This is a genomic window from Streptomyces sp. RLA131, assembly GCF_056270125.1.
Window position 1 is genome coordinate 6,192,501 of the sequence record NZ_JBWDOQ010000002.1, and the last position, 115,343, is coordinate 6,307,843.

At 71.5% G+C, this 115,343-nt stretch carries 87 protein-coding genes, 1 tRNA gene, 2 rRNA genes and 2 pseudogenes (2 of these 92 cut by a window edge); 68 read left to right on the forward strand and 24 right to left on the reverse strand.

From position 1 onward, the window contains the following. The 4 genes from RWE79_RS29010 to RWE79_RS29025 all read left to right on the forward strand — a co-directional run. A 23S ribosomal RNA gene (locus tag RWE79_RS29010) occupies positions 1–3,021 on the forward strand; it begins 104 nt to the left of the window's first position. A gap of 75 nt (positions 3,022–3,096) precedes the next feature. Continuing rightward, positions 3,097–3,213 (forward strand): 5S ribosomal RNA (rrf, locus tag RWE79_RS29015). A 141-nt stretch (positions 3,214–3,354) separates the two neighbouring features. Next, on the forward strand, positions 3,355–4,329 hold the full coding sequence (locus RWE79_RS29020) for a DegT/DnrJ/EryC1/StrS family aminotransferase (protein ID WP_475943016.1): 975 nt from the start codon (positions 3,355–3,357) through the stop codon (positions 4,327–4,329). Positions 4,330–4,396: 67 nt separating this feature from the next. Continuing rightward, positions 4,397–4,469: transfer RNA gene (locus RWE79_RS29025), tRNA-Thr, on the forward strand. A 71-nt stretch (positions 4,470–4,540) separates the two neighbouring features. Here the strand turns inward: RWE79_RS29025 and RWE79_RS29030 are convergent. Next, positions 4,541–7,150: a SpoIIE family protein phosphatase gene (locus RWE79_RS29030; RefSeq protein ID WP_475943017.1), complete on the reverse strand. Its 2,610-nt coding sequence runs from the start codon at positions 7,148–7,150 to the stop codon at positions 4,541–4,543. 304 nt (positions 7,151–7,454) lie between these two features. Here RWE79_RS29030 and RWE79_RS29035 point away from each other — a divergent pair, with 304 nt between their 5' ends. The 9 genes from RWE79_RS29035 to RWE79_RS29075 all read left to right on the forward strand — a co-directional run bounded on the left by RWE79_RS29035 (position 7,455) and on the right by RWE79_RS29075 (position 21,661). Then, positions 7,455–12,977, forward strand: a complete 5,523-nt coding sequence (locus RWE79_RS29035) for a HAMP domain-containing protein (protein WP_475943018.1) — start codon at positions 7,455–7,457, stop codon at positions 12,975–12,977. A gap of 229 nt (positions 12,978–13,206) precedes the next feature. After that, complete coding sequence (locus tag RWE79_RS29040) at positions 13,207–13,902, forward strand: response regulator (protein WP_475943019.1); 696 nt, start codon at positions 13,207–13,209, stop codon at positions 13,900–13,902. Positions 13,903–14,032: 130 nt separating this feature from the next. Further along, positions 14,033–16,732, forward strand: a complete 2,700-nt coding sequence (locus tag RWE79_RS29045; protein ID WP_475943020.1) for a DNA translocase FtsK — start codon at positions 14,033–14,035, stop codon at positions 16,730–16,732. 238 nt (positions 16,733–16,970) lie between these two features. Next, entirely contained in the window at positions 16,971–17,792 is an 822-nt protein-coding gene (locus RWE79_RS29050) for a helix-turn-helix domain-containing protein (protein ID WP_475943021.1), read from the forward strand. Positions 17,793–17,872: 80 nt separating this feature from the next. Beyond that, positions 17,873–19,375, forward strand: a complete 1,503-nt coding sequence (rimO, locus tag RWE79_RS29055; RefSeq protein ID WP_475943022.1) for a 30S ribosomal protein S12 methylthiotransferase RimO — start codon at positions 17,873–17,875, stop codon at positions 19,373–19,375. After that, positions 19,372–20,013, forward strand: coding sequence for a CDP-diacylglycerol--glycerol-3-phosphate 3-phosphatidyltransferase (gene pgsA, locus RWE79_RS29060; RefSeq protein WP_475943023.1), 642 nt, complete (start codon positions 19,372–19,374; stop codon positions 20,011–20,013). The genes rimO and pgsA overlap by 4 nt, the downstream gene beginning before the upstream one ends. Further along, positions 20,010–20,570 carry a CinA family protein gene (locus tag RWE79_RS29065; RefSeq protein WP_475943024.1) on the forward strand — a complete coding sequence of 187 codons (561 nt, stop codon included), beginning with the start codon at positions 20,010–20,012 and terminating at the stop codon, positions 20,568–20,570. Before pgsA ends, RWE79_RS29065 begins: the two co-directional genes overlap by 4 nt. Positions 20,571–20,664: 94 nt before the next feature. Continuing rightward, on the forward strand, positions 20,665–21,051 hold the full coding sequence (locus tag RWE79_RS29070) for a helix-turn-helix domain-containing protein (protein ID WP_475943025.1): 387 nt from the start codon (positions 20,665–20,667) through the stop codon (positions 21,049–21,051). Between the two features lie 139 nt (positions 21,052–21,190). After that, positions 21,191–21,661, forward strand: a complete 471-nt coding sequence (locus tag RWE79_RS29075; protein ID WP_475943026.1) for a Dps family protein — start codon at positions 21,191–21,193, stop codon at positions 21,659–21,661. Positions 21,662–22,145: 484 nt separating this feature from the next. Here RWE79_RS29075 and RWE79_RS29080 read toward each other — a convergent pair whose 3' ends face one another. Both RWE79_RS29080 and RWE79_RS29085 read right to left on the reverse strand, forming a co-directional pair. Then, positions 22,146–22,919 (reverse strand): SDR family NAD(P)-dependent oxidoreductase, encoded by a 774-nt coding sequence (locus tag RWE79_RS29080; RefSeq protein WP_475943027.1) that lies wholly within the window; start codon positions 22,917–22,919, stop codon positions 22,146–22,148. Between the two features lie 14 nt (positions 22,920–22,933). Continuing rightward, positions 22,934–23,737, reverse strand: coding sequence for a DNA-formamidopyrimidine glycosylase family protein (locus RWE79_RS29085; RefSeq protein ID WP_475943028.1), 804 nt, complete (start codon positions 23,735–23,737; stop codon positions 22,934–22,936). Between the two features lie 639 nt (positions 23,738–24,376). Between RWE79_RS29085 and RWE79_RS29090 the strand changes: the two genes are divergently transcribed. Next, positions 24,377–26,074 (forward strand): MFS transporter, encoded by a 1,698-nt coding sequence (locus tag RWE79_RS29090; protein ID WP_475943029.1) that lies wholly within the window; start codon positions 24,377–24,379, stop codon positions 26,072–26,074. Between the two features lie 384 nt (positions 26,075–26,458). After that, the gene (locus RWE79_RS29095) at positions 26,459–27,637 is read left to right on the forward strand and encodes an IS4 family transposase (protein WP_475938055.1); all 1,179 of its coding nucleotides are present in this window, start codon (positions 26,459–26,461) and stop codon (positions 27,635–27,637) included. Between the two features lie 224 nt (positions 27,638–27,861). Here RWE79_RS29095 and RWE79_RS29100 read toward each other — a convergent pair whose 3' ends face one another. Next, positions 27,862–32,532 carry an ATP-dependent helicase gene (locus RWE79_RS29100; protein WP_475943030.1) on the reverse strand — a complete coding sequence of 1,557 codons (4,671 nt, stop codon included), beginning with the start codon at positions 32,530–32,532 and terminating at the stop codon, positions 27,862–27,864. Between the two features lie 114 nt (positions 32,533–32,646). On the opposite strand from RWE79_RS29100, the gene RWE79_RS29105 reads away from it, so the two are divergent. From RWE79_RS29105 to RWE79_RS29115, 3 genes are read left to right on the forward strand one after another with little or no spacing between them, the layout of a single operon-like run. After that, on the forward strand, positions 32,647–33,495 hold the full coding sequence (locus tag RWE79_RS29105) for an AraC family transcriptional regulator (RefSeq protein ID WP_475943031.1): 849 nt from the start codon (positions 32,647–32,649) through the stop codon (positions 33,493–33,495). A 9-nt stretch (positions 33,496–33,504) separates the two neighbouring features. Next, entirely contained in the window at positions 33,505–34,203 is a 699-nt protein-coding gene (locus RWE79_RS29110) for an AzlC family ABC transporter permease (protein WP_475943032.1), read from the forward strand. Next, positions 34,200–34,511, forward strand: coding sequence for an AzlD domain-containing protein (locus RWE79_RS29115; protein ID WP_475943033.1), 312 nt, complete (start codon positions 34,200–34,202; stop codon positions 34,509–34,511). The genes RWE79_RS29110 and RWE79_RS29115 overlap by 4 nt, the downstream gene beginning before the upstream one ends. Before the next feature lie 19 nt (positions 34,512–34,530). Here the strand turns inward: RWE79_RS29115 and RWE79_RS29120 are convergent, their stop codons facing one another. After that, entirely contained in the window at positions 34,531–35,439 is a 909-nt protein-coding gene (locus tag RWE79_RS29120) for a hypothetical protein (RefSeq protein WP_475943034.1), read from the reverse strand. 80 nt (positions 35,440–35,519) lie between these two features. Here RWE79_RS29120 and RWE79_RS29125 point away from each other — a divergent pair, with 80 nt between their 5' ends. From RWE79_RS29125 to rny, 5 genes are all read left to right on the forward strand, one after another. Continuing rightward, entirely contained in the window at positions 35,520–35,714 is a 195-nt protein-coding gene (locus RWE79_RS29125; RefSeq protein WP_475943035.1) for a DUF3046 domain-containing protein, read from the forward strand. Positions 35,715–35,717: 3 nt separating this feature from the next. Continuing rightward, positions 35,718–36,989 (forward strand): AI-2E family transporter, encoded by a 1,272-nt coding sequence (locus tag RWE79_RS29130; protein WP_475943036.1) that lies wholly within the window; start codon positions 35,718–35,720, stop codon positions 36,987–36,989. 234 nt (positions 36,990–37,223) lie between these two features. Then, positions 37,224–38,357: a recombinase RecA gene (recA, locus tag RWE79_RS29135; protein WP_475943037.1), complete on the forward strand. Its 1,134-nt coding sequence runs from the start codon at positions 37,224–37,226 to the stop codon at positions 38,355–38,357. A gap of 4 nt (positions 38,358–38,361) precedes the next feature. Next, the gene (recX, locus tag RWE79_RS29140) at positions 38,362–38,949 is read left to right on the forward strand and encodes a recombination regulator RecX (RefSeq protein WP_475943038.1); all 588 of its coding nucleotides are present in this window, start codon (positions 38,362–38,364) and stop codon (positions 38,947–38,949) included. Between the two features lie 135 nt (positions 38,950–39,084). Beyond that, the gene (gene rny / locus RWE79_RS29145) at positions 39,085–40,536 is read left to right on the forward strand and encodes a ribonuclease Y (protein WP_475943039.1); all 1,452 of its coding nucleotides are present in this window, start codon (positions 39,085–39,087) and stop codon (positions 40,534–40,536) included. Here the strand turns inward: rny and RWE79_RS29150 are convergent. The 5 genes from RWE79_RS29150 to RWE79_RS29170 all read right to left on the reverse strand — a co-directional run bounded on the left by RWE79_RS29150 (position 40,517) and on the right by RWE79_RS29170 (position 45,631). Then, positions 40,517–42,211 carry an FAD-dependent monooxygenase gene (locus RWE79_RS29150; RefSeq protein ID WP_475943040.1) on the reverse strand — a complete coding sequence of 565 codons (1,695 nt, stop codon included), beginning with the start codon at positions 42,209–42,211 and terminating at the stop codon, positions 40,517–40,519. The genes rny and RWE79_RS29150 overlap by 20 nt on opposite strands. A 115-nt stretch (positions 42,212–42,326) precedes the next feature. Next, on the reverse strand, positions 42,327–43,175 hold the full coding sequence (locus RWE79_RS29155) for an amino acid ABC transporter permease (protein WP_475943041.1): 849 nt from the start codon (positions 43,173–43,175) through the stop codon (positions 42,327–42,329). Further along, positions 43,172–43,819 carry an amino acid ABC transporter permease gene (locus RWE79_RS29160; RefSeq protein ID WP_475943042.1) on the reverse strand — a complete coding sequence of 216 codons (648 nt, stop codon included), beginning with the start codon at positions 43,817–43,819 and terminating at the stop codon, positions 43,172–43,174. The genes RWE79_RS29155 and RWE79_RS29160 overlap by 4 nt, the downstream gene beginning before the upstream one ends. Before the next feature lie 71 nt (positions 43,820–43,890). Next, positions 43,891–44,811 (reverse strand): glutamate ABC transporter substrate-binding protein, encoded by a 921-nt coding sequence (locus tag RWE79_RS29165; protein ID WP_475943043.1) that lies wholly within the window; start codon positions 44,809–44,811, stop codon positions 43,891–43,893. 40 nt (positions 44,812–44,851) lie between these two features. After that, a complete protein-coding gene (locus tag RWE79_RS29170) occupies positions 44,852–45,631 on the reverse strand; it encodes an amino acid ABC transporter ATP-binding protein (protein WP_475943044.1) in 780 nt (259 codons plus the stop codon). A gap of 277 nt (positions 45,632–45,908) precedes the next feature. Between RWE79_RS29170 and RWE79_RS29175 the strand changes: the two genes are divergently transcribed. Then, complete coding sequence (locus RWE79_RS29175; protein ID WP_475943045.1) at positions 45,909–46,679, forward strand: response regulator transcription factor; 771 nt, start codon at positions 45,909–45,911, stop codon at positions 46,677–46,679. Positions 46,680–46,689: 10 nt separating this feature from the next. Next, complete coding sequence (locus RWE79_RS29180; RefSeq protein WP_475943046.1) at positions 46,690–48,078, forward strand: sensor histidine kinase; 1,389 nt, start codon at positions 46,690–46,692, stop codon at positions 48,076–48,078. A gap of 8 nt (positions 48,079–48,086) precedes the next feature. On the opposite strand, the gene RWE79_RS29185 is transcribed toward RWE79_RS29180, so the two are convergent. Both RWE79_RS29185 and RWE79_RS29190 read right to left on the reverse strand, forming a co-directional pair. Beyond that, positions 48,087–49,931, reverse strand: a complete 1,845-nt coding sequence (locus RWE79_RS29185; protein ID WP_475943047.1) for a bifunctional serine/threonine-protein kinase/glutamate ABC transporter substrate-binding protein — start codon at positions 49,929–49,931, stop codon at positions 48,087–48,089. A gap of 135 nt (positions 49,932–50,066) precedes the next feature. Further along, on the reverse strand, positions 50,067–51,044 hold the full coding sequence (locus RWE79_RS29190) for a TAXI family TRAP transporter solute-binding subunit (protein WP_475943048.1): 978 nt from the start codon (positions 51,042–51,044) through the stop codon (positions 50,067–50,069). Positions 51,045–51,218: 174 nt separating this feature from the next. Here RWE79_RS29190 and RWE79_RS29195 point away from each other — a divergent pair, with 174 nt between their 5' ends. The 3 genes from RWE79_RS29195 (at position 51,219) to RWE79_RS29205 (ending at position 54,139) form a co-directional block, all read left to right on the forward strand. After that, on the forward strand, positions 51,219–51,806 hold the full coding sequence (locus RWE79_RS29195; RefSeq protein ID WP_475943049.1) for a sigma-70 family RNA polymerase sigma factor: 588 nt from the start codon (positions 51,219–51,221) through the stop codon (positions 51,804–51,806). Beyond that, positions 51,803–52,597 carry an anti-sigma factor gene (locus tag RWE79_RS29200; RefSeq protein WP_475943050.1) on the forward strand — a complete coding sequence of 265 codons (795 nt, stop codon included), beginning with the start codon at positions 51,803–51,805 and terminating at the stop codon, positions 52,595–52,597. Before RWE79_RS29195 ends, RWE79_RS29200 begins: the two co-directional genes overlap by 4 nt. Before the next feature lie 174 nt (positions 52,598–52,771). Then, positions 52,772–54,139 (forward strand): cryptochrome/photolyase family protein, encoded by a 1,368-nt coding sequence (locus RWE79_RS29205; protein ID WP_475943051.1) that lies wholly within the window; start codon positions 52,772–52,774, stop codon positions 54,137–54,139. On the opposite strand, the pseudogene RWE79_RS29210 reads toward RWE79_RS29205, so the two are convergent. Beyond that, positions 54,084–54,479: pseudogene (locus tag RWE79_RS29210) on the reverse strand (DUF1295 domain-containing protein); the annotation flags it as partial. The gene RWE79_RS29205 and the pseudogene RWE79_RS29210 overlap by 56 nt on opposite strands. 4 nt (positions 54,480–54,483) lie before the next feature. Continuing rightward, positions 54,484–55,379: pseudogene (locus RWE79_RS29215) on the reverse strand (NAD(P)/FAD-dependent oxidoreductase); the annotation flags it as partial. Positions 55,380–55,534: 155 nt separating this feature from the next. On the opposite strand from RWE79_RS29215, the gene RWE79_RS29220 reads away from it, so the two are divergent. From RWE79_RS29220 to RWE79_RS29230, 3 genes are all read left to right on the forward strand, one after another. Continuing rightward, complete coding sequence (locus tag RWE79_RS29220) at positions 55,535–57,199, forward strand: molybdopterin-dependent oxidoreductase (protein ID WP_475943052.1); 1,665 nt, start codon at positions 55,535–55,537, stop codon at positions 57,197–57,199. A 73-nt stretch (positions 57,200–57,272) separates the two neighbouring features. Beyond that, positions 57,273–57,974, forward strand: coding sequence for an alpha/beta hydrolase (locus tag RWE79_RS29225; protein ID WP_475943053.1), 702 nt, complete (start codon positions 57,273–57,275; stop codon positions 57,972–57,974). Positions 57,975–58,123: 149 nt separating this feature from the next. After that, positions 58,124–59,653 (forward strand): SDR family oxidoreductase, encoded by a 1,530-nt coding sequence (locus tag RWE79_RS29230; protein ID WP_475943054.1) that lies wholly within the window; start codon positions 58,124–58,126, stop codon positions 59,651–59,653. A 1-nt stretch (position 59,654) separates the two neighbouring features. Here the strand turns inward: RWE79_RS29230 and RWE79_RS29235 are convergent, their stop codons facing one another. Then, complete coding sequence (locus RWE79_RS29235; RefSeq protein WP_475946175.1) at positions 59,655–60,068, reverse strand: MarR family winged helix-turn-helix transcriptional regulator; 414 nt, start codon at positions 60,066–60,068, stop codon at positions 59,655–59,657. A 159-nt stretch (positions 60,069–60,227) separates the two neighbouring features. Between RWE79_RS29235 and RWE79_RS29240 the strand changes: the two genes are divergently transcribed. The 4 genes from RWE79_RS29240 (at position 60,228) to RWE79_RS29255 (ending at position 65,074) form a co-directional block, all read left to right on the forward strand. Beyond that, on the forward strand, positions 60,228–62,321 hold the full coding sequence (locus RWE79_RS29240) for an MMPL family transporter (RefSeq protein WP_475943055.1): 2,094 nt from the start codon (positions 60,228–60,230) through the stop codon (positions 62,319–62,321). A 74-nt stretch (positions 62,322–62,395) separates the two neighbouring features. Further along, a complete protein-coding gene (gene miaB / locus RWE79_RS29245; protein WP_475943056.1) occupies positions 62,396–63,907 on the forward strand; it encodes a tRNA (N6-isopentenyl adenosine(37)-C2)-methylthiotransferase MiaB in 1,512 nt (503 codons plus the stop codon). A 117-nt stretch (positions 63,908–64,024) separates the two neighbouring features. Next, positions 64,025–64,360: a hypothetical protein gene (locus RWE79_RS29250; RefSeq protein WP_475943057.1), complete on the forward strand. Its 336-nt coding sequence runs from the start codon at positions 64,025–64,027 to the stop codon at positions 64,358–64,360. Positions 64,361–64,378: 18 nt separating this feature from the next. Beyond that, entirely contained in the window at positions 64,379–65,074 is a 696-nt protein-coding gene (locus tag RWE79_RS29255) for a class III extradiol ring-cleavage dioxygenase family protein (RefSeq protein WP_475943058.1), read from the forward strand. A gap of 22 nt (positions 65,075–65,096) precedes the next feature. Here RWE79_RS29255 and RWE79_RS29260 read toward each other — a convergent pair whose 3' ends face one another. After that, positions 65,097–65,309: an antitoxin gene (locus RWE79_RS29260; RefSeq protein WP_475943059.1), complete on the reverse strand. Its 213-nt coding sequence runs from the start codon at positions 65,307–65,309 to the stop codon at positions 65,097–65,099. A gap of 99 nt (positions 65,310–65,408) precedes the next feature. On the opposite strand from RWE79_RS29260, the gene miaA reads away from it, so the two are divergent. From miaA to hflX, 6 genes are all read left to right on the forward strand, one after another. After that, complete coding sequence (gene miaA, locus RWE79_RS29265) at positions 65,409–66,344, forward strand: tRNA (adenosine(37)-N6)-dimethylallyltransferase MiaA (RefSeq protein ID WP_475946177.1); 936 nt, start codon at positions 65,409–65,411, stop codon at positions 66,342–66,344. Between the two features lie 105 nt (positions 66,345–66,449). Continuing rightward, a complete protein-coding gene (locus RWE79_RS29270) occupies positions 66,450–66,947 on the forward strand; it encodes a hypothetical protein (protein ID WP_475946179.1) in 498 nt (165 codons plus the stop codon). Between the two features lie 19 nt (positions 66,948–66,966). Beyond that, positions 66,967–67,857 carry a diaminopimelate epimerase gene (dapF, locus tag RWE79_RS29275; protein ID WP_475943060.1) on the forward strand — a complete coding sequence of 297 codons (891 nt, stop codon included), beginning with the start codon at positions 66,967–66,969 and terminating at the stop codon, positions 67,855–67,857. 137 nt (positions 67,858–67,994) lie between these two features. After that, positions 67,995–70,127 carry a RelA/SpoT family protein gene (locus RWE79_RS29280; protein ID WP_475943061.1) on the forward strand — a complete coding sequence of 711 codons (2,133 nt, stop codon included), beginning with the start codon at positions 67,995–67,997 and terminating at the stop codon, positions 70,125–70,127. A 93-nt stretch (positions 70,128–70,220) separates the two neighbouring features. Then, entirely contained in the window at positions 70,221–71,774 is a 1,554-nt protein-coding gene (locus RWE79_RS29285; protein WP_475943062.1) for a M1 family metallopeptidase, read from the forward strand. Positions 71,775–71,871: 97 nt separating this feature from the next. Continuing rightward, positions 71,872–73,356 (forward strand): GTPase HflX, encoded by a 1,485-nt coding sequence (gene hflX, locus RWE79_RS29290; RefSeq protein WP_475943063.1) that lies wholly within the window; start codon positions 71,872–71,874, stop codon positions 73,354–73,356. A gap of 114 nt (positions 73,357–73,470) precedes the next feature. Here the strand turns inward: hflX and RWE79_RS29295 are convergent, their stop codons facing one another. Next, positions 73,471–74,655, reverse strand: coding sequence for a trypsin-like serine peptidase (locus tag RWE79_RS29295; RefSeq protein ID WP_475943064.1), 1,185 nt, complete (start codon positions 74,653–74,655; stop codon positions 73,471–73,473). 177 nt (positions 74,656–74,832) lie between these two features. Here RWE79_RS29295 and RWE79_RS29300 point away from each other — a divergent pair, with 177 nt between their 5' ends. The 5 genes from RWE79_RS29300 (at position 74,833) to RWE79_RS29320 (ending at position 82,748) form a co-directional block, all read left to right on the forward strand. Beyond that, positions 74,833–76,269: a diaminobutyrate--2-oxoglutarate transaminase family protein gene (locus RWE79_RS29300; RefSeq protein ID WP_475943065.1), complete on the forward strand. Its 1,437-nt coding sequence runs from the start codon at positions 74,833–74,835 to the stop codon at positions 76,267–76,269. 82 nt (positions 76,270–76,351) lie between these two features. Beyond that, a complete protein-coding gene (locus RWE79_RS29305; protein ID WP_475943066.1) occupies positions 76,352–78,187 on the forward strand; it encodes an IucA/IucC family protein in 1,836 nt (611 codons plus the stop codon). A 58-nt stretch (positions 78,188–78,245) separates the two neighbouring features. After that, entirely contained in the window at positions 78,246–78,932 is a 687-nt protein-coding gene (locus RWE79_RS29310) for a GNAT family N-acetyltransferase (protein WP_475943067.1), read from the forward strand. A gap of 14 nt (positions 78,933–78,946) precedes the next feature. Further along, the gene (locus RWE79_RS29315; RefSeq protein ID WP_475943068.1) at positions 78,947–80,710 is read left to right on the forward strand and encodes an IucA/IucC family protein; all 1,764 of its coding nucleotides are present in this window, start codon (positions 78,947–78,949) and stop codon (positions 80,708–80,710) included. A gap of 43 nt (positions 80,711–80,753) precedes the next feature. Next, positions 80,754–82,748, forward strand: coding sequence for an ATP-dependent DNA helicase (locus RWE79_RS29320; RefSeq protein WP_475943069.1), 1,995 nt, complete (start codon positions 80,754–80,756; stop codon positions 82,746–82,748). Between the two features lie 66 nt (positions 82,749–82,814). Here RWE79_RS29320 and lexA read toward each other — a convergent pair whose 3' ends face one another. Next, complete coding sequence (gene lexA / locus RWE79_RS29325; protein ID WP_475943070.1) at positions 82,815–83,585, reverse strand: transcriptional repressor LexA; 771 nt, start codon at positions 83,583–83,585, stop codon at positions 82,815–82,817. A gap of 506 nt (positions 83,586–84,091) precedes the next feature. Here lexA and nrdR point away from each other — a divergent pair. From nrdR to RWE79_RS29340, 3 genes are all read left to right on the forward strand, one after another. Next, a complete protein-coding gene (gene nrdR, locus RWE79_RS29330) occupies positions 84,092–84,595 on the forward strand; it encodes a transcriptional regulator NrdR (protein WP_475943071.1) in 504 nt (167 codons plus the stop codon). Positions 84,596–84,720: 125 nt separating this feature from the next. Further along, the gene (locus RWE79_RS29335) at positions 84,721–87,621 is read left to right on the forward strand and encodes a vitamin B12-dependent ribonucleotide reductase (protein WP_475943072.1); all 2,901 of its coding nucleotides are present in this window, start codon (positions 84,721–84,723) and stop codon (positions 87,619–87,621) included. Positions 87,622–87,745: 124 nt separating this feature from the next. Further along, positions 87,746–88,741 carry an NAD-dependent epimerase/dehydratase family protein gene (locus RWE79_RS29340; protein WP_475943073.1) on the forward strand — a complete coding sequence of 332 codons (996 nt, stop codon included), beginning with the start codon at positions 87,746–87,748 and terminating at the stop codon, positions 88,739–88,741. Between the two features lie 4 nt (positions 88,742–88,745). On the opposite strand, the gene RWE79_RS29345 is transcribed toward RWE79_RS29340, so the two are convergent. Then, positions 88,746–89,150, reverse strand: coding sequence for a VOC family protein (locus RWE79_RS29345; RefSeq protein ID WP_475943074.1), 405 nt, complete (start codon positions 89,148–89,150; stop codon positions 88,746–88,748). Between the two features lie 87 nt (positions 89,151–89,237). Between RWE79_RS29345 and RWE79_RS29350 the strand changes: the two genes are divergently transcribed. The 3 genes from RWE79_RS29350 to RWE79_RS29360 all read left to right on the forward strand — a co-directional run bounded on the left by RWE79_RS29350 (position 89,238) and on the right by RWE79_RS29360 (position 90,857). Further along, positions 89,238–89,843 (forward strand): YdbC family protein, encoded by a 606-nt coding sequence (locus tag RWE79_RS29350; RefSeq protein ID WP_475943075.1) that lies wholly within the window; start codon positions 89,238–89,240, stop codon positions 89,841–89,843. Between the two features lie 298 nt (positions 89,844–90,141). Further along, positions 90,142–90,435 carry a hypothetical protein gene (locus RWE79_RS29355; protein WP_475943076.1) on the forward strand — a complete coding sequence of 98 codons (294 nt, stop codon included), beginning with the start codon at positions 90,142–90,144 and terminating at the stop codon, positions 90,433–90,435. A gap of 23 nt (positions 90,436–90,458) precedes the next feature. Next, on the forward strand, positions 90,459–90,857 hold the full coding sequence (locus RWE79_RS29360; protein ID WP_475943077.1) for a hypothetical protein: 399 nt from the start codon (positions 90,459–90,461) through the stop codon (positions 90,855–90,857). Here RWE79_RS29360 and RWE79_RS29365 read toward each other — a convergent pair. Beyond that, a complete protein-coding gene (locus tag RWE79_RS29365) occupies positions 90,841–91,437 on the reverse strand; it encodes a TetR/AcrR family transcriptional regulator (protein ID WP_475943078.1) in 597 nt (198 codons plus the stop codon). The genes RWE79_RS29360 and RWE79_RS29365 overlap by 17 nt on opposite strands. A gap of 116 nt (positions 91,438–91,553) precedes the next feature. Between RWE79_RS29365 and RWE79_RS29370 the strand changes: the two genes are divergently transcribed. The 5 genes from RWE79_RS29370 to RWE79_RS29390 all read left to right on the forward strand — a co-directional run bounded on the left by RWE79_RS29370 (position 91,554) and on the right by RWE79_RS29390 (position 96,685). Continuing rightward, complete coding sequence (locus RWE79_RS29370) at positions 91,554–92,276, forward strand: SDR family oxidoreductase (RefSeq protein ID WP_475943079.1); 723 nt, start codon at positions 91,554–91,556, stop codon at positions 92,274–92,276. Further along, complete coding sequence (locus tag RWE79_RS29375) at positions 92,273–93,115, forward strand: SDR family NAD(P)-dependent oxidoreductase (RefSeq protein WP_475943080.1); 843 nt, start codon at positions 92,273–92,275, stop codon at positions 93,113–93,115. The genes RWE79_RS29370 and RWE79_RS29375 overlap by 4 nt, the downstream gene beginning before the upstream one ends. Positions 93,116–93,166: 51 nt before the next feature. Further along, positions 93,167–93,832 (forward strand): phosphoglycerate mutase family protein, encoded by a 666-nt coding sequence (locus RWE79_RS29380; protein ID WP_475943081.1) that lies wholly within the window; start codon positions 93,167–93,169, stop codon positions 93,830–93,832. Between the two features lie 68 nt (positions 93,833–93,900). Then, positions 93,901–94,806 carry an ADP-ribosylglycohydrolase family protein gene (locus RWE79_RS29385; protein ID WP_475943082.1) on the forward strand — a complete coding sequence of 302 codons (906 nt, stop codon included), beginning with the start codon at positions 93,901–93,903 and terminating at the stop codon, positions 94,804–94,806. Positions 94,807–95,005: 199 nt separating this feature from the next. Next, positions 95,006–96,685: a DUF4153 domain-containing protein gene (locus RWE79_RS29390; protein ID WP_475943083.1), complete on the forward strand. Its 1,680-nt coding sequence runs from the start codon at positions 95,006–95,008 to the stop codon at positions 96,683–96,685. Here RWE79_RS29390 and RWE79_RS29395 read toward each other — a convergent pair. Then, on the reverse strand, positions 96,606–98,156 hold the full coding sequence (locus RWE79_RS29395) for an MFS transporter (protein ID WP_475943084.1): 1,551 nt from the start codon (positions 98,154–98,156) through the stop codon (positions 96,606–96,608). The genes RWE79_RS29390 and RWE79_RS29395 overlap by 80 nt on opposite strands. A 110-nt stretch (positions 98,157–98,266) precedes the next feature. On the opposite strand from RWE79_RS29395, the gene RWE79_RS29400 reads away from it, so the two are divergent. From RWE79_RS29400 to RWE79_RS29420, 5 genes are all read left to right on the forward strand, one after another. Next, the gene (locus RWE79_RS29400) at positions 98,267–98,881 is read left to right on the forward strand and encodes a TetR/AcrR family transcriptional regulator (protein WP_475943085.1); all 615 of its coding nucleotides are present in this window, start codon (positions 98,267–98,269) and stop codon (positions 98,879–98,881) included. A gap of 130 nt (positions 98,882–99,011) precedes the next feature. After that, entirely contained in the window at positions 99,012–100,481 is a 1,470-nt protein-coding gene (locus tag RWE79_RS29405; RefSeq protein ID WP_475943086.1) for an aldehyde dehydrogenase family protein, read from the forward strand. A gap of 21 nt (positions 100,482–100,502) precedes the next feature. Continuing rightward, positions 100,503–102,059 (forward strand): APC family permease, encoded by a 1,557-nt coding sequence (locus RWE79_RS29410; protein WP_475943087.1) that lies wholly within the window; start codon positions 100,503–100,505, stop codon positions 102,057–102,059. A gap of 27 nt (positions 102,060–102,086) precedes the next feature. Beyond that, a complete protein-coding gene (locus tag RWE79_RS29415; protein ID WP_475943088.1) occupies positions 102,087–102,779 on the forward strand; it encodes a ribonuclease HII in 693 nt (230 codons plus the stop codon). Between the two features lie 59 nt (positions 102,780–102,838). Further along, the gene (locus RWE79_RS29420; RefSeq protein WP_475943089.1) at positions 102,839–103,477 is read left to right on the forward strand and encodes a hypothetical protein; all 639 of its coding nucleotides are present in this window, start codon (positions 102,839–102,841) and stop codon (positions 103,475–103,477) included. A 9-nt stretch (positions 103,478–103,486) separates the two neighbouring features. Here RWE79_RS29420 and RWE79_RS29425 read toward each other — a convergent pair whose 3' ends face one another. Together RWE79_RS29425 and RWE79_RS29430 are read right to left on the reverse strand one after the other, a co-directional pair. After that, positions 103,487–104,077, reverse strand: coding sequence for a hypothetical protein (locus RWE79_RS29425; RefSeq protein ID WP_475943090.1), 591 nt, complete (start codon positions 104,075–104,077; stop codon positions 103,487–103,489). Between the two features lie 200 nt (positions 104,078–104,277). After that, positions 104,278–106,449: a DEAD/DEAH box helicase gene (locus RWE79_RS29430; RefSeq protein WP_475943091.1), complete on the reverse strand. Its 2,172-nt coding sequence runs from the start codon at positions 106,447–106,449 to the stop codon at positions 104,278–104,280. Positions 106,450–106,603: 154 nt separating this feature from the next. Here RWE79_RS29430 and RWE79_RS29435 point away from each other — a divergent pair, with 154 nt between their 5' ends. After that, the gene (locus tag RWE79_RS29435) at positions 106,604–107,866 is read left to right on the forward strand and encodes a DUF4192 domain-containing protein (protein ID WP_475943092.1); all 1,263 of its coding nucleotides are present in this window, start codon (positions 106,604–106,606) and stop codon (positions 107,864–107,866) included. Here the strand turns inward: RWE79_RS29435 and RWE79_RS29440 are convergent. Next, the gene (locus RWE79_RS29440) at positions 107,778–109,100 is read right to left on the reverse strand and encodes an alpha/beta fold hydrolase (RefSeq protein ID WP_475943093.1); all 1,323 of its coding nucleotides are present in this window, start codon (positions 109,098–109,100) and stop codon (positions 107,778–107,780) included. The two genes, RWE79_RS29435 and RWE79_RS29440, sit on opposite strands and share 89 nt — an antisense overlap. Before the next feature lie 145 nt (positions 109,101–109,245). Here RWE79_RS29440 and RWE79_RS29445 point away from each other — a divergent pair, with 145 nt between their 5' ends. From RWE79_RS29445 to RWE79_RS29465, 5 genes are all read left to right on the forward strand, one after another. Next, positions 109,246–111,267 (forward strand): amylo-alpha-1,6-glucosidase, encoded by a 2,022-nt coding sequence (locus RWE79_RS29445; RefSeq protein WP_475943094.1) that lies wholly within the window; start codon positions 109,246–109,248, stop codon positions 111,265–111,267. A gap of 53 nt (positions 111,268–111,320) precedes the next feature. Further along, positions 111,321–112,031, forward strand: a complete 711-nt coding sequence (locus tag RWE79_RS29450; protein WP_475943095.1) for an NUDIX hydrolase — start codon at positions 111,321–111,323, stop codon at positions 112,029–112,031. A gap of 33 nt (positions 112,032–112,064) precedes the next feature. Next, entirely contained in the window at positions 112,065–113,705 is a 1,641-nt protein-coding gene (locus RWE79_RS29455; protein WP_475943096.1) for an ATP-binding cassette domain-containing protein, read from the forward strand. A gap of 141 nt (positions 113,706–113,846) precedes the next feature. Then, positions 113,847–114,809, forward strand: coding sequence for a FadR/GntR family transcriptional regulator (locus RWE79_RS29460; protein ID WP_475943097.1), 963 nt, complete (start codon positions 113,847–113,849; stop codon positions 114,807–114,809). Between the two features lie 296 nt (positions 114,810–115,105). Continuing rightward, positions 115,106–115,343 carry the 5' end (the start) of an RNA polymerase sigma factor gene (locus RWE79_RS29465; protein ID WP_475943098.1) on the forward strand. Its footprint extends 1,337 nt past the window's final position, so the window shows 238 of its 1,575 coding nt (coding positions 1–238); the start codon lies at positions 115,106–115,108; the stop codon falls past the right edge of the window.

Below are 115,343 nucleotides of genomic sequence, written 5' to 3' on the forward strand. Positions count from 1 at the left end.
CCGGGGGTGTCCGAATGGGGAAACCCGGCAGTCGTCATGGGCTGTCACCCATACCTGAACACATAGGGTATGTGGAGGGAACGCGGGGAAGTGAAACATCTCAGTACCCGCAGGAAGAGAAAACAACCGTGATTCCGGGAGTAGTGGCGAGCGAAACCGGATGAGGCCAAACCGTATGCGTGTGATACCCGGCAGGGGTTGCGTATACGGGGTTGTGGGATCGTACTTCGATGGTCTGCCGGCCGTCGGGCGAGTCAGAAACCGTATGGATAGGCGAAGGACATGCGAAAGGTCCGGCGTAGAGGGTAAGACCCCCGTAGCTGAAATCTGTACGGCTTGCTTGTACGACACCCAAGTAGCACGGGGCCCGAGAAATCCCGTGTGAATCTGGCGGGACCACCCGTTAAGCCTAAATATTCCCTGGTGACCGATAGCGGATAGTACCGTGAGGGAATGGTGAAAAGTACCGCGGGAGCGGAGTGAAATAGTACCTGAAACCGTGTGCCTACAAGCCGTGGGAGCGTCGCGCATCGAGTTTACTCGGTGCGTCGTGACTGCGTGCCTTTTGAAGAATGAGCCTGCGAGTTTGCGGTGTGTTGCGAGGTTAACCCGTGTGGGGAAGCCGTAGCGAAAGCGAGTCCGAATAGGGCGATTGAGTAGCGCGCCCAAGACCCGAAGCGGAGTGATCTAGCCATGGGCAGGTTGAAGCGTGGGTAAGACCGCGTGGAGGACCGAACCCACCAGGGTTGAAAACCTGGGGGATGACCTGTGGTTAGGGGTGAAAGGCCAATCAAACTCCGTGATAGCTGGTTCTCCCCGAAATGCATTTAGGTGCAGCGTCACGTGTTTCTTGCCGGAGGTAGAGCACTGGATAGGCGATGGGCCCTACCGGGTTACTGACCTTAGCCAAACTCCGAATGCCGGTAAGTGAGAGCGTGGCAGTGAGACTGTGGGGGATAAGCTCCATGGTCGAGAGGGAAACAGCCCAGAGCATCGACTAAGGCCCCTAAGCGTACGCTAAGTGGGAAAGGATGTGGAGTCGCAGAGACAACCAGGAGGTTGGCTTAGAAGCAGCCACCCTTGAAAGAGTGCGTAATAGCTCACTGGTCAAGTGATTCCGCGCCGACAATGTAGCGGGGCTCAAGCGTACCGCCGAAGTCGTGTCATTGCAGCATGTACTCCCAACGGAGGCTGTGATGGGTAGGGGAGCGTCGTGTGCCGGGTGAAGCCGCGCCGGAAGGCAGTGGTGGACGGTTCACGAGTGAGAATGCAGGCATGAGTAGCGATACACACGTGGGAAACGTGTGCGCCGATTGACTAAGGGTTCCTGGGTCAAGCTGATCTGCCCAGGGTAAGTCGGGACCTAAGGCGAGGCCGACAGGCGTAGTCGATGGACAACCGGTTGATATTCCGGTACCCGCTTTGAAACGCCCAGTATCGAACCAGGCGATGCTAAGTCCGTGAAGCCGCCCTGATCTCTTCGGAGTTGAGGGGAGTGGTGGAGCCGACGGACCAGACCTGTAGTAGGTAAGCGATGGGGTGACGCAGGAAGGTAGTCCAGCCCGGGCGGTGGTTGTCCCGGGGTAAGGGTGTAGGCCGTGTGATAGGCAAATCCGTCACACATTGAGGCTGAGACCTGATGCCGAGCCGATTGTGGTGAAGTGGATGATCCTATGCTGTCGAGAAAAGCCTCTAGCGAGTTTCATGGCGGCCCGTACCCTAAACCGACTCAGGTGGTCAGGTAGAGAATACCGAGGCGTTCGGGTGAACTATGGTTAAGGAACTCGGCAAAATGCCCCCGTAACTTCGGGAGAAGGGGGGCCATCACTGGTGATCCGATTTACTCGGTGAGCTGGGGGTGGCCGCAGAGACCAGCGAGAAGCGACTGTTTACTAAAAACACAGGTCCGTGCGAAGCCGTAAGGCGATGTATACGGACTGACGCCTGCCCGGTGCTGGAACGTTAAGGGGACCGGTTAGTCGCATTTCGGTGTGGCGAAGCTGAGAACTTAAGCGCCAGTAAACGGCGGTGGTAACTATAACCATCCTAAGGTAGCGAAATTCCTTGTCGGGTAAGTTCCGACCTGCACGAATGGCGTAACGACTTCTCGACTGTCTCAACCATAGGCCCGGTGAAATTGCACTACGAGTAAAGATGCTCGTTTCGCGCAGCAGGACGGAAAGACCCCGGGACCTTTACTATAGCTTGATATTGGTGTTCGGTTCGGCTTGTGTAGGATAGGTGGGAGACTGTGAAGTCATGGCGCCAGCCATGGTGGAGTCGTCGTTGAAATACCACTCTGGTCGTGCTGGATGTCTAACCTCGGTCCGTGATCCGGATCAGGGACAGTGTCTGGTGGGTAGTTTAACTGGGGCGGTTGCCTCCTAAAATGTAACGGAGGCGCCCAAAGGTTCCCTCAGCCTGGTTGGCAATCAGGTGTTGAGTGTAAGTGCACAAGGGAGCTTGACTGTGAGACTGACGGGTCGAGCAGGGACGAAAGTCGGGACTAGTGATCCGGCGGTGGCTTGTGGAAGCGCCGTCGCTCAACGGATAAAAGGTACCCCGGGGATAACAGGCTGATCTTCCCCAAGAGTCCATATCGACGGGATGGTTTGGCACCTCGATGTCGGCTCGTCGCATCCTGGGGCTGGAGTCGGTCCCAAGGGTTGGGCTGTTCGCCCATTAAAGCGGTACGCGAGCTGGGTTTAGAACGTCGTGAGACAGTTCGGTCCCTATCCGCTGTGCGCGTAGGAATATTGAGAAGGGCTGTCCCTAGTACGAGAGGACCGGGACGGACGAACCTCTGGTGTGCCAGTTGTCCTGCCAAGGGCATGGCTGGTTGGCTACGTTCGGGAGGGATAACCGCTGAAAGCATCTAAGCGGGAAGCCTGCTTCGAGATGAGTATTCCCACCAACTTGATTGGTTAAGGCTCCCAGTAGACGACTGGGTTGATAGGCCGGATGTGGAAGCCCTGTAAGGGGTGGAGCTGACCGGTACTAATAGGCCGAGGGCTTGTCCTCAGTTGCTCGCGTCCACTGTGTAGTTCTGAAGTAACGAACCGTGTTGTTTTCCGGTGGTCGTTAACTTCATAGTGTTTCGGTGGTCATAGCGTTAGGGAAACGCCCGGTTACATTTCGAACCCGGAAGCTAAGCCTTTCAGCGCCGATGGTACTGCAGGGGGGACCCTGTGGGAGAGTAGGACACCGCCGAACAATCTTTGATAGAGAGCCGTACCCCCGACTTCGGTCGGGGGTACGGCTCTTTGCGTTGTCATAACCCTATGTTCATACGCTGCTCAGGCTCCGATCATGCGGGCTGGGAATGCTGTCGCCGTCGGCTAATGGAGGTGCGGCATGCAGCAGGCCTTGGTCCAGGGCGCGGAAGTGGCAGCTCTGGAGACGGAGTTCTCAGCGGTGGCCGGCAATCGGCACTGCGTGGTTGTGGATTCGGGGACGGCGGCGCTGCGGCTCTCGCTGCTGGCCCTGGGGATCGGGGCCGGGGAAGAGGTCATCCTGCCGTCGTTCGCGCCCACATCGACGGCGGAGGCGGTCCGGCAGGTCGGGGCGATACCGGTGTTCGCCGACATCGACCCGCTGACGTTCTGCCTGGACCCGGACGCGGTGGCGGCGGCGATCACCCGGCTCACGGCGGCCGTGCTGCCGGTGCACCTCTTCGGGCACCCGGCGCCCGTGGACGCACTCACGGGCCTCGCGGAGCGGCACGGCCTGGCGATCGTGGAGGACGCGACGCAGGCGCAGGCCGCGGCCCTCGCGGGGCGCAGGGTGGGGACGTACGGCGTGATGAGCGTGTTCGCGGTCGAGAACGGTGCCGTGGTGACGACCGAGCACCCGGAACTGGCCCGCGCGGTGAAGGAACTGAGGGCATCCGGCCGCCACGAGGTGAGGATCTCGGACGAGGACGCGGCCGTGGGACGCCGTGAACTGGCCGGGCTCCCCGGGGCGGTGGCCCGGCAACGGGCGAACTGCCGTTATCTGGACTCGGCACTGACCGGGGTGGTCGTGCCGTATGTGGAGCCCGGGGCGCACCACGTCTACCACCGGTACACGGTGCGGGTGCCGGGCAACGGCCGGCCGGACCGTGACGCCTTCGCGCTGGCGCTGGCGGCGAAGGGGGTGCGGGCCCGGGTGAGCATTCCGACGCCCTTGCACCGGCTGGCGGTGAACCGGGCCAGGGTGGCCGGTGCGTATCTGCCCCGTACGGAGGCGGCGGCGGGGGAGACACTGTCGCTGCCGGTGCATCCAAACCTGAAGGAGCGCGAGTTGGAGCGGATGGCCTCGGTGTGCAACGTTCTGGGCGGGCTGCTCTGAGCGGCGGGCCCGATCATGGATTTTCACAGGCGGGCGTGAATGGGCTAAGATCTTTCACGTCGGCCAGGCCCCAATAGCTCAGTCGGCAGAGCGTCTCCATGGTAAGGAGAAGGTCTACGGTTCGATTCCGTATTGGGGCTCAGAACAGCGAAGGCCCCCGCCGGTCGGCGGGGGCCTTCGTCGTGTCCGGATGCGTACGGATGCGTACGGATCACTCCGGGATGCGCATCGCGAGGATCGCCATGTCGTCGGAGGGCGCGTCGGAGGCGAAGCGTTCGACGGCCCGCTGGATGCGGGCGGCCACAGCTCCGGCGTTGAGGCCGGTGCAGGTGGCGAGGACGTCGGCGAGGCCGTCGTCGCCGAGCATCCGGGTGCCTTCGCGGCGCTCGGTGACGCCGTCGGTGACACACAGCAGTACGTCGCCGGGGGAGAGCTCGATGGTCTGCTCGACCAGTTCCAGGTCCTCCAGCACGCCGAGCAGCGGCTGCGGGTCGGCGGCGGACTCCACGGTGCCGTCCTGACGGAGCCGCAGCGGCAGGGGGTGGCCGGCGCAGACCACCTTCAGGACGGCTCCGCCCTCGGGGCGGGGCCACAACTCGCCGTAGAGCAGGGTCAGGAAGCGGCTGCGGGCGCCCTCGTCGAGGATGGCGGCGTTGAGGCGCTCCAGGACGGACGGGCCGCTGAAACCCTCGCGGGCGAGCAGCCGCAGGGCGTGGCGGGCCAGACCGGTGACGGCGGCGGCTTCCGGGCCCGTGCCGCAGACGTCGCCGATGGCGAAGCCCCAGCAGCCGTCGCGGATCGGGAAGACGTCGTAGAAGTCGCCGCCGACCTCGTTGCCCTCGCCGGCGGCGCGGTAGACGACCTCGACCTCGACGCCGGGGATCGTGGGGAGGCCGGGCGGCAGCAGGCTGCGCTGGAGGGCCTGGCTGATGGCGGTGCGCTCGCTGTACAGCCGGGCGTTGTCCAGGGCCAGCGCGGCCCGCCGGGAGAGGTCCTCGGCCAGTTCCAGGATCTCCTGGCGGAAGCGCTCGTCCGATGGCTTGCCGAGGGTGAGCATGCCGATCACGCGGTTGCGGGCCACCAGCGGCAGGACGACCGTCTCGCCGCCGACCGCCGCCGCTGTGGCCAGCGCCGTCCCGGGCCCGGTGGCGGGCCGGCCGGGCTCGCCGAGGCCGAGGCTGCGCAGGGAGGCGCGCAGGGCCGTGGAGTGGGCGGCGTCGGCGGGGGCGGTCCACAGGCGGGCGCCGGGCGTCGGGTCGGGGGCCGGCGGGTGGACCTTGGAGAGCAGGGCCTTGATGCCGTCGATGCGGTCCTCGTCCTCGTGGAGCACGAAGGCGAGTTCGGGTTCGGCCTGTTCGGCGATGGTGTAGACGGCGCACCAACTGGCCAGCGTGGGCACGGTCATCTGGGCCATCAGCGCCAGTGTCTGGTCGCGTTCCAGCGTGCCGGCCAGCAGGTCGGAGGCCTCGACCAGGAAGGACAGCGAGCCGCGTCGCAGCCGCTCCAGTTCGGTCAGCCGGGCGCTCTCGACGGCCAGGGCGATCCGGTCGGCGGCGAACTGCAGCCGCAGCGCCTGCTCGTTGGAGTAGCGGCCCGGCGACTCGGCGGCGACGCCCAGGGACCCGGTGAGCCGTCCCTCGACCTTCAGCGGCACGGTGACGATGGACCGCATCCCGGTGCCCGCGAGCAGCGGTACGGCGCCGGGGACGGCGGTGAGGTCCTCGTGGACGGCGGGCATGCGCGCGCTGCCGTAGCGGCCGGTGCCGGCCTCGACGGGGACGCGGGCGAAGCGCTGGCGGGCCGAGGGCAGGCCGGTGGAGGCGCGGACCTCCAGTTCGGTCTCGTCGTCGGTGGCCAGCAGCAGGTACGCGGCGTCGCCGTCCAGCATGTCGCGGGCGCGTTCGACGGTTCGCTGGAGCAGGCCGTCCAGGTCGTCGGGGGCCGGGGAGCCGATGAAGGTCTCGAACGGGTCGGCGGCCTTGACGCCGCCCGCCGAGCCGTCGGCGGAGCCGGAGACATGGCCCCGGCCGGGGTTCTGCAGCACGGCCCGTTCGTCCTCGCGGACCAGCAGGCAGACGGTCGACGGCTCGCCGGAGGTGTCGCGGACCCGCAGGTGGGACCCGTAGACCGGCAGGATGCGGCCGTCGGCGCCGCGGACGCCGTAACTGCCCTCCCAGCGCGACAGCAGCAGCGCCTCGGCGATGCCGTGGCCGGTGCCGGGGGTCTGCGGCCAGGCGGCGAGGTCGCCGAGGGGCTTGCCGACGATGTCGCCGGCCGGGTGGCCGAAGAGCTCGGCCGCGTCGTCGTTCCAGCGGGTGATGACGCCGCCGCGGTCGACCTGGACGACGGCGACGCGGACCCGTTCATCGGTGAGCGGGAGGGCGGCGACGGGCAGGACGGGGCCGGCGGAGCGGGTGCCGGTGGGGCGCTGGGGAAGGTCGAGCTGGAACCAGACCTGTTTGGTCTCGGGGCTGTACTCGACACCCCAGCGGGTGGCCAGCGCCGAGCAGAGCAGCAGCCCGCGGCCGCCCTCGTGGTCGGGGTGGGCCTGGCGGTGGGCGTCCTGGAGGGGGAGGTCGCGCTCGGGGTAGTGGTCGCGGACCTCGACCCGCACGGCGTCCTCGTAGCGCAGGCACTCGACGTCGGCGGCGGTGCCGGCGTGGACGACGGCATTGGTGACCAGCTCGCTGGTGAGGACGACCGCGTCGTCCACCACATCGGAGAAGCCCCAGCCCTGCAGCGTGTCGCGGACGAACGCGCGCGCGGTGGCGACCGAGCGTCCGACCGGCTCGAAGGTGGCCGCTGCCCGCGCCGTGATCACAGATCTCCTCGTTTGTCGTGGGACGTGCGTGTCTGCGTCTGTGCCCGCGTCCGCGTCGGGTCGCTGTACCTGCACCGTCGGCCCCCATGAGGTGTGCGCCCGGTTCGTGGCGGGCAGCCGGATGCCAGGTTACTTACCCCCGCTGATCGCGCGTGCGCCGGTTGCGGGTGTTTCCGACCCGATCATGACGCCGGACCTGTGCGATGCTGCCGAACTGTTATGGCCGGGCACGGGCATGGTGAAACACTGGGCATGCCCACATACAGGCACATGCAGGTCGGTCAACCCCTCTGGGAGGGACACGGTGGAGTCTGGCGCATCGGCACGAGGCGGTGTGACAACCGCTTCGACGCGGAGCAGTTCCGCGCGGTCGAAGAACACACGGCCCCGGGCCAACGGGACCGTCGAGGTGGACACTGCCGCCCTGCACAGACTGCTCGCGGCCCTGGCGTCCATGCGGGACGGCAACTTCCGCAAGCGGCTGACGGTCTCCGGCGACGGGGTGATGGCGGAGGTCGCCGCGGTCTTCAACGAGGTCGCGGACCGCAACCAGCACCTCACCGGTGAACTGGCCCGGGTGCGCAGGGTCGTCGGCCGGGAGGGCAAGCTCACCGAGCGCCTGGAGATCGGGGCCTGCGAGGGTGCCTGGGCGGCGGCCATCGATGCCTCGAACGCCCTGGTGGAGGACCTGGTACGTCCCGTGTCCGAGGTCGGCAGGGTGCTGTCGGCGGTCGCCGAGGGCGATCTGGAACAGCGGATGGACCTGCGTTCGCAGGGTTCCGACGGCTCGGCGCACCCGTTGCGCGGGGAGTTCCTGAAGGTGGGGCGGACCACCAACGGGCTGGTCGACCAGCTGTCGGCGTTCACCGACGAGGTGACCCGGGTGGCCAGTGAGGTGGGCACCGAGGGCAAGCTCGGCGGCCAGGCGCGGGTGCGCGGAATGTCGGGTTCGTGGAAGGACCTGACGGATTCGGTCAACACGATGGCGTCCCGGCTCACCGCGCAGGTGCGTGACATTGCTCTCGTCACGACGGCGGTGGCCAAGGGCGACCTGTCCCGCAAGGTCACCGTGCATGTGGCCGGCGAGATGCTGGAGCTGAAGAACACCGTCAACACGATGGTGGACCAGCTGTCGTCGTTCGCCTCGGAAGTGACCCGGGTGGCCCGCGAGGTCGGCACCGAGGGCGAACTCGGCGGCCAGGCGCAGGTGCCCGGTGTGGCGGGTGTGTGGAAGGACCTGACGGACTCGGTCAACCTGATGGCCGGGAATCTGACGGCCCAGGTGCGGGACATCGCGCAGGTGACGACGGCGGTCGCCAACGGCGACCTGTCGCAGAAGATCACGATCGGCGCGCGCGGCGAGGTCGCGCAGCTCGCCGAGACCATCAACGCGATGACGGAGACGCTGCGTACGTTCGCCGACGAGGTGACCCGGGTGGCGGGCGAGGTCGGCGCCGAGGGCCAACTCGGCGGCCAGGCGCAGGTGCCGGGTGCGGCGGGCATCTGGAAGGACCTCACCGATTCGGTGAACACCGCGTTCCGCAACCTCACCGCCCAGGTGCGGGACATCGCGCAGGTGACGACGGCGGTCGCCAACGGCGACCTGTCGCAGAAGGTCACGGTGGACGTCTCCGGCGAGATGCTGGAGCTGAAGAACACCGTCAACACGATGGTCGACCAGCTCTCCGCCTTCGGCGCGGAGGTCACGCGGGTGGCCCGCGAGGTCGGCGTCGAGGGCGAACTCGGCGGCCAGGCGCAGGTGCCCGGCGCGGCGGGGACCTGGAAGGACCTGACGGACTCCGTCAACACCGCGTTCCGCAACCTCACCGGCCAGGTCCGCAACATCGCGCAGGTGACGACGGCGGTCGCCAACGGCGACCTGTCGCAGAACGTCACGGTGGACGTCTCCGGCGAGATGCTGGAGCTGAAGAACACCGTCAACCGGATGGTGGCCCAGCTCTCCTCCTTCGCCGCCCAGGTGACCCGGGTGGCGCGTGACGTGGGTACCGAGGGCCGGCTCGGCGGCCAGGCCCGGGTGGACGGCGTCAGCGGCGTCTGGAAGGACCTGACGGACTCCGTCAACTTCATGGCGGGCAACCTGACGTCCCAGGTCCGCCAGATCGCGCAGGTGACCACGGCGGTGGCGCGCGGTGACCTGTCGCAGAAGATCGAGGTCGACGCCCGGGGCGAGATCCTGGAGCTGAAGAACACCCTCAACACCATGGTCGACCAGCTGTCGGCCTTCGCCGACCAGGTGACCCGGGTCGCCCGCGACGTGGGCACCGAGGGCCGGCTCGGCGGCCAGGCGCAGGTGCCCGGTGTGGCCGGCGTGTGGCGGGACCTGACGGACTCGGTGAACGGCATGGCCGGCAACCTGACCGCCCAGGTCCGTAACATCGCGCAGGTCGCCACGGCGGTGGCGCGCGGTGACCTGTCGCAGAAGATCGACGTGGACGCCCGGGGCGAGATCCTGGAGCTGAAGAACACCCTCAACACCATGGTCGACCAGCTCTCCTCCTTCGCCGAGCAGGTGACCCGGGTGGCCCGCGAGGTGGGCACCGAGGGCATCCTCGGCGGCCAGGCCGAGGTCAAGGGCGTGTCGGGTACGTGGAAGGACCTCACCCAGTCCGTCAACTTCATGGCGACCAACCTGACCAGCCAGGTGCGTACGATCGCCGAGGTCACCACCGCCGTCGCGCAGGGCGACCTGTCGAAGAAGATCACTGTCGACGCGAAGGGCGAGATCCTGGCCCTGGTCACCACCGTCAACACGATGGTGGACCAGCTGTCGGCCTTCGGTGACGAGGTGACCCGGGTGGCCCGCGAGGTGGGCACCGAGGGCCAGTTGGGCGGTCAGGCCCGGGTCCGCGACGTGTCGGGCATCTGGAAGGACCTGACCGACAACGTCAATCTGATGGCCAACAACCTGACCGGTCAGGTGCGGTCGATCTCCTCGGTCGCCACCGCCGTCGCCAACGGCGACCTGACCAAGAAGATCACCGTCGAGGCGCGCGGCGAGGTCGCCCAGCTCGCGGAGACGATCAACACCATGGTCGACACCCTGTCGGCCTTCGGTGACGAGGTGACCCGGGTGGCCCGCGAGGTGGGCACCGACGGCATCCTCGGCGGCCAGGCCCGGGTGCCCGGGGTCGCGGGCACCTGGAAGGACCTCACCGAGTCGGTGAACTTCATGGCGTCCAACCTCACCGGCCAGGTCCGCAACATCGCCGAGGTCACCACGGCCGTGGCCCGGGGCGATCTGTCCAAGAAGATCGACGTGGACGCCCGGGGCGAGATCCTGGAGCTGAAGACCACCATCAACACGATGGTCGGCCAGCTGTCCGCCTTCGGTGACGAGGTCACCCGGGTGGCCCGCGAGGTGGGTACGGAAGGGCGGCTCGGCGGCCAGGCCCGGGTGCCGGGGGTCTCCGGCATCTGGAAGGACCTCACCGAGTCGGTGAACCTGATGGCCAACAACCTCACCCGGCAGGTCCGCAACATCGCCCAGGTCGCCACCGCGGTGACCCGCGGCGACCTCAACATCCGTACCGACGTCGACGCGGCCGGTGAGATCCTGGAACTCCAGGACTACATCAACACGATGATCGTCCGGCTGCGCGAGACCACCCTGGCCAACAAGGAACAGGACTGGCTCAAGGGCAACCTCGCCCGCATCTCCGGCCTCATGCAGGGCCGGCGCGAACTGGGCGACGTGGCCGGTCTCATCATGAGCGAGCTGACCCCCGTGGTCTCCGCGCAGCACGGCGCGTTCTTCCTCGCCGAGGAGATCGAGACCGAGGAGAGCACCGACGAGGGCGAGCGGTACGCGTACGAGCTGCGGCTCGTGGGCGCGTACGGCTTCTCCCGGCGGACCATGCCGACGGCCTTCCTGCCCGGTGAGGGACTGATCGGCACCGCCGCCGTGGAGAAGCGCACGATCCTGATGGAGAACGTCCCGCCGGGCTATCTCCGGATCGCCTCCGGGCTCGGCGAGGCGCCCCCGGCGCATGTCATCGTGCTGCCGGTGCTCTTCGAGGAGCGGGTGCTCGGGGTGATCGAACTGGCCTCCTTCCAGCCCTTCACGCAGATCCAGAAGGACTTCCTGGGCCAGATCACCGACATCATCGCGATCAGCGTCAACACCATCAGCGTCAACACCAAGACGGAGGGCCTGCTCAAGCAGTCCCAGGAGCTCACCGAGCAGCTGCGGGAGCGCAGCGCCGAGCTGGAGAGCCGGCAGCAGGCACTGGAGCTGTCCAACGCCGAGCTGGAGGAGAAGTCCGACCGGCTGGCCCGGCAGAACCGGGACATCGAGGTCAAGAACACCGAGATCGAGGACGCCCGGCAGGTCCTGGAGGAGCGCGCCGAACAGCTCGCGGTCTCGATGCGCTACAAGTCCGAGTTCCTGGCCAACATGTCGCACGAGCTGCGCACCCCGCTCAACTCGCTGCTGATCCTGGCCAAGCTGCTCGCCGACAACGCCGAGGGCAATCTGTCCCCGAAGCAGGTCGAGTTCGCCGAGACCATCCACGGCGCCGGATCCGACCTGCTCCAGCTGATCAACGACATCCTGGACCTGTCGAAGGTCGAGGCGGGCAAGATGGACGTCAGTCCGACCCGGATCGCGCTGGTGCAGCTGGTGGACTACGTGGAGGCGACCTTCCGGCCGCTGACCGCCGAGAAGGGCCTCGACTTCTCCGTACGGGTGTCGCCGGAGCTGCCGGTGACGCTGCACACCGACGAGCAGCGGCTGCTGCAGGTGCTGCGCAACCTGCTGTCCAACGCGGTGAAGTTCACCGACTCCGGGTCGGTGGAGCTGGTGATCCGCTCGGCCGGGGCCGAGGCGCCGCAGTCCATCCGCGAGCAGCTGCTGGAGTCCGGCTCGCTGCGCGACCCGGACCAGCCGCTGATCGCCTTCTCGGTCACCGACACCGGTATCGGCATCGCCGCCAGCAAGATGCGGGTGATCTTCGAGGCCTTCAAGCAGGCGGACGGCACGACCAGCCGCAAGTACGGGGGCACCGGTCTGGGGCTGTCCATCAGCCGTGAGATCGCGCGGCTGCTCGGCGGCGAGATCCACGCCGACAGCCAGCCCGGCCGGGGCTCGACGTTCACCCTCTACCTGCCGCTCAGCAGCGGCGAACAGCCCCCGCAGGGCTTCCCGGCGCTGCCGGCCGGAGCCGACACCGGCGCCGATGCCGGGATCGCCTCCGGCTACGACACGGTCGCCGGCCATCCCGCGTACGGGCCGCACACCGGGCACGCCCTGCCGCCCGGCGGCCGGGGCCGCAGCGCGGGCAGCAGCCTGGCCCGGCTGCGCCGCCGGTCCGCCGGATCGGGCACGCCGGCGCCGGTGCACACCCAGCCGTCGCAGCAGCAGCCGGTTCCCGACTCGTGGGTGGACCCGGTGCAGGGCGACGGCAGCTCGTACACCGGCTTCGCGGGCGGCTTCAGCGGCGAGAAGGTGCTGATCGTCGACGACGACATCCGCAATGTCTTCGCGCTCACCAGCGTCCTGGAGCAGCACGGTCTGACGGTGCTCTACGCGGAGAACGGGCGCGAGGGCATCGAGGTGCTGGAGCAGCACGACGATGTGGCGGTCGTCCTGATGGACATCATGATGCCGGAGATGGACGGCTACGAGACGACCACCGCGATCCGGCGGATGCCCCAGTTCGCCAACCTGCCGATCATCGCGCTCACCGCCAAGGCGATGAAGGGCGACCGGGAGAAGAGCATCGAGTCCGGGGCGTCGGACTACGTCGCCAAGCCGGTGGACACCGACCACCTGCTGGCGGTCATGGAACAGTGGATGCGGTCCCGTTGAACCTCCTGATTCATATGACACGCCGTGGTCGATCAGGTGTGAGAGGACGTGATTCGGGGAACCTTCTGGTCTCCGCTTGCGTTTCTGCTACGTGCACAGTGACATGGCGGTGACAGGGCGTGGCGGACGGCGGGGTGTGGCTACCATGACCGGCACAAGGGCGGGCGGCGTTCAGGAGTCGTCCGCGGGGGTGGCACCCGGTGCAGTACCGGGGCGAGGAGGGCGGGCCATGGTGCAGAAGGCCAAGATCCTCCTGGTCGACGACCGGCCGGAGAATCTGCTCGCGCTGGAGGCCATCCTCTCCGCGCTCGATCAGACCCTGGTGCGGGCGTCGTCCGGGGAGGAAGCGCTCAAGGCGCTGCTGACCGACGACTTCGCGGTGATCCTGCTCGATGTCCAGATGCCGGGGATGGACGGGTTCGAGACGGCGGCCCACATCAAGCGCCGGGAACGCACCCGGGACATCCCGATCATCTTCCTGACGGCCATCAACCACGGGCCGCACCACACCTTCCGCGGCTATGCGGCCGGGGCCGTCGACTACATCTCCAAGCCCTTCGACCCGTGGGTGCTCCGGGCCAAGGTGTCGGTCTTCGTCGAGCTCTACATGAAGAACTGCCAGCTCAGGGAGCAGGCGGCGCTGCTGCGGCTGCAGCTCGAACAGAACGGCGGCCCGCAGCAGCCCGGTCAGGCCGGTCGTGGCCCGCAGTCCGCCGGGCTGCTCGCGGAGCTGTCGGCCCGGCTGGCGGCGGTCGAGGAGCAGGCCGAGGCGCTGTCCAAGCAGCTCGACGAGTCCACGGACACCGCGGCGGTCGCGACCGCCGCGCATCTGGAGCGCAAGCTCACCGGGCTGCGCAGGGCGCTCGACGCGCTGGAGCCGGGTTCGGGTTCCGGCAGCGACATCAGGCCGCCGCAGCAGGACTGACACCCCGCGCACCGGCCGCCGCTGACGTGGCGTCGCCCCCGTCGGCCGTGCGATCACGGGGGCGCGACACGAACGGGGGTATCAATGGGCACGCGTGTCCCCTGCGGTCATCGGCGGTAACCTCAGCACCATGGCCTCTCGTACGTCCGGCACCGCCAGGAAGGCTGCCGCCAAGCCTGCGGCCAAACCCACGGCCAAGCCGGCGCCCAAGCCGGCGGCCCGGCCGGCCGGCAACGGCAGGAAGGCCCCGGCGAAGCGGCCCCCCGCCAAGAAGGCGGCGGCCAAGCCCGTTCCCCGGCCCGCGCCCTCGCCCACCAACGCCGTGTACCGGCTCGTGCGGGCCCTGTGGCTGGGGCTGGCGCACGCGGTCGGGGCGGTGTTCCGCGGGGTGGGACGTGGTGCGCGGGGGCTCGATCCGGCGCATCGCAAGGACGGCCTGGCGCTGTTGCTGCTCGGGCTGGCGCTGGTGGTCGCGGTGGGTACGTACTCCGATCTGCAGGGGCCGGTCGGCGACCTGGTGGAGATACTGGTCACCGGCACCTTCGGTCGGCTCGATCTGGTGGTGCCGGTGCTGATCGGGTCCGTCGTCTGGCGGCTCATGCGGCATCCCGAGCAGAACGACGCCAACGGACGCATCGTCATCGGGCTGTCCACGCTGGTGGTGGGCGTGCTGGGGCTGGTGCACATCGGCTGCGGCTCGCCAGGGCGCGGCCAGGGCGCGAAGGCCATCCGGGACGCGGGCGGCCTGATCGGCTGGGGGGCGTCGGCGCCACTGGAGTTCACGGTGGGCAGGCCGCTGGCGGTGGCGCTGCTGACGCTGCTGACGTTCTTCGGGCTGCTGGTGGTCACGGCCACCCCGATCACCGCCATCCCGCAGCGGCTGCGCGAGCTGGCCATGTGGCTGCGGCTGCTCGAAGCCCCCGACCCCGAGGGCGAGGACGTGACGCTCGGGGAGTTCTTCGAGGACGACGCGGCGGTCGAGCCCAGGCCGCGCCGGCAGCGTACGAAGCGCCCCCGCGACCCCCAGGCGTCCGACGCCGGGGAGTACGGGATGGACGCGGTGGACGTGGCGGCCGCGGCGGCCGCCGATCTGGACGGCGCGGTGATGTACGGGGTGCAGCCCTCGCCGCTGGTGGCCGGGCTCATCAACTCCCCGGTGCGGGGCGCCCGGGAGGAAGCCCCCGGAGCCGGCGCCGACGCCGGACGGGAAGCCGGACGCGCAGCCGATGGCGGAGCCGCAGCCGGGTCCCGGCCGGCGCGGGTCCCGGGGGTCGTGGCGGACCTGACGAAGCAGCCGGCCCCCTCCGAGGGCGCCCCGCTGCCGCCGCGTGCCGAGCAGTTGCAGCTCTCCGGCGACGTCACCTACTCCCTGCCGCCGCTGGACCTGCTGGAGCGGGGTGGCCCGGGCCGTACCCGTACCGCGGCCAACGACGCGGTCGCCGACCAACTGCGCGACGTGTTCTCCCAGTTCAAGGTCGACGCCCAGGTCACCGGCTTCACCCGGGGGCCGACGGTGACCCGCTACGTGGTCGAGCTCGGCCAGGCCGTCAAGGTCGAGCGGATCACGGCGCTGGCCAAGAACATCGCGTACGCCGTGGCCAGTCCGGACGTACGGATCATCAGCCCGATCCCCGGCAAGTCGGCGGTCGGCATCGAGATCCCCAACAGCGACCGCGAGCTGGTCATGCTGGGCGATGTGCTGCGCTCGGCGGACGCCCAGGGCATGGAGCACCCGATGACGGTGGCGTTCGGCAAGGACGTCGAGGGCGGCTACGTCCTGGACAGCCTGGCCAAGATGCCGCACATGCTCGTCGCCGGCGCAACCGGGGCGGGCAAGTCGTCCTGCATCAACTGCCTCATCACCTCGGTGCTGGCGCGGGCGACGCCGGACGAGGTCCGGATGGTGCTGGTCGACCCCAAGCGGGTCGAGCTGACCGCCTACGAGGGCATCCCGCACCTGATCACCCCGATCATCACCAACCCCAAGCGGGCCGCCGAGGCACTGCAGTGGGTGGTGCGCGAGATGGACCTGCGCTACGACGACCTGGCGGCGTACGGGTTCCGGCACATCGACGACTTCAACGCGGCGGTGAGGTCGGGCAAGGCCAGGACGCCCGAGGGCAGCGAGCGGGAGCTGACGCCGTATCCGTATCTGCTGGTGATCGTGGACGAGCTGGCGGACCTGATGATGGTGGCCCCGCGCGACGTGGAGGACGCCATCGTCCGCATCACCCAGCTGGCGCGAGCGGCCGGCATCCACCTGGTGCTGGCGACGCAGCGGCCCAGCGTCGATGTGGTGACCGGTCTGATCAAGGCGAACGTGCCCTCACGGCTGGCCTTCGCGACCTCCTCGCTCGCCGACAGCCGGGTCATCCTGGACCAGGCCGGAGCCGAGAAACTCATCGGAAAGGGTGACGGGCTGTTCCTGCCGATGGGCGCGAACAAGCCGACCCGGATGCAGGGCGCCTACGTCACGGAGGTGGAGATCGCCGCCGTCGTCGAGCACTGCAAGGCCCAGCTGACCCCCTCGTACCGCGAGGACGTGGTGGTGGGCGGCGGTCCGAAGAAGGAGATCGACGAGGAGATCGGCGACGACCTGGACCTGCTGTGCCAGGCGGCGGAGCTGGTGGTGTCCACGCAGTTCGGCTCCACCTCGATGCTCCAGCGCAAGTTGCGTGTGGGCTTCGCGAAAGCGGGCAGGTTGATGGACCTGATGGAATCGCGCGGGATCGTCGGTCCGAGTGAGGGATCGAAGGCCCGCGATGTACTGGTCAAGCCCGACGAGATGGACGGAATCCTCGCGGTGATCCGCGGCGAGGGCACCCTTTAGGCCATCAGGCCTCACTCGCGAAAGGGCGGGGGCAACCGTTTCTCCTGCCCGTACGTCAAGTTAGTGCAGGAGGAAGACGCATGCCCGCCCGTCGGAGGCCCGACCGGGCCCGCCGGACACCGGGGCGGCCCGGCAATCCTTCTGGCGGACAGAGAACGGCCGTCCGCTTGCCCGTCCTTTTCCGACCCCCCCTAGACTGAACTTCCAGCAGGTGGTTACACGCTCGAAAGGCGCCCCCGTGTCCATCGGCAACCCGCCATCCGACGACCGGCCCCCGGTCGCCGACGACCGGCCCCCGGTCGGTCACGCACTGGCTCAGGCCCGCCTCGCCGCCGGCCTGACCATCGACGAGGTCAGCAGCTCCACGCGTGTACGCGCGCCCATCGTGATCGCCATCGAGCAGGACGACTTCTCGCGCTGCGGTGGCGACGTGTACGCCCGTGGCCATATCCGTACCATCGCCCGGGCCGTCGGCGTCGATCCCGAGCCGCTGGTCGCCCAGTACGTCCAGGAGCACGGCGCCGCCCCGGCCCGCACGCCGGTGACTCCGCTCTACGAAGCCGAAAGGATCCGCTCCGAACCCCGCCGGCCCAACTGGACCGCGGCCATGGTGGCGGCGATCGTCGCCGTCGTCGGCTTCGTCGGCTTCACGCTCTTCAACGGCGGTACCGACGGTGAGCCGGTGGCCGGCAAGCCGTCGGTGGTCGCGACCACCAAGAGCGCCGCCGGTCCCTCCCACAAGGCCAGCACCCAGCCCAAGCCCGAGGCGTCGGACAGCGCCATCGCCGCCGCCCCGGCCGACAAGGTGACGGTGAAGATGAGCGCCCAGGACGGCACCAGCTGGGTCTCCGCCACCGACAGCAACGGCCGCTCCCTCTTCCAGGGCAACCTGGCAGCCGGACAGTCCAAGACCTTCACCGACGACAAGCAGATCAAGCTCGTGGTCGGCAACGCCGGCGCCGTCTCGCTCTTCGTCAACGGCAAATCGCTCGGTGCCGCCGGAGAGATGGGCCAGGTGGCACATCTCAGCTACACCCCCGGCGATCCCGAGGTGGGCTGACCCGCCCCGCGACGGGGTCCACCGGTCCGGGCCCGAGGGTCCGGGCCGGGGCCCCTGCCCGGACAAAGTACGCTGAGGTCATGCCCGAACCCCGTACCGTCGCTCTTGTCACGCTCGGCTGCGCCCGTAACGAGGTGGACTCCGAGGAACTCGCCGGCCGTCTGGCGGCGGACGGCTGGCAGCTCGTCGACGATGCCACCGACGCCGATGTCGCGGTCGTGAACACCTGCGGCTTCGTCGACGCCGCCAAGAAGGACTCCGTGGACGCCCTGCTGGAGGCCAACGACCTCAAGGGCCAGGGCCGCACCCGGGCCGTCGTCGCCGTGGGCTGCATGGCCGAGCGGTACGGCAAGGAGCTCGCCGACGCGCTGCCCGAGGCCGACGGGGTCCTGGGCTTCGACGACTACACGGACATCTCCGACCGGCTGCAGACCATCCTGGCCGGTGGCGTCCACGCCCCGCACACCCCCCGCGACCGCCGCAAGCTGCTGCCGATCAGCCCCGCGGAGCGGCAGGCCGCGGGCGGCGTGGCCCTGCCCGGGCACGCCCAGGCCCCCGACAGCGTCCCCGACAGCCGCCCGGACGACCTTCCGGACGGCCTGGCCCCCGCCTCCGGCCCCCGCGCGCCGCTGCGCCGCAGGCTGGACAGCAGCCCGGTCGCCTCGGTCAAGCTCGCCTCCGGCTGCGACCGCCGCTGCTCCTTCTGCGCCATCCCCTCCTTCCGGGGCTCCTTCATCTCCCGGCGGCCCTCGGACGTGCTGGGCGAGACCCGCTGGCTGGCCGAACAGGGCGTCAAGGAGGTCATGCTGGTCAGCGAGAACAACACCTCGTACGGCAAGGACCTCGGCGACATCCGGCTGCTGGAGACGCTGCTGCCCGAGCTGGCGGCCGTCGACGGCATCGAGCGGATCCGGGTCAGCTATCTGCAGCCCGCCGAGATGCGGCCCTCACTGATCGACGTCCTGACGTCCACGCCCAAGGTCATGCCGTACTTCGACCTGTCCTTCCAGCACTCCGCCCCCGGCGTGCTGCGGGCCATGCGCCGCTTCGGCGACACCGAGCGCTTCCTCGAACTGCTCGGCACGATCCGCGGCAAGGCCCCCGAGGCGGGCGTCCGCTCCAACTTCATCGTCGGCTTCCCCGGCGAGACCGAGGCGGACCTGGAGGAACTGGAGCGGTTCCTGTCGGCCGCCCGGCTCGACGCCATCGGCGTCTTCGGCTACTCCGACGAGGAGGGCACCGAGGCCGCCACGTACGACGGCAAGCTGGACGAGGACGTCGTCGCCCAGCGCCTGGCGCGGGTCTCGCGGCTGGCCGAGGAGCTGACCGCGCAGCGCGCCGAGGAACGCCTCGGCTCGACCGTCGAGGTGCTGGTGGAGAGCGTCGGCGGCGAGGACGGCGAGGACGGCGAAGCCGTCGGCCGGGCGGAGCACCAGGCGCCGGAGACCGACGGGCAGGTGCGGCTCACCTCGTACGAGGGCCTGCTGCCCGGGGCGATCGTCACCGCGAAGGTGGTGGACACCGAGGGCGTCGACCTGGTCGCCGAACCGCTGTGTCCGGAGCCGGAGGAGGCGGCCAGATGACCGGAGCACCCGCGCCCGCCGCAGGCAACCACCGCCCCGCGCCGGTCGCCCCCGCGGCCCCCCAGGTCGCGCTGTGGAACATCGCCAACATCCTGACGATGATGCGGCTCGCGCTGGTCCCCGGCTTCGTCCTGCTGCTCGTCCACGACGGCGGTACCGACCCCGTCTGGCGTTCCTTCGCGTGGGCGGCCTTCGCCGTCGCGATGATCACCGACCTCTTCGACGGCGAACTGGCCCGCCGCTACGGCCTGGTCACCGACTTCGGCAAGATCGCCGACCCGATCGCCGACAAGGCCATCATGGGCGCCGCCCTGATCGGCCTCTCGGCGCTGGGCGACCTGCCGTGGTGGGTGACGGTCGTCATCCTGGTGCGTGAGGTCGGCATCACGCTGCTGCGCTTCTGGGTGATCCGCTGGGGCGTCATCCCCGCCAACCGCGGCGGCAAGCTCAAGACGCTCACCCAGGGTGTCGCCGTCGGCATGTACATCCTGGTCCTCACCGGGCCGCTGGCCACGCTGCGGGCCGTCCTGATGGGCGCCGCCGTGATCCTGACCGTCTGGTCCGGCTACGACTACGTACGCCAGGCCCTGGTGCTGCGCCGGGCAGGGCTGGCCGCCCGCCGCGGGACCGGGGTGTGAGCGGGGCAGCCGCCGCCGGCGTGCTGCGGCTGCTGGCGGAACGCGGGCAGACCCTGGCCGTCGCCGAGTCGCTCACCGGCGGCCTGGTCGCCGCCGAGCTGACCGGGGTGCCCGGCGCCTCGCGGAGCTTCCGCGGCTCGGTCACGGCGTACGCCACCGATCTCAAGGCCCGGCTGCTGGGCGTGGACACCGCCCTGCTGGCCGAGCGGGGCGCCGTCGATCCGCGGGTCGCCCGCGCGATGGCCGAGGGTGTACGGACCGCCCTGGGCGCCGACTGGGGCCTGGCCACCACCGGGGTCGCCGGCCCCGACCCGCAGGACGGCAAGCCGGTGGGAACGGTGTACGTGGCCGTCGCGGGGCCCCGCGGAGTCGGCCGGGCCGACCAGTTGCCACCCGCCCCCGCGAGTGCGGGCCGGGAGGATATCAGGGCCGCGGCCCTGGGCGCCGCCCTGGCCCTGTTGGAGCACGCGCTTGTGTCAGGCTTGGGAACTCCTGGCGAATCGGCAAAGGCGACGGATAGGGAAGACGGTGGGGGGAAGGGATGTTTGCAGCCCTGAGTGAACACGTCATCGCTCCCCGCACGGCCGGTGCCCGAGGCGGTACGGTGGGGCGAGAAGGTTGCGATATCGCGGTCCGAGGAGGGAGCCACCGATGATTCTGCTCCGTCGCCTGCTTGGTGACGTGCTGCGTCGGCAGCGCCAGCGCCAGGGCCGCACCCTGCGAGAGGTCTCCTCGTCCGCCCGGGTGTCCCTGGGCTACTTGTCGGAGGTCGAACGAGGGCAGAAGGAGGCCTCCTCCGAACTGCTCTCAGCGATCTGCGACGCCTTGGACGTCCCGATGTCCGAGGTGATGCGGGAGGTCAGCGACGATCTGTCGCTTGCCGAGCTGGCGGAGTCGGCGGCTTCCGAGTCCGCTGCCGCGCCTGTACGGCCGCTGCTGGGCGCGGTCACGTCTGTAACGTCCGGTCGCCCGGACGAGCGGGTCACCATCAAGGCGCCGAAGGCGCCCGCCGAGGCCGTGGACGTCGTCGCGGCCTGAGCGAAGTGGGATTGACCCAGGAGCCCCGGTCGGCGACGCAGACCGGGGCTCCTGGGGTTTTCCGCGTTTGCGGTGGCGTGAGGGGGAAGGCGTAAATGGGGATGAACCAGACCGCCGAACCCAGCAGGAGGAAAGCAGTATGAGTGTCGTCACGAGCACGCTGTCCGAGGCCGACCGCAAGGTGACCGGCGAGGCGCTGCAGGGTGTCCTAGCGGATCTGATCGACCTCTCCCTGGTGGCCAAGCAGGTCCACTGGAACGTCATCGGCCCGCGCTTCAGGTCCGTCCACCTCCAGCTCGACGATGTGGTGATCACGGCCCGTACGTACGCCGACACGGTCGCCGAACGCGCGTCCGCCATCGGTGTGACGCCCGACGGGCGCGCCGGGACGGTGGCCCGCAACAGCGCCATCGACACCGTCACGGACGGCTGGGTCAAGGACTCGCAGGTCGTGGAGATCATGGTCGAGGCCCTCGGCCAGGTGATCAAGCGGGTGCGCGAGGGCATCGCCTCGACCGACAAGCCGGATCCCGTCTCGCAGGACATCCTGATCGGCCTGTCCGGCGATCTGGAGAAGCACCACTGGATGTTCCAGGCGGAGAACGTCTGAGCCGCGCGGCTCTGCGCACACAGCCCCCGGTCGGGTGACCGGGGGCTCTCGTCCGTCAACTTCGGGGGCTGAATTCTGCCCCGTTCGAGTGAAGGACGGGGCGGTCGTGGCCCGGAAGGTCTAGCGATCTTGCCGGGCGGGGATCGTACTCCGGTACGGGGAACTCCTGTGGGTTCCCCGCCGCAACCTCGGGGCTCCGAAGGAGGCGGCTATGTGCGTTCTCCGGAAGATCTGGGCCCGGCGGCCGGTCCGCTGGGCGATCGCGCTCCTCGCGGGCGCGCTGTGGTGGTGGGCCACCCTGCGGCTCGCCATGGCGCCGGACCGGGCAGGCCCGGTGGAGGGTCTGGTCGCGGCCGGCGGCTGGGGCCTGAGCCTCATCCCGCTGCACTCCGTGACCCGCTCCGGATCGTCAGGGTCATCGGTCGGGGGTGCGCGCGGGAGCGCGAGAGTCCCCGTGCCGGGACAGAGAGGGCACCGTACGTCCCTACCAGGGCATGGCGATGCCGCCGTTGGGGCGCAGGATCTGGCCGGTCATGAACGCTGAGTGGTCGGAGGCCAGATAGAGCACGGCGCCCGCCACGTCCTCCGGGTCGCCCACGCGGCCCAGAGGCGTGGCGCGCGCCATGGCCTGCTCGCTGCCCGATCCGGCGGTCATGGCGGTACGGACGAACCCGGGCGCGACGGTGTTGGCGCGCACCCCGTACGGCCCCAGTTCCGTCGCCAGTGTCCTGGTGAGCTGGACCACGGCGGCCTTGGAGACGCTGTAGCAGAGCAGGCCGCCCCGGCCGGTGTCCACGGCGCCGGACGCCATGGTGATGATCGAGCCCGAGCGCTGTTCCCGCATCGCGCGGGCCGCCTCGCGGGCCGCGTACAGCACTCCCTTGAAGTTCACCGCCAGGACGCGGTCCAGGTCGGCCTCGTCGGTCTCCAGCACGCTGCTGGAGTGCATGACCCCGGCGATGGCGGCCAGGATGTCGAGCCGGCCGTGACGCCCGACGGTCTCCGCGACGGCCGCCGCGGTGTCGGCGCTGTCGGTCACATCGAGTGCGCGGGCGTACCCGGCGCCGCCCCCGTCCTGCGTGATGAGCTCGGCCGTGCGGCGCGCGCCCGGCTCGTCGCGGTCCGCGCAGACGACGGTGGCTCCGGCGCCGGCCAGCAGCCGTGCCGCCGCCCGGCCGATTCCGCCGGCGGCTCCGGTGACGAGGGCGGTACGTCCGGCGAGTTCGGCGTTTCGGGTCAACCCGGTTCGTTCGGCCATGATCTGACGGTACGTCAACTTCGGTCGGGAGCGGGACCCCTCTGGCAGTACGGACACCAGTAGGTGACCCGTTCCTGCCCCGCCGGGCCCAGATCCCCGACCCGGATCGCGGTCCCGCAGCGCAGACACGGCCGGTTGGCGCGCCCGTACACCCAGTGCGTCCGCCCGCGCCGTGTGTCACCGGTGGTGATGTGCCCGGGGCGGGCCTTGTTGGCCTCCAGCAGGCGTTTGGCCAGGGCCACCATGCGCTCGGGGGAGGTCAGGCCGGATACCGGTGTCCACGGCGTGACCCCGCGCAGAAAGCACAGCTCCGACTTGTAGACGTTGCCCAGCCCGGCCAGATTGCGCTGGTCCAGCAGGGCTTCGCCGGTGGTCCGGTCCGGCTGGGCGGTGAGCCTGCGGAGCGCCTCCGCCGCGTCCCAGCCCGGCCCCAGCAGATCCGGGCCCAGATGGCCCACGGCGGCGTCCTCCCCGTCGGTGGCGATGAGCTCCAGGACGGGGAGCCGATAGCCCACGGCGATCCGGTCCGGTGTCGACAGTACCGCTCTGACCTGGTGTGACGGCCCCCCGCGCCAGCGTTCGCCGGGTGCGTACAGATGCCATGACCCGTCCATCATCAGATGTGAGTGCAGGGTGATCCCGCCCTCGATCCGGGTCAGCAGATGCTTGCCGCGCGGGACCACCGCCTCGACGTGGCGGCCGGACAGATCGGTGGTCGCCAGCTGCGGGACGCGCAGGTCGCACCGGGTGAGAGTCCGGCCCGCGAGGGCGGCGTCCAGGCGGTGTGCGGTCAGCCAGACCGTATCTCCTTCGGGCATACGGACATGGTCCCGCGAGCACCGGCCCAGGTGTGCGGAGCGCGGCGACGGCGGACGCCGGGTCCTCGGCGTATCGGCGGAAGGTACGGGCCTGCGCCGGCCTGCCCGGCGGTCGGACATGCGTGACCGGTTCCGTCGGTTCCACGGTGACCGTCGTCCGGCCGGCCACGGCGAGGTCCGCCCTCGGGGAAGCGGCGTTCGAGGCGGGCGGAGGGCATGTGCCGGGCAGGGACGCGGATTTCGGGCAGTGCCCCGTGACGCAGCCACAACGAGCCGTCGGCGCCGCTGACATGCGGACGTACGAACACAGGAGGCGTGCGGGGCGACCGCGAAGTACGCGCCCCACAGGTCCAGCCCGTCCCGCACCCGCGCCACACCCGCGCCCACACCTCCAGCCGCGCCCGCGTACGGCGGTGTGCCCGGCGGGCGGTGCGCGGTCCTGCCCGCCCCATGGGGCGGCCGGAGCGCGTCACCGCAGGTGACGGATCGCGTTGCCGCCGGAAAAGTCCGTGCACTCATCTAGGCCATACCAACTGGTCGGTATTACCCTCTGGGCACGCAGCCGCAAGGCACGACGTCCCCATTTCGCGCGCCCCGAGTGCCTTGCTCCGCCCCCGAATCCCCCGGGAGGAGAGCCGCATGCCACGGACCCAGTCCACCGACAGCGACCTCACCACGAGCAGCCCGTCGTCCCCGCCCGGTCCACTCGCGCGCCTGTGGCGCCGCGACCTGGCCCACTACCCCGGCACAGGCCCGCGCTACACGTATCTGGCGATCGTGGTCGTGACCACCGTCGTCCTCTACTACCAGCTGTACATCCAGTACGCCGTGGCGACCTCGGTCATGACGCACTTCGGCATGACCTACGCCTACTTCATCTGGGTGTCCGTCATCGGCAACGCCGTAGGGGCCTTCGCCTCCCTGGTGGCGGGCCTCGCCGACCGGTGGGGCCGGGCCAACCTGGTGGTCTACGGACTCCTGGTCACCGGAGTGCTGGTGCTGCTGGCCCTGCCCGCGGCCGGCGACAAGGCCACCTTCCTGGTCCTCTTCGCCGCCGTCAGCTTCGTCGAGGGCATCATCCTGGTCGCCACGCCCGCCCTGATCCGCGACTTCTCGCCGCAGCTCGGCCGGGCCACGGCGATGGGCTACTGGACGATGGGCCCGGTCGTCGGCAGCCTCGTCGTCACCACGGTCACCAGCAGTACGCTCACCACCTCCACCTGGCAGGACGAACTGCGCTACGCCGGTGCCACCGGGCTGGTCGTCTTCCTCGTCGCCCTGGTCGGGCTGCGCGAACTGTCGCCCCGGCTGCGCGACCAGATCATGGTCAGCCTGCGCGACCGGGCCCTGGTGGAGGCACGCGCCAAGGGCATCGACCCGGAACAGTCACCGCACGGCGCCTGGCGGCAGATGCTGCGCCTGGACGTGATCGGCTCGGCACTCGCGATCAGCCTCTTCCTGCTGCTGTACTTCTCGGCGGTGGGCAACTTCGTCGTGTACTTCGCCACCACCTTCGACTACAGCCAGCAGCGCACCAACGCCCTCGCCAACTGGTACTGGGCCGCCAACGCCGTCGCCCTGGTGGTCGCGGGACTGCTCTCGGACCGCCTGAGGGTGCGCAAACCGTTCATGGTGGCCGGCGCCGTCGGCTCCATCGTGGTCACCTCGCTCTTCGCGGTCACCGCCACACACCCGCACACCGGTTACTACACCTTCGCCTGGCTGTTCGTCGGGATCGGGGCGCTCGGCGGCATCACCTACGCGCCCTGGATGGCGAGCTTCACCGAGACCGTCGAGAAGCACAACCCGGCGGCCACCGCCACCGGGCTGGCGGTGTGGGGATGGATCATCCGCGTGGTCGTCGCGGGTTCCGCCGCCCTCATCCCGGTGGTCGTGACGGCCGCGACCCCGCTGGTGGAGCACGGCGCGGAGGTCACCACGGCCTCCGAACAGGCCGCCCCCGCGCTGGCCGTGGTCGACGCCCACCCCCAGCTCTTCGCGGAACTGGGCAAGTACAAGCCGGGCGCCGCGCCGGCGGAGCTGAGCGCCCGGGCGGTGAAGGAGGTGGGCCCGGCCGACCTGGCCGTCGTCCAGAAGGCCCAGCCGCAGCTGGCGGTGCTCAAGGCGCACGGGGCCGAGGTGAGCAGGGCCGCCGCCGACGGGCCCGGCCAGTGGCAGACATGGTGGTGGATCTGCGTGGGCGGACAGGTGGTGTTCCTGCCGTTCGTGTTCGTCATGACGGGACGCTGGAGCCCCCGGAAGGCCCGCGAGGACGCCGAGGCGCACGAGCGCAGAGTGGCGGAGGAACTGGCGGCGCTGGCCGTCACACCGGGCTGATCCACCGGGTCGCGCGGCCCCGGCCACGCTCGTCCTCAGTCGCCTCCTCAGTCGCCTCCTCAGTCGCCGTACGGGCCGGCTCCTCGGCCCGTACGGCGACTGAGGACGTACCCGCCCACCGGACGTGACGGACCGGCGCTAGGGCGTGTTGCGAAAGTAGCGCCGTCCGCCCGCAGGGCGGGCTCCGCGGCGTCTGGTGCGTGCGATCGCAAGGCGGAGGGTCGTCCTCGTACTGGACGTACTTGGATGATCCCGACAACGCGGCGAGCGTGCGTGCCAGGCGTCGTGGAGCAGGCGGGACTTTCGCAACACGGCCTAGGGCCAATGCCGTTGCCTTTGCTGTAGGCGTACTGTGCTTGGCAGTTCGTCCCGGGGGTGGTTCGGATGGCTGCGAGTGTGTCTGACTTATCGGGTCTCGGCCTGTTGACCTGGGTGTATCCGCCAGGCTTGGTGGACCGGGTGGTGACGGCGTGCGGCCGTGCCGAGCGACGTCAGCGGCTGCTTCCCGCGCGGCTGGTGGTGTACTTCGTGCTGGCGTTGGCCCTGTTCTCACCTGCCCCGTATCTGGAAGTGATGCGCCATCTCGTCGAGGGCTTGCGGGGCTCGGGGCTGCTGGGCAACTGGCGTGTTCCGGCGAAGTCCTCGCTGTTCAGGGCCCGGCAGCGGCTGGGCTCCGAGCCGCTGCGGGTGCTGTTCGCCACGACCGCGAAGCCGATGGCGACCGAGGCGACGCCCGGCGCGTTCTGGCGGGGCTTGCGGCTGCTCGCCGTCGACGGCACGTGCTGGGACGTCGCGGACAGTGAAGCCAACGAGACTGCCTTCGGACGTCCGGGCAGTGGCCGCGGGTCGGGCAGGAGCGCGTTTCCGCAAGTGCGGATGGCAGCTCTGGTGGAGATCGGCAGCCATGCGGTGCTGGACGCGGAACTGGCCGGCTGCCGCACCGGGGAAGTCACTCTGGTAGGCCGCCTGCCGCGTTCGACCGGCCCAGGTCAGCTGGTCCTGGCCGACCGTGGGTTCCTTGGCGTCCCGTTGTGGCAGGCGTTCACCGCCACCGGCGCCGACCTGCTGTGGCGGGTGCCCGCCAACCGCGTCCTGCCCGTCACCAAACAGTTCCGCGACGGGTCATGGCTCTCACACATCAGAGCGAGCGGCGGCCCGGCCCGCAAGGAGCCGGTTGTGGTCCGTGTCCTGGCCTACCGGCTCAAGGACCGGGCCGGTGAGGGTGAGACCGACGACTATCGCCTGGTCACCAGCCTGCTGGACGCCCGACGGTATCCTGCCCGGCAGCTGGCCGCGCTCTACCGCGAACGCTGGGAGATCGAGTCCGTCTTCGCCGAGATCAAAACCCATCAGCGTGGCGCACGCGTCGTGCTCAGCAGTAAAACACCCGACGGTGTTCACCAGCAGATCTGGGCACACCTGCTGGTCCACCACGCTCTGCGGGAACTCATGCTGAGAACGGCTGCCACCCGTGGCCTGGACCCTGACCGGGTCTCCTTCACCGAAACGCTGCGCTCTGCCCGGCGCAGCGTGACCGTCACGCCGGGCAGTTTTTCCCCCTGACCTCCTGGTCAGAGCACTGGTGATGCTCGAGCAGGACCTCCTGGAACGGCTCCTGCCCGTCAGACGCCTCCGCAGCCAGCCCCGCGTGGTGAAACGCAAGATGTCCAACTACCGCCTCAAGCGAACTGAACACCGTTCCTGGCCACAGCCGACCCGCACCGGACCTCAAGCGGTCCTCATCACAAGACCCCAGCCCGCAAGCCCGTAACGCAACGGCATTGGCCCTAGGCCCGCAGTCGCAGGCCGCGCGGGGTGGCGTGGAAGCCGGCCGCCTCCAGGGCCCGGCCCAGCGGGGAGGTCAGCGCGGACTCGCCGTTCGTGCGCTCCACGGTGAGGCGGCCGAGGGCGTCGTCCCGGACGGCCAGAGCCAGGGCCTCGGCGGCGGACCGGAGGCGCTCGGAGTCGTCGGGCCCCGGCCAGGCGAGCAGCGACTTGCCGCCGCGCTCGACGTACAGCACGAGCTCGCCGTCGACCAGGACGACGAGGGCGCCGGCCTTGCGGCCCGGCCGGTGTGTGACCCCGGCCGGCTGCTCGGGCCAGGGCAGGGCGGCGCCGTAGGCGTTGGCGGGATCGGCGGCGGCGAGGACGACGGTGTGCGTGCCCGGGCCGGTGCGGGTCTCGCGGGACGTGCTGAGTGCCCGGAGCCGGTCGACGGCGCCGTCCATGGCGAACTGGGCGGCGCCCAGCCCCTCCACGACATAGCCGCGCCGGGCCTGGCCGGTCTCCTCGAAGGCGGAGAGCACCCGGTACGCGGCGGAGAAGCCGCCCTCGACACCCTCGGCGGCGACCGCGCCACGGGTGACGACGCCGTGCCGGTCGAGCAGGACATGGGTCAGGGCGTGGGCCCGGACCGTGGGGTCCTGGTCGATCGCCGGGAGCAGCGACCAGCGCCCGGCGGTGGTGGGCGGCCCGGTACGGGACGCCGTGGCGCGCGGCGCCCGGCCGGCCGGCGGCCGGTAGCGGCCGCGCGGCACAGCGCGCTGCGCCCGGTGCGCGGTGGAACCGGCCGTGCGGCCGGAGCCGAGGAGGGCGCGCAGCGGGGCGAGCGTGTCGTTGGTGAGCCGCCCGGACCAGGCCAGATCCCAGACGGCGTCGGCCAGTTCGGGGTCGGTGGGAGCGTGGCCGCCGGCTCTGACGTGCTCGGCGATCTGACGGAAGAACAGGCCGTACCCCCCGCCCAGGGCGTCCAGCACGGCCTGGTGCAGGGGCGACAGCTCCAGCGGCTGCGGCGGCGCGAGCAGCAGCGGCGCGCTCTCGGCCGGATGGAGCGACATCCAGCCGTCCTTGCCCGGCAGGGCCCCCGCCCCGGCCCACACCACCTCGCCGGACGCGGTCAGTTCGTCGAGCATGGCGGGTGTGTAACCGGCGACGCGGGCCGGCAGGACCAGCTTCTCCAGCGCCGAGGCGGGCACGGCCGCGCCCTGCAACTGCTCCACGGCCCGTACCAGACCGTCGATGCCCCGCAGGCTGTGCGTGCCCACGTGCTGCCACTGCGGCAGGAACGTGGCCAGCGTCGTGGGCGGCACCGGCTCCAGCTCGTGCCGCAGCGCGGCCAGCGAGCGGCGCCGCAGCCGTCGCAGCACCCCGGCGTCGCACCACTCGTGGCCCGCCCCGCCGGGCCGGAACTCGCCCTGGACGACGCGGCCGGGCGCCGCCAGCCGGTGCAGGGTGCCGTCGGCCACCGCCGTGCCCAGGCCGAAGCGCCCGGCGGCCTCGGCGGAGGTGAAGGGGCCGTGGGTGCGTGCGTACCGGGCGAGCAGGTCGGCCAGCGGATCCTTGACCGGTTCGGTGAAGGCCTCCGGGACGCCGACCGGGAGCGCCGTGCCCAGCGCGTCCCGCAGCCGTCCGGCGTCCTCGACGGCCGCCCAGTGGTCCTCGCCCGCGATCCGCACCCGGATCGACCTGCGGGCCGCTTCCAGCTCACGCGCCCAGTCCGGCTCGGCGCCCCGGGCGGCGAGCTCGGCGCCGGTGAGCGGCCCCAGCATCCGCAGCAGGTCCGCGACGCCTTCCACGTCCTTGATCCGGCGGTCCTCGGTGAGCCACTGGAGCTCCCGTTCCAGCTCGGTCAGCACCTCGGCGTCCAGCAGCTCGCGCAGCTCGGCCCGGCCGAGCAGCTCGGCCAGCAGCCGGGAGTCCAGCGACAGGGCGGCGGCACGCCGCTCGGCCAGCGGCGAGTCGCCCTCGTAGAGGAACTGCGCGACATAACCGAAGAGCAGGGAGCGCGCGAAGGGTGACGGCTCGGGTGTCGTGACCTCGACCAGCCGCACCCGGCGGGCCTCGATGTCGCTCATCAGCTCGACCAGACCGGGCACGTCGAAGACATCCTGCAGGCACTCGCGGACAGCCTCCAGCACGATCGGGAACGAGCCGAACTCCGATGCGACCTGGAGCAGTTGGGCCGACCGCTGGCGCTGCTGCCACAGCGGGGTGCGCTTGCCGGGGCTGCGGCGCGGCAGCAGCAGGGCGCGGGCGGCGCACTCGCGGAAGCGCGACGCGAACAGTGCCGAACCGCCGACCTGGTCGGTGACCAGCTGCTCGACCTCGCCCTTGTCGAAGGCGATGTCGGCGGCCCCGACCGGTGACTGCTCGACGTCGGGCTCCGCCCCCCGGTGTGCCGGATCCGCGTCCAGCAGATCCATGCCCAGCATGTCGGCGTCGGGCAGCCGCAGCACGATGCCGTCGTCCGCGTGCATCACCTGGGCGTCGAAGCCGTACCGCTCGGCGAGCCGGGCGCCCAGGGCCAGCGCCCACGGGGCGTGCACCTGCGCGCCGAACGGGGAGTGGACGACGATCCGCCAGTCGCCCAGCTCGTCCCGGAAGCGCTCGACCACGATCGTGCGGTCGTCCGGCACATGGCCGCAGGCCCGGCGCTGCTCGTCCAGATAGGCCAGGACGTTGTCGACCGCCCAGGCGTCCAGCCCGGCCGCGGTCAGCCGCTCCCGGCTCTCCGCCGGGGCCAGCCGGCCCACCTCGCGCAGGAACGCGCCCACCGCGCGGCCGAGTTCGAGCGGGCGGCCCAGCTGGTCGCCCTTCCAGAACGGCAGCCTGCCCGGAACCCCGGGCGCGGGCGACACCAGCACCCGGTCACGGGTGATGTCCTCGATCCGCCACGAGGTCGTGCCCAGCGTGAAGACGTCGCCGACCCGGGACTCGTAGACCATCTCCTCGTCCAGCTCACCGACCCGGCCGCCGCCCTTCTTCGGGTCGGCCCCGGCCAGGAACACCCCGAACAGGCCCCGGTCCGGGATGGTGCCGCCGGAGGTGACCGCGAGCCGCTGGGCCCCCGGCCGGCCGCTCAGCGTGTTGGCCACCCGGTCCCAGACCAGGCGCGGGCGCAGCTCGGCGAAGGCGTCGGAGGGATAGCGCCCGGCGAGCATGTCCAGCACGGCGGTGTACGCGGAGTGCGGCAGCCCGGCGAAGGGCGCGGCGCGGCGCACGAGGGCCAGCAGCTCGTCGACGTCCCAGGTGTCGAGCGCCGTCATGGCGACCAGTTGCTGCGCCAGGACGTCCAGCGGGTTGGCCGGCACGCGCAGCGCCTCGATGGCACCCTCGCGCATCCGCTCGATGACCACCGCCGACTGCACCAGATCACCCCGGTACTTGGGGAAGACCACACCGGTGGAGACCGCGCCGACCTGGTGTCCGGCCCGGCCCACGCGTTGCAGTCCGGAGGCCACCGACGGCGGCGACTCCACCTGGACGACCAGATCGACCGCGCCCATGTCGATGCCCAGCTCCAGGCTGGAGGTGGCCACCACGGCGGGCAGCCGGCCCGCCTTGAGATCCTCCTCGACCAGGGCCCGCTGCTCCTTGGAGACCGAGCCGTGGTGCGCCCGGGCCAGCACGGGCGGGGCACCCTGCGCGGCCCCGGACTGGGCCATGATCTCGGCCGGCGGCGCGGACTGCGGCAGCGGCCCGCCGGTGGCCCGTTCGAGGGCGATCTCGTTGAGCCGGTTGCACAACCGCTCGGCCAGCCGGCGGGAGTTGGCGAAGACGATCGTGGACCGGTGTGCCTGCACCAGGTCGGCGATCCGCTCCTCGACATGGGGCCAGATCGACGGCCGCTCGTCCCCGGCCGCCGTCGGGCCGCTTTGGTCGGCCGCCGGGGAGCCGCCCAGCTCGCCCAGATCCTCCACGGGCACGACCACCGAGAGGTCGAACTCCTTCTGGGAGGGCGGCTGGACGATCGTCACCTTGCGCTGCGGCGACAGGAAGCGCGCCACCTCGTCCACCGGCCGCACCGTCGCCGACAGCCCGATCCGCCGTGCGGGCCGGTCCAGAAGTTCGTCCAGCCGCTCCAGGGACAGGGCCAGATGCGCGCCGCGCTTGGTGCCCGCGACCGCGTGCACCTCGTCGAGGATCACCGTCTCGACGCCGCGCAGCGCGTCCCGGGCCGCGGAGGTCAGCATCAGGAACAGCGACTCGGGCGTGGTGATCAGGATGTCCGGCGGCCTGGTCGCCAGCGCGCGCCGCTCCGCCGGCGGGGTGTCGCCCGAACGGATCCCGACCCGCACCTCGGGCTCCGGCAGCCCCAGGCGTACGGACTCGTGCCGCAGCCCGGTGAGCGGACTGCGCAGATTCCGCTCCACGTCGACCGCGAGCGCCTTCAGCGGCGACACGTACAGCACCCGGCAGCGCCGCTGGGCCTCGGCCGGTGGCGGGGTGGACGCCAGCCGGTCCAGGGCAGCGAGGAAGGCCGCCAGGGTCTTGCCCGAGCCGGTGGGGGCGACCACCAGCACGTCGGAATCCTCGGCGATCGCCCGCCATGCCCCGGCCTGGGCGGCCGTGGGCGCGCTGAACGCCCCCCTGAACCACGCGCGGGTCGCGGGGGAGAAGGCGTCCAGGGACGACGCCGGGTCCTCCTCCGGCGCGATCCGACTGCGTCGTTGCGACATGCCCTCCATCCTGCCTCGCCCCACTGACAATCGGCTCCCGACGGTTCCCGACGGCTCCCGACGGCTCCACGGCGGCTCCCCGGCGGTCCGGGCGGGCGGCCGCACAATGGACTCATGGCACCGCAGGAGCGCGCACGGCACTGGCAGCATCCGGGCCTGCCGGGCGTGGACCTGCTGCGGGCCCACTACGTCCGGCACACCTTCCCCCGCCATGCCCACGACGGATACGTGATCGCCACCGTGACCCGGGGCATCGAGGTGGTGGGTCTGCCCCACGGTGAGGAGCGGGCCGGAGCGGGCGGCGTCGTACTGATCAACCCCGAGACCCCGCACACCGCCCACGCCGGCACCGGCGAGGGCTGGAGCTACCAGGTGCTCTACCCGGACGTGGAAGTGATCGCCGAGGTCGCGCGGGAGATCTCGGCGATCCGGGGCACACCGTCCTTCGGCGCGTCGCTGCTCGACGACCCCCGGGCCGCCCGCCTCATCGCCGACGTCCACCGGGCCGCCGAGCACGACAACGCGCTCGCCGCCGACTCCGCGCTGCGCCTGGCCGCCGCCCGGCTGCTGGGCCGCTGGGGCACCGGACCGGCCTCCCGCCGCCCCGCGGGCGCGGGCGCGGTGGCCGCCGGCCGGGCCCGGGAGCTGCTGGCGGCCAGGATCAGCGCGCCGCCCACCCTGGAGCAGCTGGCCGCCGAGGTGGGCGCCGGACCTTTCGCGCTGCTGAGGGCGTTCCGGGCGGCATACGGGCTGCCCCCGCACGCCTGGCTGACCGGCGAGCGGGTGCGGGCGGCCCGCCGGATGCTGGAGGACGGCCTCCCGCCCGCCGAGACGGCACTGGCGGTGGGCTTCACCGACCAGCCGCACCTCAACCGGCACTTCACCCGGATCGTCGGCGTCCCGCCGGGCGCCTACCAGCGCGAGCGCAAGAACGTACAAGACCCGCCCGGCCACGCTCCCTAGGATCGACCCGTGACCGCACCACCAGCAGACACGGAGCAGCAGCCCTCGGCGGCCAGGCCGCGTTCCGCGGTGATCCGCGACGCACTCGGCGTCGGCGTCGCCGTCGGGTTGTCCGGCTTCGCCTTCGGGGTGACCTCGGCCGGCGCGGGGCTCGGCATCGCCCAGACCTGCGCACTGAGCCTCCTTGTCTTCACCGGCGCCTCGCAGTTCGCCCTCGTCGGCGCCCTGGGGGCCGGCGGCAGCCCGTTCGCGGCCGCCGCCGGGGCGTTCTTCCTCGGCGTGCGCAACGCCTTCTACGGGCTGCGCCTGTCGGAGCTGCTGCGGCTGCCGCGCGCGGTGCGCCCGCTGGCCGCGCAGTGGGTGATCGACGAGACCTCCGCGGTCGCCCTCGCCCAGCCGGACCGGCGCAGCGCGCGCCTGGGTTTCACCGTGACCGGCGCCAGCCTGTACGTGCTGTGGAATCTGACCACCCTGCTCGGCGCCCTGGGGGCGTCCGCGCTCGGCGACCCCGCCGCCTGGGGCCTGGACGCGGCCGGCCCCGCCGTCTTCCTGGCGCTGCTCGCGCCCATGGTGCGCGGACGCGACCAGCGGGCCGTGGCGGCGCTCGCCGTCGTCCTGGCACTGGTCTGCCTGCCGCTGCTCCCGGCCGGCGTACCGGTGCTGGTCGCCGCCCTGGCCGCGCCGCTCGTCCTGGCGGTGACGCGATGAGCACCTGGATCGCCATCGGTGTCACCGCCTTCGGCTGCTACGCGGTGAAGCTGCTCGGCCTGTCGGTGCCGGCCGGTTTCCTGGAGCGGCCGGTCGTCCGCAGGCTCGCCGCCCTGGTGCCCATCGCGCTGCTGGCCGCGCTCACCGCCATCCAGACCTTCGGCACCGACGACCGAACCCTCGCCCTGGACGCCCGGGGCGCGGGCCTCGCCGCGGCCGCCGTCGCCCTGCTGCTGCGCGCGCCCTTCCTGGTGGTGGTCGGGGCGGCGGTCGTCGTCACCGCCGCCGTACGGGCCCTCGCGGGCTGATCCGGCCCGGTCGGCCCGGCTAGTGCCCCTTCAGCCGCCCGTAGGCGCGCAGCGTGCGCAGCGCCTCGATCGTGACGATCGGCCGCGACTCCAGCCGGGTGCCCGGCGCCCACTCCCGCCAGGTGATGGGCCAGCCGCCGTCCGAGCCCTGCAACGCGGCCAGGAACGCCAGCGAACGCTCCAGCTCAGCGTCCGAGAACCAGCGCCGGCCCAGCGAATCGGGCGTGCGCGCGAAGTCGTACGGATAGTGATGCTCGCCCGGCGCGTAGCCGGGTGGCACGGTGTAGGTGTGGGCGCGGGCCGGATCGAGCACCACGAGCCGCTGCTCCCTGACGAGCCGGCCGAGACGGTCCGCCGCCGCCTGCGCCCGCGGGCGGTCCGGCGCCGAGTCGAGGAACGCCAGGGCGGCCATCGCCTCGTACGGATGGGTCCTGTCCAGGGAGTCCACGACCGACCAGCAGAAGTCCGTGGCCCGGAACAGCCATGCGTGCCACACCTCGTTGCGGTGCAGCATCCCGACCACGGGCCCGGTGGCGAGCAGATCGCCCGGCGGGTCGTCGGTGATCGGGATCCAGGGCGCCGCCGGGTAACCGCGCAGCGAGGGATGGACCGCCGGCAGCGCTCCCTCCGGGGTCGAGACGGCGGTGAGATAGCGGCACACGCGCTCCGCGCGCCGGCCGTTGCAACGGCCGATCTCGTCGAGCACGCGCAGCGCGTACGCGGTGTGCAGCGGCTGGCTCACGGGGCCGCGCAGATCGGGCTCCAGGGCGTGGCCGAACCCGTCGTCCTCGTTGCGGTACGCGTTGAGCGCGGTCTCCACCGGGTCCGGCGCACCCTGCAGGAAGAGATGGGCGAACCTGCGCTGTTCGATCACGCGGGCGGTGAGCCACACGAACTGCTCGGCGCGCGCTGACGGGTTAACTGGCATGTGCGCACAGTAGGGGGCCCTGCCGCGGCTGCCTACGCCTGTGCGTCCACGCGCCCCCCGCCGGCGGGATACTGGTGTTCATGAAGTTGACGGTCTTCTGGGAGCGGATGCGGGCGCACTTCGGTGAGCTGTACGCCGATTCCTTCGCGCGTGATCATGTGATGTCCGAACTGGGCGGGAGGACCGTGGTCCAGGCGCTGGAGGAGGGCTGGGAGGCCAGGGACGTGTGGCGCGCGGTGTGCGCGGCGGTTGACGTGCCCGCTTCGAAACGCTGATCCATGGGCGAGACTTGGCCCGTGGCAGCAGACGCAGGCACCCCAGGTACCCCGGATACCCAGAGGACTCCGGACGACGGCAAGGACCACGGCGCCGGCAGCAGCGGCGACGGCGGTGGCACCGGGGAGGCGCCCGGCGCCCTGGAGGCGTCCGGCGCGGGCGGCATGCCGAGGTGGCTGCCCCGCGCCATGGTGATGGCCCTCGCGCTTTTCGGTGCCTTCCAGTTGGCGAACTGGGCGTTCCACCAGGTCATCGGACTGCTGGTGAACATCCTGATCGCCTTCTTCGGCGCGCTGGCCATCGAGCCCGCCGTGGACTGGATGGCGGCCCGGGGGGTGCGCAGGGGGGCCGCCACCGGGCTGGTCTTCATCGGAGTGCTCGCCGCCGGCGGGCTGTTCGTGGTGCTGCTGGGCTCCCTGCTCGTCGACCAGATCACCATGATCGGCCGTAATCTGCCCGACTACGTCGACGATGTCGTGCTCTGGCTCAACAAGACCTTCGGCACCGACCTGTCCGTCGGCAAGCTCCAGGACAACGTCCTGCACTCGGACTGGCTGCGCAACTACGTGCAGAACCAGGCGAGCAACGTATGGGGGCTGTCCGGCGCGGTGCTGGGCGGCGTCTTCCAGCTGCTCACCATCGCCCTGTTCACCTTCTACCTGGCCGCCGACGGCCCCCGGCTGCGCCGCACCCTGTGCTCCGTACTGCCGCCGACGCGCCAGGCGGAGGTGCTGCGTGCCTGGGAGATCGCGGTGGCCAAGACCGGCGGCTATCTGTACTCCCGCCTGCTGATGGCGCTGATCTCGGCCGTCGCGCACTACGTCCTGCTGCAGGTGCTGGGCGTGCCGTACGCGCCCGCGCTGGCGCTGTGGGTGGGGGTGATCTCGCAGTTCATCCCGACCGTGGGCACCTATCTGGCGGGTGCGCTGCCGATGCTGATCGCGTTCACCGAGGACCCCTGGGACGCGGTGTGGGTGCTGGGCTTCGTCGTGGTCTACCAGCAGTTCGAGAACTACGTACTGCAGCCGAGGATCACCGCCAGGACGGTGGACATCCACCCCGCCGTCGCCTTCGGCTCGGTCGTCGCCGGCACGGCGCTGCTGGGCGCGGTCGGCGCGCTGGTCGCGATCCCGGCGACGGCCACGTTGCAGGGCTTCCTGGGCGCCTATGTGAAGCGGTACGCCGTGACCGACCCGCGCGCCCATGGGCCGCAGCGGCGCAGGCCGGGCGCCTCGCTGCTGGCCAGGATCCGGCGCCGGACGGGGCGTGGCTGAGCAGGCCGGGGAAGCTTTCCGCTGGTTTAGGATGGTTTCCTCCCTTTTTCGGGAGCCTCATGTCTCACTTGACACGTAATTCGAACATCCATTCTCATGGATGTGCCGGGCCCGGTTTCTCGCGGTTTTCCGCTGGTTATCCACAGCCCGGAGGGACGTCAGGGCGCATTGTCAGTGGCAGGCAGTAGCGTCATGGACGTGAAGCGATCGACTCAGACATCCCGGGTGGAACCCATGGCAGGAACCGACCGCGAGAAGGCGCTCGACGCCGCGCTCGCACAGATTGAACGGCAGTTCGGCAAGGGCGCGGTCATGCGCCTCGGCGAGCGTCCGAACGAGCCCATCGAGATCATCCCCACCGGGTCGACCGCTCTGGACGTGGCGCTCGGCGTCGGCGGCCTGCCCCGCGGCCGCGTGGTGGAGGTCTTCGGCCCGGAGTCCTCCGGAAAGACGACCCTGACCCTGCACGCCGTGGCGAACGCGCAGAAGGCCGGCGGCCAGGTGGCCTTCATCGACGCCGAGCACGCACTCGACCCCGAGTACGCCAAGAAGCTCGGCGTCGACATCGACAACCTGATCCTCTCCCAGCCGGACAACGGCGAGCAGGCACTGGAGATCGTGGACATGCTGGTCCGCTCCGGCGCCCTCGACCTCATCGTCATCGACTCCGTGGCGGCCCTGGTGCCGCGGGCCGAGATCGAGGGTGAGATGGGCGACTCGCACGTGGGTCTGCAGGCCCGCCTGATGAGCCAGGCGCTCCGGAAGATCACCAGCGCGCTCAACCAGTCCAAGACCACGGCGATCTTCATCAATCAGCTCCGCGAGAAGATCGGTGTGATGTTCGGCTCGCCGGAGACCACGACCGGTGGCCGCGCGCTGAAGTTCTACGCCTCCGTGCGTCTGGACATCCGCCGTATCGAGACCCTCAAGGACGGCACGGAGGCGGTCGGCAACCGCACCCGCGTCAAGGTCGTCAAGAACAAGGTCGCCCCGCCCTTCAAGCAGGCCGAGTTCGACATCCTCTACGGCCATGGCATCAGCAAGGAGGGCGGCCTGATCGACATGGGTGTCGATCACGGCTTCGTCCGCAAGGCCGGTGCCTGGTACACGTACGAGGGTGACCAGCTCGGTCAGGGCAAGGAGAACGCGCGCAACTTCCTCAAGGACAACCCCGACCTCGCCGACGAGATCGAGAAGAAGATCAAGGAGAAGCTGGGGATCGGCGTCAGGCCCGAGGCCCTGGGCGAGGAGCCCGGCACGGATGCCGCCACGTCGGCTCCCGCCGCCAAGACGGCAACGGAACCGGCGGCTCCGGCCTCCGCGCCCAAGGCCGTGAAGGCGACCAAGGCGACTGCGGCCAAGGCCTGAGCCCGTGGCCCGCGCACGCAGCCGGTACCCCGACCGCGGCGGCTCTTCCTCGTCGGGGGCCGAGAAGGAGCCGCCGCCGGCAGAACCCGCCGACCCGGAGGAACAGGCACGGGCCCTGTGCCTGCGCCTGCTCACGGGAACACCCCGGACCCGTAAGCAGCTCGCCGACGCCATGCGCCGGCGGGAGATCCCCGAGGAGGTCGCCGAGCATGTCCTGGAACGGTTCCAGGACGTGGGGCTCATCGACGACGAGGCGTTCGCCAACGCCTGGGTGGAATCGCGGCACCGGGGCCGGGGCCTGGCCCGGCGGGCGCTCGCCCAGGAACTGCGCACCAGGGGGGTGGACGCGGAACTGATCGGCCGCGCCGTCGAGCAGCTCGACCCCGAGCAGGAGGAGCAGGCCGCCCGCGCCCTGGTGGAACGCAAGCTCGCAGCCACCCGTGGCCTGGAGCGTGACCGGCGTATCCGCCGGCTGGCCGGAATGCTGGCCCGCAAGGGGTACCCCGAGGGCGTCGCGATGCGGGTGGTCCGCCGGGCCCTTGAGGAGGAAGGGGAGGACCCGGAGCTCCTGGAGGACTTCCTGCCGGAGTGAGAGTCACCGGACCGTGCGGTGACCGCTTCCTTGACCGTACCTGTGAGTCGACCTAGCCTCACAACGAGTGAGGGAAGCGTCCTCGGAGACACGGGAGTTGGTGCCATGGGCATCGCGCTGGGGACCGGATCCGCTATGTCCCTCATGACGCTGTCCGTGGTGGCGGCCGCGGTGGCCGCCGTGCTGCTGCACCGGTTGCACAACGAGCGGGAGCGGCTGAGAGCCGTCGCCGAACGCGAGGCCCGGGAGATCCGGGCCTCGGCCAGGGACGAGGTCCGCGAGCTCCGGGCCGATCTGGAGCGCCGTGAACAGCGGCTCACCGATCGCGAGGCCAGGATCGACGCCGAGTCCGGGCATCTGCACAACCGCAGAAAGGAACTGGCCGAGGAACGCGAGTCCCTGGAGCGCCGCCGCGCCGAGGCGCTCCGGATGGAGGACGAACGCCGCGCCGTCCTGGAGCGTGTGGCGTCCTACACCGCCGTCGAGGCACGGGGCGACCTCGTCCGCTCCGTGGAGCAGCAGGCGAAGCGCGAAGCGGCCGTCATCGTCCGCAACATCGAGCAGGCCGCCCGGGAACGGGGCGAGGAGCGGGCCCGGCGCATCGTCTCCACCGCGATCCAGCGGGTGGCCGGCGAGCAGACCGCCGAGTCCGCGGTGTCCGTCCTGCAACTGCCCGGGGACGACATGAAGGGCCGCATCATCGGCCGCGAGGGCCGCAACATCCGGACCTTCGAGGCCGTCACCGGGGTCAACCTGATCATCGACGACACGCCCGAAGCGGTGCTGCTGTCCTGCTTCGACCCGGTGCGCAGGGAGGTCGCCCGGCTGACCCTGGACGCGCTGGTCGCCGACGGCCGGATCCATCCGCACCGTATCGAGGAGGTCTACGAGCGCAGCGTCGCCGAGGTCGAGCAGCTCTGTGTGCGGCACGGCGAGGACGCGCTCACCGACACCGGCATCACCGACATGCACCCCGAACTCGTCGGCATGCTCGGCCGGTTGCGCTACCGCACCTCCTACGGGCAGAACGTGCTCGGCCATCTGCTGGAGTCCGCGCACATCGCCGGCATGATGGCCGCCGAACTGGGCGTGGAGCCCACCGCGGTCAAGCGCGGCACCCTGCTGCACGACATCGGCAAGGCCCTCACCCACGAGGTGGAGGGCAGCCACGCCCTGATCGGTGCCGACCTGGCCCGGCGGCACGGCGAGAGCGAGGACGTGGTGCACGCCATCGAGGCCCACCACAACGAGGTGGCCCCCCGCACCGTCGAGGCCGTGCTCACCCAGGCCGCCGACGCGATCTCCGGCGGCCGTCCGGGCGCCCGACGCGAGTCCCTGGAGGCCTACGTCCGCAGGCTCAAGCGACTGGAACAGATCGCCGCCACCCACGCCGGGGTGGCCAAGGTCTTCGCGATGCAGGCCGGCCGCGAGGTGCGGGTGATGGTCCGCCCCGAGGACGTGGACGACGTCCAGGCACAGGTCATCGCCCGTGACGTGGCCAAGCAGGTGGAGGAGGAGCTCACCTACCCCGGGCAGATCCGGATCACAGTGGTGCGGGAGTCGCGGGCTACGGAGTTCGCTCGCTGACCCGCTCCCCGGGGGGCGGGTCGGCGTCGGCCGGGTCCGGCACCGGCGGTCCGCCCCGGGCCAGATCGGCGTACGAGTAGAGCTCGGCCGGCCGACAGCCGGTCATCACCGTCACCAGGTGCCCGTCGGGCCGGATCAGCAGCACGCTGTGCGCGGTGGACCCCGGATAGGCCTCCGCGACCAGCAGTTCGGCCCGGGTCGGCAGCGCAGCCACGGCCTTGGCCAGCCGTGGCATCAGCCCCGCCGTCAGCCAGTGCCGGCTCTCCCACACCCCCGTGCCCGGCGCGATCAGCACGACCAGCAGATCGTGCCCGAGCCGGTCGTACAGCCGGGTCCGGGAGCCGTCCAGGGCGGTCACCTCGGCGTCCGTCACCGCCGCGCCCGGCGGCGTGGCGCACGAGGCGACCAGCGGCGAGGCGGAGCCGGGTCCCCCGGAGCCGCCGCGCGGCGCGGCCAGCGCCAGCGGCGACCCCGCGTACACCGGGGGTGCTCCCAGGGGGCCGCGCCCCAGGTGGCTGTCGGTCAGCAGTTCGGCGTAGCGGCGGGCGGGCCCGGACAGCACCGAACGCCGCATCGCGTGCCAGACCCCGTCGGCGCGCAGCAGCGGCAGCACCTGGTCGGTGGCCCGCAGCCGGGCGCCCACCGCCCCGCGCCGCTCGGCCTGGTAGCTGTCCAGCAGGGTGTCCGAGGCGCCGTGGTGCCAGGCCAGCGACAGTTTCCACGCGAGGTTGTCGGCGTCCCGCAGGCCCTCCTCCAGGCCCTGGGCGCCCAGCGCCCCCATCAGATGCGCCGCGTCCCCGGCCAGGAAGACCCGGCCGGCCCGCCAGCGCCGTGCCAGCCGCTGGTGCACCGGATACTCGGCAGAGCCCAGCAGTTCGTAGGGAGGCACCGTGCCGGAGTCGCTCCAGGCGGCCAGTGTGCCGCGGATCCGGGCCACCAGGTCGTCCGAGGTCAGGGGGCCGCCCCCGGCCGGCAGCAGCCAGTCCAGCCGCCAGACGCCGTCCGGCAGCGGACGTGCCGTCACCTCGCGCCCCAGGCCGGCGCCGGGCGGATCGCGGTGCAGCAACGCCTCTCCCGGGTACGGAAGTTCGACCCGCAGTGTGGCCACCGCGTGCCGGTCCACCGCCGTACGTCCGGGGAAGCGCACCCCCAGCAGTTTGCGGACGGTCGAGCGGGCCCCGTCGCACCCGGCCAGATAACTCCCGCGCCACCACGTGGCGTCCGAGCCGCGGGCGTGCACGGTCACCCCCGTGCCGTCCTGCTCCAGGGTGTCGAGCCGCGCGCCCGGCACGATCCGGATCAGGTCCTCGGCCGCGACCGCGGCGCGCAGTCCGCGTTCCAGACGGCTTTGCGCGATGTGGAGCGGGGGTGCCTCCGGGCCGCCGGGCCGGGGGAGTGCCCCGGCAGGGGTGTCGAACCCGATCCGTACGGCCTCCTGCCGGCGCCGTACCGTACGCCACGCGGTCCACGCCCGGCCGTCGTCATGGACACCCGGATACCCCAGCCGTGCCACCAGGCCGGCTGTCTGCGGCCCCAGTACGGCCGTTCGTTCGGCTCCGGGGAGCACCTTCCCGTCCGTCTCGTCCAGCATGATGCTCGGCACCCCGTGCCGTGCCAGGCCAAGCGCGAGGGCGAGCCCGACCGGGCCCGCCCCCGCGATGATCACCGGGTCCACTGAGCGGCTCCCGGAAGTTGTGCAGTCACCTTGTGTATGCAACCCACTGCGGCTGCTTGCGTCAAGTGACGTCCGCCGGTCGGCGCGGTGCGCCGGGGCGCGGGCTGACCCGTCGTCACTCCGCCGTGGCCACCGCCGCCTCGGCCTCCGGGGCCTCGGCCGGAGCGCCCTTGGGGCTGCGGCGGCTGCGGCGTTCGATCCAGGTGGCGAGCGCGGTGAGGGCGAGGCACATCGCGATGTAGATCGGTGCGATGATCATCACCATCGGGATGTACGGATAGCCCTGGTTGGTCTGGGCGATGAGCTTGCCGGTGTAGAGCAGTTCCTCGTAGGTGATGAGGAAGCCCAGCGAGGTGTCCTTGAGGGTGACCACCAGCTGGCTGATGATCGACGGCAGCATGGCCCGGACGGCCTGCGGGATCAGCACGGTCAGCATCAGCTGCGTCTTGCGCAGGCCGATCGCGTATCCGGCCTCGCTCTGCCCCTTGGGCACGGCCCTGACGCCGGCCCGGAAGATCTCGGCCTGCACGGCGCCGTTGTAGAGGGTGAGCCCAATGACCAGCGCCCACAGCGGGTTGCTGGTGAAGACGCCGACGTACAGCGCGAAGATCATGATGAGCAGCGGCATGCCGCGGAAGAACTCCACGACGGTGCCGGCGACCCAGCGCACCGGGGCGTGGTCGGAGAGCCGGCCGGCCGCGAGCGCGGCGCCGAGGACCAGGGAGAAGACGGCTGCCAGCGCGAAGGCCTTGAGCGTGGCGACGATGCCCTCGCCGATGCGCTGCTGGACGCCGGTGTACTGGAAGGCGTTCCAGAGGTAGCCCTCGAACTGGCCGGTCCGGTCCAGCCGGTACCAGATGAAGAACAGCAGGCCGAGGATGCCCGCGGCCGCCACCGCGCCGACGATCGTGTTGCGGAGCCTGGCCCGGGGGCCGGGGGTGTCGTACAGGACGCTCGCGCTCATCGGGCCACCGCCAGCCGGCGTTCGAGGAAGCGGAAGAGGGCGCTGATGGCGAAGGCGAGCAGGAGGTAGGCAGCGGCCACCCAGACGAAGATGGTCCAGATGTCGTAGCCCTGCTCGCTGAGGGTCTTCTGCACGCTGAACAGCTCGAAGACGCTGAAGCCACCGGCGATGGCGGAGTTCCTGGTGAGGGCGATCATCAGGCTCCCGATCGGCGGCAGGGCGGTGCGCGCGGCCTGCGGCAGCACGATCAGCCGCAGAGTCTGGGTGAAGGTCATGCCGATGCTGCGGGCGGCCTCGGCCTGGCCCAGCGGCACGGTGTTGATGCCGGAGCGGACCGCCTCGCAGACGAACGCCGAGGTGTAGGTGCTCAGCGCCAGGATGGCGAGCTGGAAGAAGCTCAGGGTGTTCAGGCCCAGCCGGGGCAGCGCCAGGACGACGACGAAGAACAGCAGCGTGAGCGGCGTGTTGCGGAAGAGCAGCACCCAGGCGGCGCCGAAGTAGCGCAGGGGCGGGACGGGCGAGACCCGGAAGGCGGCTATGACCACGCCCAGCAGGAGGGCGATCAGCCCGCTGAGCGCGGTCAGTTCGACGGTGCCCAGGAACCCTTCACGGAACAGAGCGAAATGGTCAAGCAGTACGTTCATCGATTCTCCGGCAGGGGCGCGCCGACGGCCGCTCGCGGCCGTCGGCGCATCGGGCACGGTCAGGGGGTGGGTCAGGACTCCAGCGGGGGAATCGACGCCGTGCTGCCCGACTTGCCCAGGGTGGCGTCGTACGCCTTCTGCCAGTCGCCGTTGTCCTCGTGGTTCTTCAGCGCTGTGTTGACGGCGTCCTGGAGCGCGGTGTCGCCCTTGGACAGGCCGATGCCGTACGGCTCCTCGGAGAACGGCTTGCCGAGGACCTTGAGGCGGTCCGGGTCCTTGCCGGCGAAGCCCTTGAGGATGGCGTCGTCGGTGGTCACCGCGTCGACCTGGCCGGAGGTCAGGTTCTCCACGCACAGCGAGTACGAGTTGTACTCGACGGGGTGCGCGCCGGGGACCAGCTTCTTGATACGCGGCAGCGAGGTCGAACCGGTGACCGAGCAGACCTTCTTGCCCTTCAGGTCGGCCTTGTCCTTGATCGAGCTGCCCTTCTTGACCAGCAGGTCCTGGCCGGCGATGAAGTACGGGCCACCGAAGGAGACCTTCTTCTTGCGCTCGTCATTGATGGTGTACGTGCCGACGTAGAGGTCGACCTGGCCACCGGCGATCGCGTCCTCACGGGCGCTGGAGTCGATGGTCTTGAACTTGATCTTGCTCTGGTCGAAGCCCAGGTCCGCCGCCACCATCTTGGCGATCTCGATGTCGAAGCCCGAGTACGTCTTGCTGGCCACGTCCTCGAAGCCCAGGTTCGGCTGGTCGGCCTTCACACCGATGGTGATGGAGCCGTTCCTGGTGATCCGGTCGAAGGTCTTCGAACCGCTCACCTTCACGCCGGACTTGGCCTTGTAGGTCGGCAGCGCGGCGGCCGTGTTGTCACCGCCCCCGGCGGACGGGGTGGCGGAGTCGCCGGGTGAACCGGACTTGCCGCAGGCCGTGGCGGACGCGGCGAGGGCCACGACGGCGAACGCGGCGGCGGCGGTCTTGCGGAGATTCATGGAGAGTCCCTTTGGTTGTCAGGTCGTCGTCAAGATCGTCTCAGTGATGGAGGATCTTCGACAGGAAGTCCTTGGCCCGGTCACTCCGGGGATTGCTGAAGAACTGATCGGGAGTCGCCTGTTCGACGATCCGCCCGTCCGCCATGAAGACGACCCGGTTGGCGGCGGACCGCGCGAAGCCCATCTCGTGGGTGACCACGATCATCGTCATGCCGTCCCTGGCGAGCTGCTGCATGACCTCCAGCACCTCGTTGATCATCTCAGGGTCGAGGGCCGAGGTGGGCTCGTCGAAGAGCATCACCTTGGGATCCATCGCCAATGCGCGCGCGATCGCCACACGCTGCTGCTGGCCACCGGACAACTGTGCCGGGTACTTGTCCGCCTGGTTGCCCACGCCCACCCGGTCGAGCAGGGTCCGGGCCTTGGTCTCGGCGGTCTTCTTCTCCGCCTTGCGCACTTTGAGCTGTCCGAGCGTGACGTTCTCCAGCACCGTCTTGTGCGCGAAGAGGTTGAACGACTGGAACACCATGCCGACGTCGGCGCGCAGCCGCGCCAGCTCCCTGCCCTCGGCGGGCAGCGGGCGGCCGTCGACGGTGATCCGGCCCGAGTCGATGGTCTCCAGGCGGTTGATGGCCCGGCACAGTGTGGACTTGCCGGACCCGGAGGGGCCGATGACGACCACGACCTCACCGCGGGCGATGGTCAGGTCGATGTCCTGAAGCACGTGCAGCGCACCGAAATGCTTGTTCACGTCCTCCAGCACGACCAGGTCGTCGGCCGCCGGGGGCGCGGCGTCCTCGGTCGGCGGGACTTCGGTCATCGCTGGGCGCTCCATCCGCGTCGGCTCAGGGGAGGTTCACTGCGAGCCTATGAATGATCGCCACGCTGGGTCACCACATCTGAGCGAAACCTGATGATTACGATCAGGTCACCATGTGCCACCCTGGGTGAGCGGGTTTCCCTGACGCGTACCGGCTGCGTAACAGTCACCCGAACGGCGCGGACCGCGCTTGACGCGCACGATGATCATCCGCCTGTATTCCGGGTAAGGGCATCATTTGCGGACATGGGGACAACAGGGGAAAGGAGGGATTCCGGTGCGACTACTGCTGGTGGAGGACGACGAACGGGTCGCCGCCGCGCTCTCGGCCGTGCTCGCCAAGCACGGCCTGTCGGTCACACACGCCCGAAACGGCGAGGAGGCGCTGCGGGCCCTGCTGCCCGACCACGGTCCCGCCTACGACGTCGTGCTGCTCGACCTCGGCCTGCCCGACCAGGACGGCTTCGAGGTGTGCAGCCGGATCCGCCGCCGCGCCTCCATTCCCGTGATCATGGTGACCGCCCGGGCCGATGTGCGCTCGCGCATACACGGCCTCAACCTCGGCGCCGACGACTACGTGGTCAAGCCGTACGACACCGGGGAACTGCTGGCCCGCATCCACGCCGTCTCCCGCCGTCACGCGCAGGACGACGCCGACGCCCTCCCGGCCGTCCAGGACCCCGTACTGCGCCCGCAGCCCGGCGAACTGCGGCTCGGCCTGGTCCGCGTGGAACTGCCCACCCGCAAGGTCACCGTCGAGGGCGAGGAGGTCGCGCTCACCCGCAAGGAGTTCGACCTCCTGGCGCTGCTGGCGCAGCGGCCCGGCGTGGTCTTCCGACGGGAGCAGATCATCAGCGAGGTCTGGCGGACCAGTTGGGAGGGGACCGGCCGCACCCTGGAGGTGCATGTGGCCTCGCTGCGCGCCAAGCTGCGGATGCCGGCCATGATCGAGACCGTACGCGGGGTCGGCTACCGCCTCGTGATCCCCTCGGTCCCGCCGGCCCCTTCCGCCCCGTCAGCCCCTTCAGCCCCTTCAGCTCCTTCTTAGGGCAGCCGTCTTGCGCTCACGCCTGCTCCCGCTGCTGATCGTCCTGATGGCCTCGGTCCTGCTCGCCCTCGGCTTCCCGCTCGCCGCCAGTCTGGCCGCCGCCCAGCAGCAGCGTGTCGTCGTCGACCGCATCGACGACACCACCCGCTTCGCCGCGCTCGCGCAGTACGTGACCGGCACCGCCGACGACGAACGGCGCAGCACCCTGCAGTCCGAACTGCGCCGTTACCAGCAGGTATACGGCATCCGCGTGGGCGTCTTCTACCGCAAGCGCACCCTGCCCTCGATGGCCGCCGCCCCCCAGGGCTGGCAGGTGCCCGCCGACGGCGAGGCGCACACCGCCTACACCCAGGCTCTCGCCGGCCGGCGCAGCCACGACCCCCCGCAGGTCTGGCCCTGGCAGCGGCGCACCATCGCCGTCGCGTCCCCCGTCGTGCGCGACGGCGACGTGATCGCCGTCGTCCTCACCGACTCGCCGACCGGCGCCCTGCGGTCGCGCATCCTGGCCGGCTGGCTGCTGCTCGTCGCCGGTGAACTCGCGGCCATGATCGTCGCCGTCATGGCCGCGTTCCGGCTGGCCGGCTGGGTGCTGCGGCCGGTCCGGATCCTCGACCGGGTCACCCACGACATCGCCACCGGCCGGATGAAGTCCCGGGTCGCCGCCGCCGGCGGGCCCCCGGAACTGCGCCGTCTCGCCCGCTCCTTCAACGAGATGGCGGACAACGTCGAGCAGGTACTCGACCAGCAGCGCGCCTTCGTCGCGGACGCCTCCCACCAACTGCGCAACCCGCTCTCCGCGCTGCTGCTGCGCATCGAGCTGCTCGGCCTGGAACTCCCCGACGGCCACGAGGAGATCGGCAAGGTGCGCGAGGAGGGCAAACGCCTCGCCTCCGTCCTCGACGACCTCCTCGGACTGGCCCTCGCCGAGCACGCCGAGGCCGACCTCGCCCTCACCGACATCGCCGCCCTCGCCGCCGAGCGCGCCGAGGCCTGGCACCCGGTGGCCGTCCGCGAGGGCGTCGCGCTGGAGTACCGGGGAGCGGCCGCCGTCACCGGCTGGGCGGACCCGGTCGCCCTGTCCAGCGCCCTGGACGCCGTGATCGACAACGCCCTGAAATTCACCCCGCGGGGTGAACGCGTCGGGGTTTCGACCGAAATCCGTGGCGAAAGCGTCGCCCTGACCGTCGCCGACGCCGGCCCCGGCCTCACCGAGGACGAGATCGCCCGCATCGGCGACCGCTTCTGGCGCTCCCCGCGCCACCAGAACATCGACGGCTCAGGCCTCGGCCTGTCCATCGCCCGGGTCCTCCTCGCCCAGGGCGGCGGCTCGATCGCCTACGCCCCCAATGACCCCCACGGCCTGCGCGTGACGCTGACGGTGCCGCGCACCGCGCCGTAGCGGGGGCCTCAGCCGCACTCGGACTGCTCGGGCGGCCGCTGGTCGTTGAGCTCCTTGTTCGTCAGCGGCTTCAGATGCCGGGCGTAGGACTTCTTCCAGGCACTGGAGGAGATCTCGTCCCGTATCGCCTCGCACACGGCGCTCTTCAGGGCCGGCTCGTCCTTGTGCAGGCCGACGCCGTACTGCTCCTCGCCGAACGGTACGTCCAGCAGCCGCAGCTGCTCGGGGTGCTGCGCCCGGTAGCCGGCCAGGATGATGTCGTCCGTGGAGACCGCGTCGACCTTCCCCGCCAGCAGCTGCGCCACGCACTGCCCGTAGGAGGGCCGCAGCTCGGTTCTTATCTTCGGGTACTCCGTGCGCAGCCGCTCGGCAGGCGTCGAGTCGGTGACCGTGCACACGTCGTGGTCGTACAGATCCTGCGTCCCGTGCACCGACTTCTCGTCGGACCGTACGAGGAAGTCCTGCCCGGCGGTGTAGTACGGCCCTGCGAAGTCCACCGACTGCTTGCGCTCCTCGGTGATGGAGTAGCTGGCCACTATCAGGTCGACCTGCCCCGAGCTGAGCCGGTACTCGCGGCTCTGGGTGTCGACCACCCGGAAGTGCACCTTGTCGAAGCCGAGCTTCTTGGCGATCGCCCAGGCCAGATCGATGTCGAAGCCCTCGAAGCCGCCCTTGGCGGTCTTCGAGCGCTCGCTGAGCCCCGGCTGGTCGCTCTTGACGCCGATGACCAGGTAGCCGCGCTGCCTGGCCGCCTGGTACGTAGCCGAACTCGACAGCGAGGGACCGTCCGGCGTGCGCATGCGGTCCACCGCGAACCAGCCCGCCGTCGCCAGCACGGCCAGGCCGACCGCTGCGGCGGTGAGCGGGATCCAGCGCCGCCGGCGGGGCGGCACGGCCGGTTCGGCCGGCCCGGGCTCCGCCTGCTCCGGCGTCGCGGGCGGCAGCGGCGGCGGGGTGATCTGGGTGGCCTGCGGGTCGTAGCCGCTCGGATACCCCGCGAGCGGACGCGGTGTCTCCTGGGCGACATGCTGGAGCAGTTGCTCGGCGCGCCCCGCCGTCAGCCGCGCCGCGGGATCCTTGACCAGCAGCCCGTCGATCAGCGGCCGCAACGGCCCGGCGTGCAGCATCGGCGGCGCCTCGGCGGTACGGACCGCCTCCAGCACCTCGTACGGCGTCGGGCCCCGGAAGGGCGCGCGGCCCTCGACGGTCTCGTACAGGGTCACACCCAGCGACCACAGATCCGCCGCGGGCGTCGCCTCACGGAGGGTCCGGGTCGCCGGGACGGCCAGTTCGGGGGCCAGGTACTGCGGGGTGCCCACCGTCTCGTGCACCCGGGTCACCTGGGCCGCGCCCTCGAAGGTCGCGATCCCGAAGTCCATCAGCACCGCCCGGCCGTCGCGCCGGAACAGGATGTTGTGCGGCTTCACGTCCCGGTGCAGCACTCCAGCCGCGTGCACCGCCCGCAGCCCGCGCAGCACCTCCAGGCCGATCCGTGCCGTGTGCAGCGCCGGCAGCCGCCCCTGCTCGCGCAACTGGTCCGCCAGCGAGTGCGGGTTGACCTGCTCCATCACGATCCAGACCTGGCCCTCGGCCTCGATCACGTCATGGACCGCGACCACATGCTCATGCCCGATCCGCGCGATCGCCTGCGCCTCCCGGCGGGCCCGTTCCACCCACTGCGCCTGCGTCTCCGGATCCATGGCGCCCCGGAACAGCAGCTCCTTGACCGCGACCTGCCGGCCCAGCCGGTTGTCGTACGCCTCCCAGACCACGCCCATGCCGCCGCGGCCGAGCTGGCGCTGCAACTCGTAGCGCCCATCGATGAGGGTGTGCGGCATTCCCCCAGAACTCATGCGTGTGCCCCCATCGGTACGTGGTCGGCAACAGGTTATGGGGCGCCGCGCGCGAAGAACATCGGCCCCCTGAACGGGAGATGATCACATGTCGGGGCGCACCACCGCGTACCGGACCCGGGGTCTTCCATTCCGTTACGGCTTGACCGACCTGTAATAGCGCACGGCGCCCTCGTGCAGTTCCAGCGGATCGGTGAACACCGCCGTGCGCAGATCCACCAGTTGCGCCGCGTGCACCTGCGCGCCGATGCTGTCCCTGCTGTCGATCACCGTGCGCGTGACGCGTTCCACCAGGCCCGCGTCGGCCCGGTCGGTGGTGATCAGCAGATTGGCCACCGCGATGGTCTTCACCGCGCGGGCCCGCGCGATGCCGGGGTACGCGTCGGCCGGCATCACCGCCTGCCGGTAGAAGTTCGGGTAGAGCCGGTGCAGTTCGTCCACCAGATCGCCCAGCTGCACCAGCTTGATGTCCGTCCTGTGCGCCAGATCCGTCACCGCCTCGGTCGGCAGCCCGCCCGACCAGAAGAAGGCGTCCAGCTTGCCCTGGCGCAGCAGCCCGGGGGCCTGGTCGATGCCCACGGTCTCGGCGGTCAGGTCCTTCGTCCGGTCCAGCCCCGCCGCGCGCAGCAGCCTGCGGGTGATCAGATTGACCCCCGAGCTCTTCTGTCCTATCCCCACCCGCTTGCCGCGCAGATCCGCCACCGAGTCGATCGACGACCCCGCGGGGACCACCAGCTGCATGTAGTCGTCGTACAGGCGGGCGCAGGCCCGCAGCCGCTTCGCGCCCGCGCCGTGGTAGTCGGCCACCGCGTCCGCAGCCGCGATCGCGAAGTCCGCCCGGCCGGTCGCGACCCGCCTCACGTTGTCCACCGAGCCCTGCGAACGGAGCAGATCGACCCGTACCCCCGGCAGATCCGAGTCCAGGTCCTTGCGCAGGAGCTTTCCGTACGTGTCGTAGACGCCGTTGCGCACGCCGGTCGAGAAGGACACCGGATCCCGCGGATACGACGGCCCGCCCGCGGGCAGCAGCCACCACAGCAGCAGCGCCAGCGCCGCGGCGACGGCGAAGGCCGCCTGAACAGCACGGCGCCTGCCGATGCGGGGGGTCTCCATGTATGACGATCCTGCCAGCCCGCGCAGGCGGGGGAAAGGCCTGACCGCCGGGGGAGCGGCCCGCGCGGCCTCCGCGCGCCTGCCCCGGCGGTGCCGCACAATGCGGACCAATCCATGGCACGTCCGGCATCGGATCACTTGTGAGAAGACCTGTCAGGGGAAAGGGACGGCCGCATGAGGGAACCGCTACGGATCGGCAGCCGGGAGGAGCCGGAGCGTGATCTGACCGAACTGCTCGGCGAGGTCGCCAAGGGCGACGAGAAGGCGTTCGGCCTGGTCTACGACGCGGTGGCCGGCCCGGTCCTGGGGCTGGTGTTCAGCGTGCTGCGCGATCCCGTCCAGTCCGAGGAAGTGGCCCAGGAGGTGCTGGTGGAGGTGTGGCGCACCGCGGCCCGGTACCAGCCGGAGAGGGGAAGACCGATGACCTGGATCATGACCCTCGCCCACTCCCGGGCCGTGGACCGGGTGCGGTCCATCCAGGCGACCGCGCAGCGCGACCACAAGGCCGCGCTGCTGGACCACACGCCGGCTTTCGACGAGGTGACCGAGGAGGTGGAGACCCGCTGGGAACGCGAACAGGTACGCCGCTGCATGCGCGGGCTGACCGAGCTGCAACGCCAGGCGGTGACCCTCGCCTACTACCGGGGGCTCACCTACCGTGAGGTCGCGGAGCTGCTCGGAACGCCCCTCGGCACTGTCAAGACCCGCCTGCGGGACGGCCTCATCCGGCTCCGCGACTGCCTGGGGGTGACCAGCGCATGACGATCGCGGAACTGCACACGCTGAGCGGCGCCTACGCCGTGCACGCCCTTCAGGGACCGGAGCGCGCCGCCTTCGAGCGCCACCTGGAGCAGTGCGCGTCCTGCGCACGCGAGGTCGCCGAGCTGGAGGCCACCGCCGAGCGGCTGGGGGTCGCCACCGCCCGTAGACCGGCACCGGAGATGAAGGCGCAGGTGCTCCGGCGCATCGCCGTCGTCCGTCAGGAGCCGCCGCACGTCTCCGCGCGGACCGGACGGGACGAGGAGTCCCCGGGCCGGGTGCGATCGGCGTCACGGTCCGTGGGGCGCTTCGCGCTGGCCGCGTGCCTGGCCGCCGCCGCGGCCTTCGGCGGCATCGCCGTGTGGCAGCACCAGGAGGCGCGGGACGCCCGGGCCCAGGCCCGGCAGGTCGAGCGGCGGACCGCGCAGTTGTCCCGGGTACTGGCGTCCCCGGACGCCGTCAGCAGCTCCGGGAAGCTCGTCGACGGCGCGACCGGCACCGTCGTGGTCTCCCGCAGCCTGAACCAGGCGGCGTTCTTCGCCGAGGGGATGCCCGAACTGCGCGGCGGCAAGGTCTACCAGCTGTGGTTCGACGACCACGGCACGATGCGGTCGGCGGGCCTGATGCCGGCCTCCGCGGCCGCCGGCTCCCCGGGCACGTCCACCCGTGCCGTCCTGCTGGACGGCACGGTCGACAAGGCCACCGGCATGGGCATCACCGTCGAGCCCGCCGGCGGCTCGAAGAAGCCCACGAGCGCGCCACTGGCCCTCATGGCCTTCCCCCAGTCGGCCTAGCGCGGTGACCGGGTTGCCGGACGGGCCGGGAAATCAGCGCCCCCGGACACCGCTGGGTGGGGGAGCAGCCCTGGTCCGGCGATGAGGACGAGCGCGCCCGAAGGCGGCCCCAACCCGGTGAACGCCTGCGGCCGCAGCACTGGACACAGCACAGCACACCCCCGGAGTACATCAGTGAAGGTCACCGTCGCCCTGTTCACCGCCGACCTGCGCGTGCACGACAACCCCGTGCTGCGCGCGGCGCTCGCCGCCGGTGAGGAGGTGGTGCCGCTGTTCGTCGTCGACCGGGACATCCGGCGGACCGGGTTCGCCGTCCCGAACCGGGCCGCCTTCCTGGCCGACAGCCTCGCCGCCCTGGACGCACGGCTGCGCGACCGGGGCGGCCGGCTGGTGATCCGTACCGGCGACGTCGCCGAGGAGACCCGCAAGGTGGCGGCCGAGACCGGCGCCGGGCAGGTGCACATCGCGGCCGGCGCCAGCGGCTACGCCACGGCCCGGGAGGAGCGGCTGCGGACCGCCCTGGCGGCCGACGGCCGCGAGCTGCACGTCCACGACACCGTGATCACCGTCGCGGCCCCCGGCGCCCTGACGCCCGTCGCGCGGGACCACTTCTCGGTGTTCACGCCCTACCACCGCCGCTGGGAGAGCGCTCCGGTGCGCGAGACGCTGGCCGCGCCCCGCTTGGTCCGGGTGCCCGGTCTGCGGTCCGACCCGCTGCCCGACGGCGGGACGCTGGCTCCGGGGCAGCCCTCACCGGCACTCCCGAAGGGCGGCGAGACGGCCGGGCGGGAGCTGATGCGGTCCTGGCTGGCCGGGCCGCTGGACGGATACGCGGACGGCCATGACGACCTGCCCGGCGACTCCACCTCCCGCCTCTCGCCCTATCTGCACTTCGGCTGCCTGTCCCCGGTCGAGCTGGTGCGGCGGGCCCGGGAACACGGCGGTGAGGGCGCCGAGGCGTTCGTCCGGCAACTGGCCTGGCGCGACTTCCACCTCCAGGTGCTCGCCGCCCGCCCCGAGGTCTTCCGGCACGACCTGCGCACGCGCCACGACCACTGGCGCCCGGACAACGACGACGCGCAGGCCTGGCGGGACGGCCGCACCGGCTACCCGGTGGTCGACGCCGCCATGCGGCAGCTGAGGCACGAGGGCTGGATGCACAACCGCGCCCGGCTGCTGACCGCCAGCTTCCTCACCAAGACCCTCTACGTGGACTGGCGGGTCGGTGCCGAGTACTTCCTGAGCCTGCTCGTGGACGGTGACGCCGCCAACAACCAGCTCAACTGGCAGTGGGTGGCGGGCACCGGCACCGACACCCGCCCCAACCGGGTCCTCAACCCCCTCACCCAGGCCAAGCGCTTCGACCCGCGAGGGGACTACGTACGCCGCTGGCTTCCCGAACTCGCCGGCGTCGACGGCCCAGCCGTGCACCAGCCCTGGCAGTTGCCGGGCCGGGTGCGGGACCGCCTGGACTACCCGGCACCCATCATCGACCTGGCCGACGGCCTGGCCCGCTTCCGCTCCGCTCGCGGTCTGGACTGACCGCCCGCGCGGAGCGAGGCGGCAGCGGGACGAAGCCGCTGGTGCGCGAGGCGTACTCGGCCCACCCCGGGCGGTCCGCCATGTGCCGCTCCAGCAGCGCCTTCCCGCTGCCGCCGGTCAGCAGGAAACTCATCGGCAGCGGGGACACCACCGCGACGGCCGCCGCCCGCCAATCCGCGCACGCCAGGAGATACAGCCCCCACCACACGCAGAAGTCGCCGAAGTAGTTCGGGTGCCGGGTCCAGCTCCACAGCCCCCGGTCCATGATCCGGCCCCGGTTGCCCGGATCCGCCTTGAAACGGGCCAGCTGAAAGTCCCCGATGCCCTCGAAGAGCACCCCGCTGCAGCTGGGTCGGGTTGCGCGAGTACCGGAAGGCACCGAGCACCTGCCGCTCCCTCTCCGTCGGGTCGGCCAGCATCCTCAGCGACCGGTCCGCGTGCACCGCCAGCACCACGGCGTCGAACACCTGTCCGTGTCGTCGTCGGTGACCACCTCGGCCCCGTCGGGGAAGCGCCGCACGGCCCGTACCGGGACGCCGGTGTGCACCGTCCCGAGTTGCTCGGCGGCCAGCTCCACATACGTCCGCGAGCCGCCGGTGACCGTACGCCAGGTCGGTGACCCGGTGACGGCCAGCATCCCGTGGTGCTCCAGGAACCGGAACAGATAGCGGGCCGGGTAGCGCAGCGCGGTCTCGGCCGGACAGGACCACACCGCCGACACCACCGGCGTCATGAAGTGGGACACGAAGTACGCCGAGAAACGTCCCCGGGTGAGGAACTCGCCCAGCGTCCGCGGGTTCGTCCCGTCCTCCTCCGGCGCCGCCAGCAGCCGGCGCGCCCGGCGGTGGAACGCCGGCACCTCCGCCAGCATGCGCAGATAGCGCCCGCGCGCCGCGTTGCGCGGTTGCGCGAACAGCCCCCTGGCCCCCAGCGCCCCCGCGTACTCCGGCCCGCACCCGTCGCACCGCACCGATATGCTCATCTCGGATTCCTGCGTGCGCACGCCGAGTTCGCGGAAGAGCCGCAACAACTGCGGATAGGTGCGCTCGTTGTGCACGATGAATCCGCTGTCGACCGGGATCACCCTCCCGTCGGGGCCCGGTATGTCATGCGTGTGCGCATGGCCACCCAGCCGGTCGTCAGCCTCGAACAGGGAGACCTCGTGGTCCCGCTGCAGGACGTACGCGGCCGTCAGCCCCGCCACTCCGCCGCCCACCACCGCCACTCGGCGCCGCACCATGCCGTTCCTTCCGCGCGCGTCGTCTTTCATGAGTGATCCGGAGCCGCCGCGGCTCCGGACTGGTACCGGGGGCGATCCCCTTCCTGATCGCCCCGAAGTTCATTCGTCCGAGAGATCGGCCAAGCCGCGGGGGCCGGTGGCCTCGGACAACCGGTGTGAGCAACGAACCGCGCGTCTCATCGCGCCAGCACCTGCCGCCCCTTGCAGCACGCGCGGTCCGGGGCGCCCTCGGCGCCCTGGACGGACTGCTGGCCGGGCTCGCAGCACTGGGATGCGCGGAGGCCGTTTCCGCCGCCGTCCGGCCCCAGGCGAGCCCGGTGGTCGCGGTGGGCGGGGCGGCCATCGACCGCACACCGGCCGTGGTGAAGGACTTCGCGGTACGGCGGTTCGGCACCGACGACAAGCTGGTGCTGCAACTCGGCATCCTGGCGGTGCTGGCGCTGTTCGCGGTCGGGCTCGGGCTACTGGCCCTGCGCCACCGGCGGACCGCCTCGGCGGGCGTCCTGGTGTTCGGCCTGGTCGGCTCGCTCGCCGCGGCGGGCCGGCCGGACGCGGGCGGGACGGACTGGGTGCCGTCGGTGGCCGGAGCCCTCGCCGGGGCGGGCACCCTGTACCTGCTCACCGGCCGGATGAGGGCCACCGCCGCAGGGACGGGCGGAGAACAACCCGGTCACGGCGCCGGCGCTGTCGCCGGTGCCACGCCCGGCACCGCGACGGACCGGGAGATGGACCGCCGGGGCTTCGCCCTGGCAGCCGGGGCCGTCGCGCTGGGTTCCACGGGTGCGGGCCTGCTGGGCCGCCGGCTGAACTCCGCCGCGAGCGCGGGGGCGGCCGCCTCCCGGGCCGCGATCACCCTGCCCGCACCCGGTTCGCCGGCCCCCGCGGTCCCGCGCGGCGCGGGGTTGCGGATTCCCGGACTGAGCGGCTTCATCACCCCCAACCGCACCTTCTACCGGGTCGACACCGCACTGGTCGTACCGGCCGTCGACGCCCGCGACTGGCGGCTGCGCATTCACGGTAAGGGCGTCACCCGCCCATTGACCCTCACCTACCAGGACCTTCTGGACAGTGACCTGATCGAGCGGGACATCACCTTGACCTGCGTCTCCAACCAGGTCGGCGGCCCCTATGCCGGCAACGCCCGCTGGCTGGGCGTCCCGTTGGCCCGGCTGCTGAAGCGGGCCGGAGTGCGGCCGCCCTCCCGGGGCGGGCCCGCCGACCAGCTGGTCGCCCGCTCGGTGGACGGCATGACCCTGGGAACCCCGGTCGAGACCGTCATGGACGGCCGGGACGCGATACTCGCCCTCGGTATGAACGGCGAGCCGCTGCCCTTCGCCCACGGCTTCCCGGTCCGGATGGTCGTCCCCGGCCTCTACGGCTACGTGTCGGCCTGCAAATGGCTCGCCGACCTGGAGCTGACCACGTTCGGCTCCTACGACGCGTACTGGGTCAAGCGTGGCTGGGCCCGCCGGGCACCGGTCAAGACCGGGTCCAGGATCGACACCCCCAAGCCCTTCGCCCGGCCCGAGGCGGGCACCGTCCCGGTCGCCGGGGTCGCCTGGGCGCAGCAGCGGGGCATCGACCGCGTCGAGGTGCGGGTCGACGGCGGAGCCTGGCAGACCGCCCGGCTCGCAGCCGAGGACAGCACCGACACCTGGCGTCAGTGGCTGTGGGAGTGGCCCGCCAGGCCGGGCGTGCACCGCCTGGAGGTCCGGGCCACGGACCGCGACGGATACATCCAGACCGACCGGCGCACCGGCACCGTCCCGGACGGCGCCACGGGTCTGCACTCGGTGGTGGTCACCGTCGCCGCCGGGTAACCCGGGTGGGACAGGCCGCCGGAGCAGTTCACGCAGCCGGGCAGTCCGGCACGACCGAGCAGGGAGAGCGCTCTTGACGGACCATCAGGCACTTGTCATGGACGGTGACGAGACCCGGCCCGGGGCCGTCGTGCTCTTCCTGCACGGCGGCCGGGCCGACAGCCCGGACGCCGTGCCTTTGTGGAGTCCGGCCGCGCTGCGCATGCGTCCCTTCGCCCGGGCGGTACGTGCCCGTACCGCCGGCCGCGGCATCGTCACCGGACGGGTCCGCTACCGCCACCGGGGCTGGAACGGCTCCCGGGCCGACGCCGCGCAGGACGCCTCCCGCGCCCTGGACGAGCTCACCCGGCGCTACGGCCAGGTGCCGCTGGTGCTGATCGGCCACTCCATGGGCGGCCGGGCGGCGCTGCGCGTCGGCGGCCGGTCCCAGGTGCGGGCTGTCATAGCCCTCGCGCCCTGGTGCCCCGAGGGCGAGCCGGCGGACCGGCTGGGCGACACCCCGACCGTCCTGATCCACTCGGACCTGGACCGGATCACCGACCCCCGGCTGTCCCTGGACTTCGCGCGGCGGGCCAGGGGCGCCGGTACGCCGGTGTGCCGGCTGGAGCTGGCCGGCAGCGACCACGCCATGCTCCGCCGAGCCCGTGACTGGCATGCCGTGACGGCCGGGCTGACCGCCGGGTTCCTGGGTGCGGGCGACCTTCCGGCTGAGGTCGGGGCGGCCCTGGCACTCGGCCCCGGGGCCATGGCCGGGCTGGAACTCCCGGTGCCGTAGGAGGAGGGTCGGCGCAGCGGCTCCAGGCCGGCGGGTACCCGCGGTGGCACCCCACCGGGGTGCGCGCTGCGCAGGCCGGAAGAGCCGTGATGGGCGAGGATCGGAAGGGATCGGAGAGGGATGGCGAGAGCCGGTCCAGGAGGCGGACAATGACGGACCACGTTGCCGACCGGCCGCTCCGCTGCCTGGTCACCGGCGCCACCGGGTACATCGGCGGCAGGCTGGTGCCCGAGCTGCTGGCCGCGGGACACGGGGTGCGCTGCCTCGCCCGCACCCCTGCCAAGCTGCGCGACCACCCGTGGTCGGGCCGGGTGGAGGTGGCCCGCGGCGATGTGACGGACGCCGGCTCGGTGGGCGCCGCCATGCGCGGGATGGATGTGGCGTACTACCTGGTCCACGGCCTGGGCGGGGGAGCGGGTTTCGAACAGGCGGACCGCGAGGCGGCGCGGATCTTCGCGCGGGAGGCCCGGGCGGCCGGCCTGCGCAGGATCGTCTATCTCGGCGCGCTGGCCCCCGGCGGCCTGGCGGAACGGGAGCTGTCACCCCATCTGCGCTCACGGGTCGAGGTCGGGCGCACCCTGCGCGAGTCGGGCGTCCCCACGGCCGAGCTGAGGGCCGCCGTCATCATCGGCTCCGGGTCCGCGTCCTTCGAGATGCTGCGGTACCTCACCGAGCGGCTGCCGGTCATGGTGACGCCCAAGTGGGTGCGCACGCGCATCCAGCCGATCGCCGTCCGTGATGTGCTGCGCCTTCTGGTGGCCTGCGCGGAGCTGCCGCCCGAGGTGAGCCGGGCCTTCGACATCGGGGGCCCGGAGGTGCTGACCTACCGCGACATGATGCAGCGCTACGCCGCCGTGGCCGGGCTGCGCAGGCGGGTGATCCTCCCGGTTCCGGTCCTCACCCCGGGCCTGTCCAGCCACTGGGTGGGGCTGGTGACACCGGTCCCCCGGTCCATCGCGCGCCCGCTGACGGAGTCGCTGCGCCATGAGGTGGTCTGCCGCGAGCACGACATCGCCCGCTGGGTACCGGACCCGAGCGGCGGCCTGGTCGGCTTCGACATGGCCCTGCGGCTGGCCCTGGAACGGGTCAGGGAGGCCAATGTCGTCACCCGCTGGTCGTCGGCCGCCGTGCCCGGTGCCCCCAGCGATCCACTGCCGACCGACCCGGACTGGGCCGGCGGCAGCCTGTACGCGGACACCCGTGAGCGCGTCGTCGACGCGCCGTCCGAGGTGCTGTGGCGGGTGATCGAGGGCATCGGCGGTGAGAACGGCTGGTACTCCTTCCCGCTCGCCTGGGCGGTGCGCGGCTGGCTGGACCGGCTGGTCGGCGGGGTCGGGCTGCGCAGGGGGCGCCGGGACGCGGCCCGGCTGCGGGCCGGTGACTCCCTGGACTTCTGGCGGGTCGAGGAGATCGTGCCGGGCAGGCTGCTGCGGCTGCGTGCCGAGATGCGGCTGCCGGGCCTGGCCTGGCTGGAGCTGACGGCCGGCCGGGACGAGCACGGGCGGACGGTCTACGGCCAGCGTGCCCTGTTCCATCCGCAGGGGCTGGCCGGGCACGCGTACTGGTGGAGCGTGTCGCCCTTCCACTCGCTCGTCTTCGGGGGGATGGCCCGCAACATCTCCTCCGCGGCCCATCAGCAGGCTGCGCAGGAGAGGCAGGTGGCGGCGGCCGGGCGGTGACTCAGTCGGACTGCGTGCGCAGCGCGGCGAGTTCGTCGTTCATGGCGGCCAGGAAGCGTACGACGACGGCCAGTTCCGGCTCGGTGAACTGCTCGCGGGCCGCGTCCGTGGTGCGGGCCAGCGGGCTGAAGTAGTCGCGCGCCACGGCCATCGCCCGTGGCGCGTAGTGCAGATGCACCACTCTGCGGTCGGCGCCGTCCCGGGTCCTGCGGATGTGGCCCGCGCGCTCCAGGCGGTCCACCACGGCGGTGACCGCGCCCGAGGTGAGGTTCAGCCGCTCGCGCAGCAGTCCCGGGGTCAGGGCCCCGCCGTGGCCGTCCCCGTCGAGGACCGCCACCAGGGCCTGGACGTCGGTGGGGTGGAGCTTCTGGGAGTTCGCGAACTCGTGCGCGATGCGGTTGAACTCGCTGTTCATCCGGCGCAGCAGGACAGCGAAGGCCTGCAGGTCGGTGGCCGGCACCGGGTCGTCCTCTGGTTCGCGCACACGTCCACTCTAATCTCTCTCGATCATTGAGATACTTTGTGATTAAGATTAAGTGCGCGCGCACACCGACACGACCGAGGAATCCGTTCGATGAGATCCATTCCCAGCAGCGTCCGCCGGCTCGTCCCGGTGCTTCTCGTCCTGGTCTGGCTCGGCGTCGGAGGCGCCACCGGCTCCTACGCCGGCAAGCTCGGCGAGGTCGCCACGAACGACCAGGCCGCCTTCCTGCCGGGCAACGCGGAGTCCACCGAGGTCGTCACGGCACGCGAGGCGTTCGACCGGGACGAGACACTGCCCGCGATCGTCGTCTGGACCGCCGGCCAGGGGAAGATCACCACCGCGCAGCAGCAGGCGGCCACCCGCGCGCTCGCCTCGCTCACCGGCACCTCCGGAGTCACCGGCGAGGTCTCACCGGCCGTCCGCTCCCAGGACGGGCGCGCCCTGCAGGGCGTCGTACCGCTGCGCACCGACCTCGGCGACCGGCTCGGCGACACCACCGACCGTGTCCTGGCCGCCGCGGGGAAGGTGGACGGTGCCACGGCCCGCCTCGCCGGCCCGGCCGCCACCCAGGCCGATCTGTCCAACGCCTTCGCGGGCATCGACGGCCTGCTGCTCATGGTGGCGCTCGGCGTGGTCCTGCTGATCCTGGTGCTGGTCTACCGGGGCGTTCTGCTGCCCCTGGTGATCATCATCGGCTCCGTCTTCTCCCTCGGCCTGGCCTGCGCGGTGGTCTACGTACTCGCCGGCCACGGCGTCGTGCGCGTCGACGGACAGGTCCAGGGCATCCTGTCGATCCTGGTCATCGGCGCGGCCACCGACTACGCCCTGCTGCTGTCGGCCCGCTTCCGCGAGGAACTCGCCGCGCGTGGCGACCGGTTCGCCGCCGCCCGTGCCGCCCTGCACCGCTCCTGGGGCGCCATCACCGCCAGCGCCGCCACCGTCGTCCTCGGCCTGCTCGCCCTGCTCGCCAGCGACCTGACCAACAACCGGGCGCTCGGCCCGGTCGGCGCCATCGGCATCGTCTGCGCCCTGGTCACCAGCCTCACCTTCCTCCCCGCCGCCCTGGCGCTGTTCGGCCGCGCCGTGTTCTGGCCCGCCCGGCCCCGGTGTGCGGCCGACCCCGGTGACCCGGGACTGTCCGGGCGCGGCATCTGGAGCCGGGTCGCCTCGCTGGTGGACCGTGCCCCGCGCCGCACCTGGGGCGTCTGCCTGGTGGTGCTGCTGGCCTGTGCCGCCTTCGCCCCGACGCTGCACTCGGGCGGCGTGCCGCTCGATGAGACCTTCGTCAACGACGCCCCCTCGGTCACCGCGCAGCAGGTCCTGAGCAAGCACTTCCCCGGCGGCTCCGGAAACCCCGCCGTCGTCATCGCCGACGCCGGCCGTACCTCGGAGGTCGTCAGCGCCGCCGAAAACACCTCGGGAGTCGCCTCGGCCGCCGCCGTCACCGCCTCCGGTGGCTCCGGCACCGCCGGTCGGGGCCCGGCGCTGGTCAAGGACGGCCGGGTCATGGTCGACGTCACGCTGGGGGACGCCGCCGACAGCGACGCCGCCAAGCGCACCGTTCAGCGGCTGCGCGGCGCGCTGCACGCCGTCCCCGGCGCGGACGCCATTGTCGGCGGCCACACCGCGCAGCAGTACGACACCCAGACCACCGTCGCCCGCGACCGCAGGATCGTCGTGCCGGTCGTGCTGGCCATCGTGCTGTTCATCCTGGTGCTGCTGCTGCGCTCCCTGCTGCTGCCGGTGCTCATGGTCGCCACCGTCGGGCTGAACTTCTTCGCCACGCTGGGGGTCTCCTCCCTGGTGTTCAGCCATGTGTTCGGCTTCTCCGGTACCGACGCGTCCGTGCCGCTGTACGGCTTCGTGTTCCTGGTCGCCCTCGGAGTCGACTACAACATCTTCCTGATGACCCGGGTCCGCGAGGAGACCCTGGGGCGCGGCACCCGCTTCGGCGTCCTCAAGGGGCTCACCGCGACCGGCGGTGTCATCACCTCGGCCGGAGTGGTGCTGGCGGCCACCTTCGCGGCCCTGGGGGTGATCCCGCTGGCCTTCCTCGCGCAGGTGGCGTTCATCGTCGCCTTCGGCGTGCTGCTGGACACCCTGGTCGTCCGCTCGCTGCTGCTGCCCGCGCTGGTCCGGCACATCGGGCCGGCCGTCTGGTGGCCCGCCCGGTTCAAGCCCTGACGGGGCCCCGAGGCCGCACCGGGGGCCGAGGGCTCGCGGCGTGACGGTCCGGCGGGAGCCCTTACCCTGGACGGGTGAGCGGGAGTGAGGCAGTCGGTTTGAAAACGTACGAGGTCCGCACCTACGGGTGCCAGATGAACGTCCACGACTCCGAGCGGCTGTCCGGCCTGCTGGAGGACGCGGGTTACGTCCGCGCGGCGAAGGGGGCCGACGGCACGGTCTCCGCCGACGTCGTCGTCTTCAACACCTGCGCGGTGCGTGAGAACGCCGACAACCGTCTCTACGGCAACCTCGGCCAGCTGGCGCCGCAGAAGGCCTCCCGCCCCGGCATGCAGATCGCCGTCGGCGGCTGCCTCGCCCAGAAGGACCGCGACACCATCGTCAAACGGGCCCCCTGGGTCGACGTCGTGTTCGGCACCCACAACATCGGCAAGCTGCCGGTGCTGCTGGAGCGGGCCCGGATCGCCGAAGAGGCGCAGGTCGAGATCGCCGAGTCGCTGGAGGCGTTCCCGTCCACGCTGCCGACCCGCCGTGAGTCCGCGTACGCCGCCTGGGTCTCGATCTCCGTGGGCTGCAACAACACCTGCACCTTCTGCATCGTTCCCGCGCTGCGCGGCAAGGAGAAGGACCGCCGCCCCGGCGACGTCCTCGCCGAGGTCGAGGCCCTGGTCGCCGAGGGTGTCTCCGAGATCACGCTGCTGGGCCAGAACGTCAACGCGTACGGCTCCGACATCGGCGACCGTGAGGCCTTCAGCAAGCTGCTGCGCGCATGCGGGCGGATCGAGGGGCTGGAGCGGGTCCGCTTCACCTCGCCGCATCCGCGCGACTTCACCGACGACGTGATCGCGGCGATGGCCGAGACGCGCAATGTGATGCACCAGCTCCACATGCCGCTGCAGTCCGGCTCGGACACCGTCCTGAAGGCGATGCGCCGCTCGTACCGGCAGGACCGTTACCTCGGCATCATCGAGAAGGTGCGCGCGGCCATGCCCGACGCCGCCATCTCCACCGACATCATCGTGGGCTTCCCCGGCGAGACCGAGGAGGACTTCGAGCAGACCATGCACGTCGTGCGCGAGGCGCGCTTCGCGCAGGCCTTCACCTTCCAGTACTCCAAGCGGCCCGGCACGCCGGCCGCCGACATGGACGGCCAGATCCCCAAGGCGGTCGTGCAGGCGCGCTACGAGCGGCTGGTGGCCCTCCAGGAGGAGATCTCCTGGCAGGAGAACAAGCGTCAGGTCGGCCGGACGCTGGAGGTTCTGGTCGCCGAGGGCGAGGGCCGCAAGGACGAGGCCACCCACCGCCTGTCCGGGCGCGCCCCGGACAACCGGCTGGTGCACTTCGAGAAGCCGGACGCGCCGGTGCGGCCGGGCGACGTGGTCACGGTGGAGATCACCTACGCCGCCCCGCACCACCTCCTGGCCGAGAAGCCCGCCCTCGCCGTGCGCCGCACCCGGGCCGGCGACTCGTGGGAGCTGCGCAACGCGGCCCCGGCCGCCAAGCCGGCCGGTGTCATGCTGGGCCTGCCCACCGTCGGCGCTCCCGCGCAGGCGGCCGCGGTGACCTCGGGCTGCGGCTGCGACTGACTGCTTCCGTACGGAACGTGATCGTTTCGGTACGGGACGAACGGCCGGGTCGAACGGCCAAATCGAGAAGGCCGGTCAGAAGGCCGGTCAAGAAAGCCGAACAAGGGGGAGGGCCGCATGGCCTACTGGGGGATGTTCGTCGAGGAGACCGTGGGCAGCGGGGAGAACAAGCGCTGGGAGGTCGAGCTGCTCGGCCACTTCACCGGCTCCCGCAAGGAGGCGCTGCGCGAGCTGGAGGAGACCGCGACCCGGTTCAAGCCCTCCAAGCCGTTCAGCGTGCGGCGCAGCTGGCTCTACCGCACCCAGGACGGATTTCTGCAGACCAACGAAGGCATGACCACCACCTACTACTGCCGCTTCACCGTGGCCGAGCTGGTCCGGGACAGCAAGAACCCCTCGGTCGGCAAGCAGGCCGACGAGCACCTCCAGGACAGCGTCCCCGAGGGGTACTGAGCCGGTAGGGTTCCGATCATGCTCGTCGCCGCCGCTGTCTGTCCCTGCCCGCCGCTGCTCGTGCCCGAGGTGGCGGCCGGCGCCGCGCCGGAACTGGACGGGCTGCGCGCGGCGTGCGCGGACGCGATCGGGGTGCTGGCGGCCTCCCGACCCGATCTGCTGGTCGTCGTCGGAGCGGGCGAGCGGGCCCACGTATGGGAGGGCGGCGGCGAGGCCTCGCTGCGCCCGTACGGAGTCGACCGCCGGCTGCGGCTGGGGACGGGCGGGGACGCGGTGCCGCTCGCGCCGTCCCTGGCGGTCGCGGCTTCCCTGCTGGAGCGTACGAGCGTGGCGGCCCCCCTGCACGCCGCCGCCGTGCCCGCGGACGCGCCGGGCGAGCGCATGCTGGGCCTGGGCCGCGGTCTGGCGGACATCGCGGACCGGGTGGCGTTGCTGGTGATGGGCGACGGAAGCGCCTGCCGCACCGTCAAGGCCCCCGGCTATCTGGACGAGCGCGCCGAACCGTACGACGCCGCCGTGTCGGCCGCGCTCGGCGCCGCCGACACCGCCGCGCTGGCCGCCCTCGACGCGGAGCTGTCCGCGCAGCTCAAGGTCGCCGGCCGGGCCCCCTGGCAGGTACTGGCGGGCGCCGCCGAGGGCACCGCCGTCCAGGGTGAACTGCTGTACGACCAGGCGCCCTACGGCGTCGGCTACTTCGTGGCGACCTGGTCCTGAGGCCCGGCGGGGGCAGGGAGCGTCAACGCTGCTTCCTGAGATGTCCGAGCGCGCCCCTGGCCTTGCCGACGCCTATGCCGATCTGGTAGCCGTACTTCCCCTTGGTGCGCATGTCGACGTTGCGGGCGGCCTTGTCGAGCCCCGACTCGATACGGTCCCCGTGCCGGTCGACGAAGTGACCCGCATGGGTCCTGACCTGGCCGGCTTTCGCCTTCAGCGTCTCCTTCAGCGTCATCGGTCCCCGCTCCGTCCCACGGAAAAACCGCACAATAGGCACATACCACCAAGACCCTACTCCGATGCGGGAAAGAGCGCCCTCGTGGTTTGGGAGACTGTGCGCGTGAACAACGTCGCACCCCGCGTGATCGCCGTCGTCGGTCCCACCGCGGCCGGCAAGTCCGACCTGGGCGTCGCCCTCGCCCGGGCTCTGAACGGCGAAGTGGTCAACGCCGACTCCATGCAGCTCTACCGCGGCATGGACATCGGCACCGCCAAGCTGAACGCCGGCGAACGGCAGGGAGTACCGCACCACCTCCTCGACATCTGGGACGTCACCGAGGCCGCCAGCGTGGCCGAGTACCAGCGCCTGGCCCGCGTCGAGATCGACCGGCTGCACGCCGCCGGCCGCACCCCGGTCCTGGTCGGCGGCTCGGGCCTGTACGTACGGGCCGCCATCGACGCCCTGGAGTTCCCCGGCACCGATCCGGACGTACGCGCCCGACTGGAGGCCGAGCTCGAAGCGCACGGTACCGGGCCGCTGCACGCCCGGCTGGCCGCCGTGGACCCGCAGGCCGCGCTGGCCATCCTGCCCAGCAACGGCCGCCGCATCGTCCGGGCGCTGGAGGTCGTCGAGATCACCGGGCGCCCCTTCACGGCCAATCTGCCCGGACCGGGGCAGGACACCGTCTACGACACCGTCCAGATCGGCGTCGACGTCCCGCGCCCCGAGCTCGACGAGCGCATCACGCTCCGTGTCGACCGGATGTGGGAGGCCGGGCTCGTCGCGGAGGTCGAGGAACTGGAGAACGCCGGTCTGCGCGAGGGCCGGACGGCCTCGCGCGCACTGGGTTACCAGCAGGTACTGGCCGCCCTCGCCGGCGAGTGCACCGACGCCGAGGCGCGCGCCGAGACCGTACGCGCCACCAAGCGCTTCGCGCGCCGCCAGGATTCGTGGTTCCGCCGTGACCAGCGGGTGCACTGGCTCACAGCTCGCGGAAAGGAACTCGGCGAACAGGCGCTGGCGTTGCTCGGCCACGCGGTCACAGCCTGATCACGTGATGGCATCGGGACGCCTCAGCGGCACTTGACCCCGCGATGCGCATGCCATCATCGAGCATCGGGTTACGGTGTCGGACTTTTGGGAGGGCGCGTGGCGATGGAGGCCGGCCCTCGCGACAGACCGCAACCGGACCAGGGGCAGGGGAGTTCCGGCGAACTGCCGGAACTGGTTGTCGACGGGCCCCTGGACGGGGAGCCCGATCCGGCCGACGGCGAAGGTGATGTCGGGCTGGAGGGCGAGGTCGAGGTCGAGGCCGAGGAGTCCTTCCGCGAACTGCGCCCGCCGCGCCGCCTGCGCATATGGCAGCTCGCCCCGATCATCGCGCTGGCTACCGTCGGCTCCCTGATGTTCGCCTTCCCCCTCGCCTTCGAGTTCGGCGACGGCGGCGCCGTCGTGGCCATGCTCGGCCTGCTGCTGTGCTGCTGCTCCGCCGGCTGGGGCATCATGGCCGCCCGCCGCGTCGGCACCACCTGGCCCGGGCTGCCCGCCCGTGGCTCGGGGCGCCGCCCCGACTGGCGCTTCGTGGTGCTCTACGTGGCCATCACCGTCCTCCTCGCCGTCCTCGCCTTCTGGCGGGTCGCCCGCCTGCGCTAGGTCCCCGTACGATCGTGACGTGACCACCGCACCGCAGGGCCTGCCCTTCCTCAAGGGCCACGGCACCGAGAACGACTTCGTGATCGTCCCCGACCCGGACGGGCTGACCGAGCTGTCGCCGGCCGTCGTGGCGCGGCTGTGCGACCGGCGGGCCGGCATCGGCGGCGACGGGCTGCTGCGGGTCGTCCGCTCGGCGGCGCACCCGGAGGCGGCCGGGATGGCCCACGAGGCCGAGTGGTTCATGGACTACCGCAACGCCGACGGCAGCGTCGCCGAGATGTGCGGCAACGGGGTGCGGGTCTTCGCCCGCTATCTGCGGCGCGCGGGCCTGGTACAGGCCGGGGACCTCACGATCGCGACCCGCGCCGGCGTGCGCCGCGTCCACATCGCGAAGGGCCGGCCCGGCGAAGAGGGCGACGTCACCGTCGGCATGGGCAGCGCGCTGCTTCCCGAGGGCGAGGTCACGGTCACCGTCGGGGACCACCACTGGCCCGCCCGCAACGTCAACATGGGCAATCCGCACGCCGTGGCCTTCGTCGCCGACCTCGCGGACGCCGGCGAGCTGACCGCCGCCCCGCTCACGGCCCCGGCGCAGGCCTACCCGAGCGGCGTCAATGTCGAGTTCGTGGTGGACCGCGGCCCGCGCCACGTGGCGATGCGGGTCCATGAGCGCGGCTCGGGCGAGACCCGGTCCTGCGGCACCGGGGCGTGCGCGGTGATGGTGGCCGCCGCCCGCAGGGACGGTGCCGACCCGGCGGTGACCGGCCGTCCGGTGACGTACACCGTGGATCTGCCGGGCGGTCGGCTGGTGATCACCGAACACGTCGACGGCACCGTCGAGATGACCGGCCCGGCGGTGATCGTGGCCGAGGGCGTGATCGACTCCGACTGGCTTGCCGGAGGCAGCTGAAACCGCACTCGTTCCCTCGAACGGGTGATGACGATCACTCTGGGCGAGAGCGTGGCAGCGGCACGTGGTGGGCTCGGTAGCATCAAGGACCGGCACGGATGTTTCCCGCCGCCGGTCGACGCTGCCGGAGGTGCCGAATGAGCGCAGACAACGCAGTGGACGCCGTGTCCAGTGGCGGTGGACGCAGCAGGCTCCTGCTGCGCGGCGCGGATCTGCGCAGGCTGGGCCGAGCCGCGCTGCTGGGGCCCGGCAGCGGCCGCGGCAGGGTGCCCGACGCCATCGAGCACATCGCCAAGGTGCACCGCGCCCTGCATCCCGGCACCGACATCGACATCCTGCGCAGGGCGTACGTACTCGCGGAGTCCTCGCACCGGGGCCAGATGCGCAAGAGCGGCGAGCCGTACATCACCCACCCGCTCGCCGTCACCCTCATCCTCGCCGAACTGGGCGCCGAGACCACCACGTTGACCGCCTCGCTGCTCCACGACACCGTCGAGGACACCGATGTGACCCTCGATCAGGTCCGTGAGGAGTTCGGCGAGGAGGTGCGTTATCTCGTCGACGGCGTCACCAAACTGGAGAAGGTCGAGTACGGCGCCGCCGCCGAGTCCGAGACCTTCCGCAAGATGCTGGTCGCCACCGGCAACGACGTACGCGTCATGTCGATCAAGCTCGCCGACCGGCTGCACAACATGCGCACGCTGGGTGTCATGCGCCCCGAGAAGCAGGCGCGCATCGCCAAGGTCACCGGCGACGTCCTGATCCCGCTCGCCGAGCGGCTCGGTGTGCAGGCGCTCAAGACCGAGCTCGAGGACCTGGTCTTCGCGATCCTGCACCCCGAGGACTACGACAGGACCCGCGAGTCCCTCATCGCGCACGCGGCGCTCCCGGATCCGCTGGAGGCCGTCGCGGAGGACGTGCGCGGCGTGCTGCGCGAGGCGGGTATCGCCGCCGAGGTCCTGGTCCGGCCCCGCCATGTGGTGTCGGTGCACCGGGTGCGGGTCAAACGCGGAGGCACCCAGCCCGGCAGCTGCGACTTCGGGCGCATCCTGGTGCTGGTCGGCGAGGACGCCGACTGCTACGCGGTCCTGGGCGAGCTGCACACCTGTTTCACCCCGGTGATCAAGGAGTTCAAGGACTTCATCGCCGCGCCGAAGTTCAACCTCTACCAGTCGCTGCACACCGCCATCGCCGACGGCAAGGGCCGGATCGCCGAAGTCCTGGTCCGCACGCGGCAGATGCACCAGGTCGCCGAGGCCGGCGTCATCGCCCTGGGCAATCCGTACGCCGTCGCCGACGCCCCGGTGGCCGCCGACGGCGAGCGACTGGACCCGACCCAGCCCGGCTGGCTCTCCCGGCTGCTGGACTGGCAGCGCGACGCCCCCGACTCCGACACCTTCTGGAGCGCGCTGCGCGAGGACCTCGCCCAGGACCGCGAGATCACCGTCTTCTCGGACGACGGCGGCACCGTGGGCCTGCCCGACGGCGCGACCTGTGTGGACGCCGCGTACGCGCTGCACGGCGAGGGCGCCCACGCCTGCGTCGGCAGCCGGGTCAACGGGCGGCTCGCCCCGCTGAGCACCGCCCTGCGCGACGGTGACACCCTGCACCTGCTGATGGGCGCGGAGGGCCCGGGCAGCGATGTGTACGGCCCCTCCCCGGGCTGGCTGGAGCACGCCCGTACCCCGGCCGCCCGGATCGCCATCACCCGCTGGCTCGACGCCCACCCGGCCGCCGAGCGGGAGGCCGAGCCGGCCGCTCCCGCCCTGCGCACCGCGGCCACCGTCACGGCCCGCGCCGCCGACCCCGTCGCCGAGACCGACCCGCCCGGTGCCTCGGTCCGGCTGGCCCGCTGCTGTACGCCGGTGCCGCCCGACGAGGTCACCGGCTTCGCCATCCGGGGCGGCACGGTCGCCGTGCACCGCAGTGAGTGCCCCACCGTGGACCGTATGACCGCCGCCGGCCGGGACCGGGTCGCCGTCCGTTGGCGGGGCGGCACCGCCGGCTCCGGCTACCGGGCCACCCTTCTCGCCGAGGCGCTGGGCCGCCCCCGGCTGCTGGCCGACCTCACCGAGGTCATCGCCTCCCAGGGCGTCGGCATCGTGTACGCGGCCGTGGAGCCCCCGCAGGAGCACCGGGTCCGCCACACCTACACCGTCGAGCTGCCCGACGCCGAGGCCCTGCCCGCCCTCATGCGGGCCATGCGGTCCGTCCCCGGGGTCTACGACGTCTACCGGGCGCAGCGCCAGGTCGCGGCGGCACACACGTAGACACAGGGGCCGGTGGGGGCGGGCACCATCCGTTCGGGTGGAACGTGGCCGCGCCACCACCCGCCGTGACCGGTTGGCTGATAGCCGTATCGCATGATCGGACCTTTCGCCCCCCTCGCCCGCCGCTCCGCCCTGACCGCTCTCGCCGTCGCCGCCCTGGCCGCCGCGGCCCTGCCCGGGGAGGGCGCCGCGGGGGTCGGCGACCGGCTCTACCCGGACCTCGGCAACGGCGGATACGACGTCTACGACTACGACATCTCCTTCGACTACCACGGCAACGACAGGCCGCTGGACGCCGTCACCCGGATCGACGCCCTCGCGAAGGACACCCTGACCCGCTTCGACCTCGACTTCGCGAGCGGCACCGTCCGCTCCGTCGAGGTCAACGGCCGCCCCGCCCGCTGGTCCACCGCCCGCGAGGAACTGGTGGTCACCCCGGAGATCCCGGTCCCCGAGGGCGACCGGCTGCTGATCACCGTCGTCCACAGCAGCGATCCCGGGGCCGGCAGGGACGGCGGCTGGATCCGCACCCCCGACGGGCTCGCCCTGGCCAACCAGGCCGACGCCGCCCACCGCGTCTTCCCCTGCAGCGACCACCCCTCCGACAAGGCCCGCTTCACGTTCCGGGTCACCGCCCCCAAGGACCTGACCGTCGTCGCCAACGGTCTGCCCGAGTCCGAGGCGCACCGCGGGGCCGTCACCACCTGGACGTACCGCACCAGCCACCTCATGGCCACCGAACTCGCCCAGGTGTCCATCGGCCGCTCCGCCGTGCTGCACCGCACCGGCCCGCACGGCCTGCCACTGCGCGACGTCATCGGCGCCGCCGACAAGGACCGCGCCGAGCTGGAGAAGCGGCTGGCCCTGACCGGCGGCCAGATCACGTGGATGGAGAAGCAGGTCGGCCCGTACCCCTTCGAGACGTACGGCATCCTCGGCGTCGACACCGCCACCGGATTCGAGCTGGAGACCCAGACCCTCTCCCTCTTCGAGCGCCGCGTGCTGCTCGCCGCCGAGTCCGACGTCGCCCCGATCATGGTCCACGAACTCGCGCACCAGTGGTTCGGTGACAGCGTCGCCCCCGCCGGCTGGTCCGACCTGTGGCTCAACGAGGGCCACGCCACCTGGTACCAGTGGCTCTACGCCGCCGAGAAGTACCGCCTGGACCTCGACGACCTGGCCCACCGGGTCTACCGCCTCGACCGCCAGATCCGCGACGCCGGAGGCCCGCCCGCCGCCCCCCTGCCCCCCGGCAAGGACGGCAAGCTCGGCATCTTCCGTCCCAACGTCTACCTCTCCGCCGGCCTCGCCCTGTACGCGCTGCGCACCGAGATCGGCCCCGACGCCTTCCGGCGACTGGAGCACGCCTGGGTCGCCCGGCACCGTGACGGCAACGCCTCGACCCGCGACTTCGTCGAGCTGACCGACGAGATCACCGGCCGCGACCTGACCGGCTTCCTCGACGGCTGGCTGTACGGCAGGAACACCCCGCCGATGCCGGGGCACAGCGACTGGAAGAGCGACGGACCGGCGGCCGCTCCCGCACCGGCTCCCGCACCGGCTCCCGCACCGGCTCCCGCACCGGCTCCCGCACCGGCTCCGGCACAGGCTCCGGCTCCCGCTCCCGTTGCCAGGAAACACACGTGACGTGCGGCAGGCCGCGTGGGACCATCGTCAGGGGGAATCCTCCGGGACCTCCGGACGTTCCTCCTAAGACACCTGTCGTCAGCGAGCAAAGGATCCAATGACCTCCTCCACTTCTTCCTCCTCTCCGGAAACCCGCCGCGCTCGGGCCGAGGCCCTGATGGAAGAGGACGCCGCCTGGAGCCACGAGATCGACGGGCTGCGCGACGGCGACCAGCTCGAACGCTCCGAGCGCGCCTCACTGCGCCGCGTCGCGGGACTTTCCACCGAGCTCGAAGACGTCACCGAGGTCGAATACCGTCAGCTCCGCCTGGAGCGGGTCGTCCTCGTCGGTGTCTGGACGGACGGCACAATGGGCGACGCGGAGAACTCGCTGGCAGAGCTGGCGGCGCTCGCGGAGACCGCGGGCGCCATGGTGCTCGACGGAGTCATCCAGCGCCGCGACAAGCCCGACCCGGCGACGTACATCGGCTCCGGCAAGGCGCAGGAGCTGCGGGACATCGTCCTGGAGTCCGGCGCCGACACCGTGGTCTGCGACGGTGAGCTCAGCCCCGGCCAGCTCATCCACCTCGAAGACGTCGTCAAGGTCAAGGTGGTGGACCGCACCGCGCTGATCCTCGACATCTTCGCCCAGCACGCCAAGAGCCGTGAGGGCAAGGCCCAGGTCTCGCTGGCGCAGATGCAGTACATGCTGCCGCGACTGCGCGGCTGGGGTCAGTCGCTGTCCCGGCAGATGGGTGGCGGTGGCTCCGGCTCCTCGGGCGGCGGTATGGCCACCCGTGGCCCCGGTGAGACCAAGATCGAGACCGACCGGCGGCGGATTCGCGAGAAGATGGCGAAGATGCGCCGGGAGATCGCGGAGATGAAGACCAGCCGCGACCTCAAGCGCCAGGAGCGCAAGCGCCACAAGGTGCCCTCCGTCGCCATCGCCGGCTACACCAACGCCGGCAAGTCCTCGCTGCTCAACCGGCTCACCGGTGCGGGCGTGCTGGTGGAGAACTCGCTGTTCGCCACCCTCGACCCGACCGTGCGCCGGGCCGAGACGCCCGGCGGGCGGCTCTACACACTGGCCGACACCGTCGGCTTCGTACGGCATCTGCCGCACCACCTCGTCGAGGCCTTCCGGTCGACGATGGAGGAGGTCGCGGACGCGGACCTGATCCTGCACGTGGTGGACGGCTCGCACCCGGTGCCGGAGGAGCAGCTCGCCGCGGTGCGTGAGGTGTTCCGCGACGTCGGTGCGCTCGACGTACCCGAGATCGTGGTGGTCAACAAGGCGGACGCCGCCGACCCGGTCGTCCTGCAGCGCCTGCTGCGCAACGAGAGGCACGCCATCGCGGTCTCCGCCCGCAGCGGCCTGGGCATCCAGGAGCTGCTGGAGCTGATCGACGAGGAACTGCCGCGCCCCGCGGTCGAGATCGAGGCGCTCGTGCCGTACACGCACGGCGCGCTGATCGCCCGGGCGCACGCCGACGGCGAGGTGCTCTCCGAGGAGCACACCGGCGACGGCACGCTCCTCAAGGCCCGCGTCCATGACGAACTGGCCGCCGATCTGGAGCCGTACGCGCTCGTCGCCCGGCGCTGATCACCGACAGGCACCGGAGCCGGCACCGGCACCGGCGCTCGTCCGGATACGGATGGCGAAGGGCCGCCCCGACGGGGGCGGCCCTTCGCCATATCCGTATCCGGACGTATCCGGCTACGAGGTGCGGATCCTGTCGAAGAGCGACTTGGCCTGCGACCCCAGGTGCGGACCCGCCAGCCAGGTGTGGCCGGTGGCCGGGCCGATCGAGGTGTTGCTGACCAGCGCCGTCGTGCCGTCCGGCTTCTTGGCGAACCAGCCGCCGCCCGAGGCCCCGGCGGTCATGCTGCAGCCGAGCCAGTTCATGGTCGGCGAGCCGGAGGTGAGCTTCAGCCGGACCGGGTCGGCGGTGCAGCTGTACTGCTGGTATCCGTAGCCGTCGAAGGGGGCAGCCGCGGGGTAGCCGTCCGCCTGGACGCTGTCGATGCCCTCGGCGGTCGGGGCGTCGAACCAGACCGGGACGGAGGCGCCGACGGTCTCCTCCAGGGACTTGCCGGAGTCCGGGTTCTTCACCTTCAGCACCGCGAAGTCGTACGGGTAGGCGGTGCTGGTCTTCGAGGACTCGCCGCCGCCGTCGATCCACTGCTGGGTGGTGCCCGCCTTGGTGGCCCACCAGGTGCCGTACGGGGCGAGCTGCTGCCTGCTGGCGGTCTTGAGCGCGGAGCCGGTCATGCCCTTGTCGTTGAAGGACGGCACGAAGACGACGTTGCGGTACCAGCCGCCCGAGGCGCCGGCGTGGACGCAGTGGCCCGCCGTCCACACCAGGTTGCTCTTGCCCGGGTGGGCGGGGTCGCTGACGACGGTGGCCGAGCAGACCGCCTGGCCCTCGGGCATGTCGAACAGCAGCTTGCCGGTCGCGGGGGAGGCGCTGTGATACGGCGTCGAGAGCTGCCTGGCCCGGACCGCGGCGGGCTGGGGGTCGGTGGTGCCGTCGTCGGCGTCCGAGACGTCGCTGTCGTCCTGGTCCTGGGACGGGGTCTTGCCGGCGTCGCGCAGCCGGTCGGCGTCCCACAGGTCCTTGACGATCGGGTTGATGAAGTCGGCCGCGTCACGCAGCCACTGCTCCTTGTCCCAGTTCTTCCAGCCGCCGTTCTTGAGGGCGTCCTTCCACTTGTCGAGGTCCTCGGCCGTGGTGGGAAGGGAGGTGGGGAGCTTGAAGCCGCCGGTGCCGGAGGTCGTCGCGGTCGCGGACGGACTCGGCTTGTCGTCGGCGTTGTCGCCCGACCGCCCGCAGGCGGTGACGGACACCGCGAGCAGCGCGGCGACTCCGGCCGCGGCGAGAACTGGCCGTATGGATGGCATGGGTCGATCCCCCTGTTGTGAACATGACGTCTCCCCGGTGACGGGGCAACGCCCCACTATGCCCGTGCCGTTGAGGACGGCTGAGGCCGGGTCTGTGGTTCCGTTGTGAGGATCTTGAGCGCAGGCAGTTGCCCGCGAGCGCGGCCGGTCGTTGGAGGTGGCGGGGAGCCGCCGCCGATGCCGAGGAGTGACTACGTGGCCGTGATTTCCAGCGTGCCGGAGCAACTGGCCGTACCCGCCGGTGACTTCGAGGAGAGCGGCGACACGGCGGGGCAGCGGATCCTGCGCCGCCAGTCACTGCGCGAGTCCGGGGCCCGCACCTACGCACGGTCGCTGCCGGTCGTCCCGGTCCGCGCCCGGGGCATGACGATCGAGGGAGCCGACGGCCGCCGCTACCTCGACTGCCTGTCCGGCGCGGGAACGCTGGCGCTGGGGCACAACCACCCCGTCGTCCTGGAGGCGATCCGCGAAGTCCTCGACTCCGGGGCCCCGTTGCACGTCCTCGATCTCGCCACCCCCGTCAAGGACGCCTTCACCACAGCCCTCTTCGAGACGCTGCCGCGCGAACTGGCCGAGCGGGGACGGGTGCAGTTCTGCGGACCGGCCGGCACGGACGCCGTCGAAGCCGCCATCAAACTCGTCCGTACCGCCACCGGCCGCTCCGGACTGCTCGCCTTCTCGGGTGCCTACCACGGCATGACCGCAGGCGCCCTCGCCGCCACCGGCGACACCGCCGTACGTGCCGCGGCCGGCGCCGCCGACGCGCCGGTGACCCGGCTGCCCTACCCCTACGACTACCGCTGCCCGTTCGGCGTCGGCGGCGACCGGGGCGCCGAACTGTCAGCACGGCTCACGGCGAACCTGCTCGACGACCCCAAGGGCGGCATCCAGCCCGCCGCCGGGATGATCCTCGAACCCGTACAGGGCGAGGGCGGCGTCATTCCGGCGCCGGACGACTGGCTGCGCCGGATGCGGGCGATCACCGCCCAGCGAGGCATCCCGCTCATCGCCGACGAGGTGCAGACCGGCGTCGGCCGCACCGGTGCCTTCTGGGCCGTCGAGCACAGCGGCATCGTGCCCGACGTCATGGTGCTGTCCAAGGCCGTCGGCGGCAGCCTCCCGCTCGCCGTCATCGTCTACCGCGAGGAGCTCGACACCTGGCGCCCCGGCGCCCACGCAGGCACCTTCCGCGGCAACCAGCTCGCCATGGCCGCCGGCGCGGCGACCCTGGCCTACGTACGACGGGAGGGCCTCGCCGAGCGCGCGGCGGTGCTCGGCGCCCGGATGCTGGCCCGGCTGCGTGGTCTCGCCGCCCACCACCCCTGCGTCGGCGATGCCCGGGGCCGCGGGCTGATGCTCGGCCTCGAACTCGTCGACCCGGCCGCGGAGCCCGACGACCGCGGCTCCCTCCCCGCGGCACCCCGCCTCGCCGCCGCCGTCCAGCAGGAAGCCCTGCGTCGCGGGCTCATCCTCGAACTCGGCGGCCGCCACTCCTGCGTCATCCGGCTCCTCCCCCCACTGACCATCACCGACGAACAGGCCGAAGCCGTCCTCGACCGCCTCGCGGACTCGCTGGCCGCCGCGGAACGGTACGCGCCGGGGAGCCCGTCATGACCGGCGCGGCGGCCGCCGGCCCCCGGGCAGCCGTATCCACCCGGCCCGCCCCGGCTCCCCCCGCCATGAACGGAGCGAAGCGATGACCGTGCTTCCGGGCACCGAGACCCCGGCCGTGTCACCCCGGACGGCACAGCCGCAGCGCGGCGTTCCCGGGGCCGACCCGCTGGAGCAACCCGACGCCTACGCGGCGGCGGACGCCGCCGGGGCCGAGAACCTGCTGCGGTGCTGGGTGCGCGAGACCGGGCTGACCGAACCGCCGGAGGGCACCCTCCTGGTGCCGCTCCCGGCCAGCGGAACCGCCCTGCGGATCCCGGTGCGGCACTGGTCCGCCGTGGGCCACCACCGCTTCGGCACCGCCCGGTTCGAGACCGGCGGCCCGCCCGTGGACGCCGTGACGGTGGCGGCGCTGATCGCCCGCGAAGCCGCGGCCGGAACCGACGCGGTGGCGTCCGACGGGGCCGACCTGGTGGGCCGGGTCGCCGACTCCGTACGCCGCACCGCCGTCTTCGTCGCCGAACGCCGTGCGGCGCCCGCGGCTCCGGCCGGCATCCACCCCTTTCTCGACGCCGAGCAGGCCCTGATCCTCGGTCACCCCCTCCACCCCACGCCCAAGGGGCGCGAAGGCCTCTCCGACGCCGAGGCCCGGCACTTCTCACCCGAGCTCCGCGGCTCCTTCCGGCTCCACTGGCTGGCCGTCGACCGTTCGGTCCTGGCCATGGACTCGGCCTGGACCGAACGCGGCCGCCCGGTCGCCGCCGACCAGCTCCTCGCGGGACTCGCCGGCCCCGGTCTCCGTCTCCCCGAGGGCACCGCACCCCTGCCGCTGCACCCCTGGCAGGCCAGGGACCTCCCGCACCGCCCCGAGGTACGGACCCTCCTCGACGCCGGGCTGCTCCACGACCTCGGCCCCGCCGGGGAACCCTGGCACCCCACCTCCTCCGTCCGCACCGTCTACCGCCCCGGCGCCACCGCGATGCTCAAGCTGTCCCTCGGCCTGCGCATCACCAACTCCCGCCGGGAGAACCTGCGCAAGGAACTGCGCCGGGGTGTGGAGGTGCACCGGCTGCTGCGCGGCGGCCTCGCCGAGCAGTGGCATGCCGCCTTTCCCGGCACCCCGGGCGCCCCCGGCTTCGACATCGTGCGCGATCCGGCCTGGCTCGCCGTGGACAGCCCGGGCAGCGGACGCGAGGCCGTCCAGGGCCTGGACGTCGTGCTGCGCCACAACCCCTTCGGTCCGGACGACGACATCGCCTGCGTCGCCGGCCTCACCTCCCCCCGTCCCTGGCCGGGCGCGCCCGGCACCGCCCTGCGCTCACACCTGGGCCGGCTCGTCGCCCGCATCGCCGCCCGTACCGGACGCCCCACCCCGGCCGTCGCCGCGGAGTGGTTCCTGCGCTACCTCGAAGTGGTCGTGCAGCCCATCCTCTGGCTGGACGGCGAGGCCGGCATCGCCCTGGAGGCGCACCAGCAGAACACACTGGTCCTCCTGGACGCCGAGGGCTGGCCCAGCGGCGGCCGCTACCGCGACAACCAGGGCTACTACTTCCGCGAGAGCCACCGCGAAGCGCTCGACCGCCGCCTCCCTGGTATCGGCACCGACAGCGACACCTTCGTCGCCGACACCGTCGCCGACGAACGGATCGCCTACTACGTCGGCATCAACAACGTCCTGGGCCTGATCGGCGCCTTCGGCAGCCAGCGGCTCGCCGACGAGCAGGTACTCGTCGCGGCGTTCCGCCGCTTCCTGTCCAGGGCCGCCGCCACCGGGCGCTCCGGTCTGCCCGCCCGGCTGCTGCAGACCCCCGGCCTGCGCTGCAAGGCCAACCTCCTCACCCGCCTGCACGGTATGGACGAACTCGTCGGCCCGGTCGACACCCAGTCCGTGTACGTCACCATTCCCAACCCCCTCGTATGAATCCCGCCTGTCCGAGGCGCCGGGCGCCTTCAGCGTCCCCAGAGAGGAGGCCGCCGCGATGACGACCGCCGACGCCGGCCCCGAGGACACCCTCGATCTCCAGCTGCCGCCCGAGGCCTTCGAGCTCTTCGCCGACGACCCGGCAGTGCGGCCCGGCCCGCCCGCCCTCGTCGAGGACCTTCTCGACGGGGTGGCCGACTGGAGCCCCACCGACACCGGAGTCGGCACCTTCCGGCTCGTCCCGGTGCAGCCCGACCGCGACCTCCGGCTGATCACCCACTGGATGAACGACCCGGCCGTGGCCGAATTCTGGGAACTCGACGGCCCGGCCGACGTCACCGGGCGACATCTGCGCGCCCAGCTCGACGGCGACGGCCGCAGCGTCCCCTGCCTCGGCGTCCTCGACGACACCCCCATGAGCTACTGGGAGATCTACCGGGCCGACCTCGACCCCGTCGCCCGCTACTACCCGGCCCGCCCCCACGACACCGGCGTCCACCTCCTCATCGGCGCCGTCGCCGACCGTGCCAGGGGCCTGGGCGCGGCGCTCCTGCGAACCGTCGCGGACCAGATCCTCGACCACCGTCCGGCCTGCGCCCGTGTCGTCGGCGAGCCGGACCTGCGCAACACCCCCTCCGTCGCGGCCTTCCTCGCCGCCGGCTTCCGCCTCTCCGCCGAAGTCGAGCTGCCCGCCAAGCGAGCGGCCGTCATGATCCGTGATCGCGTACTGCGTGACCTCCTCTGACTGGAGCCGAGAACGTGCTGCACCTTCCCCAGGAACTGGACCACGAGACCTGGCACCGCGTCGCCCGCCGCTTACTGGCCAAGCTGCTGGCCGAGTTCGCGTACGAAGAGGTGATCACCCCCGAGCCGGACCCCGAGGGCGGCCCCGACGCCTACCGCCTGCCGCTCACCGCCGGTATCACCTACCGCTTCCGCGCCCGCCGCGGCACCTACGGCAGCTGGCGCGTCGACCCCGCCTCCATCACCCCCACCTCGGACCCCTTCCACTTCGTCACCCACGCCCACGACACCGTGCTCTGCATCGACGGCGGCACCCTCGGCCACCTGCTGCGCGAACTGAGCGCCACCCTCGCCGCCGACGCCCGCCTGGAGCACACCGGCGCCACCGCCGCCCAGCTCGCCGACCTGGGCTACGCCGAACTCGAAGGCCACCAGACCGGCCACCCCTGGCTCGTGCTCAACAAAGGACGCCTGGGCTTCTCCGCCACCGACACCGCCCGCTGGGCCCCGGAGGCCCGCAACCCGCAACGCCTTCCCTGGATCGCCGCCCGCACCGGCCTGGCCACCTACCGGGGCACCGCGGGCCTGCGGGACCCGGCCAGGCTCTACGCCCGCGAACTCGACCCGCAGATCCACCAAGCCTTCGACGCCGAACTCACCAACCGCGGCCTCGACCCCGACGACTATCTCTATCTGCCCGTGCACCCCTGGCAGTGGGACGAAATCGTCGTACCACTCTTCACCCCCTCAATCGCGGACACAAGCATCATTCCACTCACCACTGACAACGACCTCCGGCTGCCCCAGCAGTCCGTCCGCACCTTCCTCAACACCACCCGCCCCGACCGCCTCACCGTCAAGCTCCCCCTCTCCATCCTCAACACCCTCGTCTGGCGCGGCCTCCCCACCGAGCGCACGCTCGCCGCCCCCGCCGTCACCGCCTGGGTGCACGGCCTCCGGGACGCCGACCCCTTCCTCCGCGACGAGACCCGCGTCGTCCTGCTCGGCGAGGTCGCCTCCGTCACCGTCGAGCACCCGGTCTACAACCGGCTTCCCTCCGTCCCCTACCAGTACAAGGAACTCCTCGGCGCGATCTGGCGCGAGCCCCTCGCCGGCCGGCTCGACCCCGGGGAACGGGCCCGCACCCTGGCCGCCCTGCTCCACACCGACCACGAAGGCCGGTCCTTCACCGCCGAACTGGTCGCCCGATCCGGCCTCGCCCCGCGCGTCTGGCTGCGGCGCCTCTTCGGAGCGCTGCTGCCTCCGCTGCTGCACTTCCTCTACCGGTACGGCACCGTCTTCTCCCCCCACGGGGAGAACGCCATCGTCGTCTTCGACGAGCACGACACCCCGGTCCGGCTCGCCGTCAAGGACTTCGTCGACGACATCAATGTCAGCGCCGAGGCGCTCCCCGAGCACGCCTCGATGCCCGACGACGTCCGCGCCGTGCTGCTCACCGAGGAACCGGCGTTCCTGACCCAGTTCATCCATTCCGGGCTCTTCATCGGAGTGTTCCGCTACCTCAGCCCGCTCTGCGAGGACCAACTCGGCGTACCCGAAGCCGAATTCTGGGCCCTGGTGCGCGAGGAGATCCTCCGCCACCACGAGCGCTTCCCCGAGCTGAAGGAGCGCTTCGCCGCCTACGACCTGCTGGTCCCGCGGATCGAGCGGCTCTGCCTCAACCGCAACCGGCTCCACCTCGACGGCTACCGCGACCGCCCCGAGCGTCCGCACGCCGCGGTCCACGGAACCGTCGAGAACCCCCTTCACGCTCGGTGACCGCGGTCGCGTTGTCGGTGGGGCCCCTTACTCTGGTGTGCCTATGACGAAGCCCGCCCTCTCCGAACTCCTCCATGCCGCCGTCACCGCGGTCGGCGGCATGGAGCGCCCCGGCCAGGTCACCATGGCCGAGGCCGTCGAAGCCGCTGTCGACGACGGCTCCCACCTGCTGGTCCAGGCCGGCACCGGCACCGGAAAGTCCCTCGGCTATCTGGTACCGGCGCTCGCGCACGGCGAACGCGTGGTCGTGGCCACCGCGACCATCGCCCTCCAGCGCCAGCTGGTCCAGCGGGACCTGCCGCGCACCGTCGAGGCCCTGCATCCGCTGCTGCGCCGCGAGCCGCAGTACGCGATGCTCAAGGGCCGGTCGAACTACCTGTGCCTGCACCGGCTCCATGAGGGCGTCCCCGAGGACGAGGGTGACGGTCTCTTCGACCCGTTCGAGGCAGCCGCGCCCAGCAGCAAGCTAGGCCAGGATCTGCTGCGGCTGCGCGACTGGTCGGACGAGACCGAGACCGGCGACCGCGACGACCTCACCCCCGGCGTGTCCGACCGCGCGTGGGCCCAGATCTCGGTCAGCTCCCGCGAGTGCCTGGGCGCCCAGCGCTGCGCGTACGGGGCCGAGTGCTTCGCGGAGGCCGCCCGCGAGCGCGCCAAGCTCGCCGACGTGGTCGTCACCAACCACGCCCTGCTCGCCATCGACGCCCTCGAAGGCGCCCCCGTCCTGCCTCCGCACGAGGTGCTGATCGTCGACGAGGCCCATGAGCTGGTCTCCCGGGTCACCGGGGTCGCCACCGGCGAGCTCACTCCCGGCCGGGTCAACCGGTCGGTGAAGCTGGCCGCCAAGCTGGTCAACGAGAAGGCGGCCGACGCGCTGCTCAGCGCCTCCGAGGGCTTCGAGAGGCTCATGGAGCTGGCCCTCCCCGGCCGTCTCGAAGAGATCCCCGAGGATCTGACCTACGCCCTCATGGCCCTGCGTGACGCCTGCCGTCTGGTGCTCACCTCGCTCGGCGAGACCCGCGACCGCTCCGTCCAGGACGAGGACGTCGTGCGCAAGCTCGCCAAGGCTTCCATCGAGAATGTCCACGAGGTCGCCGAGCGCATCGTCGAGGGCTCCGAGTACGACGTGCTCTGGTACGAGCGGCACGAGCGTTTCGGCGCGTCCCTGCGCGTCGCCCCGCTCAATGTCTCGGGGCTGCTGCGCGAGAAGCTCTTCAACGAGCGCTCCGTCGTCCTGACCTCCGCCACCCTGAGGATCGGCGGTGACTTCAACGGCGTCGCCGCCTCGCTCGGTCTGCCGCCCGAGGGCACCCAGGGCGCCGAAGGGGAAGAGGTCCTGGACTGGAAGGGCATCGATGTCGGCTCGCCCTTCGACTACCGCAAGCAGGGCATCCTCTACGTCGCCAGACACCTGTCCCAGCCGGGCCGGGACAGTGGCCGCGAGGACATGCTCGACGAGCTCACCGAGCTGATCGAAGCCGCCGGCGGGCGCACCCTCGGTCTCTTCTCGTCCATGCGCGGAGCCCAGGCCGCGGCCGAGGCACTGCGCGGCCGACTCGACCACCCGATCCTGCTCCAGGGCGAGGAGACGCTCGGCGAGCTGATCCGGCGCTTCGCCGACGACGCCCGGACCTGTCTGTTCGGCACCATCTCGCTCTGGCAGGGGGTGGACGTCCCCGGTGCCAGCTGCCAGCTGGTCGTCATGGACCGGATCCCCTTCCCGCGCCCCGACGATCCGCTGATGAGCGCCCGCCAGAAGGATGTCGAACAGCGGGGCGGCAACGGCTTCATGGCCGTGGCCGCCACCCATGCCGCCCTGCTCATGGCCCAGGGGGCGGGCCGGCTGATCCGGGCCACCGGTGACCGGGGCGTCGTCGCCGTTCTCGATCCCCGCCTGGCCAACGCCCGCTACGGCGGCTTCCTGCGCAACACGATGCCGGACCTCTGGTACACCACCGACCGCAACCAGGTGCGCAGGTCACTGGCGGCGATCGATGCGGCGGCGCTGGCCAAGGAGGCGTCCGCCCCGGAGGCGTGAGCGCATAGCGGGGCCCCGAGACCGGCGCAGTGGTCTCGGGGCCCAGTACTAGGGATGGGTCCGTGCTCAGACCCGGCGCAGGACCGCCACCACCTTGCCGAGGATGGTTGCCTCGTCGCCGGGGATCGGCTGGTACGCGGCATTGTGCGGCAGCAGCCACACATGGCCGTCCTCGCGCTTGAAACGCTTGACGGTGGCCTCACCGTCGAGCATCGCGGCCACGATGTCGCCGTTCTCGGCGACCGGCTGGCGGCGCACGGTCACCCAGTCCCCGTCCACGATGGCCGCCTCGGTCATCGAGTCACCGACGACCTTCAGCACGAAGAGCTCGCCGTCGCCGACCAGCTGACGCGGCAGCGGGAAGACGTCCTCGACCGATTCCTCGGCCAGGATCGGGCCACCGGCCGCGATTCGGCCGACCAGCGGCACATAGGACGCCGAGGGCTTGCCTGCGGTGTCCGTCGGCTGCGCCGCGGTCGCGTCGGAACCGCGCACTTCGTATGCGCGCGGCCGGTGTGGATCCCGGCGGAGGAATCCCTTCCGTTCCAGCGCCATCAACTGGTGGGCCACCGACGAGGTGCTGGACAGCCCCACCGCCTGGCCGATCTCGCGCATGGACGGCGGATAGCCGCGGCGCTGCACGGAATCCCGGATCACCTCGATGACCCGGCGCTGGCGGTCGGTCAGTCCGGAGCTGTCCGCCCTGATTCCCGGAGGTCGGCCGGGAAGCGAGCGTGCGGGCTTGGGCGTGTCGTCGTTCATCGCGTCCATCGGGCGTAGCCGGTCCTGGGAGCGGTCCTGGGCTGTCAGTGTGGCGCTGCTTGCGGTGGTGGTCACGGCGGCCCCTTTCGAGTGTTCTCCCTAGTACGACAACGGTAGTTGCTTTCGAAAGGTTGCGCCAAACACACGTTCGAGTGAATTTCCGCAGATCGGCTGACGTGATCAAGGTATTGGGTGTATAGCAAGAAGGGAGATCGCAAGTGGATTCGATTAATTACGGAATCTACATCGCTCCACCGTCATATGGCCACTGTGTGCGCGCTGTGACGTTGTGTATACCCAGTGTGTCACCCGTGCCCCCGTGTCGAGCGGGAGGCACGGCCTCGCGTAGGCTCCCACCGGTCGGTGCGCGGCGACACGCGGGTGTCCGGTAGTGGACACCTCGCACCGGTCCGCCACCAGATCTAGTGGTTGTGCAGGTGTCTGTCACCCACAACTAGTGTTCCGAGGTCTCTGCGGCTCAGAGAATCGCCTATGCTTGTGACAGCTTCGCGGGGCCCGGGAGGGCCTTGTGAGCCTTATCGTCGTGTGCTCACTGAGGGTGACAAGGAGGGGAGGGAAACATGCACTGTCCCTTCTGCAGGCACCCCGACAGCCGCGTCGTCGACAGCCGGACCACCGATGACGGCACATCGATCCGCCGTCGCCGGCAGTGTCCCGACTGCGGCCGCCGTTTCACGACCGTGGAAACGGCCTCGCTGATGGTCATCAAGCGCAGCGGGGTCACCGAACCCTTCAGCCGCAACAAGGTCATCGCGGGCGTGCGCAAGGCCTGTCAGGGACGTCCTGTCACCGAGGACGCGCTCGCCCAGCTGGGACAGCACGTCGAGGAGGCGGTGCGGGCCACCGGCAGCGCCGAGCTGTCGACCCACGACGTCGGGCTCGCCATACTCGGCCCGCTGAAGGATCTCGACCTCGTCGCCTACCTGCGATTCGCCTCGGTCTACCGCGCGTTCGACTCGCTGGAGGACTTCGAGGCCGCCATCTCCGAGCTGCGCGAGCGCGCGCGGCCGGAAGGGCCCGCCGGGGACATCGACGTCCCCGAGCCCGCCCACGCCGCCGACTGACCGGCGGCGGACCACAGACTTGCCGGGGACCCATGGCCTCATGGGCGTTCCGGCGGCAGACAACACCGTGTCGCGGGGAAGACCGCGGCGCTCCAGGGCGTTTTGCCTGTATTGGGAGGCGGCACATGACAGAGACGACGAGTGGCCCGGCACGAGGTTCCCGCGCGAAGGCCGGCAAGGCCGCGGCGGCGGGATCGGCGAGCAAGGGGCTGCGCATCGAGCGCATCCACACCACCCCGGGGACGCACCCCTACGACGAGGTGGTCTGGGAGCGGCGTGACGTCGTCATGACCAACTGGCGCGACGGCTCGATCAACTTCGAGCAGCGTGGCGTCGAGTTCCCCGACTCCTGGTCGGTGAACGCGGTCAACATCGTCACCAGCAAGTACTTCCGCGGTGCCGTCGGCTCCCCGCAGCGCGAGAACAGCCTCAGGCAGCTCATCGACCGCGTCGTGAAGACCTACCGCAAGGCCGGTGAGGACCACGGCTACTTCGCGTCCCCCGCCGACGCCGAGATCTTCGACCACGAGCTCACCTACGCCCTGCTCCACCAGGTGTTCAGCTTCAACTCGCCGGTCTGGTTCAACGTCGGCACCGCCCAGCCGCAGCAGGTCTCCGCCTGTTTCATCCTGTCCGTCGACGACTCCATGGAGTCGATCCTCGACTGGTACAAGGAAGAGGGCATGATCTTCAAGGGCGGCTCCGGCGCCGGCCTGAACCTCTCGCGTATCCGCTCCTCCAAGGAACTGCTCTCCTCCGGTGGCAACGCCTCGGGGCCGGTCTCCTTCATGCGCGGGGCCGACGCCTCCGCCGGCACCATCAAGTCCGGCGGCGCCACCCGCCGTGCCGCCAAGATGGTCGTCCTGGACGTGGACCACCCGGACGTCGAGGCCTTCATCGAGACCAAGGTGAAGGAAGAGGAGAAGGTCCGCGCGCTGCGCGACGCGGGCTTCGACATGGACCTGGGCGGCGACGACATCACGTCCGTCCAGTACCAGAACGCCAACAACTCGGTGCGCGTCAACGACGAGTTCATGCAGGCGTACGAGAAGGGCTCGCAGTTCGGGCTGCGGGCGCGCATGACGGGCGAGGTCATCGAGGAGGTCGACGCCAAGGGCCTGTTCCGCAAGCTGGCCGAGGCCGCGTGGGCCTGCGCCGACCCCGGCATTCAGTACGACGACACCATCAATCACTGGCACACCTCGCCGGAGACCGGCCGCATCACGGCGTCCAACCCGTGCAGCGAGTACATGCACCTGGACAACTCGTCCTGCAACCTCGCCTCGCTCAACCTGATGAAGTTCCTCGACGACGACGGCCACGGCAACCAGCGCTTCGACGCCGCGCGCTTCGCCAAGGTCGTCGAGCTGGTCATCACCGCGATGGACATCTCCATCTGCTTCGCCGACTTCCCCACCGAGAAGATCGGCGAGACCACCCGCGCCTTCCGCCAGCTCGGCATCGGCTACGCCAACCTCGGCGCCCTGCTGATGGCGACCGGCCACGCCTACGACTCCGACGGCGGCCGCTCCCTCGCCGGCGCCATCACCTCGCTGATGACCGGCACCTCCTACCGGCGCTCCGCCGAGCTCGCAGCCGTCGTCGGCGCGTACGACGGCTACGCCCGCAACGCGGACGCCCACAAGCGCGTCATGCGCCAGCACTCCGACGCCAACGGCACGGCCGAGCGCGCGGACGACCTGGACACCCCGGTCTGGGCCGCTGCCACCGAGGCCTGGCAGGACGTGCTGCGCCTCGGCGAGAAGAACGGTTTCCGTAACGCGCAGGCGTCCGTGCTGGCCCCCACCGGCACCATCGGCCTGATGATGGACTGCGACACCACGGGCGTCGAACCGGACCTGGCCCTGGTCAAGTTCAAGAAGCTCGTCGGCGGCGGCTCCATGCAGATCGTCAACGGCACCGTCCCGCAGGCGCTGACCCGCCTGGGCTACCAGCCCGAGCAGGTCGAGGCGATCGTCGCCCACATCGCCGACCACGGCAACGTGATCGACGCCCCCGGCCTCAAGCCCGAGCACTACGAGGTCTTCGACTGCGCCATGGGCGCCCGCGCGATCTCCGCGATGGGCCACGTGCGCATGATGGCCGCCGCGCAGCCCTTCCTGTCAGGCGCGATCTCCAAGACCGTGAACCTGCCGGAGTCGGCGACCGTGGAGGAGGTCGAGGAGGTCTACTACGAGGGCTGGAAGCTCGGCCTCAAGGCCCTGGCGATCTACCGCGACAACTGCAAGGTCGGCCAGCCCCTCTCCGCCAAGACGAAGGCGCCCGCCAAGGCCGAGGCACCCGCCCCGGCCGCCGCCGTCGAGAAGGTCGTCGAGTACCGCCCGGTGCGCAAGCGCCTCCCCAAGGGCCGCCCGGGCCTGACCACCTCCTTCACGGTGGGCGGCGCCGAGGGCTACATGACGGCCAACTCCTACCCGGACGACGGCCTCGGCGAGGTCTTCCTGAAGATGTCCAAGCAGGGCTCGACCCTCGCGGGCATGATGGACGCCTTCTCCATCGCCGTCTCCGTCGGCCTGCAGTACGGCGTCCCCCTGGAGACGTACGTCTCGAAGTTCACCAACATGCGCTTCGAGCCGGCCGGTCTGACCGACGACCCGGACGTGCGGATGGCCCAGTCGATCGTCGACTACATCTTCCGCCGCCTGGCGCTGGACTTCCTGCCCTTCGAGACCCGTTCCGCGCTCGGCATCCACTCCGCCGACGAGCGTCAGCGCCACCTCGACACCGGTTCGTACGAGGCCGCCGCCGAGGACGTCGACGTCGAGGGCCTGGCCCAGTCCGCCCCCCTCCAGGCCGAGGCGCCCAAGCCGGTCGTCGCGACGCCCAAGCCGGAGGTGGCCGCCATCCCGGCCCCCAAGGCCGCGCACAACTCCACGGAGCTTCTGGAGATCCAGCTCGGCCTCAACGCCGACGCCCCGCTGTGCTTCTCCTGCGGCACCAAGATGCGCCGGGCCGGCAGCTGCTACCTCTGTGAGGGCTGCGGCTCCACCAGCGGCTGCAGCTGACCGCTGAGCAGGGGAGAGGGCGCCGGCCGGTGAGGCCGGCGCCCTCTTTCCGTGTTTCTCCGCCCTCGTTGCGCTGTGGGCGATTCCGGTCCGGACCCGGGTCGGCCCGGGCAGGGTCGTCGGTATGAGGCTTCTGATGCTGGGCGGTACGGAGTTCGTGGGGCGGGCCGTCACGGAGACGGCGCTGACGCGCGGCTGGGAGGTGACGGTCTTTCATCGCGGACGTCACCGGCCGCCGGAGGGCGTCCGTGTCCTGCACGGCGACCGGGGTGCCGAGGGCGGTCTCGCGGCTCTGGAACAGGGCGAGTGGGATGTCGTGGTCGACACCTGGTCGGGCGCCCCGTCGGCGGTACGGGACGCGGCGCGGCTGCTGGCCGGCCGGGCCGGACGCCATGTGTATGTGTCCAGTCGGTCGGTGTACGCCTATCCGGCGCCCGCGGGGCTGCCGGAGGGCGGCCCACTGGTGGAGGGCTCGCCCGACGACACGGGTGAGGCGGAGTATCCGCGACTGAAACGGGGCGGCGAGCTGGCGGCGGTCGAGGCGTTCGGCGAACGTGCCCTACTGGTGCGTGCCGGGCTGATCATCGGACCGTACGAGAACATCGGGCGGCTGCCCTGGTGGCTCAACCGGATCGCGCGCGGCGGCCCGGTCCTCGCGCCGGGCCCGCGCGATCTGGCGCTGCAGTACATCGACGTACGCGATCTCGCCTGCTGGATCGCGGATGCGGCCGGGAGCGGACTGGGCGGTCCGTACAACCTGGTCTCGCGGCCCGGGCACGCGACCATGGGCGAACTGCTGAAGGCGTGCGTGAGCGCCACCGGCTCCGACGCCGAGCTGCGCTGGACCGACCCCGGACCCATCCTCGACGCGGGCATCGAGCCCTGGACGCAGCTGCCGGTCTGGCTGCCGCCGGGTGAGCTGTACGAAAGTCTGCATCAGGGCGATGTGTCGAAGGCGCTCGCCGCGGGGCTGCGCTGCCGACCCGTCGCCGAGACGGTCGCCGACACCTGGCAGTGGCTGCGACGCGAACGAGGGGGACAGGCGCCGCAGCGCTCCGACCGGCCCGCGCCCGGACTGGATCCACGGACCGAGGCGGAGTTGCTGCGGCGAGTGGGCTGACCGCTCAGTACGACTGGAGCTCGACGAGGGTGCCGTCCGGGGTGCGCAGATGCGCCGTGCGCAGGCCGGGGCCCCAGTCGGGCCGGTCCTGGGGATCGACGAGGAGTTCGGCGCCGTGCGCGGCGAGGCTGCGCGCGGCGCCGTCGACCTCGGCGACGCGGAACACGAGCATGGCGGCGTCCTGTGCCTCGGCCCGGGGCGGGAGCACGTGGGTGCCGATGGTCATCGCGATATTGCGGCGGGCGTAGAGAACCAGGACGGCCTCGCCGTTCAGATCCCAGTTTGCGTAACCCGCCTCGGGCAGGACCTTGACCGGTTCGATGGACAGCAGGTCGCGCAGCGCGGCCGTCCAGAAGCGGGCCGCGGACTCGAAATCCTCGACGAGCAGGCGTGAATGCAGGGCGTCCATGCGATGGATCGTATTCCTTTACCCGTAAGGGGAGTTGACGGGGTCGTCCGGGACGGAAGCGGTGCTGGTGGGACATAGGATGGCGCGGTGCTGGTGAAGTGGATTCGCTGCGGCGTCACAGACCGGGCGGGGTTCGAACGAGGGCAGCGGACGTGGGCGGGGCTGCTCGGTGAGCCGGGGTTCCGGGGGCAGGGGGGCGGATGGAGCCGGGGGCAGCCCGGTGTGGCCCACCTGTTCTCCTTCTGGGACACGCGGGCGTACCACGACGCCTTCATGTCCTCCGGGCACGACCGGCTGGCCGCGGCGCAGGACGGGACGTACGAGAGCCTGGGCGTGAAGCTCTTCGAACACCGGCTGGATGTGAAGGTCGGCTTCCGTGCGCGCTTCGCCGACACCGACCTGCTGCGGCTGGCGCACTGCAAGGTGCGCCCTGAGCGGGCCGATCACTTCACCCTGATGCAGGAGAAGGTGTGGAACCCGGCGATGGCGGGTTCGCCCGGAATGCTGCGCGGGATCTTCGCACAGGGCCCGGAATCCGACTTCCTGGTGCTCTCGATGTGGGATTCGGCGACCGAGCGCGCCAAATACCGCGACGGGCCGGTCGCGCGGCTGTCGGAGCGGGCGGATCTGGACGCGGATGTGCTGGCCGTGGCGGGTGATGTGGTGGATGTCGAACCGTCCTGGACGGTGTGACGGGTCCCCCTGACAATCCGGGGTAGCCGCGTGTCACATCCACGGTCGCTGCCACGTCCTCCCTCCTGGACCGGCGAGCGCCGAGAAGGGATGGGACGGTCATGACCATGCGTGACGAAACGCTGCTGGTGCACCGCGGCACCGCGGCACCGGGGCACCGCGGCACCGGGGCACCGCGGCACCGCGGCACCGGGGTTCCGGGTTCTGCGGTGGTGCGCGGACTGCTCGATTCCGGCCGCCCTGTACGGGTGCTCAGGTGCCGGCCGGAGCGGGTACCGGGGACGCCGGAGAAGGCGAAGTGTGGGCGGTCGGCGACCTCGCCACGGGTGCCGGGCTCACCGAGGCGCTGCGTGGCGTCGGCGTGGTGGTGAACTGCGCGAGCGACACCAAGGGCGCGGGCAGGACGGACGAGGCGGCCACCCGCCGTCTGATCGACGCGGTCCGGGCGGCCTCGTCGGTCCGGACGGCGCCCGTGGTCAACGTGGTCCATGTGTCGATCGTGGGCGTCGACCTGGTGCCCGTCGGCTACTACCGGGCGAAGCTCGCGGCGGAACGGCTGCTGGAGGGTCGGAGCTGCCGTACTCGCTGCTGAGAGCCACGCAGTTCCACGACCTGGTGCTGTCTGCCGCTCAGCGACTGGCCCTGCTGCCCGTGGTGCCGGTGCCCTCCGGGGTGCTGTTCCAGCCGGTCGAGGTGGGGGAGGTCGCGGACCGCCTGGTGGAGCTGGCGCTCGGGCAGCCGCTCGGCGGGCGGGCCCCGGACTTCGGCGGTCGGCAGGTGTGGAGCGCGGCGGAAGTGGTGCGGGCGGTCCTACGGGCCTCAGGGCGCCGCCGGCCGGTGGTGGTGTTGCCGGTGCCGGTGCCGGGCAGGGCGATGAAGGCGCTCCGGGCGGGAGGCCTGCTGGTGCGGCAGGGCCGGGGCTCAACAGGGCGGCAGGGCTTCGACGCGTTCCTGGCCGCCGCGCCGCTGTCGGACCGTACGTACGGAGCCGCGCAGGTCAGCCGGAAGGGCTGAGAAGCTTCGCGAGGGCCGCCGTGAGGTGTCCTGCCAGCTCGGCGTCGACCGGGGCATGGTGGCTCAGCAGCCGGTACCACATGGTGCCGAATGCGAAGTCGACGGCGAGGTCGAGAGCCACCCCGGAGTCGCTGAGGTCGCCCCGCTCCACGCCCCGGGCGAGGAGATCCCGCAGGGCCTGTCTGCGGGGACCGATGACGGTGCCCTGCAGCCGGGCCGACAGCGCGGGGTCGTGCTGGGACTCCGCCATCAGGCCGACGACGGCCTTGCCGGTGAGCCGGTGGGTGAGGGAGAAGGTCGCCTCCAGGAGGCTCTCGACATCGCGCAGGGTGTCCCCGGTGTCGGGGTCGAGCCGTCGGCTCTCACGCAGCCCCAGGTCGCGCAGGGCGTCCAGGAGCACGGCCTCCTTGGTGGGCCACCAGCGGTAGACCGTCTGCCTGCCGACGCCGGCGGTCTCGGCGATGGCCTTGATGGTCAGTGCCTGGAAGCCGTCGCGCTGGCACAGCTCCAGTGCCGCGTCGAGTACGGCGCGGCGTGCGGTCTCGCTGCGGGGCCTGCCGCGGGTGGCCGCTTCTGTCATGGGATCACTTTAGATCACCTCACCTCTTTACGAGACGCGATGCCTCGTTTATATTTAACGAGTCACCGTGTCCCGTAAGTGGGGTGCGAAGTGCGGAGGGAAGCAGGGGGAGAGTCATGAGTGAGCGGATCGTGGTGGTCGGGGGCACTTCGGGTATCGGGCTCGCCGTTGCCGAGCGGCAGTTGGAGGACGGGCGCGAGGTCGTCGTCACCGGTCGGGATCCCGGGCGGCTCGCAGCCGCACTGAAGAGGCTGGGTGAGGGTGCCTCGGGGGCCGCTGTCGACGCGCGCGACGAGAAGGCCACCCGTGCCTTCTTCGTCGGTCTCGGCCGAGTGGATCACACCGTCGTGGCCGTCACCGGGGCGACGGCGGCCGGGCCCTTCCGGTCGATATCCGCAGGGGCGCTGCGCGAGGCCGCCGAGGGCAAGCTCGTCGCCCAGACCATCGCCGGACAGGCCGCCCTGGAGGTACTGCGGCCCGGAGGGTCGCTGACTTTCGTCACGGCGGGGTCCGCGGGCGCCGCCATACCAGGCACCGCGGGACTCGCCGCCGTCAATGCCGCCGTCGAGGCGATGGTGCCGGTGCTGGCGGTGGAGCTCGCGCCGACGCGGGTCAACGCGGTCTCGCCGGGAATCATCGACACCCCCTGGTGGGACTGGCTGGACGAAGGCGCCCGGCAGCAGACCTTCGACTCCTACGCGGCATCGGCCCCGGCCGGCCGCGTAGGACGCCCGGAGGACATAGCCGACGCCATCGCGTATCTCGTCGGCGCCGGATTCACCACGGGCGTGGTGCTCTCCGTGGACGGTGGCGCGCGGCTGCGGCCGGCCGCCCTGTGAGCCTCCACGAGGTACGACGCACCGTTCTGGTCACGGGCTCCACCGACGGCCTCGGCCGATGGCTCGCGGTAAGGCTCGCAGTCGGGGGCTCCCGGGTGCTGCTCCACGGGCGCGATGCCGATCGGGCCGACCAGGTCCGTGCGGAGATCCGGGAGGCGGCCGGCGAGGACCGCGCCGAGGTGCTGCTCGCCGACTTCGCCGACCTGCGCGAGGTGGACCGGCTCGCCGACGAGGTCCTGGCCGGCTCACCCAGCCTGGACGTCCTGGTCAACAACGCGGGCATTGGTGCCGTCTCTCCCGACGGCCGCCGGGAGATCACCGCGGACGGGATCGAGTGCCGCCTCGCGGTCAACCATCTCGCCGGCTACCGGCTGACGCGCCGGCTCCTGCCGCTGCTGACCTCTTCGGCTCCTGCGCGGGTGATCAATGTCGCCTCCGTCGGTCAGCGGGCCGTCGACTTCGCAGATCCGATGCTCGAGCACGGCTACAGCGGCATGAGGGCCTACGCCCAGAGCAAGCTGGCGCAGATCATGTTCACCTTCGACCTCGCCGAAGAGCTGAGCGGCACGGGGGTGACCGTCAACGCCCTGCACCCGGCGACGTTCATGGACACCACCATGGTCCGGGAAGGGGGAGTCACGCCCTGGAGCACGGTCGAGGAAGGTGGCCTGGCCGCCCTGCGGCTGATCGACGGGCCTGCCCCCGGTAGCGGCGGCTTCTTCGACGGTGCCCGGAAGGCCAGGGCCGACGGTCAGGCGTACGACCCGGACGCTCGCCGGCGGCTCCGGGAGCTGTCGGACGGGCTGATCACCCGCGTCCTCGGCACGCAGAGGACATGACAAAGAGGGCAGGGGTGAGCCTTCGCCAGGTCGGCCACATACAGTGAAGTCATGGCACGACCCCGTCGCATTGTGCTCATCCGACACGGAGAGTCCCAGGGCAACGCCGACGACTCGATCTACGAGCGGGTGCCGGATCACGCTCTGCGCCTCACCAGTACCGGTGAGCGACAGGCGCGAGCAGCCGGTACCCAGCTCAGAGATCTCTTCGGCGACGAACGGGTGCAGGCATTCGTCTCGCCCTACCGGCGGACTCACGAAACCCTTCATCTGCTGGGGCTCGATCCGCGCCTCACCCGGGCCAAGGAGGAGCCGAGGCTGCGCGAGCAGGACTGGGGCAACTACCAGGACGCCGAGGATGTGCAGCGCCAGCGCAAGGCCCGTGACGCGTACGGGCACTTCTTCTACCGCTTCGCGCAGGGAGAGTCGGGGGCGGACGTCTACGACCGCGTCGGGGCCTTTCTGGAGACCCTGTACCGGGCCTTCGACAATGCCGACTTCCCGCCGAACGTGCTGATTGTGACCCACGGGTTGACCATGCGGTTGTTCTGCATGCGCTGGTTCCACTGGACGGTCGACGAGTTCGAGTGCCTGTCCAACCCCGACAACGGTGAGACGCGGATGCTGCTGCTCGGGGCCAACGGCAAGTACCGGCTCGACCGCCCTTTCGACCGCTGGCGTACGGCCGAGTTGCGCCTGTCCCGCTATCACGGCTGACCCGGCGGGTGAGTTTGAGCACAGGGTGATTGACCGCGATGGCGCCTGATGTCAGAGTTTCCGGCGCGATGACCCCTCAGCCCCGACATTCCGAACGCCTTACGCGTGCGCTCGCAAGCCTGCGCGGACTGGCCCTGGGCGATGCCCTCGGTTCCCAGTTCTTCGTACCCGCCAACTACCCGTCCCTGCAGAGCGGCACGCTGCCGGCCGGTGTGTGGCAGTGGACCGATGACACGGAGATGGCGTGCTCTGTGGTCACCGTCCTGGACAGCCGCGGGGCGATCGACCAGGACGCACTCGCCGCGTCCTTCGCGCAGCGCCATGACTTCGACCGGGGCTACGGCCCGGCAGTGAACCGGATGCTGCGGCTGATCCGCCAGGAGGGCGCCGACTGGCGCACGCTGGCGGCGCAGATGTTCAACGGGCAGGGCTCCTGGGGCAACGGTGCGGCCATGCGGGTCGCGCCGCTCGGTGCCTGGTACGCGGGCGAGCCGGAGGCGGCGGCCGAGCAGGCCGAGCAGTCGGCGTACACCACGCATCAGCACCGGGAGGCCGTGGCCGGAGCCATGGCCGTCGCGGCGGCGGCGGCACTGGTCGCCGCGACGGACGCTCCCAAGGACCCCGTGGCCCTCCTCGACGAGGTCATCGGACTCGTACCGCGCAGCGCCGTGCACGTCGGACTGCGGCGCGCCCGCGACATGCTCGACTACGCGGATGTGGCGACCGTCGCCGCCGTGCTCGGCTGCGGTCGCCGCACCAGCGCCCATGACACCGTGCCGTTCGCGCTCTGGTCCGCGGCGCGTCATCTCGGCGACTACGAGCAGGCGTTCTGGACCACCGCCCGCGCCGGCGGAGATGTGGACACCACCTGCGCCATCGTGGGCGGCATCGTCGCGGCCCGCCCGGACGGCGTTCCGCCCGCCCCGTGGCTGGAGCGGAGCGAACCCCTGCCTGCCTGGGTGCCCGCGGGCTGAGCTAAACCGGCTGCGAGTCCCCTCCCGTGTCACGAGCACGTCACAGGCCTGCGCCGGTCGCGCACCTGGAGCCGAGGCGGTGCCCGGCCCGGCGTAGCGTGACGGCACGCCGCCGGCTGATCTTGACCGGTGTGCGCCGACAGCCGTCGGTTCTGCCCATGCCCCGCGCCGTGGCGGACCCGGCCGGGAGGGGGACTCCATGTCCGATAGACCGTCCGATGCCGCGCCACCGAGGCGCGATCCGTACACACCGCCGAAAGCTCCCGCTGTGCCCGCCTATATGCGGGAGCGGTCATCGCCTCCGGCTTGGCCGGCGCCGTACGCGCCTCCTCCGCCCCCTCAGTGGATCATCGTCAGCCGGGCCAAGGACCCGGCCGCGATCCGTCCCGGGGTGCTGTGGGCGGTTCTGGCGACCGGTGTGCTGGCCGCGCTGCTGCTGGGCGACGGCTTCGGACTGAACCTGTTCTTCGTGGCCGTCCCGGCAGCCGTGGCCGCCTGGATCGCGGCGCGGGCGGCCGGGCGCAGGCCCCGGCCCTGGACGCTGCTGTGGGCCGTCGCGGGCATCGCCCTGCTCGCCGTCCCTGCCCTGCGCGACGCAGGATGGCCGGCCTTCCTCGCCGTCGTGTCCGCCCTCGCCCTCGGCTCGCTCGCCCTGCACGGCGGCCGCAAGTGGCCCGGTGTGCTGTGGGGCGTTGTCGGCATGTGGGGATCGGTTGTCTCCGGCGTCACCTGGGGGCTGCTGGGACTGCGCGAGCGCACCAGCGGCAATCGTGACCGCTGGTGGCCGGTGGTCAGGGCGACCGGGATCGCCGTGGTCCTGCTGGTGGTCTTCGGCGCGCTCTTCGCGGGGGCCGACGCGGCCTTCGCCGACCTGCTGAGCGATGTGGCCCCGGACGTCTCGCTCGGTGACAGCCCGCTGCGTGTGCTGTTCTTCGTCCTCGGCCTGATCGGCGCAGTGGCCGCCGCCCGCACCGCGGCCGCGCCGCGGCGCTGGGACCGGATCGAGGTCAAGCCCGGCCGCCCGCGCGGCCGCGTGGAGTGGATGCTGCCTCTGGTCGTCCTCGCCGCGCTCTTCGCCGCGTTCAACACCGTCCAGCTCACCGTTCTGTTCGGCGGCTACGAGAAGGTACTCGCCGAGACCGACCTGTCCTACGCGCAGTACGCCCGGCAGGGCTTCTGGCAGCTGCTGACCGTCACCCTGCTCACCGTCGCGGTGATCGCCCTGGCCCTTCGCTGGGCCCCGCGCGGTACTGATCGTGACCGGATCCTCGTGCGCTCCGTGCTCGGTACGATCTGCGTCCTCACCCTGATCGTGGTCACCTCGGCGCTGCGCCGCATGGAGCTGTACGTCGACGCCTACGGGCTGACCCGGCTGCGTATCTCGGTGGCGGGCGTGGAACTGTGGCTCGGCCTGGTCATCGTGCTGATCATGGCGGCCGGTCTTCTGGGCAACCGCTGGCTGCCGCGTGCCATCGTGGCCAGTGCGGCGGCCGGGGTGCTTGCCTTCGGACTCGCCTCGCCCGACGGACTGATCGCCGACCAGCAGGTCAGCCGCTTCCAGAGTGACAGCAAGATCGACCTGGAGTATCTGCGGGGACTGTCGGCCGACGCCGTGCCCGCGCTGGACCGGCTGCCCGAACCTCAGCGCTCCTGCGCGCTGGAGGAGATCGAGAACAGCCTGCGCGACAAGGAGCCCTGGTACGCCACCAGCTTCGGCGAGGCCCGTGCCCGGGCGATCCTGGCCGACCGGCCACTCGCGGACGGGAACCCGTGCCGGGGCGGTCTCCTCAGCCGTCTCCTCAGCCGCCCGGCGTACCGGCCGACCCGCTCAGCGCCTCCAGGTCGCTCCTGCGCACCCGGACCACGAAGACCGCCGTGAACAGGGCCAGCGCGACGAGCGCGACCGCCGCGACGAAGGCCGTCGATATGCCCTGGGCCAGGACTTCGTGACCCCATGGAGCCGGCAGCGTCCCGGTCCTGGCGAACTCGGCCTTCTGACCCGCGGTGGCGTGCGCGAGGAAGTCCGGCAGCTGCCTGCCGGCCTCGTCACGGCTGGCAGTGCCGAATACGGTGACGAGGATGGACAAGCCGAGGGAGCCGCCCACCTGCTGCGTCGCGTTGAGCAGGCCGGACGCGGCCCCCGCCTCGTGCTGTGCGACTCCGGAGACGGCGGTCAGGGTGAGGGTGACGAAGTTCAGGCCCATGCCGAAGCCGAACAGCAGCATCGGTCCGAGCACCCCGCCGGCGTACCCGCTGCCGGGGGTGATCTGCGCCTGCCAGGCCATGCCGGCCCCGGTGAACAGTGTGCCGGTGACCAGGAACGGCTTGGGGCCGAGCACCGGCAGGAACCGGGTGGACAGTCCCGCTCCGATGATGATCGCCACCGTGACGGGCAGGAAGGCGAATCCGGAGGCGATGGCGCTGTATCCGAGCACGTTCTGCACGAAGAGGACGATGAAGTAGAACATGCCGAACATCGCCGCGGAGAGGCTCAGCATGATCACATAACTGCCCGAGCGGTTGCGGTCCGCGAACATCCGCAGAGGGGTGATCGGTTCCCGGGCCCGCCGCTCGACCAGGACGAACGACACGAGCAACACCACGGCGGCGCCGAAGGCGCCCAGGGTCAGTCCGTCCCGCCAGCCCTTGTCGGCGGCGCGGATGAATCCGTAGACCATCGAGGCCATGCCACCGGTCGAGGTGATCGCGCCGGCGATGTCGAAACGCCCCGGATGCCGTTGCGACTCGTTGATGAAGATCGGCGAGAGGAAGGCGATGAGCAGGCCGATGGGTACGTTGACAAAGAAGACCCAGCGCCAGCTGAGCCAGTCGGTGAGCATGCCGCCCGCCAGCAGGCCGACCGCACCGCCGCCGGCGGAGACGGCGGCGAACACACCGAAGGCCCGGTTGCGCTCGGGGCCCTCGGGAAAGGTGCTGGTGATCAGCGCGAGGGAGGTGGGCGAGCAGATCGCGCCACCGACGCCCTGGAGGGAGCGGGCGGCGAGCAGCTGCCACGGCTCCTGGGCGAAGCCTCCGAGGAGGGAGGCGAGGGAGAACAGCACGATCCCGAAGACGAACACCCGGCGCCGGCCCAGGATGTCCCCGGCCCGTCCGCCGAGCAGCAGCAACCCGCCGAAGGTCAGCGTGTAGGCGTTGAGCACCCAGGACAGGTCGGTCGTCGAGAAGGAGAGCGCGCTCTGGATGTGCGGCAGGGCGATGTTGACGATGGTCGCGTCCAGCACCACCATCAGCTGACAGGCGGCGATGACAGCGAGGGCGATCCCCGGGCGCCCGTCCCGCCGCGCGGCACCTGGCCTTCGTGAAGTGGTGCTCAGTTGCGAAGTTGTCACGAGAGTCCCCCAACAGTGACTTTTAGTGAACGGCCGCGTTCACTGTGTACAAGCTATGGGACTCAGAGTAGTGAACGCAAGCGTTCACTAGAGTGATTTTTGGAGGTGCCATGGTCATGCGGCAGGAAGTCGGCGGACCCGTGAAGCCGGTGGTGCTGCGCCGCCGGGGGTCGGTGCTCGAACGGGCGATCCTCGATGCCGCGCTGGAGCAGCTCAGCACCGTCGGCTGGGCCGGACTGACCATGGAGGGGGTTGCCGCGGGGGCCCAGACCGGCAAGGCCGCCGTCTACCGCCGCTGGCCCTCCAAGCAGGTCCTGGTCGCGGACGCGCTCAAGGTCTCGATCCCGGAGGTGGGCGAGGTGCCCGACCTCGGCAGCCTGCGCGAGGACCTGCTCAGCCTGGCCCTGCGCATGCGCGACGCGATGTACTCGCCCGGCGGCCTCGCGCTGCGGTCGGTGCTCGACGAGTGCGACACCGACGCGGCCCATCTCTTCCACGAGATGATCATGAGACGGGTGGTCGAACCCGGCCAGCAGCTCATCAAGGACGTCGTACGGCGCGGCATCGAGCGCGGAGAGGTGCGTCCTGACGCCACGGCCGACATTGTCGCCGACGTCATCCCCGCCCTGATGATGTACCGGGCCAAGGTCTGCTTCCGTGAGATCGCCTGGGAGGACCTGGTCGAGACCGTCGACCAGGTGATGGTGCCGCTGCTGCGGCCCTGATCCGCCTCCCGCGCCCCGGCGGGCGAGGTTCACCCGATGTGCTTAGGGTCACGAGTACGGCGTTTTGCGCCTGCCGGCACAGCCTGCCGGGCAGGCGCCCGCGGTACTCGTGACCTGACGGAGGAACCCCATGCCGGAGCTGTTCATCGGCGGCCGCTGGACGGCCGCCGCCGACGGGGGCTCGCGCGAGATCCGCTGTCCCGCCGACGGCACCCTCGTCGCGACCGTGGACGAGGCCGGGGCCGAGGACGCGGCCGCCGCGATCGCAGCCGCGCGGGAGGCCTTCGACCACGGCCCCTGGCCCGCCACCCCGGCAGCGGAGCGAGGAGCGCTGCTGCTGCGCGTGGCCGCGCTCATCGAACGGGACAAGGGGGTGCTCGCCCGCGCCGAGTCCCTCGACACGGGCAAGCGGCTGGTGGAGTCCGAGTACGACATGGACGACATCGCCAACTGCTTCCGCTACTTCGGCAACCTGGTCGCCGCGGGCGGCACCGCCCGGGTGGTGGACACCGGCAACCCGGCGGTCGACAGCCGCGTCGTCCATGAGCCCGTCGGTGTCTGCGCCCTGATCACGCCCTGGAACTACCCGCTGCTGCAGACCTCCTGGAAGGTCGCCCCGGCCCTCGGCGCGGGCAACACCTTCGTGCTCAAGCCAAGCGAACTCACCCCGCACACCGCCGTCCACCTGATGCGGCTGCTCCAGGAGGCGGGACTGCCCGACGGCGCCGCCAACCTCGTTCTCGGCGCCGGCCCGACGGCCGGGGCGCCGCTGTCGCAGGACGAGCGGGTCGACATGGTCTCCTTCACCGGCGGCCTGGTCACCGGGCGGCGCATCATGGCCGCTGCCGCACCCACCGTGAAGAAGGTCGCCCTGGAACTCGGCGGCAAGAACCCCAACATCGTCTTCGCGGACGCGGACTTCGACACGGCGGTCGACTTCGCCCTGATGGGCGTCTTCCTGCACTCCGGTCAGGTCTGCTCGGCCGGCGCCCGGCTCCTGGTCCAGGACACGGTCGCCGACCGCTTTGCCGACGCGGTCGTCGAGGGCGCGCGCCGGATCCGGCTGGGCGGCCCCTTCGACGAGCAGGCCCGCACCGGGCCGTTGATCTCCGCCGCCCACCGGGACAAGGTCGAGGCCTACGTCGCCGCCGCGACCGCCGAGGGTGCCGTCCTGCGCTGCGGCGGTGCCAGGCCCGACGACCCCGCGCTGGCCAACGGCTTCTACTACCCGCCGACCGTCCTCGACGAGTGCCATGCCGGCATGTCCGCGGTGCGCGAGGAGTCCTTCGGCCCGGTCATGACCGTGGAGCGCTTCACCTCCGAGCAGGAGGCCCTGGCGCTCGCCAACGGCACGGTCTACGGCCTCGCGGGAGCCGTGTGGACCACGGACGAGGCCAGGGCCGCGCGTGTCGCGGCCGGGCTGCGGGCCGGCACGGTGTGGATCAACGACTTCCATCCCTATGTCCCCCAGGCCGAATGGGGTGGCATGAAGCAGTCGGGCTTCGGCCGTGAACTGGGGCCCGCCGGGCTGGCCGAGTACCAGGAGGCCAAACACATCTGGCGCAACACCGCCGCGGCGCCGCAGCGCTGGTTCGACTGACACAAGCCCCGGGAGAAACATGTGACCGCCACCGGCCCCGGCTCCGGGTCCGCCGGCGACTCGTCGGCCGTCACCGACGACGACGCCCTCGCCGACTTCGGATACAAGCCCGAACTCAAACGCACCCTGGGTAACTTCCACACCTTCGCCGCCGGCATCAGCTACATCTCCATCCTCACCGGCACCTTCCAGCTCTTCTATTTCGGCATCAGCAACGGTGGCCCCGCCTACTGGTGGTCCTGGCCGATGGTCTTCACCGGCCAGCTGATGGTCGCCCTCTGCTTCTGCGAACTCGCCGCCCGCTACCCGGTGGCGGGCTCGGTCTACAACTGGTCCAAGCGGCTCGGCGGCCCCCACGTCGGCTGGCTCGCTGGCTGGATGATGACCACCGCGACGGTCGTGTCACTGGCCGCCGTCGCCCTCGCCTACCAGCTGACGCTGCCCCAGATCTCCTCGACCTTCCAGTTCATCGGCGACGGCAGCGGCACCACGGACGCCGCCGCCAACGCCGTAGTGCTGGGCTCGGTCCTCATCATCTTCACCACCCTGGTCAACGCCTTCGGCGTCAAGCTGATGGCCCAGATCAACTCCGCGGGTGTCTTCATCGAGTTGGTGGCCGCGGTCGTCCTGATCATCCTGTTCGCCTTCCACATCCACCGCGGCCCGGGCGTCGTCCTGGACACCCAGGGGCACGGCGCGGGCCAGAACCTCGGTTACCTCGGGGCCTTCCTGACCGCCGCGCTGGCGTCGGCGTATGTCATGTACGGATTCGACACCGCGTCGTCGTTGGGCGAGGAGTCCCTGAACCCGGCCCGCAACGCCCCTCGTGCCATCCTGCGCGCGCTCATCGCCTCCTTCGTGCTCGGCGGCCTGATCCTGCTCCTCGCGCTGATGGCCACGCCCGACCTCAACGCGAAACAGCTCTCGGTGGACGGACTGCAGTACGTGGTGCTGTCGACCCTCGGTGACGCCATCGGCCAGGCCGTGCTGTGGTGCGTCGTCATCGCGGTCACCGTGTGTGCGCTGGCGGTCCACACCGCGGGTATCCGGCTGGCCTTCGCCATGGCACGCGACAACAACCTGCCCGGCGGCCCGCGGATGGCCCGGGTCAACCCGCGTACGCAGACGCCGATTCTGCCGGCCGTGCTGATCGGCCTGCTCGCCATCGCCATCCTGGTCGTCAACATCAACCAGCCGCAGATCTTCTCGGTGGTCACCAGTATCGCGATCATCATGATCTACATCGCGTATCTGCTGGTCACCCTGCCGATGCTGGTGCAGCGGCTGCGCGGCCGCTGGCACGGCGCGGGACCCGGCCGCTTCTCGCTCGGCAGCTTCGGTCTGCCGGTCAACCTCCTCGCCGTGCTGTGGGGCACCGCGATGACGATCAACCTGATGTGGCCCCGCGCCGCCGTCTACAACGCCTCGGGGCCGCAGCACTGGTACCTGCGCTGGGGTGCGGTGCTTTTCGTCGGCGTGGTCGCGGGCGGCGGCTTCGCCTACTACTGGCTGGTCCAGCGCCGCCGCACCGGCGTGGTCGCCGAACACCAGGCAGCCGCACCGGTGCGGACCGGGTGAGCAGCGGAGCGTAGGCTTTGCCCTGCCATGCCTTACCAAGCACCCACCCACAGCGTCGAGCGCTCCCTGCGCGCCACCCTCGGAGCCAAGGTCGTCGTCGGCATCGACGAAGTGGGACGTGGTGCCTGGGCCGGCCCGGTCACCGTGTGCGCCGCGGTCACCGGACTGCGTCGGCCGCCGGACGGACTCACCGACTCCAAGCTGCTGACCGAGAAGCGCCGCAACGAACTGGCGGCCGTCCTGGCCGGCTGGGTCACCGCACACGCCCTCGGTCATGCCTCTCCGGAGGAGATAGACCGGCTCGGGATGACGGCCGCGCTGCGACTGGCCGCCGTACGCGCCCTGGACGTACTGCCGGTGGTCCCCGACGCGGTCATCCTCGACGGCAAGCACGACTACCTGGGCGGCCCGTGGCGGGTCCGTACCGTCATCAAGGGTGACCAGTCGTGCGTGGCGGTCGCAGCCGCGTCCGTCATCGCCAAGGTGCACAGGGACGCCATGATGGCGGAACTGGGCGCCGACCATGCCCCGTTCCGCTTCGAGGACAACGCCGGGTACCCTTCGCCGGTGCACCGCGCCGCGCTGGAGGAGCTGGGTCCCACCCCGCACCACCGGTTGTCGTGGTCGTACCTCGACGGGCTGCCGCGCTGGCAGCACCTGAAGAAGGTAAGGGCCGGGGCACAGACGGATCCTGGGGAGCAGCTCGGTTTCGAATTCTGACCCGAGTTGTGACCTACCCGGCGCTGCGCCCGCAAGGCGCATTTGATAGACATCACCACATGCCTCTCCCCTCCGAGGAGCCTCAGATTCACGAGAGTGTCCCGGGTCCCCGCACAGCACCGGCCGCCGGCCGGTCCGCGTCGACCCCCCGCCCTGTTCCCGGCCCACGTCCCGCCGCACCCCGCCCCGCGCCGCCGCGTGGCGCTCCGGCCGCCAACGCCCGGCCCGGTCGCCCCGGCCCCGCCCGCGGGCCGGTCGCACCGCCCCAGCAGCAGCGACCGCCGCGTGACGGCGAGGCCAATGCCGGTGCCGCCGCGCAGATCCAGTTCATCCCGGCCCCTGCCGGCGGTGCCGTCGACGCCGCCGACGAAGCCGTCGACACGCTGCTCGACAGCGGTCGGCCGCCCGGCGACATCCTGGTGCTCACCACCGGCGAGCAGCACCCCTGGGCCGCCCATGAGCTGTCCTTCGGCGAGGCGTCCTACTGGGCGCAGCACGAGGCCGGCGACGACGTGTTCTACGCCGGCATCGACGCCGAGCGCGCCACGGGCCGCCCGGTGGTGATCCTTGCCGTCAACGGTGGCACGGACGAAGCAACCGCCTCGTCGCTTGCCACGGCAACGGCCCGGGCCGGCGCCCTGTTGATCGTGTGCGGAGACCCGCAGCGGATCAACGGGCAGCTCGGCGCGAACGCCTGAGTCGAGGGCTCAGCGGGCAGCAGCCCGGCGCAGCGCCTCGGGTGCCCCGTTGGGGCGCAGGGACGCTGCGCCGCCCGGCGCCTCCGACCAGGAGGTGGCACTCGGGGTGCGGCCGCTGCGGTTCTCGCCGATCACATGCCAGCCCTCGTCGGTCAGCGTGAGGTAGGAGCCGCAGCGGAGCCCGTACAGCGAACAGGCGTCACGCAGGCCCCACATCCACGCGCCGTCGGACTCCGTCCAGCCCGGCTCGCCGTCCCTGCACACGAGCAGCACGGCGATGCGGACCGGGCGGCGGCGCCGCAGATCGTCGGAGGTCACCCGGCGCAGGTGGGCCAGGATCGCGTTGCGACGTTCCCATCCGTCGGTGTGGCCCGCCCGCTGGGCGAACGAGGCGCTGGCGTCCAGCCGCCCGTCCGCTGAGAACACCGCGACCACGGCTGTGCCGGGAGCCGGAAGGTGCCGGCCGTACAGATCCTTGACGACCTCGCGCGGATTGCCGAGCAGAGGGATCCCGGCCGAGGTCCACTCGGCCGGTTCCAGCATGCGGGCCAGGCGGGAGGAGATTCCGGCGGTGCTCACCGGAGCGAAACCGATGGTCACGGTCCTCCCTTCGCGGACGGATGCGCCGACCTCCAGGCGCGCGGGCGCACGCCGGTCAGGGGCTCTGAGAGCCGGTCAGGGGATCCGTCTTCAATTCTGGCGCCACAGCGGAAAAGCGGCAACGGCCAGTTTGTCGACTCGACCCGGTATCACCCTTTCCGTCGCTTAGATCCTTGCGGACAAGTCGACTTGACGATGGATCAGCCCTGCAAGGCCAGGACCAGCGGAAACACCTGCGTTACACCGGATCGGCGCAGGAGACGCGCGACCACGGCGAGGGTCCAGCCGGTCTCCGTGAAGTCGTCGACCAGCAGCACCGGGCCGGGCGACGAGGCAAGCGCCCCGGCGAGCTCCGGCGGGACGGCGAAGGCGTCGTGGAGCAGCCGCAGCCGTTGTGCGCTGTTGGTCCGCGGTACCCGCACGGACGACGCGCCGTCCGTGTGAACCACCTGGCCCAGCAACGGCATCCGGCCGACCTCGGCGATCCTGGCGCCGAGCGAGCCGATCAGCGCGGGCCGGGTACGTGAGGCGATGGTGACCACCCCGACGGGTCGCTCCGGCGCGTCCGGCCCGCCGCCCGCCCAGCCGCCCGGGCCCTGGGCCCAGTCGGCGAGAACCCGCACCACGGCCTTCGTCACGTCGTCGGGCACCGGGCCGTCCGGGAATCCGTCGGCGAACATCGGACGCAGCTTGTTGCCCCAGCCGATGTCCGAGAGTCTGCCCAGGGCCCGTCCGGGTGCGGCCTGTTCCCCGGGAGGAATCCGGCCCTTCAGGGTGATGCCGGCCGCCTCCAGTCCCGAGGGCCACATCCGGCGCGGCTCCACCTCGACCCCGGGACGGCCCAGCGCGGCTCGTGCCGCGTCGAGCGAGGCGGGGGAGACCGCTGCCGTGAAGCGTGCTCCGGCACAGTTGTCGCAGCGGCCGCAGGGTGCGGCCTTCTCGTCGTCCAGCTGGCGGCGCAGGAACTCCATCCGGCAGCCACCAGTCGCGGCGTACTCCCGCATCGCCTGCTGTTCGGCCTGCCGCTGCCGGGCCACCCAGGCGTAGCGCTGGGTGTCGTATGTCCAGGGTTGGCCGGTGGAGGTCCAGCCACCCCGCACCCGGTGCACCGCACCGTCCACATCGAGGACCTTGAGCATGACCTCCAGCCGGTTCCGGCGCAGGTCGACCCGGGGCTCCAGGGCCGGCAGGGACAGCGGCCGGTCGGCGGCTGCCAGCACCTCCAGGGTGCGCCGGACCTGCTCCTCCGGCGGGAAGGCCAGCGAGGCGAAGTACTCCCAGATCTTCTCGTCCTCCGGGCCCGGAAGCAGCAGCACCTCCGCGTGGTCCACCCCGCGTCCGGCCCGGCCGACCTGCTGGTAGTACGCGATGGGGGAGGCCGGAGAGCCGAGGTGGACGACGAATCCGAGGTCGGGCTTGTCGAAGCCCATGCCCAGAGCCGAGGTCGCCACCAGGGCCTTGACCTCGTTGGCCAGCAGCGCTGCCTCCGCGGCCTTGCGGTCGGCGTCCTCGGTACGGCCCGAGTACGAGGCCACCTCGTGGCCCCGCTCCCGCAGGAAGGCGGTCACCTCCTCCGCGGCGGCCACTGTCAGGGTGTAGATGATGCCGGAGCCCGGAAGATCGCCGAGATGGTCGGCCAGCCAGGCCAGCCGGTGCGCGGCGTCCGGCAGCCGCAGCACACCGAGCGACAGGCTCTCGCGGTCCAGGGGGCCGCGCAGCAGAAGCGCTCCCTCGCTGTCCCCGGTGCCCAGCTGCTCGGCGACGTCCGCCGTCACCCGGGCGTTCGCGGTGGCGGTGGTCGCCAGCACCGGCACGCCGGGCGGCAGCTCGGCGAGCATGGTGCGGAGCCTGCGGTAGTCGGGCCGGAAGTCATGGCCCCAGTCCGAGATGCAGTGCGCCTCGTCCACCACGAGCAGACCGGTCGTGGACGAGAGCTTGGGCAGCACATGGTCACGGAAATCGGGGTTGTTGAGCCGTTCCGGGCTCACCAGGAGCACGTCCACCTCTCCCGCCGCGACCTCGGCCTGGACGGAATCCCATTCCTCCGGATTGGCCGAATTGATCGTGCGTGCCCGGATCCCGGCCCGGTCGGCCGCGTCGATCTGGTTGCGCATCAGCGCCAGCAGCGGCGAGACGATCACTGTGGGGCCGCTGCCACGCCGGCGCAGCAGCGCCGTGGCCACGAAGTAGACCGCGGACTTGCCCCAGCCGGTGCGCTGTACGACCAGGGCCCGCCCGCCCTGGGCCACCAGTGCCTCGACCGCTCGCCACTGGTCCTCGCGCAGCCGTGCCGCGCCGGTGGCGTCGCCGACAAGGCGGGCGAGGATACTGTCGGCCTCGTCGCGGAGTGCACCGCTGGTCGTTTCGGTCATGCGCCCATGGAACCCGATCGCACCGACAAAGCGCGAACGACGACTCCCGCGCCTGTGGATAACCGGCTCCTGCTCGTATGACGATATTCCCGGAGTTATCCACAGGATCGATGAGGCCCTGGCGCGGATCTCGTGGCTGCGTCACCTTCGGATCATGACTCACAACGAGATCCGGTCCGACGGCTCCCCCCGACCCGCCGACGAGCACAAGGTCACTCTGCGTACCCCGGCCGAGCTGGCGGACGCGCTGCCCTTCCTCCTCGGTTTCCATCCCACCGACAGCATCGTCATGCTGGCCCTGCACGGCAGCCATCGCCGCTTCGGCGGGCGGCTGCGACTCGGTATTCCCGCCGACCCGCAGGAATGGCCCGAGGTGGCCACCGAGCTCGCCGACTGCCTGGTGCGCGGCAGCGAGAGCCGGGGCGACCGCCCGGACTCCATCGTCGTGTTCCTCTGCTGCGATCCGGCCGAAGGGGAGCGGCCCGCACAGACCATGGAACGCCTGAGGCCGCTCGTCCAGCAGCTGAGGACCGCCTGCGGGGCCCTCGACGTGCCCGTCATCGAGGCGCTGTGCGTGTCGGTCGGCCGCTGGTGGTCCTACACCTGTCCGGGCGCGAACAGCTGCTGCCCACCCGACGGCACCGAGATCAGCCCCGGCGGAAACTCCGTCATGGCCGCGGCCGCCGCCTACGCGGGCATCCAGGTACGCGGCACGCTCAGGGAGATGGAGGCCCGGCTCGTTCCGCCCGCCGGCCCCTCGACCACGGCCCGGGAGCAGGCCCTCGACGCGGCCGCCGCGGCCCTGGTGCCCCGCATGCTCGGCGGGGACGACAACGCCGCCGACAGCGTACGCAGCGAGACCCTGGCGCTCGTCGAGGCCGCCCTGGACCGGTTCGGGGAGTCTCCGCCGGAGGACGAGGGGCCGCGCGGGGACTCGCACGACGACGCGCTGCTCGATGACGAGGAGGCCGCGGCGATCATCCTGGGCCTCCAGGACCGCACCACCCGTGACCACGCCGCCGAGTGGATGGAGCCCCCGTTCACCGAACCGGCACTGCGGCTGTGGCGCGCCCTGGCCAGGCGCTGCGTCCAGCCGTTCCAGGATCATGCCGCCGCCCCGCTCACCCTCGCCGGATGGGTGGCCTGGTCGGCCGGTGACGACACGGTCGCCCGGGTCGCCTTCGGCCGTGCCCTGCAGCTCGATCCGGACTACACGTTCGCCCGGCTGCTGCACGCCGCTCTCAACAACGGGCTCGACCCCGAGCCGCTGCGCGGGTGCCTGCGGGGGATGCGGCGACACCGTCTGGGGAGCCGGCGGGCGGTGTGCGCTACAACTCGCCGCGTGCCAGCCGGATCAGCCGGTCGAGCACCCGGCCACCACTCACCCGGAGCCCGTCGTGCTCGTACTCGTCGGTGACCCAGGTGCGCAGTCCCCGCACGGCGCGCGCGGTGGCGAGGGAGTCCGCCGTGTCGACGTACATGTCGTCGTGGTAGACGGCCGCGGCCACCGGCACCTCGTTGCGGGTCAGCTGCTCCGGGTCGTACAGATCGGGCCAGTCCTCGCGCCGCGCGAGATGCCGGGCCGTCTCGTGCAGCGGGACCAGGGCGGGATCGGTGGTGAACATCCAGGGGTAGATCATCTCGCCGGTGAGCAGCACGGGCCCGTCGCCCGCCAGCGCCTTGTCCACGTCGAACTGGGGGAATTCGCCGCGCACAGCTTCGGCCGCCCAGCCGGTGCCTTCGGGCGTCACCGAGCGCTGCCCGTAGGTCGACTCGTGCATCACGGCGTACAGCGGACCGCCCGTGAACGTCAGCTGTCCCTGTACCTCGGCGAGAAAGGAGTCCGACAGCAGCGGCTCGGGCGCTCCCGGTACGAAGGCGTCCTCCAGCAGGTAGTGCAGGGTGTGCGAGCCCGTTCCGGTGCCCAGGAGCAGGCCCAGCGACTGGAAGGCCTCGGCGCTGAGCAGTCCGCCGCCGGGCAGCGTCACCCGGTGCTCACGCAGATGCCGCGCCACCGCCCGGACCGTCGCGACATCCTCGGGGTAGCGGGCATAGTGCGCGGCCACCTTCCGCTCGACGCGGGGATAGGCGGCCCGGTAGACGTCGTGGGCACTGCTGCGGAGCCCCGCCAGGCCGCCGGTGACGAACACCTCGCGCAATCCGCCGGGCGCGAACGACAGATAGGTCAGTGCGCAAAAGCCGCCGTAGCTCTGCCCGAGCAGGCTCCACGTTCCGTCGTCGCCCAGGAGCTCACGGCGGATCAACTCGCAGTCGGCCACGATCGAGTCGGCGCGGAAGTGCCCCAGATACGCGGCCTGTTCGGCGCCGTCGCCGCGCGACGGCAGGGTCTGCCGGGTGGCGGGAGTGGAGCGGCCCGTGCCGCGCTGGTCCAGCAGCAGCACCCGGTAGTCGTCCAGGGCCCGGGTGAGCCAGCCGTCACGGCCCAGCGGACGGGGCGAGCGGCCGCCCGGACCGCCCTGGAGAAACAGCAGCCAGGGCAGTTCGTCCCGCGCGGCATCGCGATGCCTCCCGGCGGCCACGACCTCCCGTGCGTAGACCTGAATCCGCTCGCCGGCCGGGTCCGAGTGATCCAGTGGCACCGTGAAGGTGTGATCGGTGACGACGGTTCCGGGCTGGCGGTACATGGCCATGGCTGCTCTTTCCGGTGATGCGTTCCGACGATCCCGACGGCTTCCCGAGCAGGAACGGTAGACGGCCCGTGACCCCAGTGCCCACCCGGCCGTTCAGCTGGGTGGCGTCCACCGCGAAACAGCGGCCGAGGCCTGAGGAGTTGGCATGAGCCCGCTGAACACCCCGCAGAGGCCGTCCGCGCGCCCGGACCGGGGACCACAGCCTGTGCACGACGCGGTGATGTGCGTCGCGGCGCCGTCACTCGCGGTCTCCGCCGCGCACGGCCAGCTGCTCGGACAGGGCCTCGACGGTTTCTACCAGGACGGCCGCCGGGTGCTGGCACGCTGCGAGCTGCGGATCGCCGGCGCGACCCTGATCCCGGTTCAGGGAAGGCTGGTCGCTGCCGGCCGGGCCAGATTCGTGGCCGTGGTGCGAACCGGCACCGACGGCGGCCCGGATCCCGCCGTCACGGTGGAACGGCTGCGTACGGCCGGAGGTGCCGAGCGGATCACCGTGCGCAACACCGGGCCCAGAGCACTGCGGTTGCCACTGGAGGTGGCCCTGGGCACTGATCTCGCGGATCTCGCCGCCGTGGCCTCGGGCCGTTCCGGACCCGACGTGCCGGCCAGCGTCTGCGATTCGGGCCTGCGCTGGTCGCGGGCGGGGACGGCAGCCCGGATCACGGCCAGTCCCGCGCCGGAGAGCGCGCTGGCCTCGGCCGGCCTGCTGCGCTGGGACCTGGAGGTGCCGGCAGGCGCCTCACGGACCATCGAACTGCGCGTCCTCCTGGAGTCCGCGTCCGGCGCCTCCACCGGGCGCGGCGCGGGCCGGCGGGACGTCACGGTGCCCGTGCCCTGGTCCACCGCCGAGGTGGAATGCGACGACCGACGGGCCGGCGCGCTGCTGCGCACCGGTCTGGAGGACCTGGGCGCCCTGGTGCTGCGCGACCCGGCGCGGCCGTCCGACGTCCACCTCGCGGCCGCGGCCCCGTGGCGGCTCGGCCTCGCGCCGGCCGACGCCCTGTGGGCGGCCCGCATGCTGCTGCCGCTGGGCACCCGGCTCGCCGCGGGCACCCTGCGCACGCTGGCCCGCCGCCAGGACCCGGACACGGGCCGCATTCCGGGGCCGCTGCGGCACGCCGGCCCTCATCTGCCGCCGACCTGCTCGGGGGTGGAAACGACGCTGCTCTTCGTGACCGTTCTGGCCGAGGCCCGCCGCTGGGGGCTGCCGGAGCGAGAGACGCAAGCACTGCTGCCGGTCGCCGACCGCTGTCTGCGCTGGGTGCTCTCCGTCGCCGGGGAGGGCGGCTTCGTGGCGGATCCGGCTCCCGGCGGGCCGGCCCGCTGCGAAGTGCAGGCCCATGCCCACCGGGCGATGCTGCACGGCGCCGAACTGCTCGATGCCCACGACCGGCCGGGGGCCGGCGGCTGGCGGGAGAGGGCCGCCGAGCTGAGACGGACCTTCCGCGAGAGCTTCTGGCTCGACGACCGGGCGGGCGGCCGCCCCGCGGCGGCCCTCGCCCCGGACGGCAGACCGGCACCGCACCTGGGTTCGGCCGCCGCCCATCTGCTCGACACCGGCCTGGCCGGCGGCTGTGAGCCGGCCGAAGGCCTGCTGGACAAGGCGCAGACCGAGCAACTCGCCCGTCTGTTCGCAGACCCCGATCTGGACTCCGGCTGGGGTCTGCGCACCCTGTCGGCCAAGGCGCCCGGACACAGTCCCTTCGGGCACCGCGGCGGAGCCGTACGGGTCCACGAGACGGCACTGGCCGTCACCGGCCTGGCCGCCGCCGGATACGAGAAGGAGGCCACCGCGCTCCTGCGAGGCCTTCTGGACGCGGCCGAAGCCTTCGGCCACCACCTGCCGGAGATGTACGCGGGGGAGCAGCGGACGGCCGGCGGCGGGCCTGCCCCGCACCCCACCGCGGGCCGCCCCGCCGCCGTGGCCGGGGCGGCGGCGGTCCATCTGCTGCTGTCCCTGGCCGGGGTGCGCCCCGATACCCCGGAGGGGACGGTCGCCGTACGGCCCATGGGCAGCGCACCACTGGGTGCGGTGCGGCTCTCCGGGCTGCGGGTCGCCGGTGAGCCGTTCGCGCTGAGTATCAGCCGGCCCGGCGTGGTCGTGATCGAGGAGGCGGCCCCCGGGCTGCGGCTCGATGTCCGGCCACCCGCGGCGCCCCACGAGTGATCTCCTGCGGCAACCGGCTGCTTATCGTCAGGCAGACGACTAAGATCGCCGCCATGCCGCCCTACGACCCGTCAGCTTTCCCGCCCTTCGCCGTCACCGTCGACCTCGTCGTGCTCACGGTGCGCCAGCACGCGCTCTGCGCGCTGGCCGTGCGCCGCGGCGAGTCGCCCTACCAGGGCCGGTGGGCGCTGCCCGGCGGCTTCGTCCGCGCCGACGAGGACCTGGGCGAGGCGGCGGCCAGGGAGCTCGCAGAGGAGACCGGGCTGCGCGCGCAGAACGGAGCCCACCTGGAGCAGCTGGCCACCTACGGCGCCCCCCAGCGGGACCCCCGGATGCGCGTCGTCAGCGTCGCCCATCTGGTGCTCGCACCCGATCTCCCCGCACCCCGGGCCGGCGGTGACGCCCGTAGCGCCCGCTGGGCACCCGTCAGCGAGCTCCTCCACGAGGGCGGCACCCTCGCCTTCGACCACGCCCGCATCCTCGCCGACGGCGTCGAGCGAGCCCGCTCCAAGATCGAGTACTCCTCGCTCGCCACCGCCTTCTGTCCCACCGAGTTCACCGTGGGCGAGCTGCGCCGGGTCTACGAGGCCGTGTGGGGTGTCGCCCTGGACCCCCGCAACTTCCACCGCAAGGTCACCGGGACCCCCGGGTTCCTCGTCCCCACCGGCGGCACCACGACCCGTCAGGGCGGCAGGCCCGCGCAGCTGTTCAGGGCCGGTGGAGCCGCCCTGCTGAATCCGCCCATGTTGCGCCCGGAAGTGTAAAAAACGGGCTATTGCCGGAGCTATCGTGCAAAGGTGATCCAGGCCATCGGATTGACCAGCGTTTCCCGGGGCGACCGGCCGCCCGCCGTCGACGACCTCAGCTTTGAGGCCCGGCCGGGGGAGGTCACCGCCCTTCTCGGGGACAGCGGAGCCGGCAAGTCCGCCACCCTGCGGCTCATGCTCGAACTGGACGCGGGCCGTGGCGTCACCCTCTTCGACGGGCGCCCGCTGCACCGTCACCCGCAGCCCGCCCGCCAGGCGGGCGCGCTCCTCGGTGACGTCCCCGGGCACCCCGCACGCACCGTACGCGGCCATCTGCGCATGCTCGCGGCCGCCGCGGGCGTCCCGGCCGCCCGCGCGGAAGAGGTGCTGGAGGCCGTCGGCCTGACCGGCATGGCCGGCAGCCGGCTCGGCAGCCTCTCGCTCGGCATGGACCGCCGGCTCGGTCTGGCCGCCGCCCTGCTCGCCGAGCCCGCCGCGCTCCTCCTCGACGACCCGACCCGGGACCTCACTCCTCGCGACACCGACTGGCTGCACGGACTCCTCAGGGCCCGTGCGGCGCGGGGCGGCACTGTCATCGTCACCGGCCGCGACCCGAAGGGGCTCGCCAGGATCGCCGACCGCGTGATCACCCTCAACGAGGGCCGCCTCGTCGCCGACCAGCCCGTGGCCGAGTTCGGCCGCACCCGGCTGCGCCCCTACGTCGCCGTGCGTTCCCCGCACGCCCAGCGGCTGGCCGGCCTGCTCACCGACGAGGGCGCCGAGGTGGTCAGCGGTATCGGGAGCGGCAGCCGCATCGCCGTCTACGGCACCACGCCCGCCCAGGTCGGCGAGACGGCCTTCCGGCACGGCATCCTGCTGCACCGGCTCGCCGACGCCACCGCGGACTCCGGTCCGCCGCCCGCCCCCCTGGCCGGCGGCGACGGGTCGGGGGGCGCCCCGGCCGCCACCTCCGCCGCCCGGCCCGCCCGGGACGCGGTGCCCCGGCCCGGCCCGGCCCGGCCCCTGCGCTACGAACTGCGCCGGCTCACCGGCGTACGCGCCCCCTGGCTGATCGCCGCCGGGTCGCTGATCGCCTCGCTGCTGGGCACCCTCGCCCTGCTGGGTACCGGTCACCCCGGGTCCCTGCGGCTGGCCACCGGCTGGCCGCCGCTGCTGCCGTTGCCTCCCGTGGCGTTGTGTGCCGGACTGCTCGGGGCGCTCGCCTACGGCCAGGAGTTCCGCTATCCCGCCCTCACCCCCGACCGTGGGGCGGTCCCCCGTCAACTCCGGCTGCTCGCCGCCAAGCTCACCGTCAACGGCGCGGTCGCGCTGCTGCTGACGGTGCTGGCGGCCGGACTCGGCTCGGCGGCCGAACGGCTGGCCGGAGGCCCCGGCGATCTTCCGGCGCAGGCCGACCGCCCTGCCCTGCTGGCCGGTTGGGCCGCGCTCAGCGTCGGGTGCGCCTGGGCCGGAGTGCTGGCGGCGGGGGTGTTCCGTACGACGGCGCTCGGGATGGCCGGGGTGCTCGCCGTACCGCTGCTGGTCGCGCCCGCCCTGCGCAAGGCGGCCGCGGCACCGGGCGTCGACGCCGTACGGCTGGCCGCGGAACCGGTCCGGTACGCCTTCGGGTTGGCGCTCCTGGTCCTGCTGTGCGCCTATCTGGTAACGCTGTTGCGAGGTCGCGCGGGTTGACGCTGTCCAACTTGGTCCAACTTGAGCCAGTTTTGTCCAACTTGCAGTCAGATAACCCGAAGTGCTCCAGAACCCCGCAAGAAAGCCCATTTCCTTCCGATAAAGCGTCAATTATCAGGTGATGAGCGCTCACCCTTTCGTGTGCTTTTCAGCAAAGCCCTCAAGGCGTCCGGCGGCATCGCCGACAAAGGATGCGTGAGTACCCTTGCGCACACCATGATGACCGCGGCCCGCTCCGCCGACCCCAGCATCGTCGGCCCGGGCGAGCTAGACCGCTACCCGTACGGCGAAGCGCCAGCCGTCGACCGAACCAGCGTCTCCGGCATTCCCTCCTGGGACGCCGCCGAGTCCGAGCTGAGCCGGGTCGGCCGGCGGGCCGGCGGCAGCCGGGGCCGTGGACTGCACGGCCAACTCGTCCAGCAGCTCGGCCAGATGATCGTCTCCGGCGACCTCGGCGCCGACCGTCCGCTCGTCCCCGAGGAGATCGGCCAGCGTTTCGAGGTCTCCCGCACCGTGGTGCGCGAGTCCCTGCGCGTCCTGGAGGCCAAGGGGCTGGTCAGCGCCCGCCCCAACGTCGGGACCCGGGTCCGGCCGGTCAGCGACTGGAACCTGCTCGACCCCGACATCATCGAGTGGCGGGCCTTCGGGCCGCAGCGCGAGGACCAGCGCCGGGAGCTGTTCGAGCTGCGCTGGACCATCGAGCCGCTGGCCGCCCGGCTCGCCGCCGGTCACGGCCGCGAGGAGCTGCAGCAGCGGCTCGGCGACATGGCGGAGATCATGGGGCACGCCGCGGGCCAGGGTGACGCCCTCACCTTCTCGCGCGCGGACGCCGAGTTCCACGCGCTCGTCCTGCAGATCGCCGGCAACCGCATGCTGGAGCACCTCTCGGGCATCGTCTCCTCCGCCCTCCAGGTCTCCGGTGGGCCCGCGATCGGCTGCGAGCGGCCCGGCGAGCAGTCCGTGGGGCTCCACCTGCGGATCGTGGAGGCGCTGGCCTCCGGTGAGGGGGGCGAGGCCGAGGTCGCCATGCGTCAGCTGCTCGGTGTCCACGCCGAGGTCCCGGGCTCGGCCGAACACGTGGTGCCCGCTCCCCGCGAGCACTGACCGCGCCGACACCGACGAGGCCGGCGCCCCGTTCCCACCGCTCGCCCCTGCCGCCGCCGGACCCCCTTCTCCGGGCCGGCGGCGCAGCCGTCACCCGGGGATCCGTACGGAGTGCCCGGCTTTGACCGGTTGCTGCCGGAAGGGAGTGTGACTGGGGCCACGTGGAGCGGGCGTAACGCTCTGCCGTGCAGCGCGATGAGGTAAGAGGTGGCTGCCGCAGGAGGAATATCCGCGACGTACATGACGCTGAGTTTCTGAGCGGTTCCCACCGTAGTCGTTCCCATCGTTCCGAGAGGTTGTTCGTGTCGGCCAGCACATCCCGTACGCTCCCGCCGGAGATCGCCGAGTCCGAGTCTCTGATGGCGCTCATCGAGCGGGGTAAGGCCCAGGGGCAGATCGCCGGCGACGACGTGCGCCGCGCCTTCGAAGCGGACCAGATCCCGGCAACCCAGTGGAAGAACGTTCTGCGCAGCCTCAACCAGGTCCTCGACGAGGAGGGTGTGACGCTGATGGTGAGTGCCGCTGAGGCGCCCA

Bases quoted from the DNA above. Each gene is read 5' to 3' on its own strand.
- RWE79_RS29020 (WP_475943016.1), top strand. From the start codon at position 3,355: ATGCAGCAGGCCTTGGTCCAGGGCGCGGAAGTGGCAGCTCTGGAGACG.
- RWE79_RS29040 (WP_475943019.1), top strand. From the start codon at position 13,207: ATGGTGCAGAAGGCCAAGATCCTCCTGGTCGACGACCGGCCGGAGAAT.
- RWE79_RS29045 (WP_475943020.1), top strand. From the start codon at position 14,033: ATGGCCTCTCGTACGTCCGGCACCGCCAGGAAGGCTGCCGCCAAGCCT.
- rimO (WP_475943022.1), top strand. From the start codon at position 17,873: ATGCCCGAACCCCGTACCGTCGCTCTTGTCACGCTCGGCTGCGCCCGT.
- pgsA (WP_475943023.1), top strand. From the start codon at position 19,372: ATGACCGGAGCACCCGCGCCCGCCGCAGGCAACCACCGCCCCGCGCCG.
- RWE79_RS29070 (WP_475943025.1), top strand. From the start codon at position 20,665: ATGATTCTGCTCCGTCGCCTGCTTGGTGACGTGCTGCGTCGGCAGCGC.
- RWE79_RS29075 (WP_475943026.1), top strand. From the start codon at position 21,191: ATGAGTGTCGTCACGAGCACGCTGTCCGAGGCCGACCGCAAGGTGACC.
- RWE79_RS29080 (WP_475943027.1), bottom strand. From the start codon at position 22,919: ATGGCCGAACGAACCGGGTTGACCCGAAACGCCGAACTCGCCGGACGT.
- RWE79_RS29085 (WP_475943028.1), bottom strand. From the start codon at position 23,737: ATGCCCGAAGGAGATACGGTCTGGCTGACCGCACACCGCCTGGACGCC.
- RWE79_RS29090 (WP_475943029.1), top strand. From the start codon at position 24,377: ATGCCACGGACCCAGTCCACCGACAGCGACCTCACCACGAGCAGCCCG.
- RWE79_RS29095 (WP_475938055.1), top strand. From the start codon at position 26,459: ATGGCTGCGAGTGTGTCTGACTTATCGGGTCTCGGCCTGTTGACCTGG.
- RWE79_RS29100 (WP_475943030.1), bottom strand. From the start codon at position 32,532: ATGTCGCAACGACGCAGTCGGATCGCGCCGGAGGAGGACCCGGCGTCG.
- RWE79_RS29105 (WP_475943031.1), top strand. From the start codon at position 32,647: ATGGCACCGCAGGAGCGCGCACGGCACTGGCAGCATCCGGGCCTGCCG.
- RWE79_RS29115 (WP_475943033.1), top strand. From the start codon at position 34,200: ATGAGCACCTGGATCGCCATCGGTGTCACCGCCTTCGGCTGCTACGCG.
- RWE79_RS29120 (WP_475943034.1), bottom strand. From the start codon at position 35,439: ATGCCAGTTAACCCGTCAGCGCGCGCCGAGCAGTTCGTGTGGCTCACC.
- RWE79_RS29125 (WP_475943035.1), top strand. From the start codon at position 35,520: ATGAAGTTGACGGTCTTCTGGGAGCGGATGCGGGCGCACTTCGGTGAG.
- RWE79_RS29130 (WP_475943036.1), top strand. From the start codon at position 35,718: ATGGGCGAGACTTGGCCCGTGGCAGCAGACGCAGGCACCCCAGGTACC.
- recA (WP_475943037.1), top strand. From the start codon at position 37,224: ATGGCAGGAACCGACCGCGAGAAGGCGCTCGACGCCGCGCTCGCACAG.
- rny (WP_475943039.1), top strand. From the start codon at position 39,085: ATGTCCCTCATGACGCTGTCCGTGGTGGCGGCCGCGGTGGCCGCCGTG.
- RWE79_RS29155 (WP_475943041.1), bottom strand. From the start codon at position 43,175: ATGAGCGCGAGCGTCCTGTACGACACCCCCGGCCCCCGGGCCAGGCTC.
- RWE79_RS29160 (WP_475943042.1), bottom strand. From the start codon at position 43,819: ATGAACGTACTGCTTGACCATTTCGCTCTGTTCCGTGAAGGGTTCCTG.
- RWE79_RS29165 (WP_475943043.1), bottom strand. From the start codon at position 44,811: ATGAATCTCCGCAAGACCGCCGCCGCCGCGTTCGCCGTCGTGGCCCTC.
- RWE79_RS29170 (WP_475943044.1), bottom strand. From the start codon at position 45,631: ATGACCGAAGTCCCGCCGACCGAGGACGCCGCGCCCCCGGCGGCCGAC.
- RWE79_RS29185 (WP_475943047.1), bottom strand. From the start codon at position 49,931: ATGAGTTCTGGGGGAATGCCGCACACCCTCATCGATGGGCGCTACGAG.
- RWE79_RS29190 (WP_475943048.1), bottom strand. From the start codon at position 51,044: ATGGAGACCCCCCGCATCGGCAGGCGCCGTGCTGTTCAGGCGGCCTTC.
- RWE79_RS29195 (WP_475943049.1), top strand. From the start codon at position 51,219: ATGAGGGAACCGCTACGGATCGGCAGCCGGGAGGAGCCGGAGCGTGAT.
- RWE79_RS29200 (WP_475943050.1), top strand. From the start codon at position 51,803: ATGACGATCGCGGAACTGCACACGCTGAGCGGCGCCTACGCCGTGCAC.
- RWE79_RS29230 (WP_475943054.1), top strand. From the start codon at position 58,124: ATGACGGACCACGTTGCCGACCGGCCGCTCCGCTGCCTGGTCACCGGC.
- RWE79_RS29235 (WP_475946175.1), bottom strand. From the start codon at position 60,068: ATGAACAGCGAGTTCAACCGCATCGCGCACGAGTTCGCGAACTCCCAG.
- RWE79_RS29240 (WP_475943055.1), top strand. From the start codon at position 60,228: ATGAGATCCATTCCCAGCAGCGTCCGCCGGCTCGTCCCGGTGCTTCTC.
- RWE79_RS29250 (WP_475943057.1), top strand. From the start codon at position 64,025: ATGGCCTACTGGGGGATGTTCGTCGAGGAGACCGTGGGCAGCGGGGAG.
- RWE79_RS29255 (WP_475943058.1), top strand. From the start codon at position 64,379: ATGCTCGTCGCCGCCGCTGTCTGTCCCTGCCCGCCGCTGCTCGTGCCC.
- RWE79_RS29260 (WP_475943059.1), bottom strand. From the start codon at position 65,309: ATGACGCTGAAGGAGACGCTGAAGGCGAAAGCCGGCCAGGTCAGGACC.
- RWE79_RS29270 (WP_475946179.1), top strand. From the start codon at position 66,450: ATGGAGGCCGGCCCTCGCGACAGACCGCAACCGGACCAGGGGCAGGGG.
- RWE79_RS29280 (WP_475943061.1), top strand. From the start codon at position 67,995: ATGAGCGCAGACAACGCAGTGGACGCCGTGTCCAGTGGCGGTGGACGC.
- RWE79_RS29285 (WP_475943062.1), top strand. From the start codon at position 70,221: ATGATCGGACCTTTCGCCCCCCTCGCCCGCCGCTCCGCCCTGACCGCT.
- hflX (WP_475943063.1), top strand. From the start codon at position 71,872: ATGACCTCCTCCACTTCTTCCTCCTCTCCGGAAACCCGCCGCGCTCGG.
- RWE79_RS29295 (WP_475943064.1), bottom strand. From the start codon at position 74,655: ATGCCATCCATACGGCCAGTTCTCGCCGCGGCCGGAGTCGCCGCGCTG.
- RWE79_RS29300 (WP_475943065.1), top strand. From the start codon at position 74,833: ATGCCGAGGAGTGACTACGTGGCCGTGATTTCCAGCGTGCCGGAGCAA.
- RWE79_RS29305 (WP_475943066.1), top strand. From the start codon at position 76,352: ATGACCGTGCTTCCGGGCACCGAGACCCCGGCCGTGTCACCCCGGACG.
- RWE79_RS29310 (WP_475943067.1), top strand. From the start codon at position 78,246: ATGACGACCGCCGACGCCGGCCCCGAGGACACCCTCGATCTCCAGCTG.
- RWE79_RS29320 (WP_475943069.1), top strand. From the start codon at position 80,754: ATGACGAAGCCCGCCCTCTCCGAACTCCTCCATGCCGCCGTCACCGCG.
- nrdR (WP_475943071.1), top strand. From the start codon at position 84,092: ATGCACTGTCCCTTCTGCAGGCACCCCGACAGCCGCGTCGTCGACAGC.
- RWE79_RS29335 (WP_475943072.1), top strand. From the start codon at position 84,721: ATGACAGAGACGACGAGTGGCCCGGCACGAGGTTCCCGCGCGAAGGCC.
- RWE79_RS29340 (WP_475943073.1), top strand. From the start codon at position 87,746: ATGAGGCTTCTGATGCTGGGCGGTACGGAGTTCGTGGGGCGGGCCGTC.
- RWE79_RS29345 (WP_475943074.1), bottom strand. From the start codon at position 89,150: ATGGACGCCCTGCATTCACGCCTGCTCGTCGAGGATTTCGAGTCCGCG.
- RWE79_RS29365 (WP_475943078.1), bottom strand. From the start codon at position 91,437: ATGACAGAAGCGGCCACCCGCGGCAGGCCCCGCAGCGAGACCGCACGC.
- RWE79_RS29370 (WP_475943079.1), top strand. From the start codon at position 91,554: ATGAGTGAGCGGATCGTGGTGGTCGGGGGCACTTCGGGTATCGGGCTC.
- RWE79_RS29380 (WP_475943081.1), top strand. From the start codon at position 93,167: ATGGCACGACCCCGTCGCATTGTGCTCATCCGACACGGAGAGTCCCAG.
- RWE79_RS29385 (WP_475943082.1), top strand. From the start codon at position 93,901: ATGACCCCTCAGCCCCGACATTCCGAACGCCTTACGCGTGCGCTCGCA.
- RWE79_RS29390 (WP_475943083.1), top strand. From the start codon at position 95,006: ATGTCCGATAGACCGTCCGATGCCGCGCCACCGAGGCGCGATCCGTAC.
- RWE79_RS29400 (WP_475943085.1), top strand. From the start codon at position 98,267: ATGGTCATGCGGCAGGAAGTCGGCGGACCCGTGAAGCCGGTGGTGCTG.
- RWE79_RS29405 (WP_475943086.1), top strand. From the start codon at position 99,012: ATGCCGGAGCTGTTCATCGGCGGCCGCTGGACGGCCGCCGCCGACGGG.
- RWE79_RS29415 (WP_475943088.1), top strand. From the start codon at position 102,087: ATGCCTTACCAAGCACCCACCCACAGCGTCGAGCGCTCCCTGCGCGCC.
- RWE79_RS29420 (WP_475943089.1), top strand. From the start codon at position 102,839: ATGCCTCTCCCCTCCGAGGAGCCTCAGATTCACGAGAGTGTCCCGGGT.
- RWE79_RS29430 (WP_475943091.1), bottom strand. From the start codon at position 106,449: ATGACCGAAACGACCAGCGGTGCACTCCGCGACGAGGCCGACAGTATC.
- RWE79_RS29435 (WP_475943092.1), top strand. From the start codon at position 106,604: ATGACTCACAACGAGATCCGGTCCGACGGCTCCCCCCGACCCGCCGAC.
- RWE79_RS29440 (WP_475943093.1), bottom strand. From the start codon at position 109,100: ATGGCCATGTACCGCCAGCCCGGAACCGTCGTCACCGATCACACCTTC.
- RWE79_RS29445 (WP_475943094.1), top strand. From the start codon at position 109,246: ATGAGCCCGCTGAACACCCCGCAGAGGCCGTCCGCGCGCCCGGACCGG.
- RWE79_RS29450 (WP_475943095.1), top strand. From the start codon at position 111,321: ATGCCGCCCTACGACCCGTCAGCTTTCCCGCCCTTCGCCGTCACCGTC.